At 55.1% G+C, this 114,191-nt stretch carries 107 protein-coding genes, 1 pseudogene and 1 other annotated feature; of the genes and pseudogenes, 69 read left to right on the top strand and 39 right to left on the bottom strand.

All coding sequences use genetic code 11. The annotated features are described in order from the left end of the window. The first annotated feature begins 528 nt into the window (after positions 1 to 528). Entirely contained in the window at positions 529 to 1,230 is a 702-nt protein-coding gene (locus tag K2184_RS03690) for a FadR/GntR family transcriptional regulator (RefSeq protein WP_004107328.1), read from the top strand. A 12-nt stretch (positions 1,231 to 1,242) separates the two neighbouring features. Then, entirely contained in the window at positions 1,243 to 2,640 is a 1,398-nt protein-coding gene (gene mdtD / locus K2184_RS03695; protein WP_004107327.1) for a multidrug transporter subunit MdtD, read from the top strand. Here the strand turns inward: mdtD and rbsR are convergent. From rbsR to kup, 7 genes are all read right to left on the bottom strand, one after another. Then, positions 2,637 to 3,620 carry a ribose operon transcriptional repressor RbsR gene (rbsR, locus tag K2184_RS03700; RefSeq protein WP_004107325.1) on the bottom strand — a complete coding sequence of 328 codons (984 nt, stop codon included), beginning with the start codon at positions 3,618 to 3,620 and terminating at the stop codon, positions 2,637 to 2,639. The genes mdtD and rbsR overlap by 4 nt on opposite strands. A gap of 12 nt (positions 3,621 to 3,632) precedes the next feature. After that, positions 3,633 to 4,565, bottom strand: coding sequence for a ribokinase (gene rbsK, locus K2184_RS03705; RefSeq protein ID WP_163524765.1), 933 nt, complete (start codon positions 4,563 to 4,565; stop codon positions 3,633 to 3,635). Positions 4,566 to 4,663: 98 nt separating this feature from the next. Then, positions 4,664 to 5,554: a ribose ABC transporter substrate-binding protein RbsB gene (gene rbsB / locus K2184_RS03710; RefSeq protein WP_004107321.1), complete on the bottom strand. Its 891-nt coding sequence runs from the start codon at positions 5,552 to 5,554 to the stop codon at positions 4,664 to 4,666. 27 nt (positions 5,555 to 5,581) lie between these two features. Continuing rightward, positions 5,582 to 6,547 carry a ribose ABC transporter permease gene (gene rbsC, locus K2184_RS03715; RefSeq protein ID WP_004855792.1) on the bottom strand — a complete coding sequence of 322 codons (966 nt, stop codon included), beginning with the start codon at positions 6,545 to 6,547 and terminating at the stop codon, positions 5,582 to 5,584. Between the two features lie 5 nt (positions 6,548 to 6,552). After that, entirely contained in the window at positions 6,553 to 8,058 is a 1,506-nt protein-coding gene (gene rbsA, locus K2184_RS03720) for a ribose ABC transporter ATP-binding protein RbsA (protein ID WP_004107317.1), read from the bottom strand. Positions 8,059 to 8,068: 10 nt separating this feature from the next. Next, complete coding sequence (rbsD, locus tag K2184_RS03725) at positions 8,069 to 8,488, bottom strand: D-ribose pyranase (protein ID WP_004116762.1); 420 nt, start codon at positions 8,486 to 8,488, stop codon at positions 8,069 to 8,071. Positions 8,489 to 8,670: 182 nt separating this feature from the next. Beyond that, on the bottom strand, positions 8,671 to 10,539 hold the full coding sequence (gene kup / locus K2184_RS03730) for a low affinity potassium transporter Kup (protein ID WP_004107313.1): 1,869 nt from the start codon (positions 10,537 to 10,539) through the stop codon (positions 8,671 to 8,673). Positions 10,540 to 10,756: 217 nt separating this feature from the next. Between kup and ravA the strand changes: the two genes are divergently transcribed. Then, the gene (gene ravA, locus K2184_RS03735) at positions 10,757 to 12,256 is read left to right on the top strand and encodes an ATPase RavA (RefSeq protein WP_004116756.1); all 1,500 of its coding nucleotides are present in this window, start codon (positions 10,757 to 10,759) and stop codon (positions 12,254 to 12,256) included. Then, a complete protein-coding gene (gene viaA, locus K2184_RS03740) occupies positions 12,253 to 13,701 on the top strand; it encodes an ATPase RavA stimulator ViaA (RefSeq protein ID WP_004107310.1) in 1,449 nt (482 codons plus the stop codon). Before ravA ends, viaA begins: the two co-directional genes overlap by 4 nt. A 7-nt stretch (positions 13,702 to 13,708) precedes the next feature. On the opposite strand, the gene asnA is transcribed toward viaA, so the two are convergent. Beyond that, positions 13,709 to 14,701 carry an aspartate--ammonia ligase gene (gene asnA / locus K2184_RS03745; RefSeq protein WP_004116752.1) on the bottom strand — a complete coding sequence of 331 codons (993 nt, stop codon included), beginning with the start codon at positions 14,699 to 14,701 and terminating at the stop codon, positions 13,709 to 13,711. Between the two features lie 152 nt (positions 14,702 to 14,853). On the opposite strand from asnA, the gene asnC reads away from it, so the two are divergent. The 13 genes from asnC to K2184_RS03810 all read left to right on the top strand — a co-directional run bounded on the left by asnC (position 14,854) and on the right by K2184_RS03810 (position 26,353). Beyond that, positions 14,854 to 15,312 (top strand): transcriptional regulator AsnC, encoded by a 459-nt coding sequence (gene asnC / locus K2184_RS03750; protein ID WP_004107306.1) that lies wholly within the window; start codon positions 14,854 to 14,856, stop codon positions 15,310 to 15,312. Between the two features lie 92 nt (positions 15,313 to 15,404). Further along, positions 15,405 to 15,845 carry an FMN-binding protein MioC gene (gene mioC / locus K2184_RS03755; RefSeq protein ID WP_004107304.1) on the top strand — a complete coding sequence of 147 codons (441 nt, stop codon included), beginning with the start codon at positions 15,405 to 15,407 and terminating at the stop codon, positions 15,843 to 15,845. Positions 15,846 to 16,226: 381 nt separating this feature from the next. Then, positions 16,227 to 18,116 (top strand): tRNA uridine-5-carboxymethylaminomethyl(34) synthesis enzyme MnmG, encoded by a 1,890-nt coding sequence (gene mnmG, locus K2184_RS03760; RefSeq protein ID WP_004116749.1) that lies wholly within the window; start codon positions 16,227 to 16,229, stop codon positions 18,114 to 18,116. Positions 18,117 to 18,228: 112 nt separating this feature from the next. Next, positions 18,229 to 18,852 carry a 16S rRNA (guanine(527)-N(7))-methyltransferase RsmG gene (rsmG, locus tag K2184_RS03765; RefSeq protein WP_023329090.1) on the top strand — a complete coding sequence of 208 codons (624 nt, stop codon included), beginning with the start codon at positions 18,229 to 18,231 and terminating at the stop codon, positions 18,850 to 18,852. A gap of 616 nt (positions 18,853 to 19,468) precedes the next feature. Next, on the top strand, positions 19,469 to 19,849 hold the full coding sequence (atpI, locus tag K2184_RS03770; RefSeq protein WP_004107297.1) for a F0F1 ATP synthase subunit I: 381 nt from the start codon (positions 19,469 to 19,471) through the stop codon (positions 19,847 to 19,849). A gap of 8 nt (positions 19,850 to 19,857) precedes the next feature. Continuing rightward, positions 19,858 to 20,673 (top strand): F0F1 ATP synthase subunit A, encoded by an 816-nt coding sequence (gene atpB / locus K2184_RS03775; RefSeq protein ID WP_004107295.1) that lies wholly within the window; start codon positions 19,858 to 19,860, stop codon positions 20,671 to 20,673. A gap of 48 nt (positions 20,674 to 20,721) precedes the next feature. Further along, a complete protein-coding gene (gene atpE / locus K2184_RS03780; protein ID WP_000429386.1) occupies positions 20,722 to 20,961 on the top strand; it encodes a F0F1 ATP synthase subunit C in 240 nt (79 codons plus the stop codon). 56 nt (positions 20,962 to 21,017) lie between these two features. Next, a complete protein-coding gene (atpF, locus tag K2184_RS03785) occupies positions 21,018 to 21,488 on the top strand; it encodes a F0F1 ATP synthase subunit B (RefSeq protein WP_004107293.1) in 471 nt (156 codons plus the stop codon). Between the two features lie 14 nt (positions 21,489 to 21,502). Then, positions 21,503 to 22,036, top strand: a complete 534-nt coding sequence (gene atpH / locus K2184_RS03790) for a F0F1 ATP synthase subunit delta (protein WP_064370647.1) — start codon at positions 21,503 to 21,505, stop codon at positions 22,034 to 22,036. 12 nt (positions 22,037 to 22,048) lie between these two features. Next, the gene (gene atpA / locus K2184_RS03795; RefSeq protein WP_004107281.1) at positions 22,049 to 23,590 is read left to right on the top strand and encodes a F0F1 ATP synthase subunit alpha; all 1,542 of its coding nucleotides are present in this window, start codon (positions 22,049 to 22,051) and stop codon (positions 23,588 to 23,590) included. Positions 23,591 to 23,640: 50 nt separating this feature from the next. After that, the gene (gene atpG / locus K2184_RS03800; protein WP_004107278.1) at positions 23,641 to 24,504 is read left to right on the top strand and encodes a F0F1 ATP synthase subunit gamma; all 864 of its coding nucleotides are present in this window, start codon (positions 23,641 to 23,643) and stop codon (positions 24,502 to 24,504) included. A gap of 26 nt (positions 24,505 to 24,530) precedes the next feature. Continuing rightward, complete coding sequence (gene atpD / locus K2184_RS03805) at positions 24,531 to 25,913, top strand: F0F1 ATP synthase subunit beta (protein ID WP_004107276.1); 1,383 nt, start codon at positions 24,531 to 24,533, stop codon at positions 25,911 to 25,913. A gap of 20 nt (positions 25,914 to 25,933) precedes the next feature. Next, complete coding sequence (locus K2184_RS03810; RefSeq protein WP_004107274.1) at positions 25,934 to 26,353, top strand: F0F1 ATP synthase subunit epsilon; 420 nt, start codon at positions 25,934 to 25,936, stop codon at positions 26,351 to 26,353. A gap of 414 nt (positions 26,354 to 26,767) precedes the next feature. On the opposite strand, the gene K2184_RS03815 is transcribed toward K2184_RS03810, so the two are convergent. Next, the gene (locus tag K2184_RS03815) at positions 26,768 to 28,939 is read right to left on the bottom strand and encodes a right-handed parallel beta-helix repeat-containing protein (RefSeq protein ID WP_004107271.1); all 2,172 of its coding nucleotides are present in this window, start codon (positions 28,937 to 28,939) and stop codon (positions 26,768 to 26,770) included. Between the two features lie 345 nt (positions 28,940 to 29,284). Here K2184_RS03815 and glmU point away from each other — a divergent pair, with 345 nt between their 5' ends. The 10 genes from glmU (at position 29,285) to K2184_RS03865 (ending at position 41,766) form a co-directional block, all read left to right on the top strand. Continuing rightward, positions 29,285 to 30,655, top strand: coding sequence for a bifunctional UDP-N-acetylglucosamine diphosphorylase/glucosamine-1-phosphate N-acetyltransferase GlmU (gene glmU / locus K2184_RS03820; protein ID WP_004107268.1), 1,371 nt, complete (start codon positions 29,285 to 29,287; stop codon positions 30,653 to 30,655). Between the two features lie 181 nt (positions 30,656 to 30,836). Beyond that, positions 30,837 to 32,666, top strand: coding sequence for a glutamine--fructose-6-phosphate transaminase (isomerizing) (gene glmS, locus K2184_RS03825; RefSeq protein WP_004107265.1), 1,830 nt, complete (start codon positions 30,837 to 30,839; stop codon positions 32,664 to 32,666). A gap of 316 nt (positions 32,667 to 32,982) precedes the next feature. Beyond that, on the top strand, positions 32,983 to 34,023 hold the full coding sequence (pstS, locus tag K2184_RS03830; protein ID WP_004107263.1) for a phosphate ABC transporter substrate-binding protein PstS: 1,041 nt from the start codon (positions 32,983 to 32,985) through the stop codon (positions 34,021 to 34,023). A 191-nt stretch (positions 34,024 to 34,214) separates the two neighbouring features. Further along, positions 34,215 to 35,174, top strand: a complete 960-nt coding sequence (gene pstC, locus K2184_RS03835) for a phosphate ABC transporter permease PstC (protein ID WP_163524708.1) — start codon at positions 34,215 to 34,217, stop codon at positions 35,172 to 35,174. Further along, a complete protein-coding gene (gene pstA / locus K2184_RS03840) occupies positions 35,174 to 36,064 on the top strand; it encodes a phosphate ABC transporter permease PstA (RefSeq protein ID WP_004107257.1) in 891 nt (296 codons plus the stop codon). Before pstC ends, pstA begins: the two co-directional genes overlap by 1 nt. A gap of 47 nt (positions 36,065 to 36,111) precedes the next feature. After that, a complete protein-coding gene (gene pstB / locus K2184_RS03845) occupies positions 36,112 to 36,885 on the top strand; it encodes a phosphate ABC transporter ATP-binding protein PstB (protein ID WP_004107254.1) in 774 nt (257 codons plus the stop codon). A gap of 49 nt (positions 36,886 to 36,934) precedes the next feature. Further along, a complete protein-coding gene (phoU, locus tag K2184_RS03850; protein WP_004107251.1) occupies positions 36,935 to 37,660 on the top strand; it encodes a phosphate signaling complex protein PhoU in 726 nt (241 codons plus the stop codon). Between the two features lie 475 nt (positions 37,661 to 38,135). Then, positions 38,136 to 39,782 carry a carbohydrate porin gene (locus tag K2184_RS03855; protein WP_163524709.1) on the top strand — a complete coding sequence of 549 codons (1,647 nt, stop codon included), beginning with the start codon at positions 38,136 to 38,138 and terminating at the stop codon, positions 39,780 to 39,782. A gap of 40 nt (positions 39,783 to 39,822) precedes the next feature. Continuing rightward, a complete protein-coding gene (locus tag K2184_RS03860) occupies positions 39,823 to 40,989 on the top strand; it encodes an alpha/beta hydrolase-fold protein (protein ID WP_163524711.1) in 1,167 nt (388 codons plus the stop codon). 54 nt (positions 40,990 to 41,043) lie between these two features. Beyond that, positions 41,044 to 41,766, top strand: coding sequence for a glucosamine-6-phosphate deaminase (locus K2184_RS03865; protein ID WP_004107241.1), 723 nt, complete (start codon positions 41,044 to 41,046; stop codon positions 41,764 to 41,766). 55 nt (positions 41,767 to 41,821) lie between these two features. Here the strand turns inward: K2184_RS03865 and yieH are convergent, their stop codons facing one another. Then, complete coding sequence (gene yieH / locus K2184_RS03870; RefSeq protein ID WP_004107237.1) at positions 41,822 to 42,487, bottom strand: 6-phosphogluconate phosphatase; 666 nt, start codon at positions 42,485 to 42,487, stop codon at positions 41,822 to 41,824. A 167-nt stretch (positions 42,488 to 42,654) separates the two neighbouring features. On the opposite strand from yieH, the gene adeP reads away from it, so the two are divergent. Next, positions 42,655 to 43,992: an adenine permease AdeP gene (gene adeP / locus K2184_RS03875; protein ID WP_004116723.1), complete on the top strand. Its 1,338-nt coding sequence runs from the start codon at positions 42,655 to 42,657 to the stop codon at positions 43,990 to 43,992. Positions 43,993 to 44,076: 84 nt separating this feature from the next. Here the strand turns inward: adeP and K2184_RS03880 are convergent, their stop codons facing one another. From K2184_RS03880 to K2184_RS03915, 8 genes are all read right to left on the bottom strand, one after another. Then, positions 44,077 to 44,643: an NADPH-dependent FMN reductase gene (locus K2184_RS03880; protein ID WP_163524714.1), complete on the bottom strand. Its 567-nt coding sequence runs from the start codon at positions 44,641 to 44,643 to the stop codon at positions 44,077 to 44,079. A 37-nt stretch (positions 44,644 to 44,680) separates the two neighbouring features. Next, positions 44,681 to 45,265, bottom strand: coding sequence for a 4'-phosphopantetheinyl transferase family protein (locus K2184_RS03885; protein WP_369752008.1), 585 nt, complete (start codon positions 45,263 to 45,265; stop codon positions 44,681 to 44,683). A gap of 301 nt (positions 45,266 to 45,566) precedes the next feature. Then, positions 45,567 to 46,526, bottom strand: a complete 960-nt coding sequence (gene yidZ / locus K2184_RS03890; protein WP_115240114.1) for an HTH-type transcriptional regulator YidZ — start codon at positions 46,524 to 46,526, stop codon at positions 45,567 to 45,569. After that, a complete protein-coding gene (locus tag K2184_RS03895) occupies positions 46,495 to 47,679 on the bottom strand; it encodes an MFS transporter (RefSeq protein WP_004107222.1) in 1,185 nt (394 codons plus the stop codon). The genes yidZ and K2184_RS03895 overlap by 32 nt, the downstream gene beginning before the upstream one ends. Positions 47,680 to 47,876: 197 nt before the next feature. After that, a complete protein-coding gene (nanQ, locus tag K2184_RS03900; protein ID WP_163524716.1) occupies positions 47,877 to 48,341 on the bottom strand; it encodes an N-acetylneuraminate anomerase in 465 nt (154 codons plus the stop codon). Beyond that, positions 48,338 to 49,213, bottom strand: a complete 876-nt coding sequence (gene nanK, locus K2184_RS03905) for an N-acetylmannosamine kinase (protein WP_163524718.1) — start codon at positions 49,211 to 49,213, stop codon at positions 48,338 to 48,340. Before nanK ends, nanQ begins: the two co-directional genes overlap by 4 nt. Further along, positions 49,210 to 49,899, bottom strand: coding sequence for an N-acetylmannosamine-6-phosphate 2-epimerase (locus K2184_RS03910; protein ID WP_004107219.1), 690 nt, complete (start codon positions 49,897 to 49,899; stop codon positions 49,210 to 49,212). The genes nanK and K2184_RS03910 overlap by 4 nt, the downstream gene beginning before the upstream one ends. Before the next feature lie 50 nt (positions 49,900 to 49,949). Then, on the bottom strand, positions 49,950 to 51,440 hold the full coding sequence (locus tag K2184_RS03915) for an MFS transporter (RefSeq protein WP_004107218.1): 1,491 nt from the start codon (positions 51,438 to 51,440) through the stop codon (positions 49,950 to 49,952). Positions 51,441 to 51,768: 328 nt separating this feature from the next. Here K2184_RS03915 and K2184_RS03920 point away from each other — a divergent pair, with 328 nt between their 5' ends. Both K2184_RS03920 and K2184_RS03925 read left to right on the top strand, forming a co-directional pair. Beyond that, complete coding sequence (locus K2184_RS03920) at positions 51,769 to 52,650, top strand: MurR/RpiR family transcriptional regulator (protein ID WP_004107217.1); 882 nt, start codon at positions 51,769 to 51,771, stop codon at positions 52,648 to 52,650. Positions 52,651 to 52,798: 148 nt separating this feature from the next. After that, positions 52,799 to 53,689, top strand: a complete 891-nt coding sequence (locus K2184_RS03925; RefSeq protein WP_004116699.1) for a dihydrodipicolinate synthase family protein — start codon at positions 52,799 to 52,801, stop codon at positions 53,687 to 53,689. Between the two features lie 65 nt (positions 53,690 to 53,754). Here K2184_RS03925 and K2184_RS03930 read toward each other — a convergent pair whose 3' ends face one another. The 7 genes from K2184_RS03930 to K2184_RS03960 all read right to left on the bottom strand — a co-directional run bounded on the left by K2184_RS03930 (position 53,755) and on the right by K2184_RS03960 (position 58,445). Then, complete coding sequence (locus K2184_RS03930) at positions 53,755 to 54,162, bottom strand: GNAT family N-acetyltransferase (RefSeq protein ID WP_004107215.1); 408 nt, start codon at positions 54,160 to 54,162, stop codon at positions 53,755 to 53,757. Positions 54,163 to 54,302: 140 nt separating this feature from the next. After that, a complete protein-coding gene (gene mnmE, locus K2184_RS03935) occupies positions 54,303 to 55,667 on the bottom strand; it encodes a tRNA uridine-5-carboxymethylaminomethyl(34) synthesis GTPase MnmE (protein WP_004107214.1) in 1,365 nt (454 codons plus the stop codon). 93 nt (positions 55,668 to 55,760) lie between these two features. Further along, positions 55,761 to 57,407 (bottom strand): membrane protein insertase YidC, encoded by a 1,647-nt coding sequence (yidC, locus tag K2184_RS03940; RefSeq protein WP_004107212.1) that lies wholly within the window; start codon positions 57,405 to 57,407, stop codon positions 55,761 to 55,763. 2 nt (positions 57,408 to 57,409) lie between these two features. Further along, complete coding sequence (gene yidD, locus K2184_RS03945) at positions 57,410 to 57,667, bottom strand: membrane protein insertion efficiency factor YidD (RefSeq protein WP_004871831.1); 258 nt, start codon at positions 57,665 to 57,667, stop codon at positions 57,410 to 57,412. Continuing rightward, positions 57,631 to 57,990 carry a ribonuclease P protein component gene (gene rnpA, locus K2184_RS03950; protein ID WP_004871829.1) on the bottom strand — a complete coding sequence of 120 codons (360 nt, stop codon included), beginning with the start codon at positions 57,988 to 57,990 and terminating at the stop codon, positions 57,631 to 57,633. Before rnpA ends, yidD begins: the two co-directional genes overlap by 37 nt. A gap of 15 nt (positions 57,991 to 58,005) precedes the next feature. Then, positions 58,006 to 58,146 carry a 50S ribosomal protein L34 gene (gene rpmH / locus K2184_RS03955; protein ID WP_004871828.1) on the bottom strand — a complete coding sequence of 47 codons (141 nt, stop codon included), beginning with the start codon at positions 58,144 to 58,146 and terminating at the stop codon, positions 58,006 to 58,008. A 218-nt stretch (positions 58,147 to 58,364) separates the two neighbouring features. After that, positions 58,365 to 58,445 (bottom strand): hypothetical protein, encoded by an 81-nt coding sequence (locus tag K2184_RS03960; RefSeq protein WP_418268749.1) that lies wholly within the window; start codon positions 58,443 to 58,445, stop codon positions 58,365 to 58,367. A gap of 322 nt (positions 58,446 to 58,767) precedes the next feature. Here K2184_RS03960 and dnaA point away from each other — a divergent pair, with 322 nt between their 5' ends. From dnaA to gyrB, 4 genes are all read left to right on the top strand, one after another. Continuing rightward, positions 58,768 to 60,168 (top strand): chromosomal replication initiator protein DnaA, encoded by a 1,401-nt coding sequence (gene dnaA, locus K2184_RS03965; RefSeq protein WP_004107208.1) that lies wholly within the window; start codon positions 58,768 to 58,770, stop codon positions 60,166 to 60,168. Between the two features lie 4 nt (positions 60,169 to 60,172). Next, entirely contained in the window at positions 60,173 to 61,273 is a 1,101-nt protein-coding gene (dnaN, locus tag K2184_RS03970; RefSeq protein ID WP_004107206.1) for a DNA polymerase III subunit beta, read from the top strand. Between the two features lie 148 nt (positions 61,274 to 61,421). After that, positions 61,422 to 62,495, top strand: coding sequence for a DNA replication/repair protein RecF (gene recF / locus K2184_RS03975; protein ID WP_004107198.1), 1,074 nt, complete (start codon positions 61,422 to 61,424; stop codon positions 62,493 to 62,495). 28 nt (positions 62,496 to 62,523) lie between these two features. Further along, positions 62,524 to 64,938 (top strand): DNA topoisomerase (ATP-hydrolyzing) subunit B, encoded by a 2,415-nt coding sequence (gyrB, locus tag K2184_RS03980; protein WP_004107195.1) that lies wholly within the window; start codon positions 62,524 to 62,526, stop codon positions 64,936 to 64,938. 32 nt (positions 64,939 to 64,970) lie between these two features. On the opposite strand, the gene K2184_RS03985 is transcribed toward gyrB, so the two are convergent. Continuing rightward, positions 64,971 to 65,906 (bottom strand): LysR family transcriptional regulator, encoded by a 936-nt coding sequence (locus K2184_RS03985; RefSeq protein ID WP_049102146.1) that lies wholly within the window; start codon positions 65,904 to 65,906, stop codon positions 64,971 to 64,973. A gap of 107 nt (positions 65,907 to 66,013) precedes the next feature. Here K2184_RS03985 and K2184_RS03990 point away from each other — a divergent pair, with 107 nt between their 5' ends. The 8 genes from K2184_RS03990 (at position 66,014) to K2184_RS04025 (ending at position 74,309) form a co-directional block, all read left to right on the top strand. Then, positions 66,014 to 67,039: a zinc-dependent alcohol dehydrogenase family protein gene (locus K2184_RS03990; protein ID WP_064355348.1), complete on the top strand. Its 1,026-nt coding sequence runs from the start codon at positions 66,014 to 66,016 to the stop codon at positions 67,037 to 67,039. 115 nt (positions 67,040 to 67,154) lie between these two features. Continuing rightward, the gene (yidA, locus tag K2184_RS03995) at positions 67,155 to 67,967 is read left to right on the top strand and encodes a sugar-phosphatase (protein ID WP_004107186.1); all 813 of its coding nucleotides are present in this window, start codon (positions 67,155 to 67,157) and stop codon (positions 67,965 to 67,967) included. Between the two features lie 243 nt (positions 67,968 to 68,210). Next, positions 68,211 to 68,900: a D-galactonate utilization transcriptional regulator DgoR gene (gene dgoR, locus K2184_RS04000; protein ID WP_004107184.1), complete on the top strand. Its 690-nt coding sequence runs from the start codon at positions 68,211 to 68,213 to the stop codon at positions 68,898 to 68,900. After that, entirely contained in the window at positions 68,897 to 69,772 is an 876-nt protein-coding gene (locus K2184_RS04005; protein ID WP_004107182.1) for a 2-dehydro-3-deoxygalactonokinase, read from the top strand. Before dgoR ends, K2184_RS04005 begins: the two co-directional genes overlap by 4 nt. Continuing rightward, positions 69,756 to 70,373 (top strand): 2-dehydro-3-deoxy-6-phosphogalactonate aldolase, encoded by a 618-nt coding sequence (locus tag K2184_RS04010; protein ID WP_004107180.1) that lies wholly within the window; start codon positions 69,756 to 69,758, stop codon positions 70,371 to 70,373. Before K2184_RS04005 ends, K2184_RS04010 begins: the two co-directional genes overlap by 17 nt. Further along, positions 70,370 to 71,518 (top strand): galactonate dehydratase, encoded by a 1,149-nt coding sequence (dgoD, locus tag K2184_RS04015; RefSeq protein ID WP_004107175.1) that lies wholly within the window; start codon positions 70,370 to 70,372, stop codon positions 71,516 to 71,518. Before K2184_RS04010 ends, dgoD begins: the two co-directional genes overlap by 4 nt. A gap of 175 nt (positions 71,519 to 71,693) precedes the next feature. Continuing rightward, positions 71,694 to 73,031, top strand: a complete 1,338-nt coding sequence (locus K2184_RS04020) for an MFS transporter (RefSeq protein ID WP_071845034.1) — start codon at positions 71,694 to 71,696, stop codon at positions 73,029 to 73,031. 51 nt (positions 73,032 to 73,082) lie between these two features. Next, positions 73,083 to 74,309, top strand: a complete 1,227-nt coding sequence (locus K2184_RS04025) for a DUF3748 domain-containing protein (RefSeq protein WP_163524720.1) — start codon at positions 73,083 to 73,085, stop codon at positions 74,307 to 74,309. A gap of 1 nt (position 74,310) precedes the next feature. Here the strand turns inward: K2184_RS04025 and K2184_RS04030 are convergent, their stop codons facing one another. Beyond that, entirely contained in the window at positions 74,311 to 74,643 is a 333-nt protein-coding gene (locus K2184_RS04030) for a YceK/YidQ family lipoprotein (RefSeq protein WP_024274847.1), read from the bottom strand. Between the two features lie 300 nt (positions 74,644 to 74,943). Next, positions 74,944 to 75,018: a sequence feature (ROSE (Repression Of Heat Shock gene Expression) occurs in the 5'-region of heat shock genes and acts as an RNA thermometer to modulate expression.), on the top strand. Here K2184_RS04030 and ibpA point away from each other — a divergent pair. The 3 genes from ibpA to K2184_RS04045 all read left to right on the top strand — a co-directional run bounded on the left by ibpA (position 75,012) and on the right by K2184_RS04045 (position 77,828). After that, positions 75,012 to 75,425, top strand: a complete 414-nt coding sequence (gene ibpA / locus K2184_RS04035) for a small heat shock chaperone IbpA (protein WP_004107169.1) — start codon at positions 75,012 to 75,014, stop codon at positions 75,423 to 75,425. Its footprint overlaps the feature before it by 7 nt. 116 nt (positions 75,426 to 75,541) lie before the next feature. After that, positions 75,542 to 75,970 (top strand): small heat shock chaperone IbpB, encoded by a 429-nt coding sequence (ibpB, locus tag K2184_RS04040; RefSeq protein WP_004107167.1) that lies wholly within the window; start codon positions 75,542 to 75,544, stop codon positions 75,968 to 75,970. Positions 75,971 to 76,166: 196 nt separating this feature from the next. After that, positions 76,167 to 77,828: a putative transporter gene (locus K2184_RS04045; RefSeq protein WP_004107165.1), complete on the top strand. Its 1,662-nt coding sequence runs from the start codon at positions 76,167 to 76,169 to the stop codon at positions 77,826 to 77,828. Here the strand turns inward: K2184_RS04045 and K2184_RS04050 are convergent. Next, positions 77,796 to 78,542, bottom strand: a complete 747-nt coding sequence (locus K2184_RS04050; RefSeq protein WP_115239099.1) for a GntR family transcriptional regulator — start codon at positions 78,540 to 78,542, stop codon at positions 77,796 to 77,798. The two genes, K2184_RS04045 and K2184_RS04050, sit on opposite strands and share 33 nt — an antisense overlap. 341 nt (positions 78,543 to 78,883) lie before the next feature. On the opposite strand from K2184_RS04050, the gene K2184_RS04055 reads away from it, so the two are divergent. Both K2184_RS04055 and K2184_RS04060 read left to right on the top strand, forming a co-directional pair. Then, a complete protein-coding gene (locus tag K2184_RS04055) occupies positions 78,884 to 80,506 on the top strand; it encodes an alpha-glucoside-specific PTS transporter subunit IIBC (RefSeq protein ID WP_004107161.1) in 1,623 nt (540 codons plus the stop codon). Next, positions 80,503 to 81,825 carry a 6-phospho-alpha-glucosidase gene (locus K2184_RS04060; protein WP_004107159.1) on the top strand — a complete coding sequence of 441 codons (1,323 nt, stop codon included), beginning with the start codon at positions 80,503 to 80,505 and terminating at the stop codon, positions 81,823 to 81,825. The genes K2184_RS04055 and K2184_RS04060 overlap by 4 nt, the downstream gene beginning before the upstream one ends. Here K2184_RS04060 and K2184_RS04065 read toward each other — a convergent pair. After that, a complete protein-coding gene (locus K2184_RS04065; protein ID WP_004107151.1) occupies positions 81,822 to 82,715 on the bottom strand; it encodes a helix-turn-helix transcriptional regulator in 894 nt (297 codons plus the stop codon). The genes K2184_RS04060 and K2184_RS04065 overlap by 4 nt on opposite strands. Positions 82,716 to 82,890: 175 nt before the next feature. Here K2184_RS04065 and K2184_RS04070 point away from each other — a divergent pair, with 175 nt between their 5' ends. The 5 genes from K2184_RS04070 (at position 82,891) to K2184_RS04090 (ending at position 87,558) form a co-directional block, all read left to right on the top strand. Next, positions 82,891 to 84,606, top strand: coding sequence for a solute:sodium symporter family transporter (locus tag K2184_RS04070; protein WP_004107149.1), 1,716 nt, complete (start codon positions 82,891 to 82,893; stop codon positions 84,604 to 84,606). Continuing rightward, entirely contained in the window at positions 84,603 to 86,096 is a 1,494-nt protein-coding gene (locus K2184_RS04075) for a sulfatase-like hydrolase/transferase (protein WP_024274846.1), read from the top strand. Before K2184_RS04070 ends, K2184_RS04075 begins: the two co-directional genes overlap by 4 nt. Before the next feature lie 235 nt (positions 86,097 to 86,331). After that, positions 86,332 to 86,679, top strand: coding sequence for a YidH family protein (locus K2184_RS04080; RefSeq protein ID WP_004107145.1), 348 nt, complete (start codon positions 86,332 to 86,334; stop codon positions 86,677 to 86,679). Then, positions 86,669 to 87,031, top strand: coding sequence for a DUF202 domain-containing protein (locus K2184_RS04085; protein WP_004107142.1), 363 nt, complete (start codon positions 86,669 to 86,671; stop codon positions 87,029 to 87,031). Before K2184_RS04080 ends, K2184_RS04085 begins: the two co-directional genes overlap by 11 nt. After that, a complete protein-coding gene (locus K2184_RS04090; RefSeq protein ID WP_004116638.1) occupies positions 87,028 to 87,558 on the top strand; it encodes a radical SAM protein in 531 nt (176 codons plus the stop codon). Before K2184_RS04085 ends, K2184_RS04090 begins: the two co-directional genes overlap by 4 nt. Before the next feature lie 53 nt (positions 87,559 to 87,611). On the opposite strand, the gene dsdA is transcribed toward K2184_RS04090, so the two are convergent. Together dsdA and dsdX are read right to left on the bottom strand one after the other, a co-directional pair. Next, positions 87,612 to 88,940, bottom strand: coding sequence for a D-serine ammonia-lyase (gene dsdA, locus K2184_RS04095; RefSeq protein ID WP_163524722.1), 1,329 nt, complete (start codon positions 88,938 to 88,940; stop codon positions 87,612 to 87,614). Between the two features lie 17 nt (positions 88,941 to 88,957). Continuing rightward, positions 88,958 to 90,295: a D-serine transporter DsdX gene (gene dsdX, locus K2184_RS04100; protein ID WP_004116631.1), complete on the bottom strand. Its 1,338-nt coding sequence runs from the start codon at positions 90,293 to 90,295 to the stop codon at positions 88,958 to 88,960. A gap of 223 nt (positions 90,296 to 90,518) precedes the next feature. On the opposite strand from dsdX, the gene dsdC reads away from it, so the two are divergent. Continuing rightward, positions 90,519 to 91,448, top strand: coding sequence for a DNA-binding transcriptional regulator DsdC (dsdC, locus tag K2184_RS04105; protein ID WP_004107132.1), 930 nt, complete (start codon positions 90,519 to 90,521; stop codon positions 91,446 to 91,448). Between the two features lie 245 nt (positions 91,449 to 91,693). Here the strand turns inward: dsdC and emrD are convergent, their stop codons facing one another. The 4 genes from emrD to tisB form a co-directional block, all read right to left on the bottom strand. Next, the gene (emrD, locus tag K2184_RS04110; RefSeq protein ID WP_004107131.1) at positions 91,694 to 92,878 is read right to left on the bottom strand and encodes a multidrug efflux MFS transporter EmrD; all 1,185 of its coding nucleotides are present in this window, start codon (positions 92,876 to 92,878) and stop codon (positions 91,694 to 91,696) included. Between the two features lie 177 nt (positions 92,879 to 93,055). Further along, positions 93,056 to 93,889, bottom strand: a complete 834-nt coding sequence (locus K2184_RS04115) for a DMT family transporter (RefSeq protein WP_049591448.1) — start codon at positions 93,887 to 93,889, stop codon at positions 93,056 to 93,058. Between the two features lie 70 nt (positions 93,890 to 93,959). Continuing rightward, the gene (locus K2184_RS04120; protein WP_016807673.1) at positions 93,960 to 94,406 is read right to left on the bottom strand and encodes a GNAT family N-acetyltransferase; all 447 of its coding nucleotides are present in this window, start codon (positions 94,404 to 94,406) and stop codon (positions 93,960 to 93,962) included. 70 nt (positions 94,407 to 94,476) lie between these two features. Next, complete coding sequence (gene tisB, locus K2184_RS04125) at positions 94,477 to 94,566, bottom strand: type I toxin-antitoxin system toxin TisB (protein WP_004107126.1); 90 nt, start codon at positions 94,564 to 94,566, stop codon at positions 94,477 to 94,479. Between the two features lie 583 nt (positions 94,567 to 95,149). Here tisB and ivbL point away from each other — a divergent pair. The 11 genes and pseudogenes from ivbL (at position 95,150) to K2184_RS04180 (ending at position 105,189) form a co-directional block, all read left to right on the top strand. Then, entirely contained in the window at positions 95,150 to 95,245 is a 96-nt protein-coding gene (gene ivbL, locus K2184_RS04130) for an ilvB operon leader peptide IvbL (protein WP_163524725.1), read from the top strand. Between the two features lie 102 nt (positions 95,246 to 95,347). After that, positions 95,348 to 97,036 (top strand): acetolactate synthase large subunit, encoded by a 1,689-nt coding sequence (gene ilvB / locus K2184_RS04135; protein WP_024274843.1) that lies wholly within the window; start codon positions 95,348 to 95,350, stop codon positions 97,034 to 97,036. A 3-nt stretch (positions 97,037 to 97,039) separates the two neighbouring features. Further along, positions 97,040 to 97,330, top strand: coding sequence for an acetolactate synthase small subunit (gene ilvN / locus K2184_RS04140; protein ID WP_004107116.1), 291 nt, complete (start codon positions 97,040 to 97,042; stop codon positions 97,328 to 97,330). 178 nt (positions 97,331 to 97,508) lie between these two features. After that, the gene (uhpA, locus tag K2184_RS04145; protein WP_004107112.1) at positions 97,509 to 98,102 is read left to right on the top strand and encodes a transcriptional regulator UhpA; all 594 of its coding nucleotides are present in this window, start codon (positions 97,509 to 97,511) and stop codon (positions 98,100 to 98,102) included. Between the two features lie 17 nt (positions 98,103 to 98,119). After that, the gene (uhpB, locus tag K2184_RS04150; protein WP_439237722.1) at positions 98,120 to 99,601 is read left to right on the top strand and encodes a signal transduction histidine-protein kinase/phosphatase UhpB; all 1,482 of its coding nucleotides are present in this window, start codon (positions 98,120 to 98,122) and stop codon (positions 99,599 to 99,601) included. Positions 99,602 to 99,610: 9 nt separating this feature from the next. Next, positions 99,611 to 100,930: an MFS transporter gene (locus K2184_RS04155; RefSeq protein WP_004107101.1), complete on the top strand. Its 1,320-nt coding sequence runs from the start codon at positions 99,611 to 99,613 to the stop codon at positions 100,928 to 100,930. Between the two features lie 145 nt (positions 100,931 to 101,075). Then, positions 101,076 to 102,467 (top strand): hexose-6-phosphate:phosphate antiporter, encoded by a 1,392-nt coding sequence (gene uhpT / locus K2184_RS04160; RefSeq protein WP_004107098.1) that lies wholly within the window; start codon positions 101,076 to 101,078, stop codon positions 102,465 to 102,467. Positions 102,468 to 102,644: 177 nt separating this feature from the next. Then, positions 102,645 to 103,097, top strand: a complete 453-nt coding sequence (locus tag K2184_RS04165; protein WP_004116616.1) for a DUF1198 domain-containing protein — start codon at positions 102,645 to 102,647, stop codon at positions 103,095 to 103,097. A 251-nt stretch (positions 103,098 to 103,348) separates the two neighbouring features. After that, positions 103,349 to 103,690, top strand: coding sequence for a type II toxin-antitoxin system RelE/ParE family toxin (locus tag K2184_RS04170; protein WP_049128706.1), 342 nt, complete (start codon positions 103,349 to 103,351; stop codon positions 103,688 to 103,690). 9 nt (positions 103,691 to 103,699) lie between these two features. After that, positions 103,700 to 103,999, top strand: coding sequence for a helix-turn-helix domain-containing protein (locus tag K2184_RS04175; RefSeq protein WP_017145203.1), 300 nt, complete (start codon positions 103,700 to 103,702; stop codon positions 103,997 to 103,999). Between the two features lie 118 nt (positions 104,000 to 104,117). Continuing rightward, a pseudogene (locus tag K2184_RS04180) lies at positions 104,118 to 105,189 on the top strand (MFS transporter). A gap of 31 nt (positions 105,190 to 105,220) precedes the next feature. Here the strand turns inward: K2184_RS04180 and phnX are convergent. After that, positions 105,221 to 106,030: a phosphonoacetaldehyde hydrolase gene (gene phnX / locus K2184_RS04185; protein WP_163524727.1), complete on the bottom strand. Its 810-nt coding sequence runs from the start codon at positions 106,028 to 106,030 to the stop codon at positions 105,221 to 105,223. Positions 106,031 to 106,039: 9 nt separating this feature from the next. Beyond that, the gene (gene phnW, locus K2184_RS04190; protein ID WP_017145206.1) at positions 106,040 to 107,143 is read right to left on the bottom strand and encodes a 2-aminoethylphosphonate--pyruvate transaminase; all 1,104 of its coding nucleotides are present in this window, start codon (positions 107,141 to 107,143) and stop codon (positions 106,040 to 106,042) included. Positions 107,144 to 107,283: 140 nt separating this feature from the next. On the opposite strand from phnW, the gene phnR reads away from it, so the two are divergent. The 5 genes from phnR to phnV all read left to right on the top strand — a co-directional run bounded on the left by phnR (position 107,284) and on the right by phnV (position 112,166). After that, positions 107,284 to 108,003: a phosphonate utilization transcriptional regulator PhnR gene (phnR, locus tag K2184_RS04195; protein WP_004107085.1), complete on the top strand. Its 720-nt coding sequence runs from the start codon at positions 107,284 to 107,286 to the stop codon at positions 108,001 to 108,003. 371 nt (positions 108,004 to 108,374) lie between these two features. Beyond that, complete coding sequence (locus tag K2184_RS04200; protein ID WP_163524729.1) at positions 108,375 to 109,388, top strand: 2-aminoethylphosphonate ABC transporter substrate-binding protein; 1,014 nt, start codon at positions 108,375 to 108,377, stop codon at positions 109,386 to 109,388. A 5-nt stretch (positions 109,389 to 109,393) separates the two neighbouring features. Beyond that, on the top strand, positions 109,394 to 110,506 hold the full coding sequence (gene phnT, locus K2184_RS04205; RefSeq protein WP_163524768.1) for a 2-aminoethylphosphonate ABC transport system ATP-binding subunit PhnT: 1,113 nt from the start codon (positions 109,394 to 109,396) through the stop codon (positions 110,504 to 110,506). Next, positions 110,506 to 111,366: a 2-aminoethylphosphonate ABC transporter permease subunit gene (phnU, locus tag K2184_RS04210; protein WP_160887218.1), complete on the top strand. Its 861-nt coding sequence runs from the start codon at positions 110,506 to 110,508 to the stop codon at positions 111,364 to 111,366. Before phnT ends, phnU begins: the two co-directional genes overlap by 1 nt. Before the next feature lie 2 nt (positions 111,367 to 111,368). Then, positions 111,369 to 112,166 (top strand): 2-aminoethylphosphonate ABC transport system, membrane component PhnV, encoded by a 798-nt coding sequence (gene phnV, locus K2184_RS04215; protein ID WP_004116579.1) that lies wholly within the window; start codon positions 111,369 to 111,371, stop codon positions 112,164 to 112,166. 210 nt (positions 112,167 to 112,376) lie between these two features. On the opposite strand, the gene K2184_RS04220 is transcribed toward phnV, so the two are convergent. Both K2184_RS04220 and K2184_RS04225 read right to left on the bottom strand, forming a co-directional pair. Continuing rightward, positions 112,377 to 113,756: a carbohydrate porin gene (locus K2184_RS04220; RefSeq protein ID WP_004116576.1), complete on the bottom strand. Its 1,380-nt coding sequence runs from the start codon at positions 113,754 to 113,756 to the stop codon at positions 112,377 to 112,379. Positions 113,757 to 113,858: 102 nt separating this feature from the next. Beyond that, a complete protein-coding gene (locus tag K2184_RS04225) occupies positions 113,859 to 114,161 on the bottom strand; it encodes a PTS lactose/cellobiose transporter subunit IIA (protein WP_163524731.1) in 303 nt (100 codons plus the stop codon). Positions 114,162 to 114,191 lie beyond the last annotated feature (30 nt).

A 114,191-nucleotide genomic window follows, 5' to 3' on the forward strand; every position in this document is an offset into this window, starting at 1 on the left:
GCCTGCCGCCAGCGTTCAATCTGAGCCATGATCAAACTCTTCAATTTAAGTTTGATGCTCGTAGAATTAAACTTCGTAATGAATTACGTGTTCACTCTTTGAGACTTGGTATTCATTTTTCGTCCGAAGACGTTAAGAATCCATGTCACTTTGAGTGCCCACACAGATTGTCTGATAAATTGTTAAAGAGCAGTGCAACGCGGCTTTCGCTCACCGTTGCGAGGTCCCGTATAATACGTTTTCCTCATTCAGAGTCAAGCGTTTAATTTCGCTTTTCTCTGCCGGTATTCATCGCTGAATCCCGCTGACCCGGCGGGCTGTAAGCCGTTGTTCCGTGTCAGTGGGAGCGCATTATAGGGAGTAATTACGAAGTGACAAGGGGAAATTTCAAAAAACTTTTCAACCGCCTCTTTTTTCATCATTACGCCGTGTAATTTAGCAAAAAAGCGGCGTTTTGCCGTTTTAACCAACGAAGCACGCCGCCAGATGGCATACTGATAAGGTAAAAAAGAGAAAGGAACGGCATTTATGTCTTTAAGCGCACAGCAGTTGGCGGCACAAAAGAACATCTCCTGGGTATTAGCGGAGAAACTAGCTCAAAAAATCCTGACCGGGGAATACCCGCCAGAAAGTATCCTTCCCGGAGAGATGGAACTGGGTGAGCAGTTTGGCGTGAGCCGTACGGCCGTGCGTGAAGCGGTTAAAACGCTTGCTGCGAAAGGGATGCTTTTACCTCGTCCACGGATCGGAACGCGGGTGATGCCCCGCAGCAGCTGGAACTTTCTCGATAAAGAACTACTCGCATGGTGGTTAACGGAAGATAATTTCGCTGAAGTTGTCGGCCATTTCCTCGTTATGCGCGAAAGCCTGGAGCCCCAAGCCTGTTTTCTGGCGTCAACCTCAGGCACGCCGGAGCAGAAGGCTCAACTCAACGCTTTGATGGAGGAGATGGTTGAGCTAAAGAGGAACTTTCAGCGCGAGCGCTGGATTGAGGTCGATATGGCCTGGCATGAACATATATATGAAATGAGCGGCAATCCTTTCCTGACCTCTTTCGCTTCTTTATTTCATTCGGTTTACCACACCTACTTCACTTCGATTACCCAAAATGAAGTGGTGAAGCTGGATCTCCATCAGGCAATCGTTGATGCCATTCTGGATAGCGACGGCTTGCGAGCGCTGAGCGCCTGCCAGGCGTTGTTGAGTGCCCCCAACCATTCCGACAAATAGTAAAGGTATCGAATGACCAAAAAGAAAGCCCGCAGTATGGCCGGGCTGCCATGGATCGCAGCGATGGCTTTTTTTATGCAGGCGCTTGACGCTACCATTCTGAATACGGCCCTTCCCGCTATCGCCCATAGCCTTAACCGTTCACCGCTTGCGATGCAATCGGCCATTATCAGCTACACGTTGACAGTAGCCATGCTTATCCCGGTCAGCGGTTGGCTGGCCGACCGCTTCGGCACGCGGAAAGTATTTATCATCGCCGTCAGCCTGTTTACCCTCGGTTCCCTGGCCTGCGCGCTTTCCAACTCCCTGATGGAACTGGTTATCTTCCGCGTCATTCAGGGCATCGGCGGAGCGATGATGATGCCGGTTGCGAGGCTGGCGTTACTGCGCGCCTATCCGCGCAGCGAACTGCTGCCGGTACTCAACTTCGTCACCATGCCTGGCCTGGTCGGCCCTATCCTCGGCCCCGTGCTCGGCGGCGTACTGGTGACCTGGGCAAGCTGGCACTGGATATTCCTGATTAATATTCCCATCGGCATTATCGGAATCGTCTACGCTCGCAAGTACATGCCGGATTTCACCACGCCACGACGTCGCTTCGACACGCTCGGTTTTATCCTCTTTGGCCTGAGCCTGGTGCTGTTTTCCAGTGGAATCGAGCTGTTTGGCGAGAAGATTGTTGCCACCTGGATGGCTCTGGCCGTTATCGCCCTGAGCATCGTTTTAATGTGGGCCTATATTCGCCACGCTCGCCGTCATCCCACACCGCTCATTTCGCTATCCTTATTTAAGACGCATACCTTCTCTGTTGGGATCGCGGGAAACCTGGCCACGCGCTTGGGCACCGGCTGCGTTCCGTTCCTGATGCCGCTGATGCTCCAGGTTGGCTTCGGGTATCCGGCGATTATTGCTGGCTGCATGATTGCGCCTACGGCTATCGGTTCCATTATTGCGAAATCAACCGTCACCCAGATACTTCGCTGGTTCGGCTACCGTAAAACGCTGGTTGGGGTCACGGTATTCATCGGCCTGATGATTGCTCAGTTTTCGCTGCAATCTCCGGATCTGTCGATCTGGATGCTGCTGCTGCCGCTATTCGTTCTGGGGATGGCGATGTCCACTCAGTTCACCTCAATGAACACCATCACGCTCGCCGATTTAACCGATGAAAACGCCAGCAGCGGCAACAGCATGCTGGCCGTTACTCAGCAACTCTCTATCAGTCTCGGGGTCGCCGTTAGCGCGGCGGTGCTGAGGTTTTATGAAGGATTTGATAGCGCAAATACCATTGAGCAATTTCATTACACCTTTATTACCATGGGGGCTATCACCGTGGTATCGGCGCTGGTATTTACCTTATTAAGAGCAAAAGATGGCCGCAACCTGATTAAGGAGCGGCATAAGCGTTAGGCTGAGCCACGAACCACCAGCTCAGGCGTTAACTGTACGCGCTGCTGTTTTTGTCCCGGATCGGCCATGCGGTGAATCAGCACATCGATGGCCAGTTCGCCCAGCTCATCTTTCGGTTGATGAATTGTGGTTAGCGGCGGCGTCATATAGCGCGCCAGTTCGATGTCGTCATAACCCACCAGCGCCATGTCCTGCGGAATACGCAGGCCGCTCTGGTAAAGGGCCTGATAGGCGCCCACCGCCATCGCATCGTTACCGACAAATACTGCCTGCGGTAGCTCTGACAGCGTCAGCAGCGTCTGCATGGCGCTGAATCCGCCGCCAAATTCAAAATCGCTGCTAATCACATATCCTTCCGGTACCGCAAGTCCGGCTCGAGTCATCGCAGCCTGATATCCCTCCAGGCGCAATCGGGCTGGCGTTTTATCCAGCGGACCTGCGATACAGGCAATCCGACTATAGCCCTGGTCAATCAGATACTGGGTCGCCATATCGCCGCCGAGCAGAGAGTTATCCTGAATCAGATCGCTATCGCCGTCGAACGGCGCCCAGTCCATCATCACCGTCGGTACAGAAGGATAGCGCTGCATAATTTCCGGCGAAGGCTGATGAGTTTCAGTGCACAACAGGAGTAAACCATCGACGCGCTTTTGCATCAGCGTCTCAAGATTACGGTTCATCCGCTGCTCATCGCCTTCGGTATTACACAGCACCAGGCTATAGCCTCGCTCAAAGCAGCTACGTTCCACGCCGCGCACTAGCTCCGAATAAAACGGGTTGGTACTGGCGGTAATAAGCATGCCTATGGTGCGGGTTTGGTTTAATTTAAGGCTGCGCGCCAGCGCAGACGGCGCGTAGTTCAGGCTTTTAATCGCGGCATCGACTTTAGCGGTAATTGCTTCGCTAACGAAACGATCTTTGTTGATGACATGAGAAACCGTCGAAGTGGAAACGCCCGCTATGCGGGCTACATCCTTCATGGTGGCCAAGCGTTACCCCTGTTGACGTAAAAATTCGTCTATTTCTTTTCGCCAGGGCACGGAGGGCTGGGCCCCTTTGCGGGTGACGGCGATAGCGGCGGCGGCATGGGCAAAACGAATCGCCTGCGCCAGTTCACTACCTTCAAGCAGCGCGGTGACCAGCGCACCATTAAAGGTATCGCCAGCGGCTATGGTATCTACCGCCTGCACTTTAAAGCCGGGCACCCGACGACCTTCACCTTCGCAGCTGGCCCATACGCCACGGCTGCCAAGGGTAATGATCACCGTACCGATACCTTTATCATGGAGCACTTTGGCGGCTTTTGCCGCATCATCGTCGCTTTCCACGCGCACGCCGGTGAGCTTTTCCGCTTCGGTCTCGTTAGGGGTAATGATATCTACCAGCGTGAGCAGCTCATCGGGCAATTCACGTGCCGGCGCCGGATTGAGGATGACTGAGGTTTGATTCTGGTGAGCGATTTTCGCCGCGGCCAGTACGCTTTCCAGCGGTGATTCCAGCTGCATCAGCAGCGCCTGCGCGCCAGCAATACGCTCTTTTTCCGCATCAACCTGCGCAACGGAGAGCGCGGCATTAGCACCGGCATGAATACCGATAGTATTCTCACCTTCAGCGTTAACAAAAATCAGCGCCACGCCGGTTGATTCTCCGGTGACGGCTCTGACCGGCGAAACGTCAATATTGTCGTTTTCCAGCTGGTGACGAACGCGCTCGCCAATGTCGTCATCGCCGGTACAGGCGATAAAGGAAATATTAGCCCCGCTGCGTCCGGCAGCAACGGCCTGGTTTGCGCCCTTACCGCCAAAAGCGACCTGATAGTGATGACCGGTAACGGTTTCACCAGGCGTTGGGAAGGCGTCGAGATTCAGGATGTGATCGGCGTTGATACTGCCAAGGACGACAAGTTTGCCTGCGGTTTTCATAATCAATATTCCCGGAAAGCGCGCCACCGGGATCCGGTGGCGCATGCCCTGCTTTTCTTTATTATGTTGTCCCTCGGACCGTCGCCGATCCGAATCGCACATTATTGCTTAATGACCAGTTTCAACTCAACCGGGTAGCTGGTATCCACTTTTTCGCCCTTCAGCACTTTATCGGCGGTCTCAACGCCTTTAACGCCGATCTGCTCCGGTAGCTGGGCGATGGTCGCAGCCAGTTTGCCACTATTAACCGCTTTTTCGCCATCCGGCGTGCCGTCAAATCCAACAACCATCACATCAGATTTGCCTGCCGTTTGTAGCGCACGCAGCGCGCCCAGCGCCATTTCATCGTTCTGGGCAAATACCGCCTGCACATCAGGATGCGCCGTCAGCAAGTTCTGCATGACGTTCAGACCCTTGGTACGGTCAAAATCTGCCGGCTGGCTGGCCAGTACGTTAAACTTGTGCGCAGCAACGGCCTGCTGGAAACCTTCACCACGTTCGCGCGCCGCGGAGGTCCCGGCAATGCCTTGTAGTTCAATGATCTTCGCGCTTTCGCCGACTTTCTTCGCGATATAGTCGCCGGCCATCTTACCGCCCAGCACGTTGTCAGATGCAATATGGCTTACCACGTCGCCTTTTGACGCCTGACGGTCGAGGGTGATAACCGGAATTTTCGCCTGATTAGCCAGCTTCACGGCGTTACCCACCGCATCGGAATCCGTAGGGTTGATCAGCAGCAGTTTGGTGCCACGAACGGTTAAATCCTGAACGTTAGCCAACTCTTTGGCCGGGTTATTCTGGGAGTCCAGTACCACCAGGTTATAGCCAAGTTTGTCCGCTTCTTTTTGCGCGCCATCCTTCAGCGAGACAAAGAACGGGTTGTTAAGGGTAGAGATAACCAGAGCGATAGTATCTTTTGCCATCGCGTTTGCGCTTACGGTCGCACTTAACGCTACAGCAGAGACCAGGGTCGCCAGTTTTTTCATATTCATAGTTAAGATGTCCTGTAGAGTTCTCAGTTACTGCTTCTTGTTATCTACCAGTACCGCCAGCAAAATGACCACCGCTTTCACGATCATCTGGTAATAGGATGAAACGCCTAATAAATTCAGGCCGTTGTTCAGAAAGCCAAGGATCAACGCACCAATCAGCGTGCCGACAATACGGCCTTTACCGCCCGCGAGGCTGGTACCACCGAGCACCACCGCCGCAATCGCATCCAGTTCATATCCTGTGCCCGCCGTCGGCTGCGCGGAAGAGAGACGCGCGACCTCAATAATCCCGGCCAGCGAGGCCAGCATGCCGCACAAAGAATAGACGATGATTTTAACTTTATTCACGCTGATGCCGGAAAGGCGCGTTGCCGCCTCGTTACCGCCGAGCGCATAAATATAACGGCCCAGGCGAGTATGGTGCAGCATGTACCAGGCGGCCAGGAAAACGATCGCCATAATCCACACCGGCGTTGGGATCCCCAGCGGACGACCAATCCCGAACCAGCCGAACAGATCGGCGTTGTCGGTAAAGCCGGTATTTACCGGGCTTCCATTGGTATACACCATCGTCACGCCGCGCAGCAGCAGCATCATGACCAGCGTAGCGATAAATGCCTGCACGCGCCCTTTCGCCACAATCACGCCGGTCACGGCGCCGATAGCCGCGCCTAATGCCAGCGCAGCGGCCACGGCCACCAGCGCGTTGACCTCAATCCCGACAATTGAAGCAGCAACCGCGCCGGTCAGCGCCAGCAGAGAACCGACGGACAGGTCGATACCCGACGTCAGGATAACCAGCGTCATCCCTACCGCCATAATGGCGTTAACTGAAGTCTGCTGCAGAATATTGAACAGGTTATTCACGGTAAAAAAGTTGGGGCTCATGGTCGAGACAATCGCAATCAGCACCAGCAGGGCAATCAGCGATTTTTGCTCCATCAGCCACGCTTTTGTGAAGTAGCGACGACCAGAAACAGCCGGGTTATTCATCTTTTTTACTCCTGATTCACACGATTAAGCTTGCCCACAGCGGCAGCCATCAATACTTCCTGGGTGGCCTGCTCGCGTGTGAATTCACCGCCGAGATGCCCTTCATGCATCACCATGATGCGATCGCTCATGCCCAGCACTTCCGGCATCTCCGAAGAGACCAGAATGATGCTCAGACCTTCGGCTTTGAACTGGTTAATCAGCTGGTATATCTCTTTCTTTGCCCCAACATCCACGCCGCGTGTCGGCTCATCAAGGATCAATACCTTCGGGCGGGTCATCAACCCGCGGGCTATCGCGACCTTCTGCTGATTACCGCCGGAAAGCAGCCCAATGGCCTGCTCCATCGAAGGCGTTTTCACGTTAAACAGGCGGATAAAATCACTCACCGCCTGTTGTTCATCTTTGTGCTTGAGACTACCGCCGCCGCGGCTGAAGTAACGCAGCGCGGTCAGCGACATGTTTTCTTTAACCGACATGCCGAGCACTAAACCGTCGCGCTTACGGTCTTCTGAGATGTAGACGATTCCGTTGGCCAGACCATCCTGCGGGGAGCGCGTAACAACTTCGCGTCCATCCAGCGTGACCGAACCGCTGCTGCGCGGCAGCGCACCGTACAGCACCTTCATCAGCTCGGTGCGCCCGGCGCCCATCAGCCCGGCGACGCCGAGAATCTCGCCCTGACGCAGAATAAAGGAGATATTTTCCACGCCCGAACCGCACAGGTTGTCGACCTTAAGACGAACAGCGCCCGGGGCTTTGTCCAGATGCGGGTACTGATCTTCCAGCTTACGGCCGACCATCATCTCAATCAGCAGATCTTCATCCAGACTGGCCACTTCACGCTCGGCGATAAACTGCCCATCGCGAAATACCGTGACGTCATCGCAAATCTCGAAGATCTCTTTCATACGGTGGGAGATATAGACAATACCGCGCCCCTGCGATTTCAGTTCGCGGATTACGCGGAACAGGGATTCGGTCTCGGTGTCGGTCAACGCATCGGTGGGCTCATCCATAATGATGACCTTCGACTCAAAGCTCAGCACCTTAGCGATCTCAACCATTTGCTGATCGCCTATCGATAAATCCCCCACCAGCTTCTGGCTGTTAAAACGCAGATTCAGCTTTGCCAGCAGCTTATCGGCTTCGGCGTACATCGTTTTCCAGTCTATTTTGCCAAAGCGATTCACAAATTCACGGCCGAGGAAAATGTTCTCGGCGATCGTCAATTGGGGGATCAGGTTTAGCTCCTGGTGGATGATGCCAATTCCGGCTTCCTGAGAAGATTTGGGACCGTTGAAGGTGGTCTCTTTACCCAACCACAGCAGCGAACCGGCATCGCGGGAGTAAATGCCGGTCAGCACTTTCATCATCGTGGATTTACCGGCGCCGTTTTCCCCGACCAGCGCCATCACGCGGCCCGGATATACGTTTAGCGAGGCGCCGGAGAGCGCCTTGACGCCAGGGAACGATTTATCGATCCCTTTTAATTGCAATAAGGCTTCCATAGCGGCGACCTCAGAACGTCACGCCGGCACAGAGAATAACGTTCGCATACGGGGAACATTCCCCGCTGCGAATCACCGCCTGACTATCTGCGGTTTCTTTTTTGAACTGCTCATGGCTGGTGTAACGAATTTCAATGGTGTTTCCCTGGTGTTGCTGCAGCTGCTCAAGATGATTGAGCAACGTCGCGTGGAGCTGCGGATTAAGCGTTTTAATCTCTTCCGCGAGGATAGCCGCTTCAACCTGCATTTCGCTCGTCACCACCTCCAGAACCTGCATAAAGGAGGGCACCCCGTGGGTTAACGCCATATCGATACGGGCGCTGCTGCGGGGAACAGGTAACCCGGCATCGCAAACTACCAGCGTATCGGTATGACCCAGGCGGGAGATGACCGACGAAATTTCAGCATTGAGGACGGTACCTTTTTTCATTTTCTCTTTTACTCCACTAGCGAAACGTTTCGCTGGTATAAGTATTAGCAATAAGAGAACAGAAAACCATCACCAGATGTGAGAATTGTGATCGTCATCGAAACGTTTCGCAAGTCTGAAGAGTTAAAGCCAGAAGCGTTCAAATAAACAAAAAGCCCTTCATCAAGAAGGGCTTTAGCGCATCAGATTTCAACCTGGGTGCCGAGCTCAATAACCCGGTTCGGCGGGATTTCGAACTGGTCAGGCGCTCGCAGAGCGTTGCGCTGCAGCAGAAGATAAAGCTTGCCGCGCAGGCGCAGGTACCATGGCCGCTTGCCGATGATCAGCGACTCATGAGACATAAAGAAGGAGGTCTCCATCATCCGGCAGCTCAGGCCTTCCAGCCCACAGCGGTGGAAAACTTCTTCGACATTCGGCGTTTCCCGCCAGCCGTAGCTGGCTACTACGCGCCAGAACGACGGCGAAATCTGCTCAATCTGTACGCGACGAACGTTATGCACGTACGGCGCATCTTCAGTACGCAGCGTGAGCAAAATCACCCGCTCGTGCAGCACCTTATTATGCTTAAGGTTATGCAACAGCGCGAAAGGAATGACGTTCAGCGCCCGCGACATATAGACGGCGGTACCCGGAACGCGGACCGGCGGCGATTTCTCCAGAGAAGAGATCATCGCTTCCAGAGAATTACCGTGCTCATGCATCCGACGCAGAAGGCGGAAACGCTCGCTTTTCCAGGTGGTCATGATGGTAAACATCACCAGGCCGAGGGTCAGAGGCAGCCAGCCGCCGGAGACGATTTTATCGAGGTTCGCGGAGAAGAGCGGGATATCAATGCACATAAAGGCAACCAGCAGCAGCGCCACAACGAACTTATTCCAGTGCCAGTTTTGACGCGCTACCGTCGTGAACAGAATGGTGGTCAGCACCATCGTCCCCGTCACCGCAATACCGTAGGCCGCCGCCAGATTCGAGGAGTGCTCAAAGTTAACAATGACGATGACCACCGAGATATAGAGCAGCCAGTTGATAAACGGAATATAAATCTGCCCGGACTCCATTTCCGAAGTATGAATAATCCGCATCGGCGACAGGTACCCCAGGCGCACCGCCTGCCGGGTTAGCGAGAAGACGCCAGAGATAACCGCCTGTGAAGCGATAACCGTCGCCAGGGCGGCAATAATCAGCATGGGAATGAGCGCCCACTCGGGCGCCAGCAGAAAGAACGGGTTTTTAATCGCTTCCGGGTGTTTGAGCAGCAGCGCGCCCTGACCAAAGTAGTTAAGCACCAGTGAAGGCAGTACTACCGAAAACCAGGCCAGGCGAATCGGCAGTTTACCAAAATGCCCCATATCCGCGTACAGCGCCTCCACGCCGGTAATCGACAGCACTACCGCGCCCAGCGCCACAAACGAGACGGTTTTATATTCGAGGAAAAAGTGTACCGCCCAGTAAGGATTCAGCGCCTGCAGCACTTCCGGGTTAGCAAAGATACTGCGCGCGCCCAGTACCGCCAGCAGCAGGAACCAGATCAGCATAATCGGCGCGAACAGCTTACCGACCATGCTGGTACCGTGCTTTTGAATGGCAAATAGCAGCGTCAGAACGATGATGGATATGGGGACCACCCACGTATCCAGGTCCGGGGCGATAATTTCCAGCCCCTCTATCGCCGACATCACCGAGATGGCAGGCGTAATCACCACCTCGCCATAAAAGAAGCTGCCGCCGATAAGCCCAAGGATCACCAGGATGGAGGTTGCGCGCGCGGAGGTGTTTCGCCCCGCCAGCGACATTAACGTCAGGATCCCGCCTTCGCCGGCATTGTCTGCCCGCATCACGAAGGTGATGTATTTGAGTGATACGGTGAGAATTAATAGCCAGAAAATGAGCGACAGGAAGCCAAAAACAGCATCACGCTCAACGCCAAAGCCAAACTGGCCGGACAGACATTCACGAAGTGTATACAGTGGACTGGTACCGATATCGCCGTATACCACGCCGATTGCCGCCAGCGTTATTGCCGGCAGCGATTGCTTATTATCAGTGCTCATAGACTAGTCTTTTCGTTTATAAAACAAATGTGTGCCTAGTCCCTTGGCCCACAAAAAGCGCACAGTATGCACGATTATTTGCTGAATCGTACCCCTAACTGACATCATCTTAACCTGACTCAAAGAAAATAAATCGATTCTTCAGGCTATTACCACCCCTAAGCAAACATCTATACTCGACCTAACAACGACATTCTAAAAAGCACGCAACTCTATTATGGCTCAATCACATTTACTGGCAGAAAGAATTTCCCGGCTCAGCGCCGCTCTGGAAAAAGGACTCTTCGAACGCAGCCACGCCATTCGCCTTTGCCTGCTTGCCGCACTCAGCGGCGAGAGCGTTTTTCTGCTGGGTCCACCGGGCATTGCCAAAAGTCTGATCGCCCGACGCCTAAAATTCGCCTTCCAGCAGGCTCGCGCATTTGAGTACCTGATGACGCGTTTTTCCACGCCGGAAGAAGTTTTTGGCCCGCTCTCCATTCAGGCGCTAAAAGATGAAGGACGCTACGAGCGTTTGACCGCGGGTTATCTTCCGGAAGCCGAAATTGTTTTCCTCGATGAGATCTGGAAAGCTGGCCCGGCGATCCTCAATACGCTGCTGACGGCAATAAACGAACGTCATTTCCGCAACGGGGCAACCGAAGAAAAAATCCCTATGCGCCTGCTGGTGGCGGCGTCGAACGAACTCCCCGAAGCAGACAACAGCCTGGAGGCGCTATACGATCGGATGCTTATCCGTTTATGGCTGGATAAGGTTCAGGATAAAACCAACTTCCGCTCAATGCTGATAAGCCAGCAGGACGAGAACAGTAACCCCGTCCCGGCGAATCTACAGGTCAGCGACGAGGAGTTTCAGCAATGGCAGCAGGATATCGGCAGCGTTAAGCTGCCGGACAGCGTTTTTGAACTTATTTTCCAGCTGCGCCAGCAGTTAGATACGCTGCCGAACGCGCCGTACGTCTCAGATCGTCGGTGGAAAAAAGCCATTCGTCTGCTGCAGGCCAGCGCCTTTTTCAGCGGCCGCGACACTATCGCGCCAATAGACCTGATCCTGCTGAAAGATTGCCTGTGGCACAATATTGAGACGATGAACCTGATGTCCGCGCAGCTGGAGACCTTAATGACCAGCCACGCCTGGCAGCAGCAGGCAATGCTCACTCGCCTGGGGTCGATTATCCAACGACGTATTCAGCTTCAACAGCAGCAAAGCGATAAAACCGCGCTAAAAGTAAACCGTCTTGGCGGTATGTTCAGCCGTAAACCTCATTATGAACTGCCCGCTGAAGTGCAGGAGCCCACGCTGACGCTGCTCCTCCAGCAGCCGCTTAAGCTGCACGACCTGGAAGTGATTCATATTACGTTTGTTCGTGAAGAGCTTGCTCACTGGCTGGAGAAAGGGGGTGAGATTCGTGGCAAGCTCAACGGTATCGGTTTTGCCCAGCCGCTGAATATGGATGTCGATACCAGCCAGCATCTGGTCGTGCGCGATGTCAGCTTACAGGGGTCGCGACTTTCCCTGCCCGGTAGCGAATCGCGGGAAAATATGCCGGCCGAAATCCGGCAGCAGCTGGAAGCGCTGGACGACGAATGGCATCAGCAACATAACCGCTTCAGCGAACAGCAGAAATGTCTGTTTATTCCCGGTGAGTGGCTGGGACGCATTGAGGCCAGCCTGCAGGACGTCGGAACGCAGATTAAACAGGCGCGTCAGTCATGACGCTGGACATGCTGAATGTCATGCTGGCAGTCGGCGAAGAGGGTATGATCGATGAGATGCTGCTGGCGCTGCTGGCGGCACCTCAACTGGCGGTATTCTTTGAAAAATTCCCGCGCCTAAAAAATATTATCGCCGCCGACATTCCGCGCTGGCGGGAAGCGGTCAGATCGCGACTTAAAGAGACCAATATCCCCCCCGAGCTGGATGCGGAGGTTCAGTGTTATCAGCAATCACAGCGGCTTTCTACCTCGCAGTTTATCGTCCAGCTTCCGCAAATTTTGAGCCAGCTGCATAAGCTGCACTCCCCTTTTGCCAGCCAGGCCCAGCAGCTGGTGGATAACAACAGCACCTTTACGCCAGCGCTGCACACGTTATTCCTCCAGCGCTGGCGCCTGAGCCTGGTGGTGCAGGCAACCTCCCTTAATCAGCAACTGCTGGATGAAGAGCGCGATCAGCTACTGAGCGAAGTTCAGGAACGCATGACCCTCAGCGGCCAGCTGGAGCCGGTGCTGGTGGAAAATGACAATGCGGCGGGGCACCTGTGGGACATGAGCGCTGGCGAGCTGAAGCGAGGCGACTATCAGCTGATCGTGCGCTACGGCGACTTTCTAAGCCAACAACCCGAGCTCATGCAGCTCGCTGAACAGCTGGGACGCTCACGTGAAGCGAAAGCGGTGCCGAAAAAAGATGCGCCGATGGAAACCTTTCGCAGCCTGGTGCGCGAACCGGCCACCGTACCGGAACAGGTGGACGGGCTTCAGCAGAGCGACGATATTCTGCGTTTGTTGCCGCCAGAGCTGGCTACCCTCGGTATCACCGAGCTGGAGTTCGAGTTCTATCGTAAGCTGGTTGAAAAGCAGCTGCTGACCTATCGGCTTCACGGCGATGCGTGGAAAGAAAAGATCACCGAACGGCCGGTCACTCGCCAGGATTTTGATGAACAGCCGCGCGGACCCTTTATCGTCTGCGTCGATACTTCCGGCTCAATGGGCGGTTTTAATGAACAGTGCGCCAAGGCGTTTTGTCTGGCGCTAATGCGGGTCGCTCTGGCGGATAACCGCCGCTGCTTTATTATGCTGTTTTCCAGCGAGGTAGTGCATTACGAACTTACCGGTCCGCAGGGGCTGGAACAGGCGATCCGCTTTCTGAGCCAGCGCTTCCGTGGCGGCACCGATCTGGCCAGCTGTTTCCGGGCAGTGATTGAGCGTATGCAGAATCCGCAGTGGATCGATGCCGATGCGGTAGTCATTTCAGATTTTATCGCACAGCGCTTGCCGGATGAGGTGATCAATAAGGTGGGAGAGCTACAGCATAAACATCAGCATCGCTTTCATGCGGTGGCGATGTCGGTACACGGCAAGCCCGGTATTATGCGCATTTTCGATCATATCTGGCGCTTTGATACCGGGCTGCGTAGCCGCCTGCTGCGACGCTGGCGGCGTTAATCACGCATTAAAGAAGAGCGGCAACGCTTTGACGAACCTGTGTCGGCCATACGCCGCACTGTACCTGGCCGATATGGTCAAGCTGCAGGAGCAGCATCGTCAGACGAGACTGACCAATGCCGCCGCCGATAGTCTGCGGCATCTCTCCGCGCAGCAGCGCCTGGTGCCATTCCAGCTGCAGGCGATCTTCATCACCGGTAATCGCAAGCTGGCGCTTCAGCGCTTCGGCATCCACGCGGATCCCCATTGAAGAGAGCTCGAAGGCATCTTCCAGAACCGGGTTCCATACCAGAATATCGCCGTTCAGACCGGCATAGCCTTCAGCAGCCGGCGTGCTCCAGTCATCATAATCCGGCGCGCGAACGTCGTGGCGCTGACCATCGGAAAGCTTGCCGCCGATGCCGATCAGGAATACCGCCCCCAGCTCTTTAGCAATCGCCCGTTCACGACCTTTGGCATCAAGATCCGGATAGCGGCTTAAAAGCTCCTCGCTATGAACAAACTGGATCGTCTCCGGCAGAAACGGCTTGAGGCCAAATTCTTTACTGACGGCGTCTTCGGTAGCTTTGATCCCGGCATAGATCGCTTCAACGGTCGATTTCAGCGTTCCGCAGTGGCGTTCTCCGTCACCCATTACGCGCTCCCAGTCCCACTGGTCAACGTAAACGGAATGGATGGGAGTTAATCGGTCTTCATCGGGGCGAAGGGCCTTCATGTGCGTGTACAGCCCTTCGCCCGCGCTGAAGTCGTGTTGTCCCAGGGTTTGACGCTTCCACTTCGCCAGTGAATGAACCACTTCGAACTGGGCGTCTGGCAGTGTTTTCACTTTAACCTGAACCGCTTTTTCGCAACCAGAAAGGTTATCCTGAGTTCCATCGCCCACGCGGCTTAAGATCGGCGCCTGAACTTCGATCAGGCCGAGCTTCTCTTCAAGCTGACGGGAAAAGTGTGACTTAACGAAACTAATCTGGCGTTGTTTTGCGATGTATGCGGTTTTCATTTTTTATAACTCCTGCGTCCTGTTGCCATTGATTAAGCAACAAAACAGCGCTGCAATTCAATAATCCCACAACAAAAAGCCTGCATAGATTTTGATTCATTAAAATTTGAGGCTAAAATAGAAAGATTCGTCAAACTTCATAAGAAAAACCTATGGAAAATTATCAGATCGACAATCTGGACCGCGGCATCCTTGAGGCCTTAATGGCCAACGCGCGCACCGCTTATGCTGAACTGGCAAAACAGTTTGGCGTCAGTCCGGGAACCATTCACGTTCGCGTGGAGAAGATGAAGCAGGCCGGAATTATCACTGGCGCACGCATTGACGTGAGCCCAAAGCAGTTGGGCTACGATGTGGGATGTTTTATCGGCATCATTCTGAAAAGCGCCAAAGACTATCCCTCGGCGCTGGCGAGGTTAAACAGTCTGGATGAGGTTACCGAAGCGTACTACACCACCGGGCACTACAGTATCTTTATAAAAGTCATGTGCCGATCGATCGATGCGCTCCAGCATGTACTTATCAACAAGATCCAAACAATTGATGAAATTCAGTCCACCGAAACGCTGATCGTGCTGCAAAACCCGATCATGCGTACCATCCGCCCGTGAACGGACTATTTAATCCCACATTTTTCCACAGGTAGATCCCAGCTCGCTCACAGCGTACAATACGCCACTCTGGAAAAGTGGAGCGGGCGATCATGGCAGAGATAACTCTTATCAGCGGCAGTACGCTGGGTAGCGCAGAATATGTGTCAGAACATCTGGCGGAAAAGCTGGAAGAGGCTGGTCACAGCACGACTATTCAGCACGGCCCGCTGATTGACGATCTACAGGCGGAAGGGATCTGGCTGGTTATCTCTTCTACTCATGGCGCCGGCGACATTCCCGATAACCTGCTGCCTTTTTATGAAGCGCTTCAGGAAAAGCAGATCGACCTTTCTGCGGTCCATTTTGGCGCAGTCGGTATCGGTAGTCGTGAATATGACACCTTCTGCGGAGCGATTGATAAGCTGGAGTCGGCGCTGAAGGCCTGCGGGGCAAAACAGATTGGCGAAACGCTAAAAATTAACGTCCTCGAACATGAAATTCCGGAAGATCCGGCTGAGGTCTGGCTGGGATCCTGGCAAAAATTGCTCTGAGAATTGTAAAGATCATACTTTCTTCTGTGGATAACTATGCTTAAAAGCTTGGATCAACCGGTAGTTATCCAAAGTATAACCGTAGACTGATTTTTGTGCTGTGTATAACCCTTCATTTTGATCCCAGCTTATACGGACCAGGATCACCGATCATTCACAGAAAGCGATCCTTCTTAAACGATTGATCTTAAATCGTGGATCCGACTTATCCACAAGACAAGCCGATCCTAATAAGAGATCACAATAAAACAGATCTCTAAATAAAAGATCTTCTTTTTAATACTCAGGATCCCGGCGCTTTCTCGAAAGGCGAAAGTTGAGTAGAATCCACGGCCCGGGCTTCAATCCATTTTCAAACCGCTTTATGCGAGGCATACCACCATGTTTTATCAGGATCCTTTTGACGTCATCATCATTGGCGGGGGTCATGCAGGCACTGAGGCCGCAATGGCCGCAGCGCGAATGGGTCAACAGACTCTGCTTTTGACACACAATATCGACACGCTAGGGCAAATGAGCTGCAACCCGGCGATTGGCGGCATTGGGAAAGGACACCTGGTAAAAGAAGTGGATGCGCTTGGCGGCCTGATGGCGAAGGCCATTGACCATGCCGGTATCCAGTTTAGGATACTAAACGCCAGCAAAGGCCCAGCCGTACGGGCGACTCGCGCTCAGGCCGATCGCGTGCTTTATCGGCAAGCCGTACGCACGGCCCTGGAGAATCAGCCTAATTTGATGATCTTCCAGCAGGCCGTTGAAGATCTGATTGTTGAGAACGATCGCGTGGTGGGTGCTGTTACCCAGATGGGGCTTAAATTCCGCGCCAAAGCGGTAGTGCTGACCGTAGGGACATTCCTCGACGGTAAGATCCATATCGGACTCGATAACTACAGCGGCGGTCGCGCAGGCGATCCTCCGTCGATCCCGCTGTCTCGCCGTTTACGTGAACTGCCGCTACGCGTCAGCCGCCTGAAAACCGGTACCCCACCGCGTATTGATGCGCGGACCATTGATTTCAGCGTTCTGGCTCAGCAGCACGGCGACGATCCAATGCCGGTTTTCTCGTTTATGGGGAATGCTTCCCAGCACCCGCGTCAGGTACCGTGCTATGTCACGCATACCAACGAGAAAACCCACGATGTGATCCGCAATAACCTCGATCGTAGCCCGATGTATGCCGGCGTGATTGAAGGGATCGGCCCTCGCTACTGTCCTTCGATCGAAGACAAGGTGATGCGTTTTGCCGATCGCAATCAGCATCAGATCTTCCTCGAGCCGGAAGGACTGACGTCGAACGAAATTTATCCAAATGGCATCTCCACCAGCCTGCCGTTTGATGTCCAGATGCAAATCGTCCGCTCAATGCAGGGGATGGAAAATGCAAAAATCGTTCGCCCCGGCTACGCTATCGAGTACGATTTCTTCGATCCGCGTGACCTGAAACCAACGCTGGAAAGTAAATTTATCCATGGCCTGTTTTTTGCGGGCCAGATTAACGGCACTACCGGTTATGAAGAAGCGGCCGCTCAGGGCCTGCTGGCAGGCCTGAACGCAGCCCGCTTCTCTGCCGAGAAAGAGGGATGGGCGCCGGGTCGCTCCCAGGCCTACCTTGGCGTCCTGGTGGACGATCTGTGTACGCTCGGCACCAAAGAGCCGTACCGCATGTTTACTTCACGTGCGGAATACCGCCTGATGCTGCGTGAAGACAACGCCGATCTGCGCCTGACTGAGCAAGGCCGTGAACTGGGCCTGGTAGATGATGAACGCTGGGCGCGTTTCAACGAGAAGCTTGAGAGTATTGAACGTGAACGTCAGCGCCTGAAATCCAGCTGGGTAAATCCGCTGGCGGAAAGCGCCGCTGAAGTTAACGCACAGCTGACGGCGCCTTTGTCTCGCGAAGCTAACGGTGAAGATTTGCTCCGTCGTCCGGAAATGACCTACGAACAGCTGGTGAAAATGTCGCCATTCTCGCCGGGTCTTGAAGACAAGCAGGCCGCGGAACAGGTTGAGATTCAGGTAAAATACGAAGGCTACATCGCGCGCCAGCAGGATGAGATTGAGAAACAGCAGCGCAATGAAAACACGTTGCTGCCTGCCACGCTTGATTATCGCCAGGTGAATGGGCTGTCGAACGAAGTCATTGCTAAGTTGAACGACCACAAGCCGTCTTCAATAGGGCAAGCATCGCGTATTTCCGGCATTACGCCTGCGGCAATCTCGATTTTGCTGGTGTGGTTGAAAAAGCAGGGAATGCTGCGCCGTAGCGCCTGACTTTCCCTGAACGATACATTTGGCGGATAGCGCATAAGATATCCGCCTGGTTTATATCCAGCCCGGTAAGCGCATCGCCTCCGGGCTCATTGTTTTTAAACAGGTACCGAACGTGATCAACAAACTTTCTCGTCTGCTTGATGAAGCGGGTATTTCACTTACCGATCACCAGAAAAATCAGCTGGTCGCCTATGTAGGCATGCTGGATAAGTGGAATAAGGCCTATAACCTTACCTCGGTTCGCGATCCGGATGAGATGCTGGTACGCCACATTCTCGATAGCATTGTTGTTGCGCCATACCTTAAAGGAACGCGTTTTATCGATGTGGGTACCGGACCGGGTCTGCCGGGGATCCCGCTGGCTATCGTACGCCCTGAATCTCATTTCACCCTGCTGGATAGCCTCGGTAAACGAGTACGTTTCCTGCGACAGGTCCAGCATGAGTTAAAACTGGATAACATCACGCCGGTACAAAGCCGCGTGGAAACGTTTCCGGCTGAACCGCCGTTTGATGGCGTGATCAGCCGCGCTTTTGCGTCGCTGAATGATATGGTGAGCTGGTGCCATCATTTACCGGCGCAGGACGGTCACTTCTATGCGCTCAAAGGGTTAGCGCAAAAAGATGAAATGGCCAATCTTCCGGAAGGGTTTGCCATTAGTGATGTTTTCGAACTGCATGTTCCTCAGCTGGATGGTGAGCGTCACCTTGTGGTGGTCCAGCCAAAAATGATTTAATTTTTATCAAAAAATGTGAAAAAAAACCGGGTTGTGCATGTTACAAAAATAAAAGTCACGGCAGGGTAGTATCGGACAAGATTTAACCTTGTTGTTACCATGGTTTTTCTTTCGGTTAACTTTGCGCTGTTGCTTTACCAGGAGAATAGTCAACATTGAAAATATCAGTACGCTAAAAATCTCGCTGCTTGCACTTCATACTGATGTTAAATTTTTATTATGAATGTCAATAAAAGGTTTTTATTGTATATGGGATTGTTTTAGAAAGAATACCCACTTTTTATGTTGAATATCAATTGGATAAAAAATTGAGTTTTATGTACAGAATTAATTCGATTTCACGAAAAATGTTTATTATGTGATCTGATGCACGCTTTAATAGCCGTGTTTTCGCGGTATTTGCAGTTTTGCATGACGGCTCACAGATTGGTGAAATGCATGAAAAGTTGTCAGTCGGAAAATAATTAAACATTTATTCACTATTTTGCTACTTATTGTTTGAAATCACGGGGCGTCACCGTATAATTTGTCCGCTTTTTGATGCTTGACTCTTCGTCTTAAAGGACGTTTTATACGACACGCGACATACCTCGAAGGGAGCAGGAGTAAATACGTGATGTCAGTGTCGCTCTTGAGTCGAAACGTTGCTCGTAAGCTTCTGTTTATTCAGTTACTGGCGGTAATAGCAAGTGGACTGCTGTTCAGCCTCAAAGACCCTTTCTGGGGCATCTCCGCCGTTAGCGGAGGTTTGGCGGTTCTTTTGCCAAATATGATTTTTATGATTTTTGCCTGGCGTCATCAGGCGCATACACCTGCTAAAGGCCGAGTGGCCTGGACCTTCGCTCTCGGCGAAGCTTTCAAGGTGTTGTTGACCTTCGCCCTTCTGGCGGTGGCGCTGGCGGTTTTCAAAGTGGTGTTTTTGCCGCTGATAGTGACGTGGGTTTTGGTGCTGGTGGTACAAGTTCTGGCGCCAGCTGTAATTAACAACAAAGGGTAAAAGGCATCATGGCTTCAGAAAATATGACGCCGCAGGAATACATAGGACACCATCTGAATAACCTTCAGCTGGACCTGCGTACTTTCTCGCTGGTGGATCCGCATAACCCCCCGGCCACCTTCTGGACGCTCAACATTGACTCCATGTTCTTCTCGGTGGTGCTTGGTCTGTTGTTCCTGCTTATGTTCCGTAGCGTAGCCAAAAAGGCGACCAGCGGCGTACCGGGAAAATTCCAGACCTTTATCGAGATGATCATCGGCTTCGTCCATGGCAGCGTTAAAGACATGTACCACGGCAAGAGCAAGGTTATCGCTCCGCTGGCCCTCACCGTGTTCGTTTGGGTATTCCTGATGAACCTGATGGACCTGCTGCCTATCGACCTGTTGCCATACATCGGTGAACACATTTTCGGCCTGCCAGCACTGCGCGTGGTTCCGTCTGCGGACGTCAACATCACCCTGTCGATGGCGCTTGGCGTGTTTATCCTGATTCTTTTCTACAGCATCAAAATGAAAGGCGTGGGCGGGTTCGTTAAAGAACTGACCCTGCAGCCGTTCAATCACTGGGCGTTCATTCCTGTCAACTTAATCCTTGAAGGGGTAAGCCTGCTGTCTAAACCTGTATCTCTGGGTCTGCGACTGTTCGGCAACATGTATGCCGGTGAGCTGATTTTCATTCTGATTGCTGGTCTGTTGCCGTGGTGGTCACAGTGGGTTCTGAATGTGCCGTGGGCCATTTTCCACATCCTGATTATTACGCTGCAAGCCTTCATCTTCATGGTTCTGACGATCGTCTATCTGTCGATGGCATCTGAAGAGCATTGATTTTTTACCAACATACTACGTTTTAACTGAAACAAACTGGAGACTGTCATGGAAAACCTGAATATGGATCTGCTGTACATGGCTGCCGCTGTGATGATGGGTCTGGCGGCAATCGGTGCTGCGATCGGTATCGGCATCCTCGGGGGTAAATTCCTGGAAGGCGCAGCGCGTCAACCGGATCTGATTCCTCTGCTGCGTACTCAGTTCTTTATCGTTATGGGTCTGGTGGATGCTATCCCGATGATCGCTGTAGGTCTGGGTCTGTACGTGATGTTCGCCGTCGCGTAGTAAGTTGTTCGAAAGAAACCTAAGCCACAGAGTTATTTTTTAAGAGGTATTGTGCTGTGAACATGAACGCAACAATCCTCGGCCAGGCCATCGCGTTTGTTATCTTCGTATGGTTCTGCATGAAGTATGTATGGCCGCCGTTAATGGCTGCCATCGAAAAGCGCCAGAAAGAAATTTCTGACGGTTTAGCTTCTGCAGAACGCGCTAAGAAAGATTTGGACCTTGCACAGGCCAACGCGACCGACCAGCTGAAAAAAGCGAAAGCGGAAGCCCAGGTAATCATCGAGCAGGCGAACAAGCGTCGCTCTCAGATTCTGGACGAAGCCAAAGCTGAAGCAGAACAGGAACGCACTAAAATCGTCGCACAGGCGCAGGCTGAAATCGATGCCGAACGTAAACGTGCTCGCGAGGAGCTGCGTAAGCAGGTCGCTATCCTGGCTGTTGCTGGCGCCGAGAAGATCATCGAACGTTCCGTGGATGAAGCTGCTAACAGCGACATCGTGGATAAACTTGTCGCTGAACTGTAAGGAGGGAGGGGCTGATGTCTGAATTTATAACGGTAGCTCGCCCCTACGCCAAAGCAGCTTTTGACTTTGCCGTCGAACACCAAAGCGTAGAGCGCTGGCAGGATATGCTGGCGTTTGCCGCTGAAGTGACTAAAAACGAACAAATGGCAGAGCTACTCTCTGGCGCGCTGGCGCCGGAAACGCTCTCTGATGCGTTTATCGCGGTTTGTGGTGAGCAACTGGACGAAAACGGTCAAAACCTGATTCGGGTAATGGCTGAAAATGGTCGTCTGAATGCGCTCCCTGATGTTCTTGAGCAGTTCATTCACCTGCGCGCTGCCAGTGAGGCAACCGCAGAGGTAGAAGTTATTTCTGCCGCTCAGATGAGCGAAGAACAGCTTGCGAAAATCACCAGCGCGATGGAAAAACGTCTGTCACGCAAAGTTAAGCTGAATTGCAAAATCGATAAGTCTGTAATGGCAGGCGTTATCATCCGTGCGGGTGATATGGTCATTGATGGCAGCGTACGCGGCCGTCTTGAACGCCTTGCAGACGTCTTGCAGTCTTAAGGGGACTGGAGCATGCAACTGAATTCCACCGAAATCAGCGAACTGATCAAGCAGCGCATTGCTCAGTTCAATGTTGTGAGCGAGGCTCATAACGAAGGTACTATCGTTTCTGTAAGTGACGGTGTTATCCGCATTCACGGCCTGGCCGATTGTATGCAGGGTGAGATGATCGCTCTGCCGGGTAACCGTTACGCTATCGCACTGAACCTGGAGCGCGACTCCGTTGGTGCGGTTGTGATGGGTCCGTATGCTGACCTCGCCGAAGGCATGAAGGTTAAATGTACTGGCCGTATCCTTGAAGTTCCGGTTGGCCGCGGCCTGCTGGGACGTGTGGTTAACACCCTGGGTGCACCGATTGATGGTAAAGGCCCGCTGGAGCACGACGGCTTCTCTGCCGTTGAAGCTATCGCTCCGGGCGTAATCGAACGTCAGTCCGTCGATCAGCCGGTGCAGACCGGTTATAAATCCGTTGATGCCATGATCCCAATCGGTCGTGGTCAGCGTGAACTGATCATCGGCGACCGTCAGACCGGTAAAACCGCTCTGGCAATCGACGCCATCATCAACCAGCGTGATTCCGGCATCAAGTGCGTCTACGTGGCAATCGGCCAGAAAGCGTCCACCATTTCTAACGTGGTGCGTAAACTGGAAGAACACGGCGCGCTGTCTAACACCATCGTTGTGGTAGCAACCGCATCTGAATCCGCCGCGCTGCAATACCTGGCTCCGTATGCCGGTTGCGCAATGGGGGAATACTTCCGCGACCGCGGTGAAGATGCGCTGATCATTTATGATGACCTGTCTAAACAGGCCGTTGCTTACCGTCAGATTTCCCTGCTGCTCCGCCGTCCGCCTGGACGTGAAGCATTCCCGGGCGACGTATTCTACCTCCACTCTCGTCTGCTGGAGCGTGCTGCACGTGTTAACGTCGAATACGTTGAAGCTTTCACCAAAGGTGAAGTGAAAGGTAAAACCGGTTCTCTGACCGCTCTGCCGATTATCGAAACCCAGGCGGGTGACGTTTCTGCGTTCGTTCCGACCAACGTAATTTCTATTACCGATGGTCAGATCTTCCTGGAAACCAACCTGTTCAACTCCGGTATTCGTCCTGCGGTTAACCCGGGTATCTCCGTATCCCGTGTTGGTGGTGCAGCTCAGACCAAGATCATGAAGAAACTGTCCGGTGGTATTCGTACCGCGCTGGCACAGTATCGCGAACTGGCGGCGTTCTCGCAGTTTGCTTCTGACCTTGACGATGCAACCCGTAAGCAGCTGGACCACGGTCAGAAAGTAACTGAACTGCTGAAACAGAAACAGTATGCGCCGATGTCCGTTGCGCAGCAGTCTCTGGTTCTGTTCGCGGCAGAACGTGGTTATCTGGCGGATGTAGAGCTGGCGAAAATCGGTAGCTTTGAAGCTGCTCTGCTGGCTTACGTCGACCGTGATCACGCTCCGTTGATGCAAGAGATCAACCAGTCCGGTGGCTATAACGACGAAATCGAAGGCAAGCTGAAAGGCATCCTCGATTCCTTCAAAGCAACCCAATCCTGGTAAAGTCTGGCGGCTTGCTTTAGGGCAGGCCGCAAGGCATTGAGGAGAAGCTCATGGCCGGCGCAAAAGAGATACGTAGTAAGATCGCAAGCGTCCAGAACACGCAAAAGATCACTAAAGCGATGGAAATGGTCGCCGCTTCCAAAATGCGTAAATCGCAGGAGCGCATGGCAGCCAGCCGTCCTTATGCAGATACGATGCGCAAAGTGATCGGTCACCTTGCGAACGGTAATCTGGAATATAAGCACCCTTACCTGGAAGAACGCGACGTTAAACGCGTGGGCTACCTGGTGGTGTCTACCGACCGTGGTCTGTGTGGTGGCTTGAACATTAACCTGTTCAAAAAGCTGCTGGCGGAAATGAAAGCATGGTCCGATAAAGGCGTTCAGTGCGAACTCGCAATGATCGGCTCGAAGGGCGTGTCTTTCTTTAATTCCGTTAGCGGTAATGTTGTCGCCCAGGTGACGGGTATGGGGGATAACCCATCCCTGTCCGAACTGATCGGTCCGGTAAAAGTGATGTTGCAGGCCTACGATGAAGGCCGTCTGGACAAGCTGTATATTGTCAGCAACAAATTTATTAACACCATGTCTCAGGTTCCAACCATTACTCAGCTGCTGCCGTTACCGGCTTCAGAAGATGGTGAGTTGAAGCGTAAATCCTGGGATTACCTGTATGAACCCGATCCGAAAGCGCTGCTGGATACCCTGCTGCGTCGTTATGTGGAATCTCAGGTTTATCAGGGCGTGGTAGAAAACCTGGCCAGCGAGCAGGCCGCACGTATGGTGGCGATGAAAGCCGCGACCGACAATGGCGGCAGCCTGATTAAAGAGCTGCAGTTGGTATACAACAAAGCTCGTCAGGCCAGCATTACTCAGGAACTCACCGAGATCGTCGGTGGAGCATCCGCGGTATAACCAGGTTAATTCGTAGAGGATTCAAGATGGCTACTGGAAAAATTGTCCAGGTAATCGGCGCCGTGGTCGACGTCGAATTCCCTCAGGATGCCGTACCGCGCGTGTACGAGGCTCTTGAGGTACAAAATGGTAGTGAGAATCTGGTGCTGGAAGTTCAGCAGCAGCTCGGCGGCGGTATTGTTCGTACCATCGCCATGGGTTCTTCCGACGGTCTGCGTCGCGGTCTGGAAGTCAAAGACCTCGAGCATCCGATCGAAGTCCCGGTAGGTAAAGCAACGCTTGGTCGTATCATGAACGTACTGGGCCAACCGGTAGACATGAAAGGCGACATCGGCGAAGAAGAGCGTTGGGCGATTCACCGCGCAGCGCCTTCCTACGAAGAGTTGTCAAACTCTCAGGAACTGCTGGAAACCGGCATCAAAGTTATCGACCTGATGTGTCCGTTTGCGAAGGGCGGTAAAGTTGGTCTGTTCGGTGGTGCGGGTGTAGGTAAAACCGTAAACATGATGGAGCTGATCCGTAACATCGCGATCGAGCACTCCGGTTACTCCGTGTTTGCGGGCGTAGGTGAACGTACTCGTGAGGGTAACGACTTCTACCACGAAATGACCGACTCCAACGTTATCGATAAAGTATCCCTGGTGTATGGCCAGATGAACGAGCCGCCGGGAAACCGTCTGCGCGTTGCGCTGACCGGCCTGACCATGGCTGAGAAGTTCCGTGACGAAGGTCGTGACGTTCTGCTGTTCGTCGATAACATCTATCGTTACACCCTGGCCGGTACTGAAGTATCCGCACTGCTGGGTCGTATGCCTTCAGCGGTAGGTTACCAGCCGACTCTGGCGGAAGAGATGGGCGTTCTGCAGGAACGTATCACCTCCACCAAAACGGGTTCTATCACTTCCGTACAGGCGGTATACGTACCTGCGGATGACTTGACTGACCCGTCTCCAGCCACCACCTTTGCGCACCTTGACGCAACCGTGGTACTGAGCCGTCAGATCGCTTCTCTGGGTATTTACCCGGCAGTTGACCCGCTGGACTCCACCAGCCGTCAGCTGGATCCGCTGGTTGTTGGTCAGGAGCACTACGACACCGCTCGTGGTGTTCAGTCCATCCTGCAGCGTTATCAGGAACTGAAAGACATTATCGCCATCCTGGGTATGGATGAACTGTCTGAAGAAGATAAACTGGTGGTAGCTCGCGCACGTAAGATTCAGCGCTTCCTGTCCCAGCCGTTCTTCGTGGCAGAAGTATTTACCGGTTCTCCGGGCAAATACGTCTCCCTGAAAGACACCATCCGTGGCTTTAAAGGCATCATGGAAGGCGAATACGATCACCTGCCGGAGCAGGCGTTCTACATGGTCGGTTCTATCGACGAAGCCGTGGAAAAAGCCAAAAAACTTTAACGCCTTAATCGGAGGGTGATATGGCAATGACTTACCACCTGGACGTCGTCAGCGCAGAGAAACAAATGTTCTCTGGTCTGGTCGAGAAAATCCAGGTAACGGGTAGCGAAGGTGAACTGGGTATTTACCCGGGGCACGCGCCGCTGCTCACCGCCATTAAGCCTGGTATGATTCGCATCGTTAAGCAGCACGGTCACGAAGAATTTATCTACCTGTCAGGCGGCATTCTTGAAGTGCAGCCGGGTAGCACGACCGTTCTGGCTGATACGGCAATTCGTGGCCAGGATCTCGACGAAGCGCGAGCCCTGGAAGCGAAACGTAAGGCTGAAGAGCACATTAAGAGCTCTCATGGTGACGTGGATTACGCTCAGGCGTCCGCGGAACTGGCCAAAGCGATCGCTAAACTGCGCGTTATCGAGTTGACCAAAAAAGCGATGTAACACCGGCTTGAAAGTTAAAAAGCCAGTCTGGTTTCCAGGCTGGCTTTTTTTATGGCTTCGTTTCAGAAATAACAAAACTAAAAAGATGGTTTAAAAAATTTGTGATGAACATCTCATTTTTGTTGATCGTTTGGAGAATGCAGCGTAGACTTTTTTTGTGATGTAAGTCACAAAAAATGCATCATAAAACGTAATCACTATCCAGGAAGAGATCATGAAACTGCTTAATAAAATCGTCGCTTTCTTCAGTGCTATGAACGTAACCTTCGGTACGTTCAACCACTAAGAAGTCAACTTTCCAGGCTGTTTTTGCGCTGTACCGCTAACTAAAACGACAACACATGCGGTGTGAAACAGACAGAAAGTGAAAAGGTCGCCCCAGGGCGACCTTTATGTTTTTCACGTATAGCGGGGTTAATTACGGCTGAGGAAGTTACCGGTATTGAAGCTGCCGTCAGCCTCACGTATTAGCGGGTCAGGCAGCGCCAGAGTCTGGTAATCGGCGCTGTTAATGCTTTTTCCTTGAGCGTTGATGCTTTTACCACCGTGGATAAAGTAGTTGCTATCGTCGATATTCCCGACAACGGCATCGTCATATTTCCCCGGCTGGCTACGTAAGGAAAGGTTCTCGCTGAACGTGCCCTGGGTTTCCGGCGCGCCGTATGGGCTTGGGCGGAACAGGTAGTTAAAGCGCTGGTTATCCACCGCGACGTTGTTGACCACTACCAGCTTGCCGGGATTGAAGTTGTCGGTGAAACCGTCGAGATGGTTCCCGATGGCGATGCTGTTACGTACCTCATGAGCAACCGGCTGCCCTTCCCCGCCGAGCTTAAAACCGTTGCTGGTATTATTGCGGGCAATAGAGTTCTCGATCACCACAACGCCGTTTGCACCGTCCTCAATCTTATTAAACAGATCGAAACCGTCGTCGATGTTATCGTGCGAGTAACAGCCTTCCAGCCGGTTCCCCTCTCCTACGCGCATTTTTACAGCGAAGCCATCGGCGTTTATTTTTCCTGGATCTTCGTTGCTAAAGGATTCTGAATTCACCACCCGGTTATAGCTGGCCCACAGCGGGCGTCCTACATCCGCCGGTGAGGAAATTTGAATGCCGGTATCATCGTTACGATAAGCGGTGACGTTCTCAATCAGGTTATGGCTACCCTGTATGCGCAGGCTCTTATCCGTAATATCTACTCCAACGATATGCCAGTAGCTGGCATCCAGCAGTAGCCCGTGTATTACCGCTTTACCGGCGGCTTTCAGGGTCTTGGTTTTGTCTTTCAGGCCGCTGGCGCTCAGAGGGATGACGGTTTGCGGGTAGTCTCCGGCGGCTAATATAATTTCCCCGCCAGCGGGTACGAGCTCGACGGCGGAGGCTAAATCCAACGGCGACTCTGCCGTGCCTTTGGCCTGCGCTTGCCCCTCAGGTGCAGCATAGAGCGTATTGCCTGTGATATTGGCACTCTGTTCCACCGTCAGCGTCTGGGTCAGCGTTTTTGCGCTGGTGGTCGGCGTAAAGGTAACTTCGAACGTGCTTTTATCTTTCAGAACGGCAGGCTGGGTAAACATCTCACCGGCTTTCACGGCTTTATCCTGCCCGATCACCACTTCATCCTGGCGAACGGTGATGCGCCCGTCACTATTGGTACGCGCCTGTAGGATGTACTTTTTGTCCTGGCTTTTTGTTCCCGAGGCAATTTGCATGACCGGCGGCCAGCTTTTAGCGATGTACGGCGCAGAGGGAACAGTATTTGCCGCTGACGTGGTGAGCGAGGCGTTGCTGACGGTGATTTTAGCGTTACGAGAAGCAAAAAAACCGACGTAGTAATGTTCTTTATCCTGTTGAGCAATCAGATCGGCGTGAGGAACCTGCTGGCTTACCCATTTTTCACTGCCCGTCGCTGCCCAGGAAGTAATAAACCCGTCGTTGGTGCGTTCCAGCCTGAGCTGGAACGTCGGCGTTTGCTGTATATCGATTTTTTCTTTATAACTCTGACGCTTTATTGATGCCCCCGCATTGCCCCACGGTTGGGTTATCCCTTCCCGGCTGATAGCCTGCAGCTTAATATGCGAGTGATCTTTTTTATCCTGCGTCATAATGGCGTTCATCACCATATTGGACGCCGCCGGGAACTCTTCATAACCGACCTTCAGCGGCTGTTGACGCGGAACTCCTATTACATCGCGCACCAGCAGTCCTGCCCCTTCCTGTGCTGCCGGGCGAGCGCCATTTTCCGGGCCAAACTGATTGACGGTCACCGTTGCCTGCAGGATAAAATTCTGACTGGTCGGAAGTTGGGTATAAAAGAAGGTCAGTCCGTCGTGGGAGTTGGCAATTTTACCTCCCCGGCTTTCAATAGTAATGGGTTGGCTGAGATCGGCGACGTCCTGCGGCGTCAGTTTTTTACCGGCGATAGTGACATCATTGACGCCAATCTTTTCAGGCAGAACATTCGAGGAAAAATTGCTGTCCGTGGATTGCCCGAAGGCGATAGCGCGCCACTGAGGGCCTTCGTTGGCCTGCAGCGGTAGCGCGATCATCGTACTGCAAAGGGTTAATGCCAAAGGTATTTTGTTATTCATTCTTTTCTCCTGGGTAATTATTAATCGGCATTATCAGGAAAATGAAATGGTGTTTCTATTTATCACGTCACAATTAATGAATATTAAAACTGCGTTTTATTTTATGGGTTTTCTTTATTTACCCGCCAAAAAAACAGCAAAAGCAGAGGGATAGCCTGGCCACCCCCTCATAAAAATGATTTTTTTGCGCGAAACGGGTTTGCGCTGACTAAAAATAGCCCCCTAAAATGATGTATTGCGTGAAGCCTGCGCGTTTTATCTCCGTCTCGTTTCATGATGAAAAATATGTAGATATTTCAACGTGAAAGGCTTTTACTTTTCGTTCTAACAGCAGTCAGGATGCGTATGTCAAACAGTCCGATGAGCGTGGTGATTCTTGCCGCAGGCAAGGGTACCCGCATGTATTCCGATCTTCCCAAGGTGCTGCATTCGCTGGCCGGCAAGCCAATGGTTCAGCATGTCATTGATACGGCTAAAGAATTAGGTGCTTCCGCTGTCCATCTGGTCTACGGGCACGGCGGCGATCTCCTTCGCCAGACGCTGCACGAAGATAAGCTAAATTGGATCTTACAGGCTGAACAGCTGGGTACCGGCCACGCCATGCAGCAGGCGGCGCCGTTCTTCAAAGATGATGAAGATATCCTCATGCTGTACGGCGATGTACCGTTGATTTCCGTCGAAACATTAAAGCGCCTGCGAGAAGCGAAACCGCAGGGCGGCATCGGTTTGCTGACGGTGAAGCTGGACGATCCGACCGGCTATGGTCGCATTACGCGCCATAACGGTGCGGTAACCGGCATTGTTGAGCATAAAGACGCCAGCGAAGAGCAGCGTCGGATTCAGGAAATTAATACCGGAATTCTGGTCGCCAACGGGGCGGATCTCAAACGCTGGCTGGCTAAGCTGACCAATAACAACGTGCAGGGCGAATATTACATTACCGATATTATCGCCATGGCCTATGCCGAAGGTCGCGAAATCGCGGCAGTCCATCCTCAGCGCCTAAGCGAAGTGGAAGGCGTGAATAACCGGCTGCAGCTATCCCGCCTGGAACGCGTCTGGCAGTCTGAAAAGGCGGAGGAACTTCTGCTCGCAGGCGTAATGCTTCGCGATCCGGCGCGTTTTGACCTGCGCGGCGTGCTGAAACACGGGCGCGATGTCGAAATAGATACTAACGTTATTCTCGAGGGGCATGTTGTACTGGGCAATCGGGTGAAGATCGGCTCCGGCTGCGTGATCAAGAACAGTACCATTGGCGATGACTGCGAGATCAGTCCTTATACCGTAGTGGAAGATGCTCATCTTGAGGCAGCCTGTACTATCGGGCCGTTCGCACGGCTGCGCCCTGGCGCGGAGCTCCTGGAAGGCGCGCACGTCGGCAACTTTGTCGAAATTAAAAAGGCGCGTCTGGGGAGAGGCACGAAAGCCGGGCATCTTTCCTACCTCGGAGACGCTGAGATTGGCGATAACGTCAATATCGGCGCCGGCACCATCACCTGTAACTATGATGGCGCAAATAAACATAAAACGGTGATCGGCGATGACGTGTTTGTTGGTTCGGACAGCCAGCTGGTCGCTCCCGTGACCATCGGCAAGGGAGTCACCATTGCTGCAGGAACGACGGTAACGCGCAACGTTGCCGACGATGAGTTAGTTTTAAGCCGCGTGCCGCAGGTTCATAAACAGGGCTGGCAGCGCCCCGTGAAGAAGAAGTAACGCTTTTCTCTTTCGCCCTTTTGGGGGAAAGAGCGGGGTGAGGGGATAAAATAATCCTCCCCCCACGGCAGTGCCCATAAAAATAACCCCACTCTCTACAAGGCTCGGGGCGCCCGGAAAAACGGGTAAACAGGTTGACCGACAACGTATGGCATACAGCCAAAATCGGAATGAAAAAACTATGTGTGGAATTGTTGGCGCAGTCGCGCAGCGTGATATTGCTGAAATCCTTCTCGAAGGTTTACGTCGTCTGGAATACCGCGGTTATGACTCCGCCGGTCTGGCAGTCGTCGATAACGAAGGTCATATGAACCGCGTTCGTCGCCTTGGGAAAGTCCAGATGCTGGCCCAGGCGTTGGAGGAACATCCGTTGCACGGTGGGACGGGAATTGCCCATACCCGCTGGGCGACGCACGGCGAACCCTCTGAAGGCAACGCGCATCCGCATGTTTCTGACCATATTGTGGTCGTGCATAACGGAATTATCGAGAACCATGAGCCGCTGCGCGAGCTGTTGCAGTCGCGGGGCTACGTTTTCGCCTCCGAGACTGACACCGAAGTTATTGCGCATCTGGTTCACTGGGAGCTGGAACAAGGCGGCACCCTGCGTGATGCTGTTCTGCGGACTATCCCGCAGCTTCGCGGCGCTTACGGTACCGTGATTATGGATTCCCGCGATCCGGGTACGCTGCTGGCCGCTCGTTCGGGCAGCCCGCTGGTTATTGGCCTGGGGATGGGAGAAAACTTCATTGCCTCCGATCAGCTGGCGCTCCTGCCGGTTACCCGCCGCTTTATCTTCCTCGAAGAGGGGGATATTGCGGAAGTCACCCGTCGTTCGGTCACTATCTTTGATAAATCCGGCGCCGAAGTGCTGCGCCCGGATATTGAATCCAGTCTGCAGTATGATGCAGGCGATAAAGGTATCTATCGCCACTATATGCAGAAAGAGATCTACGAGCAGCCGAACGCGATCAAAAATACCCTCTCCGGGCGCATTAGCCACGGTGAAGTTGATTTAAGCGAACTGGGCCCGCAGGCTAACGAGCTGCTGTCTCAGGTTGAGCATATTCAGATCATCGCCTGCGGTACCTCCTACAACTCAGGAATGGTTTCCCGTTACTGGTTTGAATCGCTGGCCGGTGTGCCGTGTGATGTCGAAATCGCTTCTGAGTTCCGCTATCGTAAATCGGCCGTGCGTCGCAACAGCCTGATGATCACCCTCTCGCAGTCCGGCGAAACGGCGGACACCCTCGCAGGTCTGCGCCTGTCTAAAGAGCTGGGCTATCTGGGCTCGCTGGCGATTTGTAACGTGCCAGGTTCATCACTGGTGCGGGAGTCCGATCTGGCGATGATGACCAATGCCGGGACGGAAATCGGCGTCGCTTCGACTAAAGCCTTCACTACGCAATTGACGGTTCTGCTGATGCTGGTGGCGAAACTGGCGCGTCTTAAGGGCCAGGATGCCGCGATTGAACACGATATCGTGCATGGCCTGCAGGCGTTGCCGAACCGCATTGAGCAGGTGCTCTCGCAGGACAAGCGCATTGAGGCGCTGGCTGAGAATTTCTCTGATAAACATCACGCGCTGTTCCTCGGACGTGGCGATCAGTACCCCATTGCCCTTGAAGGGGCGCTGAAGCTGAAAGAGATCTCCTATATTCACGCGGAAGCCTATGCCGCTGGCGAGCTGAAGCACGGTCCGCTGGCGCTGATTGATGCAGAAATGCCGGTGGTTGTGGTCGCGCCGAACAACGAACTGCTGGAAAAGCTGAAATCCAATATTGAAGAGGTTCGCGCCCGCGGCGGCCAGCTGTACGTCTTTGCTGACGGCGATGCGGGTTTCACCAGCAGCGATAATATGCACATCATTGAGATGCCGCACGTTGAAGAGGTGATCGCGCCAATCTTCTATACTGTACCGCTGCAGCTGCTGGCTTATCACGTCGCGCTGATCAAAGGAACTGACGTCGATCAGCCGCGTAACCTGGCGAAATCGGTGACCGTGGAATAACGGTTTTTACATCGTGAAAGGGCTGCCATCCGGCAGCCCTTTTTATTTACGGCGAACGGCGAGATCCCACCCGCTTTATGACAGACTGTCATTTTTGCGACGCTTTTTTGCCGTCATAAAAATAAAATTTTTCGGCAATATTTTCCTCATTATCTTTATTAACAATATGATTTGTATTGTTTTTATTTATCGTAAAATCCCGCCTTTTGGCTTGTCATAAAACTGTAATAATTCGTACATTTTACTGTCACCTGTTTGTCCTATTTTGCTCACCATAGCTTCGAAACAATGGTTTACGAATCCAGCAGGAGACATTATGAACGTTATGCGTACCACCGTCGCAACAGTTGTCGCCGCGACCTTATCGATGAGTGCTTTCTCTGTTTTTGCAGCAGCAAGCCTGACTGGCGCTGGCGCAACTTTCCCCGCGCCGGTGTATGCCAAATGGGCAGATACCTATAACAAGGAAACGGGTAATAAAATCAATTACCAGGGTATCGGCTCCTCTGGCGGCGTAAAACAAATTACGGCCAACACCGTAGATTTCGGTGCCTCTGATGCCCCTCTGGCTGACGACAAACTGGCTCAGGAAGGTCTGTTCCAGTTCCCGACCGTGATCGGCGGCGTGGTGCTGGCGATCAACCTGCCTGGCGTGAAATCAGGCGAGCTGGTGCTTGACGGTAAAACGCTGGGTGATATCTACCTGGGCAAAATCAAAAAATGGGATGACGAAGCGATTGCTAAGCTCAACCCGGGTATGAAACTGCCTTCTCAGAACATCGCGGTTGTTCGCCGTGCGGATGGCTCCGGCACCTCCTTCGTTTTCACCAGCTACCTGGCGAAGGTGAACGAAGAGTGGAAATCTAAAGTCGGCGCGGGTTCAACCGTTAACTGGCCGACCGGGCTGGGCGGTAAAGGCAACGACGGCATCGCCGCGTTCGTTCAGCGTCTGCCGGGCTCAATCGGCTACGTAGAATATGCCTACGCGAAACAGAACAACCTCGCTTATACCAAACTGCTGTCTGCCGATGGCAAGCCGGTGAGCCCGACGGAAGACAACTTCGCTAACGCTGCGAAAGAAATCGACTGGAGCAAATCCTTTGCACAGGATCTGACTAACCAGAAAGGCGACAATGCCTGGCCGATCACTTCTACCACCTTCATCCTGGTTCACAAGGCTTCCAACAAGCCAGAGCAAACCGCTGAAGTGCTGAAGTTCTTCGACTGGGCGTATAAGAACGGCGGTAAAGAAGCTAATGCGCTGGATTATGCCACCCTGCCGGATAGCGTGGTTGAGCAAGTTCGCGCAGCATGGAAGACCAACGTAAAGGACAGCAGCGGTAAAGCGCTGTACTAATACCCGTCTTACGTCGAGTTACAGGGACGATGGCAGCGCTTGTTCATCCCGGGAGCATAGATACGCTATGTGACCAGGGTGAACAAGCTGGCTACCTGCCTGCAGCTCGAATTATTTAGGGTATGGCATTACCTTTGCCAGAAAGATCAGTAAACTACGATTTTTTCTGGCCCGAAACTGAAGAGTAACGTATGGCTGCAACCAAGCCGGCATTTAACCCTCCGGGGAAAAAGGGTGACATAATTTTCAGCGTGCTGGTAAAACTGGCGGCGCTGATTGTGCTATTGATGCTTGGCGGCATCATCGTCTCCCTTATCATCTCGTCCTGGCCAAGCATTGAGAAATTTGGCTTTGCCTTTCTGTGGACCAAAGAGTGGGATGCGCCAAACCAGATTTTCGGCGCCCTGGTGCCCATTTACGGGACGCTGGTCACCTCATTTATCGCGCTGCTGATCGCCGTACCGGTGAGCTTCGGTATCGCGCTGTTCCTGACGGAACTTTCACCCGCCTGGCTGAAGCGCCCGCTGGGTATCGCTATTGAACTGCTGGCCGCCATCCCCAGTATCGTTTACGGCATGTGGGGTCTCTTTATTTTCGCCCCACTGTTTGCGACTTACTTTCAGGAGCCGGTTGGCAACGTTTTGTCGACCATTCCGTTCGTTGGCGCGCTCTTTGCAGGTCCGGCGTTTGGTATCGGCATTCTGGCGGCCGGCGTCATTCTGGCCATCATGATCATTCCTTACATCGCTGCCGTTATGCGTGACGTTTTTGAACAGACGCCGGTAATGATGAAAGAGTCCGCATACGGTATCGGTTGTACAACATGGGAAGTTATCTGCCGTATCGTTCTGCCCTTTACCAAAAACGGCGTGATTGGCGGGGTGATGCTCGGACTGGGGCGCGCGCTGGGGGAAACCATGGCGGTGACCTTTATTATCGGCAACACCTACCAGCTCGATAGCGCTTCGCTGTATATGCCAGGTAACAGCATCACCTCCGCGCTGGCGAATGAGTTTGCCGAAGCAGAAACCGGACTGCACGTTGCAGCCTTGATGGAACTGGGTCTGATTCTGTTCGTTATCACCTTTATTGTTCTGGCCGCATCAAAGTTTATGATCATGCGCCTGGCTAAGAACGAGGGGGCACGCTAATGGCGACGATTGAATTACAAACCACCGCAGAGCTGGCGGAATCCCGTCGCAAAATGCAGGCGAAACGCCGCATGAAAAACCGCCTCGCCCTGACGCTATCGATGGCGACCATGGCGTTTGGTCTGTTCTGGCTTATCTGGATCTTGATGTCCACCGTCACTCGCGGCATCGACGGCATGAGCCTGGCGCTGTTTACCGAAATGACGCCGCCGCCTAATACGGCGGGCGGTGGTCTGGCGAACGCCCTGGCAGGTAGCGGATTGTTGATCCTGTGGTCGACGGTTATCGGTACCCCTCTGGGCATTCTGGCGGGGATTTATCTGGCGGAATATGGCCGTAAATCCTGGCTGGCTGAAGTCATTCGTTTTATTAACGACATCCTGCTTTCCGCGCCGTCGATTGTGGTCGGTCTGTTTGTATACACCATCGTCGTTGCGCAAATGCAGCACTTTTCCGGCTGGGCGGGCGTGATTGCGCTGGCGCTGCTGCAGGTGCCTATCGTGATTCGTACTACTGAAAATATGCTGAAGCTGGTGCCGGATAGCCTGCGCGAAGCGGCCTATGCGCTCGGTACGCCAAAGTGGCGAATGATTTCTGCGATCACCCTGAAAGCATCGGTCTCCGGCATTATGACCGGTATCCTGCTGGCCATTGCCCGTATCGCCGGGGAAACGGCGCCGCTGCTGTTCACCGCGCTCTCCAATCAGTTCTGGAGCACCGACATGATGCAGCCGATCGCTAACCTGCCGGTAACGATTTTCAAATTTGCCATGAGTCCCTTTGCGGAGTGGCAGCAACTGGCATGGGCCGGGGTATTGATTATCACCCTGTGCGTATTGCTGCTGAACATTCTGGCGCGCGTTATTTTCGCGAAGAATAAACACGGTTAATTTTTGCGGCGCGGCGAAACGCGGCGCCGAACGAGGAAAAGAACGAGATGAGTATGGTGAATACGACCCCGGGTAAGCTTTCAGTTCGTAACCTGAACTTCTACTACGGAAAATTCCATGCCCTGAAAAACATCAACCTGGATATCACAAAAAACCAGGTGACGGCGTTTATCGGTCCGTCAGGCTGCGGTAAATCCACGCTGCTGCGTACGTTCAACAAAATGTTTGAGCTGTACCCGGAGCAGCGTGCAGAAGGTGAAATTCTGCTGGATGGCGATAATATTCTGACCAATACCCAGGATATCGCGCTGCTGCGTGCCAAAGTCGGCATGGTATTCCAGAAGCCGACGCCGTTCCCGATGTCTATCTATGACAATATCGCCTTTGGCGTGCGTCTGTTCGAGAAACTCTCCCGCGCGGATATGGACGAGCGAGTGCAGTGGGCTTTGACCAAAGCCGCATTATGGAATGAAACCAAAGATAAACTGCATCAGAGCGGATATTCTCTCTCCGGCGGTCAGCAGCAGCGTCTGTGTATCGCGCGCGGTATCGCTATTCGTCCGGAAGTGCTGCTGCTGGATGAGCCCTGTTCGGCGCTGGACCCGATCTCTACCGGGCGTATTGAAGAGCTGATCACCGAACTGAAACAGGATTACACCGTCGTTATCGTGACCCACAACATGCAGCAGGCCGCGCGTTGCTCCGACCATACGGCGTTTATGTATCTTGGCGAGCTGATTGAATTCAGCAACACGGACGATCTGTTTACCAAACCCGCTAAGAAGCAAACTGAAGATTATATTACTGGCCGCTACGGTTGATTGCCCTTCTGCTTTCAGGCTCTAACCTATTGGGCAATCAGGAGATACCATGGATAACCTAAATCTTAATAAACATATTTCCGGCCAGTTCAATGCCGAACTGGAGTACATCCGCACCCAGGTCATGACCATGGGTGGGCTGGTGGAGCAGCAGCTTTCTGATGCTATCACCGCGATGCATAACCAGGACAGCGAACTGGCAAAGCGCGTTATCGACGGCGATAAGCAGGTCAATATGATGGAAGTGGCGATCGATGAAGCCTGCGTACGCATCATCGCCAAGCGTCAGCCGACCGCCAGCGACCTGCGCCTGGTGATGGCGATTATCAAAACTATCGCCGAACTGGAACGTATCGGTGACGTTGCGGATAAAATCTGCCGCACAGCGCTGGAAAAATTCTCCCAGCAGCACCAGCCGCTGCTGGTGAGTCTGGAATCGCTGGGGCGCCATACCGTGCAGATGCTGCACGATGTGCTGGATGCTTTTGCCCGTATGGACCTTGATGAAGCGGTGCGGATTTATCGTGAAGATAAGAAAGTCGACCAGGAATATGAAGGCATCGTGCGCCAGCTGATGACCTATATGATGGAAGATTCGCGCACTATTCCCAGCGTCCTGACCGCGCTGTTCTGCGCCCGCTCGATTGAGCGTATTGGCGACCGCTGCCAGAATATCTGCGAATATATTTTCTACTTCGTTAAAGGTCAGGATTTCCGTCACGTTGGCGGCGACGAACTGGATAAACTGCTGGCGGGAAAAGATCCTAAAGAGTAATGAATCACAGAGACTAATTCTGATATAAGGATATATCAGAGTTAGTTATGATTAATGCAGTGGCTATTTTTTTATTCGCAAAAATTGATGCGATTTTCATCACAAATAATAATTTCGCCAATTGTGGTTTGATTTTTATAGCGTAACAATGTGGTTCATTAATCGGGTGACTTGTCGTTACAGGGCCCGAATAAATACGCTGGATTGTTACTGCGTAAGCAGGCAAAACCTGACATCACCGTTAACCGGGTGATGTCAGGTTTTTTTTTGCCAAATAATCCACCCGCAGTAAATGAATGGGATTGTTACCGCCGTGCGGGCAAAACCTGAAGAAAATCGCCTCTGTTTTATACAGGGAGTTTTCTTCAGGTTTTTTTATGCGATGCAAGGATGTCTGAGAATACACCATGCCTTCACGCAGGGTGTTATTTTTTCGCGATATTCAATTGCACTCATTTTTATATAAAGGGAACTTATGTTTAAAAAAAATCTGATTACATCTGCCATACTTATTATGGCGCCGCTTGCTTATCCGACGCATGCTCTGGCGGAATCGCTAACGGTCGAACAGCGCCTTGAGCTTCTGGAAAAGGCGCTTAAAGATACGCAGTCCGAACTTAAAAAATATAAAGATGAAGAGAAAGCCAGAAATCAAATCTGGATCGCCAATACGCAGTCCGGTACCAACACACAACGTGCTTCTACGCAGGTTGCCAGCGCTCCCGCACCGGCCGGCGGCGCAGAAAAACCAGCCGCGGTTCTGGTGAAAAACGAACAGCCCGCGGCGAATGGCGAGTCCATTTATAGCTCGATGACAATGAAGGATTTCAGCAAGTTTGTGAAGGATGAAATTGGCTTCAGCTATAACGGCTATTACCGTTCCGGCTGGGGGACCGCATCTCATGGTTCACCAAAGTCCTGGGCGATTGGCTCGCTCGGTCGCTTCGGTAATGAATACTCTGGCTGGTTTGATTTACAGCTTAAGCAGCGGGTCTATCAGGAAGACAATAAGCGGGTTGATGCCATCGTGATGCTTGACGGTAACGTCGGGCAGCAGTATTCCTCCGGCTGGTTTGGCGATAACGCTGGCGGCGAGAACTATATGCAGTTCTCTGATATGTACGTAAATACCAAAGGTTTCCTACCATTCGCACCGGAGGCGGATTTCTGGGTGGGTAAGCACGGCGCGCCGAAAATTGAAATCCAGATGCTGGACTGGAAAACGCAGAGAACCGATGCCGCAGCAGGCATTGGTCTTGAAAACTGGAAAGTGGGCGCGGGTAAATTTGATATCGCGCTGGTGCGCGAGGACGTCGATGACTACAACCGCACGTTGACCAAAAGCCAGCAAATTAACACCAATACTATTGATATTCGTTATAAAGAGATCCCTCTTTGGGATAAAGCATCACTGATGGTCAGCGGTCGTTATGTCGCGGCCAATCAGAGCTCATCTGAGAAATATAATGAAGGTAATAATGGATATTATGAATGGAAAGATACCTGGATGGCGGGAACGTCGTTAACGCAGAAGTTTGATAACGGCGGATTTAACGAATTTTCCTTCCTGCTGGCAAATAACTCCATCGCCAGCAGCTTCTCGCGCTACGCGGGATCCAGCCCGTATACCACCTTTAACGGCAGATACTATGGCGATCACACCAACGGCACCGCCGTTCGTTTGACCTCTCAGGGAGAAACCTATTTGAGTGATGACATCATTCTGGCGAACGCCATCGTTTACTCTTTTGGTAATGATGTCTACAGCTACGAGACCGGCGCGCACTCTGATTTTGAGTCTATTCGCGCCGTCGTGCGCCCGGCCTGGATTTGGGATAAATATAACCAGACCGGCGTTGAGCTGGGCTATTTCAAGCAGCAGAACAAAGATATCACCGGCAAGAAATATAACGAATCCGGCTACAAAACCACCCTGTTCCATACCTTTAAAGTGAATACCAGTATGCTGACCTCCCGCCCGGAAATTCGTTTCTATGCGACTTATATTAAAGCGCAGGATATCGACCTGGATAAGGCAGCCAACAGCAATACTCGCAGCATTTTTGAAGACGGTAAGAACGACCAGTTTGCCGTAGGCGCCCAGGCTGAAATCTGGTGGTAAGGCTGGTTCCGGTCAGGACAAATTCTCAAGAGGAATATCGATGAAACGACATGCTATTTACTTCGCTCTGGCGCTGGCAGGCGCTGCGTTTACCACTCATGCCGCGCCATTCCCGGCCACCCCGAGCGCGGCGATCCCGGTCAGCCAGTATATTACCCAGGTTAACGGCGATAAGAGCATTACCTTCCGCCTGTTTGCCCCGGATGCAAAACGGGTATCCGTGGTAACGGGGGCAACGCCGGATACCTTCGTCTCCCATGATATGACCAAAGACGAGCAGGGGATCTGGACATGGAAAAGCGAAGCGATGACCCCGAACCTTTACGAATATTATTTCGATGTCGACGGATTCCGTTCTGTCGACACCGGTAGCCGCTATCAAAAACCGCAGCGACAGGTGAATACCAGCCTGATTCTGGTTCCCGGCAGCATTCTTGACGATCGCGCGGTGGCTCACGGCGAGCTACGAACCCTGACCTATCACTCAAAGGCCCTGAATTCTGAGCGTCGCGCCTACGTGTGGACGCCGCCAGGCTATACCGGTAGCGGCGAGCCGCTGCCGGTGCTCTACTTCTATCACGGTTTTGGCGACAGCGGCCTGTCGGCTATCGATCAGGGACGTATCCCGCAAATCATGGATAACCTGCTGGCGGAAGGCAAAATCAAGCCCATGCTGGTGGTGGTGCCGGATACCGAAACCGATATTCCTGAAGCGGTTGCGGAAAACTTCCCGCCGCAGGAGCGGCGTAAAACCTTCTATCCGCTGAATGCGAAAGCGGCTGATAAAGAGCTGATGAACGATATTATTCCGCTGATTGATGAGCGCTTTAACGTGCGTAAAGACGCGGATGGCCGGGCGCTTGCCGGGCTGTCGCAGGGCGGTTATCAGGCGCTGGTCTCCGTAATGAACCATCTGGAGAGCTTCGGCTGGCTGGCAACCTTCAGCGGCGTAACGACAACGACGGTACCGGATGCCGGCGTTGAAGCACAGCTAAACCAGCCGCAGGCGATCAACAAGCAGCTGCGTAACTTTACCGTCGTCGTGGGTGAGAAAGACGTGGTCACCGGTAAAGATATCGCCGGCCTGAAAGCGGAGCTGGAGAAGCAGAAAATCAACTTTGATTACCATGAGTATCCGGGCCTCAACCATGAAATGGACGTCTGGCGCCCGGCCTACGCCGAGTTCGTTCAGAAGTTGTTCAAATAAAATTAAGGGGCCAGTTTGCTGGCTCCTTATCTTCAATACCTTGAGGGAGACAATATGAAATTAATCGTGACGGAAGATTATGCGGAGATGAGCCTGGTCGCCAGCCATCACGTTCTGGGCTATATCACCGCGCCGCGCAGGGTGAATCTGGCGGTGACGGCAGGCAGTACGCCGAAAAAAATGTATGAATATCTGACGGCCGCGATTAAAGGTAAACCGTTCTATTCTCAAGTCCATTATTACAACTTTGACGAGATCCCATTTCGTGGACAGGATCGTGAAGGCGTGACCATTTCCAATTTGCGCAATCTGTTTTTCACTCCCGCTCAGATCCCGGAAGAGAACATTCACAAGCTCAGCCATGAAAATTTTATGCATCACGACCAGAGGTTACAGGAAGAAGGGGGCCTCGATCTGATGGTGATGGGCCTCGGCGCCGACGGCCATTTTTGCGGTAACTTGCCGAATACCACGCGCTTCCACGATGCGACGGTGGAAGTCCCTATCGTCGGAGATATGGTGGGCCTTGTCGCTCACGGCGAAATGGGCGGCGACTTCTCTGCGGTGCCGGATAGCTACGTCACGATGGGGCCGAAAAGCGTTATGGCGGCGAAAAACCTGCTGCTTATCGTCAGCGGCGCCGCAAAGGCGCGGGCGCTACAAGAGGTGATTGAAGGCGAAGTCAGCGAGCGGGTTCCGGCATCAGTGCTGAAACTGCATCCATCCCTGGTGATAGTGGCTGATAAAGCGGCGGCTGCGGAATTGAGACAACCGTAATCCACTTTCAGCGTAGCGCAGGCGGGACGCGTCCTGATAGCGCTACGCTCCGGGTTTATCGCGTTATATTCCAGCCGCGCGCTTGCCATAGTTCAGGTAGCTCTTCCAGGCGGGTAAAGGTCGTCACCTTCGGATGGTCGATCGGCTTATTATGCGGATCGGCGCAGAAGTAGAACACCTCCATTCCGGCGGCAATCCCTGACTGCGCGCCTGCGCTGGAATCATCAACCAGAATGCAGTTTTCGACGTTAACGTTCATCGCTTTTGCGGCATGCAGCATCAGGGCCGGATCGGGCTTCCAGCGCTGAATATCATAGCCGCTGTAAAGACGCTCGGGAAAATGGTGCAGCATTCCGGTTTTACCCAGAGAGTGCTGCATTTTGCTCACCGGACCGTTGGAGACCACGCACATCGGCACGCTGACCGCGTCCAGTAGCGCCTGGGCGCCAGAGATGACTTCCAGTTCGCTATCAAACAGGCGGGCGACTTCATCGCGGTACACCGGCTCAAGGGTCGCCTTATCCAGATTAACGCCGTACTCCGCGTTAATGGTGTCGATAATCTCGTACAGCTTTACGCCCTTGAAGCGCTTAAAAATCTCCTCTAAATCCAGCGTAATGCCGAATTCCCTGAACATGTGAACGTAGGCGCGGGAGCAGATCACCTCGCTGTCGACCAGCGTGCCGTCACAGTCGAAAAATACTGCTTCTGGTTGGGTCATGTCGTTTCCATTTTAATAAGTTAACGTTTTCGTCTTGCTGATTTGTGAGACGCAATCGTTGCCGTATAAGCAAAATCGATGAAAAAAAGTATCTCACAACCGCCCTTATTGTCGCATTTTGGTATAGGATAGCGACGAATTTTCCCTCCTTTGTTCGGAAACCGATAATGAGTCAACAACAAACCAGCCAGTCTTCTGGCCAGGGTCTGCTGGAGCGCGTGTTCAAACTGCGTGAACACGGCACGACGGCACGCACCGAAGCGATTGCAGGTTTCACCACCTTTCTGACGATGGTGTACATCGTTTTCGTTAACCCACAGATCCTCGGCGTGGCGGGTATGGATACCAGCGCCGTTTTCGTCACAACCTGTCTGATTGCTGCATTCGGTAGCATCATGATGGGGCTGTTCGCTAACCTTCCGGTGGCCCTGGCGCCGGCGATGGGGCTAAACGCCTTCTTTGCTTTTGTCGTGGTACAGGCGATGGGCTTGCCCTGGCAGGTCGGGATGGGCGCGATTTTCTGGGGCGCCGTTGGCCTGCTCCTGCTGACGATTTTCCGCGTGCGCTACTGGATGATTGCGAATATTCCGGTTAGCCTGCGCATTGGTATCACCAGCGGTATCGGCCTGTTTATCGGTATGATGGGCCTGAAAAACGCGGGCGTTATCGTCGCCAACCCGGAAACCCTGGTGAGTATTGGCAACCTGACGTCTCATAGCGTGCTGTTGGGTATTCTTGGCTTCTTTATTATTGCTATTCTGGCTTCCCGCAACATCCACGCGGCGGTGCTGGTTTCTATCGTGGTCACCACTTTGCTGGGCTGGATGCTGGGTGACGTTCACTACAGCGGCATCGTTTCCATGCCGCCGAGCGTAACGACGGTCATTGGCCATGTTGACCTGGCAGGTTCGCTGAATCTTGGCCTGGCAGGAGTGATCTTCTCGTTTATGCTGGTGAACCTGTTCGACTCCTCCGGCACCCTGATCGGCGTAACCGACAAGGCCGGCCTGGCCGATGCTAAGGGCAAGTTCCCGCGTATGAAGCAGGCGCTGTTTGTCGATAGCGTATCCTCCGTTGCGGGGTCTTTTATCGGTACCTCTTCCGTCACTGCCTATATTGAATCTTCCTCTGGGGTTTCCGTGGGCGGCCGTACCGGCTTAACCGCCGTGGTGGTGGGCATTTTGTTCCTGCTGGTGATCTTCCTGTCGCCGCTGGCGGGCATGGTCCCTCCTTATGCCGCAGCCGGCGCGCTGATTTACGTTGGCGTCCTGATGACGTCCAGCCTGGCGCGCGTGAAGTGGGATGATTTAACCGAATCCGTTCCTGCGTTTATTACCGCCGTGATGATGCCGTTTAGCTTCTCCATTACAGAAGGTATTGCCTTAGGCTTTATCTCTTATTGCGTGATGAAGATTGGCACCGGTCGGCTGCGCGATCTCAGCCCGTGCGTTATTGTAGTTTCACTGCTGTTCGTGCTGAAGATTGTGTTTATTGACGCGAAATAAACAGTAAGCCCTTTTCTGTGAAAAGGGCTTTAGCATTTACACCCTCTCCGCGAGGGAGAGGGGCGGGGTGACATCCCTTTTTATTCAGGCCTTAACTCGCTGAATATACTCGGCAAAAGCGCTAAGCTGCCCGGTCAGATGATCGAGCGTGCCCTGATCGACAACTTTCCCCTCCTGCGGATCCACTTTATTCTGAATCACGCCGCCCATAAACTCGGGCTTATTCATCACCATCGCGTCGAGGAATACCAGAATCTGACGCAGATGATACTGGCAGCGCGCGCCGCCAATGGCCCCCATAGAGCAGGTCTGGATCAGAACCGGCTTGCCGGATAGCGGTTGTTCCGGGAGACGAGACAGCCAGTCGATGGCGTTTTTCAGGCCGCCGGGCACCGAGTAGTTATATTCCGGCGTAACGATAACCACGCCATCCGCCTCACGAATTTGCTGCGCGATATCCTGAACGCTTTGTGGGAAACCCTCTTCCTGCTGCACGTCGGCATCATAGAGAGGAATATCGCCAATGGATGGTAACGCGGAAACTTCCATACCCGCAGGCGCGATGCCGGGCAGGGTACGTGCGACCATGGCATTAAAAGAGCCTTTGCGCAGACTTCCGAGTAACGTAACAACTTTCAACGTATCAGACATGATTGCTCCTTTGCATCATGATGGCCGGGAACACCGGTCAGTTGAGGGAGAAGGCTTTTTCTACCGGTAAACTGGTGAAGCGCATCAGCCGGGCGGATGGTTCTTTAGCACGGGCCTGCGCGTCAGGCAGGCTGCGCCAACCCTCTTTCGCGTTATATTCCCAGACTTTTAGCTGGCCAATATCCGGGCTGGCGGCAATAGACCAGACCAGCACCGTTTCGGCGTCGCAGACGGCTTCGATTGACTGCGTCCCGCTTGTCCGCAACCGTCCGGAGCCCGGGAGAAGCTGCAGGTTCAAGGCGGTTTCGCCGGTCAGCTTCATCACGCTTTTGCGTAACGCATCAAGCTGCGCGCGCGCTTCGTCAGGATCGTGCTGATTGCTAATCCATATTCGCTCATTACTGTTAAATACGTAACGTTCCGTATCGTGCGATGCATGTAACGCGCGGGAAGCGTGCGGCAATTCCATATCCAGGCCGCAATCGCCTTCGGTGGTTAAGGCAACGCCGACGATATTTCCGGCATAGGAGATGGAGAAACGCGGGAGATGTTCGTCGCGAAAAGCCGGTTTTCCATTCTCTTCGTCAATAATTTCGGGGAGTTCACTGATGCCGTACAACATAAAGAGGAGTTCTGCGAGGAGTGACCGGGATGCGCGATATCGGCTTTGTCGGTACTCAGGCAGGCGTCTGGCGGATTGATGACAGGCCGCTGACAGGCGTGTGGATAGCGGCTCCCGGGTGTTGAGTATCCCTCTTGCAAAATGCGTTGCCATTCTTCGCTCCGTGATTAATGGTCAATGATAAAAACTGCAAATGATATTATCGCTCAGAATTACCAGGTTTTAATGTGGAAATCATCTCTTGAAAAGGGAAATTGCGTGAATTTTACAATTTATTGCGCAAAGGGGGGCAAACCGGGAGCTATAGCGGTTCGGCGTAGAGCTGCCTGAGCGTTTCCCGTAGCCAGACGATCTTCGGGTTATAACTGTTGCGCTTATGCCAAAGAAGGGTAAAGGGGACGCGTATTTTCTCCAGCTGCGACGGTTCCAGCGGCAGAGGTAAGCAAACCAGCGGCAGGTGGTGCTGCTGATTGTAACGCTGGCAGTAACGCGGAGCGGTGGACAGCATTGTATGATTGGGCTGAGCGGCCATAAATAACGACTGCTCAAAACCCGGAACGGTCAGCGCCACGGTGCGTTTATGTCCCAGATCCTGCAGGACATCGTCCAGCGCCCAGGTGTCGCTTTGTTCCCAGCAAATATTAATGTGCGGATAGCGCAAGAACGTGTCCAGATTCCACTCTTCGCTCAGCGCGGGATGATCGGCGCGCAGCCATACCTGCGGGAGATCGGTAAACAGGATTTCAAAATCAATATACCAGGGCAGCAGGCTAAGCTGCTCCCGGGAGCGAGGATGTGTTTCCCTGCCGCAAAATCCGATATCGACTTCACCGCGAATAATCGCATCCAGCGAATCGTAATCCCAGTTACGCAGGCGGATCAGCGCCTGAGGATAGCGCTGGTAAATCCGCTGCGAAAGCGTATTGAGGAGGATCATCAGCAGCGGCGACTCTGCCGCCAGCTCAAACTTTAGCCCGCTGGGCATAGTGTGATGAGGCTTATCAAGGATCTGATTGCCCATCTGCATCCAGTCCGCCAGATCCTGCTCCATACTGCTCATCAGCGGCGTGGGCGATAGCCCCAGAGGCGTTTTGACAAACAGCGGATCGTCAAACCAGGCGCGCAGCTTGGCCAGCGATTTGCTTACCGCTGACGGCGAGACGTTCATCCGTTTCGCCGTGCGGGTGACGCTGAGCTCCTGAGTTAAGAGCTGCAGGCAGAGCAGCAGATTAAGATCGAGACTCGACAGGGGTTTCTTCATAGCGTTGCGCGGCCCGCGCCGGAGAGGCGACCATAATCAGAACAATGCTCACTATGCTACAGGCAATAAGTATCCCGATCAGCATATTCATCGCGCTGAGTCCGATGATGGCCGCCAGCCAAATCCACAGAGAAGAGCCGCAAACCTGAGCTATCCCTAAAACTGAACTCGCTACGCCAGCGCGCAGGGTGAATGGCCCGAGGGCCTGACTCATCGCCACGCCAAAGCCTGCGGAGAACCCTGCGCAAATCAGTCCCAGCCCCAGCATCGTCACCGTCTGGCTGGTGGACAGACTCAGCAGCACGCCCGCGCTAAAGAACAGCGCCTGTGAGGTCAGCATGAGCGTGCGGGGTTTAAATAGCGTCAGAGCAAACGGCGTCGAAAACGAAACCACCATGCTCACGAGCGCCATAAGCGCCATGGTCATGGAATAGGTACCGCGATCGAAGCCCATCACCTCCATCATCAGCACCGGTGAGACGTTAACGTAGGTCAGAATAGCCGTCACGCTCAGAGTAGTCATCACGATTCGGCTGAGGAAAAAGCGATTGAGCAGCGACTCCGGGACGATATTTTGCTGCTTTGCCGCGTGCGGAACGGATGTTGGTCGCGTTTCCCGCAACACAAATATCGACAGCAATCCCACCAGAGCCCCCATGCCGCTCATGGTATAGAACAGGCTCTGCCAGGGGAATTTCAGCATAATCAGATGACCGATTACCGGGGCCAGAACCGGAATAATGCAGGTAATACCGTTAAGGAGAGAAAGCACTTTTGCCCGGCGGCGATCGTCCAGGGTATCGCGCAATACCGCAAAGGCGACCACGTAGCAGCTGCCCGCGCCAATCCCCTGAATAAAACGCCCGGCCAGGAAATGGGCGCTGCCCTGCGCCTGCGAGCAAAGAAGAGAGGCCAGCAGGAAAACGACGGCGCCGAAAATTGCCACCGGCTTCCGGCCGGATTTGTCGGCTATACGGCCAGCAAACAGCATCGCCGCGGCCATTCCTGCCAGGTAAACTGAAAAGGCGATGTGCAGCTGCGCTTCACTGGCCCCCAGATCCTGCGCAATGCGCGGCAGGCCGACCAGATACATATCGATGCCGGATGGATAAAGCAGAACCAGCGCAAAACTGCAGATAAGAAAGCGTGCCATAGAACCCCTCACATAAGATTGCCGTAAAGCATAGTGGGGTTCGTGCGGTAGTACGAGTTGCCATTTGGACAACAATGTTTTCCTGAGAGGAAACGGGAGACGCAAGAGACACTTTTCATGCCCGGATAAATCGGTATGGTGGGTTTGATTCAGGGGATACCGTCCCGCCAGCGGGTCTGGCGGGCGGCGAAGGTTTGTCAGGCCAGCAGCGCGTGATTAACTTTAATCACCGCTTTTTTTATCTCAACGCTCTCTGCGCCCTGCACGCCCGGCTTATGCGGCTCTCCCGGCAAGAAAATGGCAAACATACCGGGCTTCAGCACTACCTGCTGCTGGTCGGCAATGGTTGAACATAGCCGGTAGTCGTCCTCGTGGTGCCATGTTTCGCACTCCCGGGCGCTATCGACCACGCCATAATGGATTGTTTCTTCGCCTTCCAGCAGGATCTGAATATCAATAAATTTTTTGTGCAGCTCCGCTTTTTTACTTTCCGCCGGCTGCGTAGCGAAGCGCATGACGTTCATATAAATATCATCGCCCTGTAAATCATAACGCCCGGGTTCACACTGCTGCGGTTGGGCCTTAACGGCCAGCCTCACAGCCTCAAGCAGAACGGGTGATAGTCCTGCGCATTCCGGGTGATGGATATCGCCGATAATCATAATGCTTTGTCCTCTGCTAACAACGCCGCGCCAATCAGCCCGGCATCATGCTGATAGTGTGCGGCTACAATAGGGGTGTGATATACCGCAGGCTCCTGCGCCAGATATCTTTCAACCAGGGGAATATAGCCGGGCGCCAGCCCGATACTGCCGCCCAGGACGGCATACTGGCAGTTATAGCTGGCCTTCATGTCGGCAATCAGCCGGGCGATGGTTTGCGCCGAACGGTGAACTAAGGATGTCGCCTGGGAATGGCCGCTCTGCGAAAGAGCAAAAATGGTTTTGGCCGTCATTCCCTGCAGATCGTCGGTTGCCAGCGCGGCGATCCCCCTTCCGGATGCAATAGCCTCCACGCAGCCAATACGCCCGCAGCCGCAGCGCGGGCCGTGCGGGTCAGCCAGCGTATGGCCGATATGTCCGGCCAGCCCCTCCTTGCCGGACAAGAGCTTACCGTGGCAGACGATACCGCCGCCCACGCCGGTAGAGATGGTGATGAAGACCATCTCGCTCGCATCGACAGCCAGAGCATGATATTCGGCCCAGGCTGCCGCCTGCGCATCGTTCACCGCCAGGCACGGCAGCCCCGTTAGCTGCGCCAGCGTGTCCCTAAGAGGAAACTGCGCCAGCCCGCCAAGGTTATCCGGGTTTAACGCCGTCAGAACGCCGTGACCAATAATGCCCGTGGAGGCGACCGCTACCTGCCGGGGCCGGCCTGCGAAAGACGCAACCAGCTCGCGTAACGCTTCCGTTAGCGCCGCCGGCGTTTTGCTGGCTGGCGTTGGCAGCGTCTGTTTTTCCAGCACGCGATGCTGAGTATCGACCAGCGCGGCGGCCAGCTTGGTGCCGCCGATATCAATTGCCAGCGTGGTCATAGCGCAGCCTCAGTCAGCGCATCGCGGTACCACTGGCAGATGTGTTCCAGACGTGTAATGGCGGAGCCGACGGTCACCGCCCATGCGCCGTGCTTTATCGCCTGCGCCGCCAGCGCCGGGGAGTTAAATCGGCCTTCGGCAATGACCCGGTATCCTTTGGCGCTCAGCGCCTGCACTAGCGGGAAATCCGGTTCGGTAGGTACCGCATCCGTGGTATACCCGGACATCGTTGTCCCGATAATGTCTGCGCCAAGATTGTGGCACTCAGTCCCGTCCTCCAGGCTGGAGCAGTCTGCCATCGCCGCGCAGCCACGCTGATGAATTCGGTCAATCATTGCCTTAACGCCAACCGGACGCGGGCGATCCGTACCGTCGAAGGCGATAATATCCGCCCCCGCCTGCGCCAGCGCGTCTACATCTTCCAGAAATGGCGTAATGCGCACCGGCGAGTCCGGCAGATCGCGCTTGATGATGCCAATAATCGGTACTGAAATCAGCTCGCGGGTCGCCTTCAGGTTGTTAAGGCCTTCAATTCGTACTGCGACCGCCCCCGTATTGACCGCCGCCAGCGCCATAGCCGCGACGATTTCAGGTTTATCTAACGGGCTACCCGGTACCGGCTGGCAGGAGACAATGAGGCCACCCAATTGTTTAACGTTACTATCCAAATCATCAAATAAAGACATAGCACTATCCCTTACTTCCGTTTGCGCCCGACAGAGCCGGGCGCATGAATTTAGTGTTTATCGCAAAGCGGAGCGTTCGCTTTGTCGTGACCAACCAGTGCGCCGCTGAACGGTTTACCATCAATAGCGTCATGGGTACGTAGCGCTTCCGGGCGAATCCAGCGCTGTACTCGGGACGGCATATCCAGACCAATCAGCAGGATCACCACAAACGTCAGTCCGAAGGAGAGCGACCCCAGCGCCGTACCCAGATGCATGTGCTGTGCGACCAGCGCGCCGAGGACCGGCGCAGCCGCCCCGCCCAGGGCGCCTACGTTATAGGTGAAACCCAGACCGGCAGCGCGCTGGTCGGTGTCGAAGTAGCCGCCGATCAATTTCGGTAAGATCCCGGCAATCCCCTGACCCAGCATCTGCTGGAAGAAGAGAAGGATGCCCAGACCCCAGAGGCTGGAGCCGCCGATGGCGAAGACCGGAATAATCAGAACCTGCGATGCCAGCAGGCTGTAAACGTAGGCTTTTCGCGTGCCCAGCCAGTCGCCGAGGAAACCGCCGACGATGCAGCCGACGGCTGCGCCGAATCCGCTAAAGAAGAGCACCTTCGCGACCGTCGACGGATCGTATGCCAGCTCGGTTTTCAGATAGGTCGGCAACAGCGCCTGTATAGGCCAGGAGTAGAGAAAGGCGAACAGAACGACAACCATCAGCATCACGCCGGTCGGCCAACGTTTTCCGCTGCTCTGTACCATAAAGCTGATGAAAATGATGGTGCAGACGAGCGCCAGCGCAATCACCACGAGCGGATTGTGCAGGTTTCCGGCGAAGCAGAACCAGAGCGCGGCCGTTGCGGCCAGCGTCATCAGCATATTCATGGCGCGATATTTACCGCGATAGAGGATATCCACCATCGTCCGCACCGGCGTTTTTTTCGTCTGGCGCTCTGTCCAGTCTTCCGTTTCCGGAATATTTTTACGCAGCCACAGCGCGAAAATAATCGGCAGAATGCCGAGGAAGAACAACGCGCGCCAGCCCCACAAGGGGACCACCAGACTGTAAACCTGCGCCGCTACGACAGCGCCGACGGAAAAGCCGGAAATCAGGAAGCCGCTGGCTTTATTTCGCAAGTGTTTTGGCCAGCTTTCAATCACATAGGTGGCGCTGGAGCCGTACTCTCCGGCCATTCCCATTCCAATCACCATACGGGCGATAAACATGGAGGTGTATCCAGGCGCAAAGCCGCAGGCCAGCGTACCGACGGAGAAAAGAATAATACTGCTGACCATCGCGAGGCGGCGGCCATAGCGGTCACCCATCGCCCCCAGCAGCAAACCGCCGAACCAGCGGGAGATAAACGCCGCCGAGATAATACTCGCCGCCTGTACCGTGGTGAGCTGGAATTCGCTTTGTACTTCGGTGAGCACCAGAGCAATTAAAACGAAATCAAAACCATCCAGTAAATAGCCCAGCCAGGCTGCGGAAAACGCCCGCCACTGCGACTTATTGAGGTGCTTATACCATGGTTTGGTACTTATTATTTCACTCATATGCTCTCCTGTGATGAGCAACGTTTTTATGCTGTAGGGCCAAAAAAAAGCAGGGTGCCGCGCACCCGAATGAAGTTAAACTCCAATTAATGTATTTTTTAGAAGTTAAACACCACAAGGGCTTTGCATGAGATATGTGAACAAGATCATGGTCACAGGCGAGGGGGAATGAAAAAAGGCGATCTGACTCACGCGATGAGACGTAATATGTTTTTGCCGCGCCGGGGATAGCCGCATCACCACGGCGTTTTTTAAAAAACCATATTGCCTGGCGCTGAACTGTCCTCCATCATGAGCGCCTGATAATCGCGTAAACAGTAGGGAAGAGATGACGACTCCGACTTCGCCGGTCAAAGCCGGGAAAATACTTGATACCCTGGGGGCGATGCAAAGCAGTATGACCCGCGTCGGGAAAAGCATCGCGCAGTATGTGATCGCTTCCCCGCATAAGGTGACTCAGCTTTCGATTGCCGATCTCTCAGAGGAAGTGAACGCGGGCGAAGCATCGGTGATCCGTTTCTGTCGACAGCTGGGCTATAAAGGTTTTCAGAACTTCAAAATGGAACTGGCCATTGAGCTGGCCATGAACGATAGCGATGACAACAGCACGCTGCTGGAGGCTGAAATTCAGAAAACCGACGATGCGCACACCATCGGCCTGAAGCTCCAGGGCGCCATCTCGACCGTGCTTTCGGAAACGCTAAATCTGCTGGATATGGAGCAGGTGGAACGGGTCGTGGAGGCGCTGCATACTTGTAATTGCGCCTATATCTTTGGCGTTGGCGCTTCCGGACTGACCGCCGAGGAGATGAAGCATAAGCTGATGCGAATCGGGCTGCGCGTCGATGCCTTAACAAATAATCACTTTATGTATATGCAGGCCGCGCTGCTCAAGGTTGGCGATGTCGCCATCGGCATCAGCCACTCCGGACATTCGCCGGAAACCGCGCACGCCCTCGATCTGGCAAGGCAGGCTGGAGCCACCACCGTCGCCTTAACGCATAACCTCGGATCGCCATTGAGTAAAGTCGCTGATATTACGCTCATTAACGGCAACCGACAGGGGCGCCTGCAGGGTGACTCTATCGGCACTAAAACGGCGCAGCTCTTCGTTCTGGATCTCATTTATACGCTGCTGGTGCAGAGAGATCCGGAAGCCGCCCGCGCGAATAAACTGCGAACGATGGATGCTCTGTCCATGCTTAAGTAGAGCGAATTTAGTGCGATTCGTCACAATCTGATACTCCCGTTTTTTCCCCCTGCCGGTAACCTGTTGCAACCGGCATCGTTAGCCCCTAGGATGGAGTAATACTTCAAAATTAATTAATTTAAGAAGAAAAACACCATTCGAGGATTACATGACAAAGTTAACAGGTCTTATTGCCGCCCCCCATACGCCTTTTGATGCCAACGGCGAAGTCAACTACCCCGTTATCGATCGGATTGCCGAGCATCTGATTGCGCAGGGCGTTAAAGGTGCTTACGTCTGTGGGACGACCGGAGAAGGCATCCACTGTTCCGTAGAAGAGCGTAAAAAAATTGCCGAGCGCTGGGTCGCGGCAAGCCAGGGACAATTAAGCATTACGCTACACACCGGGGCTCTCAGCATCGCCGATGCGCTGGAGCTCAGCCGCCATGCTGAAACCCTGGATATTTTTGCCACCTCGGTCATCGGACCGTGCTTCTTCAAACCGTCAACCGTCGACGATCTGGTGGAATATTGCCGTATTATCGCCGCCGCCGCGCCGTCAAAAGGCTTCTATTACTACCACTCCGGCATGTCGGGTCTGAGCCTGGATATGGAGCAGTTCCTGATCGCGGCAGCGGATAAAATCCCGAACCTGTCCGGTATGAAGTTTAACTCCGCGGATATGTATGAGTTCCAGCGCTGCCTGCGCGTCAACAATCGCCAGTTCGATATTCCGTTCGGCGTGGATGAGTTTTTACCGGCAGGCCTGGCCTGCGGCGCCGTCGGCGCGGTTGGCAGTACTTATAACTATGCGGCGCCGCTCTATCATCGTCTGATCGACAGCTTTAACCGGGGAGACCATCAGGATGTTGCTGCCTGTATGGATAAGGTTATCGCAATTATTCGCGTCCTGGTTCAGTACGGCGGCGTTGCGGCCGGGAAGCTGGCGATGCAGCTGCACGGTATTGACGTCGGCGATCCGCGCCGCCCGCTGCGCCCGATGACCAGCGAGCAAAAGCGCGTCGCGCTGGACGCTTTTCGCGCTGCCGATTTTATTTAATCGTTAAGCGCATCGACTGGCATCCGCGGGATACCGCATCCCCGGATGCTTCTTTATCAGCGACGTTATTTCCAGATCTTTGCCATACCTTCACTTTCTGGCCTGACGCTGGAAAACCCAAATTTTGCGTACAGCTCGGGAACATCCGCCACCAGCGAGACGTATGCCCCTTTAAACGCGTTTTCATCCAGCCAGGCGACAATTTTTTGCATGATCTGGCGACCAAGCCCTTTTCCCTGATGAGCGGGATCAACGGCGACGTCGACGATTTCAAAGTTCAGCGCGCCGTCGCCGACGATGCGCCCCATCCCAACGGGCACGCCCTCATAGAGGATATGCACCCCGTAGCAGCTATGCGGCAGACCCGCGCGGGCGCCTTCCAGCGGGCGCGGGGACATACCAGAAATGATGCGCAGGCGGCAAAAGTCTTCCGCAGAAGGTACGGTATCAATCAGGGTGTAATCACTCAACATGGTGGTATCCGGTACGAGTAAAGCGAGGGTATCGATAAGGGTAATAGAGAAAGCGCTGTGCCGTGAAGACGTAAAGGGAAAATAATAAACCCGCTTTAACAGGACGTTAAGGCGGGTTAGTCAATGCTCACAAACTGAGATTACTTACCAATACAGAAACTGGAGAAAATGCGCCCCAGCAGGTCGTCGGAGGTAAACTCACCGGTGATTTCGCTCAGGTTCTGCTGGGCCAGGCGCAGCTCTTCCGCCAGCAGCTCGCCAGCCCAGGCGCCCAGCAGCTGCGCTTTACCCTGCTGCAGATGCTCTGCGGCATCGGACAGCGCCTGCAGGTGGCGACGGCGCGCCAGAAAGCCGCCTTCCATATTGGTCTCAAAACCCATGCTCTGCTTGAGATGATTGCGCAGCACGTCTACGCCCTCGCCGGTACGCGCCGAAAGGCGGACAAGTGAGTGGTCATTTACTTCGCTCAACCCCAGCGTTTCGCCGGTAATATCCGCTTTGTTGCGCACCACGGTAATCGGCAAATTTTTCGGCAGACGGGCGATAAAATCTGGCCAGATATCCGCCGGATCGGTCGCACCGGTGGTGGTGCCGTCGACCATGAACAGTACGCGGTCGGCTTGTTCAATCTCCTGCCAGGCACGCTCGATGCCGATGCGCTCGACCTCGTCGTTCGCATCGCGCAGGCCGGCGGTATCAATGATGTGCAGCGGCATACCGTCAATGTGGATATGCTCGCGCAGAACGTCGCGGGTGGTTCCGGCAATATCGGTGACGATAGCCGCTTCCCGGCCCGCCAGCGCGTTTAGCAGGCTTGATTTCCCGGCGTTCGGCCGCCCGGCAATGACCACCTTCATCCCTTCGCGCAGCAGGCTGCCCTGGCGCGCCTCGGCGCGCACGGCGTCGAGATCGGCGATAACCGCGTTAAGCTGGGCTTCGATTTTACCATCGGAGAGGAAGTCGATCTCTTCGTCCGGAAAATCAATGGCTGCTTCGACGTAGATGCGCAGGTGAGTCAGCGCTTCCACCAGATGGTTGACGCGAGTAGAGAATGCGCCCTGCAGCGAATTCAGCGCTGAACGAGCCGCCTGCTCGGAGCTGGCGTCGATCAGGTCAGCAATCGCTTCGGCCTGGGCTAAATCGAGCTTATCGTTCAAAAACGCGCGCTCGGAGAACTCGCCGGGCCTGGCGATGCGCACACCCGGAAGCGTCAGAATACGTTTCAGAAGCAGGTCGAGAATAACAGGGCCGCCATGGCCCTGAAGCTCCAGCACGTCTTCACCAGTAAAGGAGTTCGGGCCGGGGAACCACAGGGCAATACCCTGATCCAGCGCGCTGCCGTCGCTGTCTTTAAACGGCAGGTAGTCGGCATAGCGCGGTTTCGGCAGCTTGCCCAGCACCGCCTGCGCAACGTCGCGCGCCTTCAGGCCAGAGATGCGCAGGATGCCCACACCACCGCGTCCCGGTGGGGTTGCCTGGGCGACGATAGTGTCGTTATGGCTCATGGTGACTCTCTATGTAGATGTAAAAAAGGCGGTCTATTGACCGCCTTCTCTGGCATTAACGTTACCGTAAATACTCAAAATAATTCAAGAGTATCAGGATTTTTTCTTCTCGCGGCTATGCAGACCACGCTTCTCCAGACCACGGTAAATCAGCTGCTGCTGAATAATGGTGACCAGGTTGCTGACGATATAGTAAACCACCAGACCAGACGGGAACCACAGGAAGAACACCGTAAAGATGACCGGCATAAAGGTCATGATCTTCTGCTGCATCGGGTCGGTCACGGTAGTCGGAGACATCTTCTGAATGAAGAACATCGTCGCGCCCATGATGATCGGCAGGATGTAGTACGGGTCTTGCGCAGACAGGTCGTGGATCCACAGGATAAACGGCGCATGACGCAGTTCAACCGAGGCGCTCAGCATGTAGTACAGCGCAAGGAAGATTGGCATCTGGATAATCAGCGGGAAGCAGCCACCCAGTGGGTTAACCTTCTCCGCTTTATACAGGGCCATCATCTCCTGGCTCTGACGCTGCTTGTCGTCGCCCAGACGCTCGCGCATTGCCTGAATCTTCGGCTGCAGCATACGCATCTTCGCCATGGAGGTGTACTGCGCTTTGGTCAGCGGGTACATGATGCCACGAACGATAAAGGTAATGACGATGATGGAGAAGCCCCAGTTGCCCAGATAGCTGTGGATCCATTTCAGCAGCTTGAACAGCGGCTGAGAGATAAACCACAGCCAGCCGTAGTCGACGGTCAGGTCAAGATGCGGCGCAACGGCGGCCATTTTGTCCTGAATGGCCGGGCCGACCCACAGGGTGCTTTCCAGCTTGTCGGTTTGACCCGGCTGGACCAGAACCGGCTGAGATTTGTAGCCGATAGCCACAAGACCGTTGCCAAGGTTCGCGGTATAGAAGTTGTTAGTGCCGTTGTTCTGCGGAACCCATGCGGTAGTAAAGTACTGCTGCAGCATGGCAACCCAACCGTTTTTGGTGCTGACGTTCAGGTTTTCGTTATCAACGATAGTATCGAATTTATATTTTTCGTACTTCGTTTCAGACGTTGAGTACGCCGCGCCACGGAAGGTGTGCATGGTAGTCAGGCCACCGGTCTGGGTGTCGCGATGCGTCGGCAGGTTGGCGGTTTGCTTCAACTGGCCAAAGGTTGAGATTTCCAGCGGTTTTTCGCTGGCGTTCTCTACGCTATAGCCGACGTTCACCGCATATTCACCACGCTTCAGGGTGAAGGTTTTGGTGAATACGTTGCCTGCTTTATCGGTGTACGTGAGTGGAATGACGATTTCGTTCTGGCCATCAGCCAGCACAAACGCATCTTTATCGACGTTATACAACGGACGCGGTCCGTTTGCCGGATTGTCCGGGCCATCACGACCGGTTAAACCGCTCTGCGCCTGATAGGTAAACTGCGGCGAAGTTTCCAGAAGCTGGAATGGCTCAGTTGATTTCAGCTCTTTCGGATAATCCAGAAGCAGCGCCTGCTCAACATCACCACCGCGGGTGTTGATGGTCAGGTCAAGCACATCGGTTTTTACCGTAATCAGTTTCCCCTGGCCACTGGCCGGTACGCCCTGGTCGGCGGCGCTACCCGTTGCTGTGGTCGTTGTCTGCGTGGTCTGCTGCTGAGGCTGAGGATTGTTATCCTGCTCCCAGGCTTGCCAGATCATGAAAGACACGAACAACAAAGCGATGATAAGAAGATTGCGTTGCGAATCCATCGTTAGTGTTCTCTGGTATCAAATGGTCCAGGCGGGACGGGATCGTCACCACCAGGGTGTAAAGGGTGGCATTTTAATACGCGTTTCACCGTCAACCAACTGCCTTTTATCAATCCAAACCTGCGCAATGCCTCAATTCCGTATTGAGAACAGGTTGGCGTGAAACGGCAGTGCGGCCCGAGTAGCGGACTAATCAGGCGCTGATAGACCCGAATCAGGCCTATCAGGACCCGCGAGCCAGGCGACAGTGGCGGCGCCATAATTTTTCCAACGCTTCCGAGAGAGCACGGTTATCGAGGTCGGCAACCCCTTTCTTCGCCACCACCACGAAATCCATTGGCGGGAGTTCATGTTGACGTAAACGGAAGCTTTCACGCGTCAGACGTTTGATCCGATTGCGTTCATGCGCACGCTTAACGTTTTTTTTGGCGACGGTAAGACCGATGCGGGGATGCCCCAGCGAATTTTGGCGGCCGAGGATGGTGATTTGCGGCGTGCCAGCCCGTAATGGCTGCTGGAAGACGAAAGTGAAATGACTGGGAGTTAACAAACGTAACTCCCTGGGAAATGCGAGCTTAACCACTCAGGGTTAGCTTTATTACTTGGAAACGGTCAGACGAGCGCGGCTTTTAGCACGACGACGTGCCAGAACCTGACGACCATTTTTAGTAGCCATACGAGCACGGAAGCCGTGAGAACGGTTGCGCTTCAGTACAGACGGTTGAAAAGTGCGTTTCATGGCGATTTCTACCTAAACTTGAATAATTTCACTGACTTTCGCGTAAATCCGAACGAATTTCGAACGGCCTACGCCTCAGCGTGGGTGATTAAAGAGGCCGGATTGTAATAATTGTACACTCCGGAGTCAATTCTCTTTCCTTATTTCTCGCACCTTGCCGCACAAAAAACAGGCGATGGCGCGCTGCGGAAAACGGGCATTACGCGCCGGGTGGGGGATTATACGACCTGGTGGATAAAGCGCAAGGATCGTAAAGGATCTTTGTTAGATCGATTAGGCTCAAAACCCGCGTAGCTCATTAATTTTTCCAATATGCGGCTGAAATCGTGCTTCACTCCAGCCAGGATCGATTACACTTATCCAGCTTCGATCCTTCCTGTGGATAAATCGGGAAGAATCTGTTGAGAAACACAAGATCTCTTTCTCAGTTTAGGCTATGATCCCCGGTCCCGATCGGGATCCAGAGATCCGCATCGGGTAATAACCGCAGATAGCGGTTCGCACGTCACCCCTTTTGTGCAGGGGCTTTTCGGCTATGCAGGGTCTTGTCGACGTGTGCCAACAATCACGATTGTTTCAGTTTCTCTTTATATATCGATTTTTGTTCGAGTGGAGTCCGCCGTGTCACTTTCGCTTTGGCAGCAGTGTCTTGCCCGATTGCAGGATGAGTTACCAGCCACAGAATTCAGCATGTGGATACGCCCTTTGCAGGCGGAGTTGAGCGATAACACGCTGGCACTGTATGCGCCAAACCGTTTTGTGCTCGATTGGGTAAGGGATAAATACCTCAATAATATCAATGGACTCCTCAATGATTTTTGCGGTGCGGATGCCCCACAGCTGCGCTTTGAAGTCGGCGCGAAGCCTGCCGTTCAGATGCAGAGAGGCGCGGTAAGCGTTGCCGCGGTCGCCCCTGCGCAGCAGGTTCAGACGGCGCGCGTTGCCCCGACTATCGTGCGTCCAGGCTGGGATAACGTGCCGGCGCCGGCAGAACCGACCTATCGCTCCAACGTCAATGTGAAACATACGTTTGATAACTTCGTCGAGGGTAAATCTAACCAGCTGGCTCGCGCGGCGGCGCGTCAGGTAGCGGATAACCCCGGCGGCGCGTATAACCCGCTGTTTCTTTATGGCGGCACCGGCCTGGGTAAAACTCACCTTTTACACGCGGTTGGTAACGGGATTGTGGCGCGTAAACCCAACGCAAAAGTGGTTTACATGCACTCCGAGCGCTTTGTGCAGGACATGGTAAAAGCTCTGCAAAACAACGCCATTGAAGAATTTAAGCGCTACTACCGCTCCGTTGACGCCCTGCTGATCGATGATATCCAGTTTTTTGCTAATAAAGAGCGCTCGCAGGAAGAGTTTTTCCATACCTTTAACGCCCTGCTGGAAGGCAATCAGCAGATCATCCTGACCTCGGATCGCTATCCGAAGGAGATCAACGGGGTTGAAGATCGTCTGAAATCACGCTTCGGCTGGGGTCTGACGGTTGCGATCGAACCGCCAGAGCTGGAAACTCGCGTGGCGATCCTGATGAAAAAAGCGGATGAAAACGACATCCGCCTACCGGGCGAAGTGGCGTTCTTTATCGCCAAGCGTCTGCGCTCTAACGTACGTGAGCTCGAAGGGGCGCTGAACCGCGTTATCGCCAATGCCAACTTTACCGGCCGGGCCATCACTATCGACTTCGTCCGCGAAGCGCTGCGCGATCTGTTGGCTTTACAGGAAAAACTGGTCACCATCGACAATATTCAAAAGACGGTGGCGGAGTATTACAAAATTAAGGTAGCGGACCTGCTGTCTAAACGCCGCTCCCGTTCGGTGGCGCGCCCACGCCAGATGGCGATGGCGCTGGCAAAAGAGCTGACCAACCATAGTCTGCCGGAAATCGGCGATGCGTTTGGCGGTCGCGACCATACCACCGTCCTGCACGCTTGCCGCAAGATTGAGCAGTTGCGTGAAGAAAGCCACGATATCAAAGAAGATTTTTCCAATTTAATCAGAACATTATCCTCGTGACGCTATGAAATTTACCGTAGAACGTGAACATTTATTAAAACCGCTGCAACAGGTGAGTGGTCCTTTAGGTGGTCGTCCGACGCTACCGATTCTTGGCAACCTGCTCCTTCAGGTTACCGATGGCGCGCTGTCGCTGACCGGTACCGATCTGGAAATGGAAATGGTCGCGCGCGTTGCGCTGATTCAGCCGCACGAAGCGGGAGCAACAACCGTTCCGGCGCGTAAATTTTTTGATATCTGCCGCGGCCTGCCTGAAGGCGCGGAGATCGCGGTACAGCTGGAAGGCGAGCGTATGCTGGTGCGTTCCGGGCGTAGCCGTTTCTCGCTCTCGACGCTACCGGCGGCGGATTTCCCTAACCTTGACGACTGGCAGAGCGAAGTTGAGTTTACCCTGCCGCAGGCGACCATGAAGCGCCTGATTGAGGCGACGCAGTTTTCGATGGCTCACCAGGACGTTCGCTATTACTTAAACGGTATGCTGTTTGAAACCGAAGGCAGCGAACTGCGCACCGTAGCGACCGATGGCCACCGCCTGGCGGTCTGCTCTATGCCGCTGGAAGAGTCCCTGCCCAATCATTCGGTGATCGTGCCGCGTAAAGGCGTGATTGAGCTGATGCGTATGCTTGATGGCGGCGATACGCCGCTGCGCGTACAGATCGGCAGCAACAACATCCGGGCTCACGTTGGCGACTTTATCTTTACTTCGAAGCTGGTCGATGGTCGCTTCCCTGACTATCGCCGCGTACTGCCGAAGAACCCGGACAAGCATCTGGACGCCGGTTGCGATATTCTCAAGCAGGCCTTTGCCCGGGCGGCGATTCTTTCTAACGAAAAATTCCGCGGCGTGCGCCTGTATGTCAGTGAAAATCAGCTGAAAATCACCGCCAATAACCCGGAGCAGGAAGAAGCGGAAGAAATTCTGGACGTTACCTATGCCGGTACGGAAATGGAAATCGGTTTTAACGTCAGCTATGTACTGGATGTGCTGAACGCACTGAAGTGTGAGAACGTACGTATTCTCCTGACGGATTCCGTTTCGAGCGTGCAGATTGAGGATGCGGCTTCGCAATCCGCAGCCTACGTCGTCATGCCCATGCGATTGTAGAATCTGCAAAGGGGCTGGTTTACTTGCCATTTCGCCTTCCGGCAGTGCTCGAAATGCTCACGTACTTCGTGTACGCTCCGCTTTCTGCGCGCTGGCGGTAGACGAACTGGCTGCGACACCTACGCCCCTTGAATGATGACGAGCTGATATGTCGCTATCCCGACTTCTAATCAAAGACTTCCGCAATATTGAAAATGCGGATCTCGCCTTATCCCCCGGCTTTAACTTCCTGGTTGGAGCCAACGGCAGCGGCAAAACCAGCGTGCTTGAAGCTATCTATACGCTCGGCCACGGTCGGGCGTTTCGTAGCTTGCAGATTGGCCGCGTGATTCGTCACGAGCAGGAGTCATTTGTTCTGCACGGTCGCCTGCAGGGCGAAGAGCGAGAAGTCGCCATCGGCCTGACGAAAGATAAGCAGGGCGACAGCAAGGTTCGTATCGACGGCACTGACGGCCATAAAGTGGCGGAGCTGGCGCTTCTGATGCCGATGCAGCTGATTACGCCAGAGGGGTTTACTTTACTCAACGGCGGCCCCAAATACAGAAGAGCGTTCCTTGATTGGGGATGCTTCCACAACGAAGCCGGATTCTTTACCGCCTGGAGCAACCTGAAGCGCCTGGTGAAGCAGCGCAACGCCGCGCTGCGTCAGGTGAGTCGCTATGCCCAGCTGCGGCCATGGGATCTGGAGCTGATCCCGCTGGCGGAGCAAATCAGCCGCTGGCGCGCCGAATATAGCGCCGCTATTGTCGAAGATATGGCGGATACCTGTCGGCAGTTTTTACCTGAGTTCGCCCTCACCTTTTCTTTCCAGCGCGGCTGGGAGAAAGAAACGGATTATGCCGAGGTGCTGGAACGAAATTTCGAACGCGATCGCATGTTAACCTATACCGCGCACGGTCCGCACAAAGCGGATTTCCGCATTCGTGCCGACGGCGCGCCGGTAGAGGATACATTGTCGCGCGGGCAGCTTAAGCTGCTGATGTGCGCCCTGCGGCTGGCGCAAGGTGAGTTTTTGACCCGCGAGAGCGGGCGACGCTGCCTGTACCTGATAGATGATTTTGCCTCGGAACTCGACGACGCGCGGCGCGGGCTGCTGGCCAGCCGTTTAAAAGCCACGCAGTCGCAGGTTTTCGTCAGCGCCATTAGCGCTGAACACGTTATAGACATGTCGGACGAAAATTCGAAGATGTTTACCGTGGAAAAGGGTAAAATAGCGGATTAACCTAAGATTAAATGAGCGAGAAACGTTGATGTCGAATTCTTATGACTCCTCCAGTATCAAAGTCCTGAAAGGGCTGGATGCGGTGCGTAAGCGCCCGGGTATGTATATCGGCGACACGGATGACGGCACCGGTCTGCACCACATGGTATTCGAGGTTGTGGATAACGCTATCGACGAAGCGCTCGCAGGTTACTGTAAAGACATCGTTGTTACGATCCACAGCGATAACTCCGTCTCCGTACAGGATGACGGCCGCGGTATTCCAACCGGTATTCACCCGGAAGAGGGCGTGTCGGCGGCGGAAGTGATCATGACCGTTCTGCACGCAGGCGGTAAATTCGATGATAACTCCTATAAAGTTTCCGGCGGTCTGCACGGCGTAGGCGTTTCCGTTGTTAACGCCCTGTCGCAGAAGCTGGAGCTGGTTATTCAGCGCGATAACAAAATTCACCGTCAGGTTTATGCCCACGGCGTGCCGCAGGCTCCGCTGGCGGTTACCGGCGAAACCGAAAAAACCGGTACCATGGTGCGCTTCTGGCCGAGCTACGAAACCTTTACCAACGTTGTCGAATTCGAATACGAGATTCTGGCAAAACGCCTGCGCGAGCTGTCGTTCCTGAACTCCGGGGTGTCGATTCGCCTGCGCGACAAGCGCGACGGCAAAGAAGATCATTTCCACTACGAAGGCGGTATCAAAGCCTTTGTGGAATATCTGAACAAAAACAAAACGCCGATCCACCCGAATATTTTCTATTTCTCCACTGAAAAAGACGGTATCGGCGTTGAAGTTGCGCTGCAGTGGAACGACGGGTTCCAGGAAAATATCTACTGCTTTACCAACAATATCCCGCAGCGCGACGGCGGTACTCACCTGGCGGGCTTCCGTGCGGCGATGACGCGTACCCTGAACGCCTATATGGATAAAGAAGGCTACAGCAAAAAAGCGAAAGTCAGCGCTACCGGCGACGACGCCCGTGAAGGCCTGATTGCCGTGGTTTCCGTGAAGGTGCCGGATCCGAAATTCTCCTCGCAGACCAAAGACAAGCTGGTCTCCTCTGAGGTGAAATCGGCGGTCGAACAGCAGATGAACGAACTGCTGAACGAGTACCTGCTGGAAAACCCGTCTGACGCAAAAATCGTTGTGGGCAAAATCATCGATGCCGCCCGTGCGCGTGAAGCCGCGCGCCGCGCGCGTGAAATGACCCGCCGTAAAGGCGCGCTGGACCTGGCTGGCCTGCCGGGCAAACTGGCGGATTGCCAGGAACGCGACCCGGCACACTCTGAACTGTACTTAGTGGAAGGGGACTCTGCGGGCGGCTCTGCTAAGCAGGGGCGTAACCGTAAGAACCAGGCGATTCTGCCGCTGAAGGGGAAAATCCTCAACGTTGAGAAAGCGCGCTTTGACAAAATGCTCGCTTCGCAGGAAGTGGCGACGCTGATTACCGCGCTGGGCTGCGGCATTGGTCGCGACGAGTACAACCCGGACAAACTGCGCTACCACAGCATCATCATCATGACCGATGCGGACGTCGACGGCTCGCACATTCGTACGCTGCTGTTGACCTTCTTCTACCGTCAGATGCCGGAAATCGTTGAGCGCGGCCACGTCTATATTGCCCAGCCGCCGCTGTACAAAGTGAAGAAAGGCAAGCAAGAACAGTATATTAAAGACGATGAGGCGATGGATCAGTACCAAATCTCCATCGCGCTGGATGGCGCAACGCTGCACACCAACGCCAACGCGCCGGCCCTGGCCGGAGAGCCGCTGGAGAGACTGGTTGCCGAGTATAACGCCACGCAGAAAATGATTACGCGTATGGAACGTCGTTATCCTAAAGCGCTGCTCAAAGAGCTTATCTATCAGCCGACGCTCGCAGAGGCCGACCTGGCGAATGAGCAGACCGTGACGCGCTGGATCAACGCTCTGGTGAGCGAGCTGAATGAGAAAGAGCAGCACGGCAGCCAGTGGAAATTTGATGTCCGCGAGAACGCCGAGCTGCAGCAGTTTGAGCCGATCGTTCGCGTGCGTACCCACGGCGTGGATACCGATTATCCGCTGGATCATGAGTTTGTCACCGGGCCGGAATACCACCGTATCTGCGCGCTGGGCGAAACGCTGCGCGGTCTGATTGAAGAGGATGCCTTTATTGAGCGCGGCGAGCGCCGTCAGCCGGTTGCCAGCTTTGAACAGGCGCTGGACTGGCTGGTGAAAGAGTCGCGCCGCGGCCTCTCTATCCAGCGCTATAAAGGTCTTGGCGAGATGAACCCGGACCAGCTGTGGGAAACCACTATGGACCCGGATAGCCGCCGCATGCTGCGCGTGACCGTGAAGGATGCGATTGCCGCTGACCAGCTGTTCACCACCCTGATGGGTGACGCCGTTGAACCGCGTCGCGCCTTTATCGAAGAGAACGCCCTCAAAGCGGCGAACATCGATATTTAATCGTCGTCTACAGCCCTACTCAGGCCGCGCATTTAGCGCGGCTTTTTTGTGGGCGCAGGCATATCCAGCGACATCACGGACGGTAAACGGCTGGCGAGCATATCGACGGCAATTCTCACCCTCAGCGGTAGGTGCGGCGTCTGTTGCCAGACCGCATGAACGTCGAAGCGCACATCCGGCGCCTGCTTTAAAAGCGGGACGAGTTTTCCCTGATGAATTTCTTTGCTGGCCATCCAGCAGGGCAGCCATGCAATGCCGTGGCCGGCCAGCGCAGCGTCGCAGATTGCCTGCAAATCATCCATATTGAGCGATGAACGGGGAGTAAAGGTGTGCGAGACTCCTTCTTTATCCATCAGCTGCCAGGATAGCACTCTGCCTGCTTGCAGATAGTTAATGGCCGCATGGTGGGGTAAATCATCAACGCTTTGTGGCAGACCCTTCTTCAGCAGGTAATCCGGCGCGGCGCACAGCACCATGCGGTGTTCTCCCAGCTTTCTGGCGACCAGAACGCTGCTGTCCTGAAGGGGGCCGTTACGCACCGCCATATCAAACCCTTCCTCGACGAGATCCACCACGCGATCGCTGAATGACATCTCCAGCTCGAGACCTGGGTGTTCCTGCGCAAGCTCGATCAGCAGGGGGGCCACGCACTGGCGACCAAACAGCACCGGCATGGCCACGCGCAGGCGGCCACTAACCTGCTGTTTCCCTGTTTCCAGCAGCGACTCTGCTCCACGAATTTCCTCCAGCGCGCGCTGACAACGTTCATAAAAAAGGGCGCCGTTGTCGGTCAGGCTTTGGCTGCGGGTCGTACGTTGAAACAGACGTACCCCCAACCGCTCTTCAAGCCGAGCGATACTCTTTCCTACCGCCGAGCGCGACAAATGCAAACGAATTGCGGCCTGAGCAAAACTTCCCGCCTCAACGGCGGCCACAAAAACCGGAATATCCTTCAGCGTATCGGTCATGGATTGTATCTTTTCAGTCACCAATAGAGGGAAAACTTATCGCCACTGGTTACCCATGGTCAACGGTAAACTGTCACTTCAAGCTTATTTGATGGCAGGAGTGAAAAATGACGCAGACAATGCAACGCTGGTCTATGGACGCCCTCGGGCGTGAGAACCTCAATCTTATTCAGGCGCCTGTTCCGCAGCCGGGCCCGGGTGAAGTCCGCGTGCGGGTGAATGCCGTTGCGCTCAACTATCGCGATAAGATGGTCATTGAAGGCACCATGCCTATTGCGCTTTCCTTCCCGTTTACTCCGGCGTCTGATGTGGCGGGCGTGGTGGAGAGCACGGGTGAGGGCGTCACGCGTTTCAAACCCGGCGCTCGGGTGATCTCCACCTTTTTCCCGGAGTGGATCGACGGTAGACCAGCGTCAGATGCCCGCACTTTGCCTTATAAAACCACCGGCGGGTACTTCCAGGGCATGCTGGCTGAGTACGTGGTTGTGAATGAAAACTGGCTGGTGGCTGCACCGGAAACCCTTGATGATGCAGAGGCCAGCACGCTCCCTTGTGCAGGGCTTACCGCATGGTTCGCGCTGGTGGAACGCGGTCATTTACATGCCGGGCAATCGGTGCTGGTACAGGGGACGGGCGGTGTGGCGATATTCGCTTTGCAAATTGCAAAAGCACAGGGGGCAAAGGTTTTTGTCACATCAGGAAGTGATGAAAAACTGGCGCGGGCTAAACAACTTGGCGCCGATCATGGGATAAACCGGCTCAAAAGTGATTGGACGGAAGGAATTTACGAACTGACCGCCGATCGCGGCATCGATCATATTATTGAAACCGTTGGCGGAGAGAATCTGCGACATTCCATGCGCGCCGTTGCGGTTCATGGTCGCATATCGGTCATTGGCGTGCTGGCCGGGAGTGAAATCTCGCTACCGGCTGGCGAACTGTTGCTGAAATCCCCGGTGATTCAGGGTATTGGTGTGGGGCACCGTCGTGCGCTGGAAGATTTCGTCCGCGCCGTTGACGTGACCGGGTTAAAACCGGTGATTGAACACCGTTACCGTTTTAACCAGCTTGAACAGGCGCTTGAACATCTCGATCGTGGGGCGTTTGGTAAAATCGTTCTGACCCGCGAGTAAGATCCCGGTCCCCGGGTTCTGCCTAAAAGAGGGTGTTCCGCTGCGTAATGTAGCTCTGTTTTTGTAGGCTTAATCGCGTTAGCATGAGTAAGGACTCATCTTACCCGGGGATTTCATGGCTATTAAACTAATCGCAATCGATATGGACGGCACGCTGCTGCTGCCTGACCATACCATCTCTCCTGCGGTGAAAACCGCGATTGCCGCAGCCCGCGAACGCGGCGTCAACGTGGTGTTAACCACCGGACGACCTTACGCAGGTGTGCACAGCTACCTGAAAGAACTGCATATGGAGCAGCCGGGAGATTACTGCATCACCTACAACGGCGCTTTAGTACAGAAGGCAAGCGACGGCAGTACCGTTGCGCAAACCGCGCTGGGCTACGACGACTATCGCTATCTGGAACAGCTGGCCCGTGATGTCGGCTCCCACTTCCACGCGCTGGATCGTAATACCCTGTATACCGCTAACCGCGATGTAAGCTATTACACTGTGCATGAATCCTACGTGGCGACAATCCCGCTGGTCTTCTGCGAAGCCGAAAATATGGATCCCAACATCCAGCTGTTGAAAGTGATGATGATCGATGAACCGGCCATTCTGGACCAGGCTATCGCCCGCATCCCGGCTGAAGTGAAAGAGAAATACACCGTGCTGAAAAGCGCGCCCTACTTCCTGGAAATCCTTGATAAACGCGTCACTAAAGGCACCGGCGTGAAATCGCTGGCCGATACGCTGGGTATCAAGCCGGAAGAGGTGATGGCGATTGGCGATCAGGAAAATGACATTGCAATGATCGAATATGCAGGCGTCGGCGTGGCGATGGACAACGCGATCCCTGCCGTCAAAGAAGCGGCAAACTTTATCACCAAATCCAATCTGGAAGACGGTGTGGCATATGCTATTGAAAAATATGTCTTAAACTAAAAATCGTTTTCTGAAAAACCCGCGTTTATCGCGGGTTTTTTTATACCCTGAGTTTACCCCGCCAGAAAATCTTCATGCCTGATTGTCGTTTTTGTGATCTAAATTGTAGTACAACATGTTTGTATTGTACTACATTGTGCCCATGGCGATGACGAGTGGTATCACGTTAGTACTACAAAGTTGCGGTCAAATCCGCCTGTCGCGGTAAAGTAGAGAGGTACATCCAGAGCACAAGGACTCTCCATGACTCTCAATAAAACCGATCGCATCGTCATCACGCTGGGCAAGCAGATTGTCAGCGGTAAATACGTTCCCGGCTCTGCGCTGCCCGCGGAAGCCGAGCTGTGTGAGGAGTTTGCTACCTCGCGCAATATCATTCGCGAAGTGTTCCGGTCATTGATGGCCAGGCGACTGATTGAAATGAAGCGCTATCGCGGCGCATTCGTTGCCTCGCGCAACCAGTGGAATTATCTCGACACCGACGTTTTACAGTGGGTGCTGGAGAGCGATTACGACCCGCGGCTGATTAGCGCGATGAGCGAGGTACGTAACCTGGTTGAACCGGCGATAGCCCGCTGGGCGGCAGAGCGCGCAACATCGAGCGACCTGGCGCAAATAGAAGAAGCGCTCAACGACATGATCGCCAACAACCAGGACAGGGAAGCGTTTAACGAAGCGGATATTCGCTACCACGAGGCGGTGCTGCAGTCGGTACATAACCCGGTTCTGCAACAGCTCAACGTGGCGATCAGCTCGCTACAGCGGGCGGTATTTGAAAGGACCTGGATGGGCGATGAGGCCAACATGCCGAAAACGCTCCAGGAACATAAGGCGCTGTTTGACGCCATCCGGCATCAGGACAGCGAAGCGGCGGAGCAGGCGGCGCTCACCATGATCGCCAGCTCGACACGAAGGTTAAAGGAAATCACATGACATCTCGCTACATCGCAATTGACTGGGGATCGACAAACCTGCGCGCCTGGCTTTATCAGGGCGAGCAGTGTCTGGAGAGCAGGCAATCGGAAGCAGGCGTCACGCGCCTGAACGGACACTCCCCCGCAGCGGTGTTTAGCGAAATAACCGCGGGCTGGCGCGACAGCGCTACCCCGGTAGTGATGGCGGGAATGGTCGGCAGTAATGTCGGCTGGAAGGCGGCGCCCTACCTGCCGGTTCCCGTCCATTTTTCCGCCATTGGCGAACAATTAACCGCCGTTAGCGACCAGGTCTGGATTATTCCCGGACTCAGCGTCTCTCGCGACGATAACCATAATGTGATGCGCGGCGAAGAGACTCAGCTCCTCGGCGCGCGGGCAATAGCTCCTTCCTCCGTCTACGTTATGCCCGGCACCCACTGCAAATGGGTGCAGGCTGACCGCCAACAAATTAGCGACTTTCGCACGGTGATGACCGGCGAACTCCACCACCTGCTGCTGCGCCACTCGCTGGTCGGCGCCGGGTTACCGGAGCAGGTCTCAGCTCCTGACGCGTTTAACGCCGGGCTTGAGCGCGGCCTGCATTCGCCAGACATCCTGCCGCAGCTTTTTGAGGTACGCGCTGCGCACGTGCTGGGCTCACTGCCGCGCGAACAGGTGAGCGAATTTCTCTCCGGCCTGCTGATTGGCGCGGAAGTCGCCACCATGAGCGCACATTTCCACGATCGCCAGGTCACCCTCGTTGCCGGAGAGGCGCTGGCAGACCGCTATCAGCAGGCGCTTGGCGCTATCGGCCGTCAGACGACCGTGGTGTCAGGCGACACCGCATTTCAGACCGGAATAAGGAGCATCGCCCATGCAGTGGCAAACTAAACTACCGCTTATCGCTATTCTGCGCGGCATTACGCCGGAAGAGGCGCTGGAACATGTCGGCGCCGTCATTGATGCTGGCTTCGACGCCGTTGAAATCCCGCTCAATTCTCCGCAGTGGGAAAAAAGCATTTCCGCCGTTGTTGAGGCTTATGGCGACAGAGCGCTGATAGGCGCGGGCACCGTACTTAAGCCTGAACGTGTGGACAGGCTTGCCGAAATGGGCTGCAGGCTTATCGTTACGCCCAATATTCAGCCAGAGGTGATTCGCCGCGCGGTGAGCTTCGGCATGACCGTTTGTCCCGGATGCGCGACGGCGACGGAAGCTTTTACCGCGCTGGATGCTGGCGCACAGGCTTTAAAAGTATTCCCTTCCTCGGCTTTTGGCCCTGACTACATCAAAGCGCTAAAAGCCGTTTTGCCGCCGGAGGTGCCCGTTTTCGCCGTGGGCGGCGTGACGCCGGAGAACCTGGCGCAGTGGCTAAAAGCCGGTTGTACCGGTGCCGGGCTGGGCAGCGATCTCTATCGCGCCGGGCAATCCGTAGAGCGTACCGCACGGCAGGCGGCAGCATTTGTTAAAGCGTATCGAGAGGCAGTGCAATGAAAATAACCAAACTCACCACGTATCGTTTACCCCCGCGCTGGATGTTTTTAAAAATTGAAACCGACGAAGGCGTGATTGGCTGGGGCGAGCCCGTGATTGAAGGGCGCGCGCGCACCGTGGAGGCTGCGGTGCATGAGCTCGGCGATTATCTGATAGGCCAGGATCCGGCGCAGATTAACGACCTGTGGCAGGTGATGTACCGCGCGGGCTTTTATCGCGGCGGCCCGATTTTAATGAGCGCCATCGCCGGTATCGACCAGGCCCTGTGGGATATTAAAGGCAAAGTGCTGAATGCCCCGGTCTGGCAGCTGATGGGGGGCCTTGTACGTGACAAAATCAAAGCCTACAGCTGGGTTGGCGGCGATCGGCCGGCAGAAGTGATTGACGGTATCAAAAAGTTGCGCGGAATTGGTTTTGATACCTTTAAATTAAATGGCTGCGAGGAGCTGGGGCTGATCGATAATTCTCGTGCGGTGGACGCTGCGGTGAATACCGTGGCGCAAATTCGCGAAGCGTTCGGCAATGAAATTGAATTTGGCCTCGATTTCCACGGTCGCGTGAGCGCGCCGATGGCGAAGGTACTTATCAAAGAGCTGGAGCAATATCGCCCGCTATTTATTGAAGAGCCGGTTCTTGCCGAGCAGGCAGAATACTATCCGCGGCTGGCGGCGCAAACCTCGATTCCTATTGCGGCGGGCGAACGCATGTTCTCGCGCTTCGAGTTTAAACGCGTGCTGGAAGCCGGTGGGCTGGCTATTCTGCAACCCGACCTGTCGCACGCCGGCGGTATTACCGAGTGCTATAAAATCGCTGGAATGGCTGAGGCCTATGACGTGGCGTTGGCGCCGCACTGCCCGCTGGGACCCATTGCGCTTGCCGCCTGTTTGCATGTCGATTTTGTCTCCTATAACGCCGTCTTCCAGGAACAAAGTATGGGCATTCACTATAACAAGGGCGCGGAATTACTCGACTTTGTAAAAAATAAAGAAGACTTCAATATGGAAGGCGGCTTCTTTAAACCATTAATGAAGCCAGGGCTTGGCGTAGAGATCGATGAAGCGCGGGTAATTGAATTAAGTCAAAATGCGCCGGACTGGCGTAATCCGTTGTGGCGGCATGAGGATGGTAGCGTCGCGGAATGGTAAATGCTCTTCATATTTCACGCCACAGGTGCGTTGGCTGCGATTGCGCACCCCGGTCACTTACTAATGTAAGCTCCCGGGGATTTGCAATCTTGCCGCCTTCCTGCAACGTGAACTATTTAGAGCATTCGTAAGCAAAAATATAAATTTTAAACACACCCTCTGTAAATTACCGGGCATGGTGAGCGGCTTCGCTATGCCCAAAATCTGGAGACAGATTGCGATGGATATTTCAGTTACAGCTGCAAAACCCGGGCGTCGTCGTTATTTGACGCTGATTATGATCTTTATTACCGTGGTGATTTGTTATGTTGATCGCGCCAACCTTGCCGTGGCATCGGCGCATATTCAGGAAGAGTTTGGTATTACCAAAGCGGAAATGGGATATGTATTTTCCGCCTTCGCGTGGCTGTATACGCTTTGCCAGATCCCCGGCGGTTGGTTCCTTGACCGCGTGGGATCGCGACTAACCTACTTTATCGCTATTTTTGGCTGGTCAGTGGCGACACTACTGCAGGGATTTGCCACGGGACTGATGTCGTTGATTGGTCTGCGCGCGATTACCGGGATCTTTGAAGCCCCGGCTTTTCCCACTAATAATCGCATGGTGACCAGCTGGTTTCCGGAGCACGAGCGCGCATCAGCCGTCGGTTTTTACACTTCAGGACAGTTTGTCGGGCTGGCATTCCTGACCCCGCTATTAATCTGGATTCAGGAAATGCTGAGCTGGCACTGGGTATTTATCGTTACCGGCGCTATCGGGATAATATGGTCTTTAATTTGGTTTAAGGTTTATCAGCCGCCGCGTCTGACAAAAAGTATCAGCAAAGCCGAACTGGATTATATTCGCGACGGCGGTGGCCTGGTGGACGGCGATGCGCCCGTTAAAAAAGAGGCGCGGCAGCCGCTGACCAAAGCCGACTGGAAGCTGGTATTCCATCGCAAACTAATCGGCGTTTACCTCGGGCAGTTTGCCGTAACCTCCACGCTGTGGTTCTTCCTGACCTGGTTCCCTAACTATCTGACCCAGGAAAAGGGGATTACGGCGCTGAAAGCGGGCTTTATGACAACGGTGCCGTTCCTTGCCGCCTTTGTTGGCGTGCTGCTCTCCGGCTGGCTGGCGGACAGGCTGGTCCGAAAAGGCTTCTCGTTAGGCGCCGCGCGTAAAACGCCAATTATCTGCGGGCTGCTGATCTCGACCTGCATCATGGGGGCGAACTACACCAACGATCCGGTGTGGATTATGATCCTGATGGCGCTGGCCTTCTTCGGCAACGGCTTCGCTTCCATTACCTGGTCGTTGGTATCGTCGCTTGCGCCGATGCGGCTTATCGGGCTGACCGGCGGTATGTTTAATTTCGTCGGCGGGCTGGGCGGTATTACCGTTCCGCTGGTGGTGGGTTATCTGGCCCAGGACTATGGTTTTGCGCCTGCGCTGGTTTATATTTCCGTTATTGCGCTGATTGGCGCGCTCTCTTACATCCTGCTGGTGGGGGATGTCAAACGCGTAGGCTAATTCTTTCCGATACGATACCCTGATGCGAAAGTCTCGCATCAGGGTATGTTTATGAAACAAGTCACCTTTGCTCCCCGTCATCATCAGTTGACCAACACTCGCACCTGGACGGCAGACAGCCGCTGGCTGGTCTTTGACGTTCGCCCTTCTGGCGCTTCCTTTACCGGCGAAACCATCGAGCGGGTGAACGTCGATACGGGAGACGTTGAGATCCTCTACCGTGCCGGACAAGGCGCATACGTTGGCGTGGTGACCGTTCATCCATCGGTAGATAAATATGTCTTCATCCACGGCCCGGAAAACCCTGACGAGGGCTGGCATTACGATTTCCACCATCGTCGCGGCGTGGTGACGTACCTGGGAGAAACCCACAACCTGGATGCGATGGATATTACCGCTCCCTATACTCCCGGCGCACTGCGCGGCGGCAGTCATGTGCATGTTTTCAGTCCGAACGGTGAATTTGTCAGCTTTACCTATAACGACCACGTGCTGCATGAACGCGATCCGGCGCTGGATTTGCGCAACGTTGGCGTGGCGGTTCCCTATGGCCCGGTAGTACCGCGTGGCGATCATCCACGTGAATACGGCGGCAGCCACTGGAGCGTGCTGGTCAGCCGTACAACGCCAACCCCGGCGCCGGGCAGCGACGAGATTAATCGCGCCTATGAAGAGGGATGGGTGGGCAACGGGGCGCTGGCGTTTATTGGCGATACGCTGGCGATAAATGGCGACAAAGTGCCGGAGCTGTTTATTGTCGAACTGCCGGAGAGCGAACGGGGCTGGAAGCAAGCGGGTGATGCGCCGCTGGCAGGAACGCAAACCACGATGCCGGCGCCTCCTGCCAGCGTTGTTCAGCGTCGCTTAACGTTTACCCACCAACGCCGTTATCCAGGGCTGGTGACTACGCCCCGCCATTGGGTACGCGCCAATCCGTCGGCAACGGACATCGCTTTTCTGATGCGCGATGAGGCTGGCGTGGTGCAAATGTGGCTCATTTCGGCGTGGGGGGACGGGCTGCGGCAGTTGACCCACAACCGCTCCGATATCCAGTCGGCGTTTAACTGGCATCCCTCAGGAAAATGGCTGGGCTTTGTGCTGGAAAACCGCATCGCGATCTGTGACGCGCAGAACGGGGAAATCGACTTTTTGACCGATGAGCATGCCCATCCGCCATCGGCCGATGCGATCGTCTTTTCGCCAGACGGCAAACAGCTTGCCTGGATGGAGGAGGTGGACGGTTACCGCCAGCTCTGGGTAACCGAAACGGCGCGCTAAATCAGGGGGTTGGCATCCGCGCTGGCGGGATCACGGAATTGGTCGCCAGCGTCTCTTCCTCGCTCTTTTCCACGCGCGATTTCACCGAACTGTCGGTACGGAACATATCCCACGGCAGCAGCAGCGTGTCCATGACCGCCGTGAGCGGCATATCCAACGCCACCAGCGATTTCGTGCCCCAGTTTGCGTCGCTATCCCCGAGCATCTGCGCGCTGGCGCGCGTTCCAGGATAGGTTCCTTCCTTGCCGCCAGTATGTGACATCACGCTGGAGCAACCGCCCAAACTTATTATCCCGCCGAACAGGACCAGCTTTAAAAGACCGTTTTTCATCATTCTTCCGTCATCGTTACGGGCGTTGATAGAACCTTCGAAGTACAACCTCATTCAGAATGCGGCCAGCAGGGAAGCAGTCTGAAGAACGGCGTACCTATCGGTTATATCGGGCCATTCCATGGATGCATAGTGCCATTGCGCCGCACTGTGGCAGGCGTCGCACTTTGCCTTTTGTGCTGTCACTCCAGTCTAAGCAATAGACTGCAAACTGCAAAAAATTTTGCCTTTTTCCCCTTGAAAAGACCATGGATATACCCATTTTAGGAATGTGTCTCCCTGAGAATACGCCGAATGGGTATTCCGGGTAATAACGGCCTGTCCATGATGGAAGGTCAGATAATTCTCGCTGATTTCAGGAGCTATGTATTATGCGTAATTTCGATCTCTCCCCGCTGTATCGTTCTGCTATTGGTTTCGACCGCCTTTTCAATCTGTTAGAAAATAATCAAAGCCAGAGCAATGGCGGCTACCCTCCGTACAACGTTGAGTTAGTAGACGAGAACAACTACCGCATCGCGATTGCCGTTGCCGGTTTTGCCGAGAGCGAACTGGAAATTACCGCCCAGGATAATCTGCTTATTGTAAAAGGCGCCCATGCCGGCGAGCAGAAAGAGCGTACCTACCTGTATCAGGGCATCGCTGAGCGCAACTTTGAGCGTAAATTCCAGCTCGCAGAAAATATTCATATTCGCGGCGCTAACCTGGTAAACGGTCTGCTGTATATCGATCTTGAGCGCGTTATTCCTGAAGCGAATAAACCGCGCCGTATCGAAATCAACTAATTTGATGGGCCGCGAAGGCGGCCCGGTATTGCTGAAAACAGTGCCCGCCGTCAGGGGGCAAAGGCGAATCCGCAGGATTTGCAAACATCCACTCGCTTCTTAGAAGGAGAAAGACTATGCGTAACTACGATTTATCCCCGCTTCTGCGTCAATGGATCGGTTTTGACAAACTGGCCAACGCGCTGCAAACCGCCGGTGAAAGCCAGAGCTTCCCGCCTTATAACATTGAAAAAAGTGACGATAACCACTATCGCATTACCCTTGCGCTGGCCGGTTTCCGTCAGGAAGATTTGGATATCCAGCTTGAAGGCACGCGCCTGACGGTAAAAGGCGCGCCGCAGCAGCCGGAAAAAGAGACCAAATGGCTGCACCAGGGGCTGGTTAACCAGGCATTTAGCCTGAGCTTCACGCTCGCCGAAAATATGGAAGTCTCCGGGGCAACCTTTACCAACGGCCTGCTGCATATCGATTTGACCCGCAACGAGCCGGAACAGATCGCCCCGCAGCGCATCGCCATCAGCGAGCGCCCTGCGTTACAGAGCTAATTAAGCGAATCACTTATCAGGCCCCGATTTTCGGGGCTTTTTTGTGCGTGATACACATTACTTTGTCTTTTCTTGTTGCGTTCAACAAAGTGGTCGTTGGCTGATCCCGTGATTATTGTGCGCCAGGCGGCATACAGCCTGGTGACTACCGGTCATAATCCTCATTGTGCGTAATGTTATACACAGGGAAGAGACGATGAGTGATATAGCATTGACCGTTAGCGTATTGGCGCTGGTGGCGGTAGTCGGATTGTGGATCGGCAATGTAAAAGTGCGCGGTGTCGGCTTCGGTATCGGAGGCGTGCTGTTTGGCGGTATTATCGTCGGCCACTTTGTAGACCAGGCGGGCATTACGCTCAGTAGCCCTATGCTGCACTTTATTCAGGAATTCGGCCTGATCCTCTTCGTGTACACCATCGGGATCCAGGTGGGGCCGGGCTTCTTCGCTTCGTTGCGCGTCTCTGGCCTGCGGCTTAACCTGTTCGCCATTCTGATTGTGATTCTCGGCGGTCTGGTTACCGCGGTCCTGCATAAACTGTTTGATATTCCTCTCCCCGTGGTGCTCGGGATCTTTTCCGGTGCGGTAACCAACACGCCTGCGCTGGGGGCCGGGCAGCAGATCCTGCGCGACCTTGGCGTGCCGCTTGATACCGTCGACCAGATGGGTATGAGCTACGCCATGGCCTATCCATTCGGTATTTGCGGCATTTTGCTGACCATGTGGCTGGTCCGGCTGTTCTTCCGCATCAACGTTGAGAAAGAGGCTCAGCAATTTGATGAAAACAGCGGCAATGGCCATGCGCATCTCCAGACCATCAACGTGCGGGTTGAAAACCCCAACCTGAACAATATGGCGATTCAGGATGTGCCGATGCTTAACAGCGACAAGCTGATCTGCTCGCGTCTCAAGCGCGAGGAGATGCTGATGGTGCCCGCGCCGAATACCCTGATTCAGCTTGGGGACCTGCTGCACCTGGTCGGGCGACCGGAGGATTTGCACAACGCTCAGCTGGTGATTGGCAAGGAAGTTTCCACTTCGCTCTCCACTCGCGGTACCGATCTGAAAGTCGAGCGCGTGGTGGTGACCAACGAAAAAGTATTGGGTAAACGTATTCGCGATCTGCACTTTAAGCAGCGCTATGATGTGGTGATCTCGCGGCTCAATCGCGCCGGGGTTGAACTGGTCGCCAGCAGCCATGCCAGCCTGCAGTTCGGCGATATTCTTAACCTCGTCGGCCGCCCGGAGGCGATTGATGCGGTAGCCGCCGAGCTGGGCAACGCCCAGCAAAAACTGCAGCAGGTGCAGATGCTGCCGGTATTTATCGGCATCGGCCTGGGCGTGCTGCTGGGCTCCATTCCGCTGTTTATTCCGGGATTCCCGGCGGCGCTGAAGCTGGGTCTGGCAGGCGGGCCGCTGATTATGGCCCTGATCCTCGGACGTATCGGCAGCATCGGTAAGCTGTACTGGTTTATGCCGCCCAGCGCCAACCTTGCGCTGCGCGAACTGGGCATCGTGCTGTTCCTCGCGGTGGTTGGCCTGAAATCCGGCGGCGATTTTGTCGCAACGCTGATTGAAGGCGACGGGATGAGCTGGATTGTCTACGGCATCTTTATCACCGCGATACCGCTGCTGACGGTGGGTATTCTGGCGCGCATCCTGGCGAAGATGAACTACCTGACCCTGTGCGGGATGCTGGCCGGCTCAATGACCGACCCTCCGGCGCTGGCCTTTGCCAACAACCTGCATGCCACCAGCGGCGCGGCGGCGCTCTCCTACGCGACCGTTTATCCGCTGGTTATGTTCTTACGTATTATTACCCCGCAGCTACTGGCGGTGCTGTTCTGGGGGATAGGCTAACGGGTGCTCCGTCTGGACGCGCCGCAGATGGTAGTCCACCTGATATTCGCTGGCGTTACGGAACATCACCGAGTAGTTAAGAAATTCGCCGCTGTCGCTGTAGGAAAGGGAGGTTATACGCAGCAGCGGCGTCTGTTCCGGCACGTTCATCGACTGCGCCAGCTGCCTGTCCGCCAGCACCGGCGACAGCGTTTCATAGTTACCGCTAATGGTTATTCCGCACTCCTTCTCAATGTAATCGAACTTCGATCCCTCCAGGTGCACCAGCGACAGATTGCGAAACAACTTTACCGGCATATAGCTATCCTCCAGCATTAGCGGCTTGCCATCGACATAGCGTACCCGGCGCGAGAAGTAGATCCGTTCATCAATTTGTATCCGCAGCAGGCTGGCGATAGCCGGGGGCGCGGGCATCACCTCAAAAACCAATACCCGGCTGACCACCTCTTTGCCGTGCTTGCGCAGCACTTCGGCCAGTCCGGTCAGATTGCTGGTTTCATGATGCAGGTCTTTGCGGGCGACATAGGTGCCGGAGCCGTGCCGACGCACCACCAGTCCCCAGCTGACCAGCAGATCGATGGCTTTGCGGATGGTCATGCGCGCGACCCCGAACTCTTCCGCCAGCTTTTTTTCGCTCGGCAGCGGGCTGCCAATATCGAAATCGGAAGAATTAAGCCGTAAACGTAATCTGTCGGCGATAGATTTGTAGATCACCAGTAGACCTCTATTAACGTTGTCACCATTCATGTCAGATAAAAAATTATCTATAAAAAACAAATTAATACTTAGAAAAAGAAAATATTAATCAGGCTGATGTAAACGCCATAATTCATCATGTCTAATTTTTTATGAGAAAGTAGACAACATTGATGTAATTAAAACCATGAAAGCGATCACGAATCGCAACGGCGCCGCATGTTGCCGCTCGGGCAAATTTCTATTCTCGTTTCAGGCCAGTACAAATAATTACCCTGAATCATTCACCGCGGTACGTGAAGCATGCCGGGTATGGATAAGGCCACTCACCCTATGAGTTGTTATATGAGGATTTTCAAATGCTCAGTCAAATACAACGCTTTGGCGGCGCCATGTTTACCCCGGTTTTACTCTTTCCTTTCGCCGGGATCGTGGTGGGTATCGCCATTATGTTGCGTAACCCGATGTTCGTCGGCGAAGCGCTCACAGCACCCGATAGTTTGTTTGCTCAGATCGTTTACATCATTGAAGAGGGCGGCTGGACCGTCTTTCGTAATATGCCGCTGATTTTTGCCGTCGGTTTGCCGATCGGCCTGGCGAAACAAGCTCAGGGCCGGGCTTGTCTGGCGGTACTGGTCAGCTTCATGACCTGGAACTATTTCATCAACGCCATGGGGATGACCTGGGGCCACTTCTTCGGCGTCGACTTCTCCGTTGAACCAACGGCAGGCAGCGGCCTGACGATGATGGCCGGGATAAAAACGCTCGATACCAGCATTATTGGCGCGATCGTTATCTCCGGGCTGGTGACCGCCCTGCATAACCGCTACTTCGATAAACCGCTGCCGGTGTTTCTGGGGATTTTCCAGGGCTCCTCGTTTGTGGTGATTGTCGCCTTCCTGGCGATGATTCCCTGCGCCTGGCTGACGCTGTTGGGATGGCCAAAAGTGCAGATGGGTATCGAATCCCTGCAGGCCTTTTTACGCTCGGCCGGGGCGCTGGGCGTCTGGGTCTATATCTTCCTTGAACGTATCCTGATCCCGACCGGTTTACACCACTTCGTCTACGGACCGTTTATTTTCGGTCCGGCGGTAGTGGAAAGCGGTATTCAGGTTTACTGGGCGCAGCATTTACATGAATTCAGCCAGAGTACCGAGGCGCTGAAAACCCTGTTTCCGGAAGGCGGATTCGCGCTGCACGGTAACTCGAAGGTCTTTGGTTCCGTGGGGATCGCGCTGGCGCTCTACTACACCGCAGCACCGGAAAACCGCGTGAAAGTCGCCGGTCTGCTGATTCCTGCCACCTTGACCGCCGTACTGGTGGGAATAACCGAGCCGTTAGAGTTCACCTTCCTGTTTATCTCGCCGCTGCTGTTTGCCGTCCATGCGGTGCTGGCGGCCACTATGGCGACGGTGATGTATATCTGCGGCGTGGTAGGCAACTTTGGCGGCGGCCTGCTCGACCAGTTCCTGCCGCAAAACTGGATCCCGATGTTCCACAACCACGCGTCGATGATGTTTATCCAGATAGGCGTTGGCGCATGCTTCACCGCGATCTACTTCGTTATCTTCCGCACTCTGATTCTGCGCCTGAACCTGAAAACGCCGGGCCGTGAAGAGAGTGAAATTAAGCTCTACAGCAAAGCGGATTACCAGGCCGCGCGCGGCAAAACCAGCGTTGCGGGGGCTACAGATACCAAACTGGGCCAGGCCGCCGGCTTCCTGCAGGCGCTGGGCGGAGCGGGCAACATCGAGAGCATCAATAACTGCGCCACCCGGCTGCGCATTGCGCTGGTCGATATGGCGAAGACCCAAAGCGACGACGTCTTTAAAGCGCTGGGCGCCCACGGCGTAGTCCGCCGCGGCAACGCAATTCAGGTCATCGTCGGCCTGCACGTTCCTCAGGTCCGCGACCAGCTGGAAACCCTGATAAAAGATTCTCTACAGACCGAACAAACCACCATGACGGAGGCAGTATCATGAAAAAATTCTCAGTTGTTATCGCAGGCGGCGGCAGTACCTTCACCCCGGGCATCGTGCTGATGCTGTTAGCGAACCAGGATCGCTTCCCGCTGCGGTCGCTGAAATTTTACGACAACGACGGCGCGCGTCAGGAGACCATTGCCGAGGCGTGCAAAGTCATTCTCAAAGAGCAGGCGCCGGATATCGCGTTCAGCTACACCACTGACCCGCAGGCGGCCTTTACCGACGTTGATTTCGTGATGGCGCATATCCGCGTGGGCAAATATCCGATGCGTGAAAAAGATGAAAAAATTCCGCTGCGTCACGGTGTGCTGGGGCAGGAAACCTGCGGTCCTGGCGGTATCGCCTACGGTATGCGCTCCATCGGCGGCGTTCTGGAACTGGTGGACTATATGGAAAAATATTCGCCAAACGCCTGGATGCTGAACTACTCCAACCCGGCGGCCATTGTGGCGGAAGCGACCCGTCGCCTGCGTCCGAACGCTAAAATTCTCAACATCTGCGATATGCCGATCGGTATCGAAGGGCGCATGGCGCAAATCGTGGGTCTTAAGGACCGCAAACAGATGCGCGTGCGCTACTACGGTCTGAATCACTTCGGCTGGTGGACCTCGATCGAAGATCTGCAGGGCAACGATCTGATGCCGAAACTGCGCGAACATGTGGCGAAATTCGGCTATGTGCCGCCGTCAAACGACCCGCATACCGAGGCCAGCTGGAACGATACCTTCGCCAAGGCGAAGGACGTGCAGGCGCTGGATCCGGATACGATGCCCAATACTTACCTCAAGTATTATTTGTTCCCGGACTACGTCGTGGCGCACTCTAACCCGGAACGTACCCGCGCCAACGAGGTGATGGATCATCGCGAGAAAAACGTCTTTAGCGCCTGCCGGGCAATTATTGAGGCCGGTAACTCATCCGCGGGGGATCTGGAAATTGACGAACATGCTTCCTATATCGTCGATCTGGCGGCGGCAATTGCTTTTAATACCCAGGAACGCATGCTGCTGATTGTGCCGAACAACGGCGCGATTCATAACTTCGATGCCGATGCGATGGTGGAAATTCCGTGCCTGGTTGGCCACAACGGACCGGAGCCGCTGACGGTTGGCGATATTCCGCACTTCCAGAAAGGGATGATGAGCCAGCAGGTCGCAGTGGAAAAACTGGTGGTGGATGCCTGGGAACAGCGCTCTTACCATAAGCTATGGCAGGCGATTGCGCTGTCGAAAACCGTGCCGAGCGCATCGGTCGCCAAAGCGATTCTTGATGACCTGATCGCGGCCAATAAAGAGTACTGGCCGGAACTGCATTAATCCTGTTGACCGGCATCCATAGGGTGCCGGTCATTCATTTTTAGTACCGCTGAGGGCGCATAGCCGAAGCGGCGTTTAAACGCCTTGCTAAAATGAAAGGAGTCGAAGAAGTTCAGCATCTCCGCCACCTTACCCACCGTATTCCCCTCCTGCTTTAATAGCGACTGCGCCAGCTCAAGCTGGGCGTTAAGGTAATACTCCTTTGGCGTTTTGCCGGTATGACGCAAAAAGAGGCGCCGCAGCCAGGGTTCGCTGCACTGCATAGCATCAGCCATATCGGCTACGCTCCAGCGCTTTTGCGGATTAGCGTGTAGAGCGGCAATCAGTTTTTCCAGCTTTTGCAGTTGACGATCTTTTTTGCCATTTTCGGCGATCAGGCAAATCCATTGATAAATGATTTTCGTGAGGTAGGCGACGGCCAGATTATTCTTTAGCGGATCGCGGTCAGCAATCAATAAGGCCACTTCATTGAGTTCCTTATTAAAAATATCGGCGTGATAAATAGTGCCGATTTGTAATACCGGAATAGGCATCAGCGTAGTAGGAATAAATTCCATCCAGTATTGTTCCCAGACTAATCCGGCGCAGTGATAGGATTTGATCTCGATGGGTTTTAAGAATATGACGCAGTTACCGTTTAAGGTTATTTCAGTGTGGTCTCTGAGATATATTTTACCACATCCCTGGAGCGTATATATCGCCACCCACGAGTTGGCGATAAGCGGTTTCTTTTTATCGCGCGGCCAGCTGACCCGGTAGCTTTCATCGGCCAGGGTATGCCATAGCGAGAGCAGTGAAATCCCGCTTGAGATCACATTTTCTTCCAGAACTAACGGAATGTTATACGTAGTTTCGTTTTTTACATGCGAAATCTGTATTTTTCCATTCATTTTAATTTCCCATCGGCCAATGATGCCTGCAACCTGATGAGGTGAATTTAGCAAGAAATAGCCTTGCAGGGATACATTGCATCTCGTTTTATATAAATCATCGCCTTACCTGGATAAAACGCTATTCCTCTGTACCGGATAGCGCCGGGATATAATGACAAATAAGGGCTTTAAGATGAATGCCATACAAATTTTGAGCTTTGTCGGATTTACATTGCTGGTGGCTATCATTACCTGGTTTAAGGTAAGAAAAGCGGATACCGGCTCGCAGCAGGGCTATTTCCTTGCCGGCCGTTCGCTGAAAGCGCCGGTCATCGCCGCCTCGCTGATGTTAACCAACTTATCGACCGAACAGCTGGTGGGATTATCGGGCCAGGCTTACAAAAGCGGCATGTCGGTTATGGGCTGGGAGGTGACATCGGCGGTGACGCTGATTTTCCTGGCGCTGATTTTTCTTCCCCGCTATCTGCAGCGCGGTATCGCCACCATCCCGGACTTTCTGGAAGAGCGGTACGATAAAACGACCCGCATTATTATCGACTTCTGCTTTCTTATCGCCACCGGTATCTGCTTTTTACCCATCGTGCTTTACTCCGGCGCGCTGGCATTGAATAGCCTTTTTCATATTGGTGAATCGCTGGGCCTGACCCAGGGCGCCGCCATCTGGTTACTGGTGATTTTGCTCGGTCTGGCCGGGATTTTATACGCGGTAATCGGCGGCATGCGCGCGATGGCAATCGCTGATTCCATTAACGGAATCGGCCTGGTGATTGGCGGCCTGATGGTACCGATTTTTGGCCTGATGGCGATGGGGAAGGGGAGTTTTTTACAGGGTATCGAGCAGCTGACGACGGTACACGCGGAGAAGCTGAACTCTATTGGCGGCAGCAGCGACCCCCTACCGATTGGCGCGGCGTTTACCGGCCTGATTCTGGTGAACACCTTCTACTGGTGTACTAATCAGGGGATAGTGCAGCGTACCCTGGCGTCAAAAAGCCTGGCGGAGGGGCAGAAAGGGGCGCTGCTGACGGCGGTTCTCAAGATGCTCGATCCGTTGATTCTGGTGCTTCCCGGTTTAATTGCCTTTCATCTCTACCAGGATCTGCCGAGCGCGGATATGGCCTATCCGACGTTGGTCAACAAGGTCATGCCGCTTCCGCTGGTCGGTTTTTTTGGCGCCGTTCTGTTTGGCGCCGTTATCAGTACCTTTAACGGCTTTTTAAACAGCGCCAGTACCCTGTTCAGCATGGGAATTTACCGGCGCATCATCAATGAAAACGCCCAGCCGGAGCAGCTGGTGCGCATTGGGCGGAAATTTGGCCTTTTTATTGCGGTGATCTCGGTGATTGTCGCGCCGTGGATCGCTAATGCGCCGCAGGGACTGTATAGCTGGATGAAGCAGCTCAACGGTATTTATAACGTGCCGCTGGTAACCATCATCATTATGGGCTTCTTCTTTCCGCGTATCCCGGCGATCGCCGCCAAAGTAGCGATGGGGCTGGGGATTGTTAGCTACATCACGATTAATTACCTGGTGAAATTCGATTTCCATTTCCTCTACGTGCTCGCCTGCACGTTCTGCATCAACGTGGTGGTGATGCTGGTTATCGGCTTCATTAAGCCGCGGGCGACGCCGTTTACATTCCATGATGCGTTTGCCGTTGATATGCAGCCGTACCGGCACGTGAAAATTGCCTCAGTGGGCATTCTGTTCGCGATGATCGGCGTTTACGCGGGCCTCGCCGAGTTTGGCGGCTACGGCACTCGCTGGCTGGCGGCGGTGAGCTACGCCATTACCGCAGCGGTCATTATCTATCTGATTTACAGCAGCTGGCGGGAACGCCGCTCCGCTCCAGCTTCCTATGCTATCGATGTGAAGGAAAAATCATGAGTCGCCCCAATTTCCTGTTTATTATGACCGATACCCAGGCTACCAATATGGTGGGTTGTTACAGCGGTAAGCCGCTGAATACCCAAAATATTGATTGTCTGGCCGCCGAAGGTATCCGCTTCAATTCCGCCTATACCTGCTCGCCGGTATGCACCCCGGCACGTGCCGGACTGTTTACCGGAATCTATGCCAACCAGTCCGGCCCGTGGACCAATAACGTCGCGCCGGGAAAAAATATCTCCACCATGGGGCGCTACTTTAAGGATGCGGGTTACCGCACCTGCTATATCGGCAAGTGGCATCTGGATGGTCACGACTACTTTGGTACCGGCGAGTGCCCGCCCGAGTGGGACGCTGACTACTGGTTTGACGGCGCGAATTACCTCGCAGAGCTGACTGAGGAAGAGATCGGCCTGTGGCGTAACGGCCTGAACAGCGTAGAAGATTTACTGCAGCATGGGATAGATGAAACCTTCACCTGGGCGCACCGCATCAGCAACCGGGCGGTCGACTTCCTGCGCCAGCCCGCCCGCGCTGACGAGCCGTTCCTGATGGTGGTTTCCTACGATGAGCCGCACCATCCGTTTACCTGCCCGGTAGAGTATCTGCGCAAGTACCAGGACTTTTATTATGATCTTGGGCCAAAGGCTCATGACTCGCTCGCCGATAAACCGGAACACCATCGTCTGTGGTCGCAGGCGATGCCCTCCCCGGTAGGTGAAGATGGGCGCTATCATCATCCGCTCTACTTTGCCTGCAACGACTTTGTCGACGATCAGATTGGTCGGGTGATTAACGCCTTAACGCCACAGCAGCGGGACAATACCTGGGTTATTTATACATCCGATCACGGCGAGATGATGGGTGCCCATAGGCTCATTAGCAAAGGCGCGGCGATGTATGACGATATCACTCGTATTCCGCTGATCATGCGCCCGCCGCAGGGCGTACCCATGCAGATCGACGCGCCGGTCAGCCATATCGACCTGCTACCGACGATGATGGCGCTGGCGGGTATCCCTAAGCCCGATATTCTGCCGGGGGATAATATTCTTGGCGCCGAAACGTCGCGTGGGGTGATGGTGGAATTCAATCGCTATGAGATTGAACATGACAGCTTTGGCGGGTTTATCCCGGTGCGCTGCTGGGTGACGGATGAGTACAAACTGGTGCTTAACCTGTTTACCAGCGATGAACTGTACGACAGGAAAAACGACCCGGATGAGCTGTATAATCTTATTAATCGCCCCGATTTCGCCGACGTTCGCTGTCAAATGCACGATGCGCTGCTTAACTATATGGATAAAATCCGCGACCCGTTCCGTACTTATCAATGGAGCTTGCGTCCGTGGCGGCCGGATGCCCTGCCGCGCTGGATGGGCGCTTTCCGCCCGCGCCCGCAGGACGGCTACTCGCCGGTCGTGCGCGACTATGACACTGGACTGCCGACGCGGGGCGTGAAGGTAGAGGAGAAAAAACAGAAGTTTTGACGAGTTCAACGCGCGGGAAAAGAGCGCTCGTCAGGTATTGCCCGGTAGAAACGCGGACCCGCTGGGCCATAACTTGCACGATATGGCCGTCCATCATCGGCCTGATAGCCCGACTTTAAGCGGCTGTCAGGCCTGAACTTTCTCTGAAATGGGGCGATTATTAATGCCTTCGGCTTTGGCTCTCAGGTAGAATCGCCGGTATTTTACGCAATCGGGAACCCATCAAGGAGTTATGATGAAAATATCCCGCCTTGGCGAAGCACCGGATTACCGCTTCTCGCTGGCCAATGAACGTACCTTTCTGGCGTGGATCCGCACTTCTCTCGGCTTTCTGGCCGGTGGCGTTGGCCTCGACCAGCTGGCGCCGGATTTCGCCACGCCGCTGATTCGCGAAATCCTCGCTCTGCTGCTGTGCCTGTTTGCCGGCGGTCTGGCGATATACGGCTATTTACGCTGGCTGAGCAACGAAAAAGCGATGCGCCTTAAGCAGGATTTGCCCTATACCCGCACGTTGCTGCTGATCAGCATTCTGTTGACCATCGTTATCGTGGTGGTGATGGCGCTGGTGCTCTATGCCGGATAATCGTCGGGCGCGTCGTGAGAGCGATCCGGGGCTGCAGCCGGAGCGCACGTCGCTGGCCTGGTTTCGAACCCTGCTGGGCTATGGCGCGCTGCTGGCGCTGGCGATTAAGCACCACTGGCATCAGGCGGGGCTTCCATTCTGGATCTCGCTGGGCATATTGCCGTTCGTTGCCATTATCCTCTGGCGCTATACCCGCAGCCGTAATCTGATGAACGTCGAGCAAAGCGATTTTGCTCAGCCGCAGGCGGTTCGTGACAAATTTTTGATCGCATTCGCAGTACTTTCCCTGTCATTGTTGTTTGCTGTAACCCATATACGACAGGTGATTTTGTTTATTAAGGATGTGACATGACAGGATGTCAGGCTGACTACGGTGACGATCGGCACTGCGGCAACTGCCAGTCTCTGGCGAGCGATATTCCCGTGCATGAAGTGATCATTCATCGTCAGGAGTGTGAACGTCCCGAGCTCGTCTACCATCAGTTGAGCGCCCAGGGGGCAGTGGCTATCAAGTTTATTCCCCATCTGCAGCCCGTCGACGCCCGTCTGTGGGGGGATTTTCTTTGCGCGGTATTCGCGATTTGGGTCAAAGAAGATGCTAATCGTATCGTCGTGCCGCTGTTTGAGGCCACGCTGCGCGCCTGGCGCGGCGAGTCGGTGCAGTATGCTAATAATCCGCCGGGGCCGGCCTGCGCTGGCTGCGCCTGGCTAAGATTATGCGGTGGGGGCTGCCCGCAGCTGCGTCTGGAGGATGGCTCCAATGCCCTTTGTGAGGGATACCGGCAGTTTTATAGCTGGAGCGCTCCCTATATGCGCGTTCTGCGCGATCTACTCAATCAGCACCGTTCGCCGGTTGAGCTTATGCATCTGCTGCGCTAAAAAAATGGCGACGAAAGAGGCTTCGTCGCCATCGTATTGCCCTGGCTGCAGGTTTACCGTCCTTTTGCCAGATACTGCGCCATCTCCTCTTCCGGCACCATGCCGCCGCCGGTTGCCCACACCAGATGGGTCGCATTGCGCATCTGCTCAGCGGTGAAACCGTGCATCTGCTGAAACGCCTGGCTGGCGCAGACCCGCTGCGGCCCGGCCATGCCGGCCAGAGCGGATGGCTCCAGGCGAATACCTTCTTCTTCGGCTAGCCAACCCAGCATATCGTACATGGTCTGGTCATCGAGAGAGTAGAACCCATCCAGCAGGCGCTCCATTGCCCGACCCACGAAACCGGAGGCGCGGCCTACCGCCAGGCCGTCTGCGGCGGTCAGATTATCAATCCCCAGATCCTGAACTGAAATCTGATCATGCAGACCGGTATAGACACCCAGCAACATGCACGGGGAGTGGGTCGGTTCGGCGAAGAAGCAGTGTACGCTATCGCCAAACGCCAGCTTCAGGCCAAACGCCACGCCGCCGGGGCCGCCGCCAACGCCGCACGGCAGGTAAACAAACAGAGGATGACTGGCGTCCACTACGCGCCCTTCGCGGGCAAACTGCGCTTTTAGCCGCTCGCCGGCCACGGAGTAGCCGAGGAACAGGGTGCGCGAGTTCTCGTCATCGATAAAGAAGCAGTTCGGGTCGGACTCGGCGGCTTGCCGTCCCTGCTCAACCGCCACGCCGTAATCCTCTTCGTACTCCACCACCGTTACGCCGTGGCTGCGCAGTTTGGCCTTTTTCCACGCTCTGGCGTCGGCGGACATATGTACCGTCACCTTGAAGCCGATGCGTGCGCTCATAATGCCAATCGACATTCCCAGGTTACCGGTGGAGCCAACGGCGATGCTGTACTGGCTGAAGAAGGCCCTGAACTCGGGGGTTAGCAGTTTACGATAATCATCGGTTGTGTTTAATAATCCCGCGTCGATCGCCAGTTTTTCCGCATGCGTCAGCACTTCATAAATGCCGCCGCGGGCCTTAATCGAGCCGGAAATCGGCAGGTGACTGTCTTTTTTCAGCAGCAGATCGCCGCCAATCGGTTGATGAAAGGTTTTTTCCAGCCGGGCCTTCATTGCCGGGATGGCTACCAGTTCTGATTCGATAATACCGCCAGTGGCTGCGGTTTCCGGAAAGGCCTCCGCCAGGTATGGCGCAAAACGATCGAGCCGGGCGTGGGCGTCCTGAACGTCTTCTGTCGTCAGGCCAACGTAGGGTAACCCTTCCGCCAGCGACGTCGTTGACGGGTTAAACCAGGTGGTTTCTTTCAGGGCTATCAGTTCCTCCAGCAGAGGAAACTGCGCGAGTAAATTGGTCATGTCAGCGTTTTTCATATTACGTCTCTTTGCGCTCAGATGATGAAAGAAAGCAGGAATGTACCGGCCAGTGCAAGCAGCGAAGCGATAAAGGTCGCTGTGGTATAGTATTTGAACGTTTCGTTAAGGCTTGCCCCGCAGTACTGCTTAACCAGCCAGAACAGGGAGTCCGTCACGATAGTGCAGCCAATCGCGCCGGAGCCGATGGCGATAGCGATGATTTCCGGGCTCACGCCAGGATAGAGCGGCAGCATCGGTGCGACGATAGCGGTTGCGCCCATCATTGCCACGGTGGCGGAACCGACTGCGGCATGCAGAATCAGCGCCACCAGCCAGGCCAGCAGAATCGGGTGCATATCGAGGTTCGACAGAATTACCGCCAGCGTATCGGCCAGACCGCTGGTCTTCAGGATGGCGTTGAAGGCCCCGCCTGCGCCGATAATCAGCAGGATATTGGCGATAGAGCCGAAGCAGTTTTCCGTATGCGTCAGCAGGGTGCTCATGCCCATATTCTGACGGATGCCCAGCACGTAATAGGCCACAAAGACCGCGATGAACATGGCGGTGATGGGGTTACCGATAAACTCCAGCAGCATATACAGCGTGCCGCCTTTGGTCATATTCAGTTCGGCGATGGTTTTTACCAGCATCAGGCCGATCGGCAGCAGGACGGTAAACAGGGTGGCGCCAAGCGAAGGCAGGGTCTCTTCTTTGCGCACTTCGAGATTGGCAAATTCAGCCGGAACCGCTTTAAACGGCAGGCGGTTGCCGAGCAGCCGCAGGAACAGCGGGCCACCGACCAGCGAAGCCAGCAGGCCCACCAGCAGACCGTATACGATCACCGTCCCGATATCCGCGCCCAGCTTATTCGCGACAAACAGCGCCGCCGGATGCGGCGGCACCACGCAGTGTACCGCCATCAGCGCCGTACACAGCGGGATGGCCAGCTTGAGCAGCGACGTGTTGGTCTTTTTGGCAATGGAAAACGCCAGCGGGATCAGCAGCACCACGCCTACTTCAACGAACAGCGTGATCCCGCAAATCAGGCCCACCAGCACCATAATGACGTCAGCGGACAGCCAGCGGCAGCGCTGAAGCGTCAGGCCGATACGCTCAGCCGCGCCGGAGACCTCCATCATTTTGCCGAGAATCGTCCCCAGCCCAATTACCGCCGCCAGGAAGCCCAGCGTGCCGCCAATCCCACTCTCGATGGCGTTAACCATATCCAGCGGGCTCATGCCCATCATGGCGCCGACGAAAAAGCTGGCCAGCAGCAGCGCCAGAAACGGGTGAAACTTCAGTTTGACGATAGTTAACACAATCAACACGATGCTGATCAGCAGCGTGCTCACAACCCAGATCTGAGATTCCATACCTCACCTCGCCTGTGAATAATCTATCGCTATTGAACAGAAAAACGGCGCCTGCTGACAAACGATATAAACGGCCCTTAAGATGAACCAGATTGAATCAAAAAGGTGATTTTGCTCTAAAATTGTCTGTTATGTGTGCTATGAATCACTTTTATTCATCTTTAACGCGCAGCTGGCGCGAAAAATTTCTTACACTCGGCGGGGAATAGTGAAGGAGTAAGAGATGGAGACGCTAAAAGAGTTAGGCACTCGCCTGCTTAACGGCTGGCAGCTATCGAAGCTGTATACCTTTGAAGTCGCCGCCCGGCATGAGTCGTTTGCGCTGGCGGCGGAGGAACTGTCGCTGACGCCGAGCGCGGTGAGCCACCGTATCAACCAGCTGGAAGAAGAGCTGGGGATCCAGCTGTTTGTGCGCTCGCATCGCAAGGTAGAGCTGACGCATGAAGGTAAGCGGGTGTACTGGGCGCTGAAGTCCTCGCTGGATAGCTTAAACCAGGAGATTCTGGATATTAAAAATCAGGAGCTGTCGGGAACCTTAACGGTGTATTCGCGCCCGTCCATCGCCCAGTGCTGGCTGGTGCCTGCGCTCGGCGATTTTACCCGCCGCTATCCGTCGATATCGCTCACCGTGCTGACCGGCAACGATAACGTTAATATGCAGCGTGCGGGCATCGATCTGGCGATCTACTTCGATGATGCGCCTTCATCGCAGTTGAGCCACCATTTTCTGATGGATGAGGCCATCGTGCCGGTCTGCACGGCGAACTACGCGCGCCAGCATCAGCTACCGCAGAATCCCGGCAATCTTCGCCACTGTACGCTGTTGCACGATCGTCAGGCCTGGAGTAACGATTCCGGCACCGATGAGTGGTTCAGTTGGGCGCAGACATTCGGCATCGAGTTGCCGCAATCGTCGGGTATTGGCTTCGATCGTTCGGATTTAGCGGTGATTGCCGCGATGAATCACGTCGGCGTGGCGATGGGGCGTAAGCGGCTGGTGCAAAAGCGCCTGGAGAGCGGAGAACTGATCGCGCCGTTCGGCGAGATGACCCTGAAATGCCATCAGCACTACTACGTGACGACCCTGCCGGGCCGTCAGTGGCCGAAAATCGATGCTTTTATCCACTGGCTGCAGAGCCAGGCACAATTATGATGACCGGCTTAGTTTCATCCCGGTGGCGCTGTGTATGACCGGGCTACGGGTTTACCGCCGTCTGGGGGCCGGTAGCCCGGACAGATGCGCAGCATCGCCTCCGGGAAATATGCCGGGGCTGATAATTCGCCACCGCTTCCTGGCTTGCGCTGCGCTTCGCCGGGCTACGGGTTTACCGGCGTCCGTCATTTTGTCGCCCGGGTAAGACGCGCCGCGCCGCGACCCGGGGAACCCGCAAAGAAGCCTTAAACCGGCTGCTGATGTTGATGAAACCGCGATGCCAGCGGCAGCCAGCACAGCAGAATCAGCAATCCCATCAGCATCATCAGCAGGCCGAGGCTGCCCTGGCCGGTTTGCGGCATCATCGCCGACAGCCACGCCAGCACGCCGGAACCGATGTTTTGTAATCCGCCCACTAACGCCCCGGCGGTGCCGGCAAGGAACGGGAAAGGTTCCATCGCGCCGCTGGTCGCCAGCGGAAACAGCATTCCTGCGCCAAAGAAGAACAGCGCAGCAGGAACCAGCAGGGTCCAGACGGTCATCACGCCCAGCAGGCCCGGTATCCACATCAGCACGCCCGCCAGCAGGCAGCAAATCACCGACTGCCACATCAGCGTCGGGAAGCGTTTGTTTGGCCGCCCGGCAAACCAGGCGCCAAAGAACGCCGCCGGAATCGGCAGAATAAACAGAATGCTGACCGACATACTGCTCAGTCCCAGCACCGCCCCCATCAGCACCCCGGAACAGGCTTCGAATACGGCAATGCCCGCGAGGCCGCCGATCAGCATCAGCAGATAGCAGTTGAACGCGCCGGTACCGAACAGCGTTTTATAGTTGGTGATGAGACGGGTGCGCGGTGCGCCGGTGGGCCGGGTTTCCGGCATCCAGCGCGCCATGCTGAAGGTGACGCCAGCGCAAAGAATCAGCAAGAATACGAAGCAGGCCCGCCAGTTCCACAAGGTATCAAGAATACCGCCAATCAACGGGGCCAGCAGTGGGCTTACCAGAATTCCCATATTCAGCAGGCTATTGGCGTGCCTGAGCTGCGCGCCTTCATACAGGTCACGCGGCAGGGTACGCGCCATCACGCCGCCGACGCCGGTACCCATTCCCTGCAGTGCGCTGGCGGCGATCAACACTGGCAGACTATGGGTGGTAATGGCAATCAGCGTCGCCAGCATAAAAATAGACATCCCAACGAGGATCACCGGACGCCGGCCAACGCGATCGGAGAGCGGGCCGTAGAAAAGCTGCGAGACGCCGTAGGTCAGCAGATAAGCGGCCATCACGCTCTGTACCGCGCCTTCACGCACGTTTAGCGATACCGCCATATCGGCAATCGCCGGGATATAAATGGTCTGCGCCATCTGGCCGACGGCCACCAGCAGTACCAGCATCAACAACAAATTGAAGTTCTTATGCCGTTTCATGTCGATGAATACTTTGTAGAAAGTTGAAGGTAAAGAATATGTGACTGGCACATCCGCAAAACGATGGAGGAATCTACCATATTAAAATGACAGAACAACCCTGTAAGGGGGGATTATCGGGGATGTTCAGGCAGGTTTTGTAAACAACAATCGGCAACTAATGTTGCCATGTGTGGTTTACGACAGCCGCAGCAGAATCGCCCCGGCGGCAATGCCGCAGGCAGCCACGATGCGTAATGGAACCATCTTTTCTTTCAACAGGATAAACGCGATAACCGCGCCAAAAAGAATTGAGGTTTCGCGCAGGGCGGCGACCACCGCCAGCGGCGCCTGGGTCATTGCCCACAGCGCCAGGCCATAAGAACCCATAGTGCCAACGCCGCCGACCAGGCCTTTCTTCCAGTGCTGGCGCAGATAGCGGCTGGCCTGCGGGCGTCGGGCAATCATCGCCCAGCCCAGCAGACAGAAGCCATTCATAAAAAAGGTCCATAGCGTATAGCCCAGTGCGGTTTCTGAAAGCCGCACCCCGGTTCCGTCTACCAGCGTATAACCGGCAATAAAGCAGGCGTTGATCAGCGCTAATAGGATACCGGTGCTTGAACGGGATCGGCCGTTAAACGCCATTGCCAGTATCGCCAGGCAGATGACGCCGATGCCCAGCCACGCCAGCGGAGAGAGGTGGTCGCCAAGGAAGATAACGCTGATTATCGCCACCAGCAGCGGCGCGGTTCCGCGCATCAGCGGATAGGTCTGGCTCATATCCGAGACCTGATAGGTTTTCGCCACCAGCACCGTATACACCACCTGTAGCGCGCAGGAGACAGCAAGAAACGGCACGCTGGCCAGCGTCGGCTGGGGGGCAAAAGGGAGCAAAACCAGGGCGAGGAGCGAGGCAGAGCCGCTAACGCCAATCGCCGCGTACATTTTATCGCCACTGGCTTTAACGATAGCGTTCCAGCTTGCGTGAAGCAGGGCGGCGAACAGCAATATACAGAATACGGTAATGGTCATTGCAGCCTGGCGCTGGGGGATAAATCGTCACTGGACTGTAACATGGGCGCGCTTTGGCAACCAGAGACAGCTAGAGCGAACAAAACAGGCGATGGGTGACCCGCGGTTCATCATAGACCGGGCGAAATCCCAGATTTTCATAAAACGACCAGGCCGTTGACGGCGCATGGGTGTTGAGAAAATCAAAGCTGGCGCCGGAGTGGGTAATAACCGAGACCAGCAGCTGATGCCCGATCCCCTGCCGACGGTGGCGCTCGCCGATATATAAATGGCGGATGCGGCCGGCTCGCGGCTGCTGGCTAAAAGGGTCGACATTGAGCCCGCAAACCCCAACCAGCTGCCCAAATGCAAAAGCGCCCAGCAGCTTTTCTCCCGGCGCGTTAAAGCGGTTTATCCCGCTCTGCCAGTTCTCCGCCAGGCGGCCCAGCATATTCAGGTTTTGCGTCAGGCTTTCGGCGCGTAGTGCCGAAAAACCGGGTTCGTCCGGGGTGATGGCGGCAATCAACAAGGGGGCCATAATTTTCTCCGTCAGGTTAGCCTGTAGAGGGGCGGTTTCCCGCCCCTCTCAGGTGCGACTTGAACCTGAATCAGCGGAACTGTTTCAGGACTGCATCAAGTAGTTGCAACACGGCAACCATGAGTTTCAGGATCAGAACAACGATATCCACTCCGCCCATACGCGTCTCCTCTGGTTCAGGAGCACAACCGGCTGGCGTACCTTTCCGCCGCCTGTTGCCAGCCAGGGTATACCCGTCATCATTCAGGCGCGACCAGTGGGTTGCGGGCTAAATGATTCGGGGTATTTGTTGACGTAACACAGTGTGCTCTTCTGGGGTTAAGGCGCTGACGGCACCACCCGTTTCAGCCAGGACTTTTTTTTGCGCCGGTAAAAGTGCGGCCCCAGATTCACCCTGCGTACCCCCTCAGTATAGAATGAATACTGTATATATGAACAGTATTTTTTGGACAAATTTGCATACGCGATCCATACTCTAAATCAGCAAAAACCGTCGTGAAAATTGCGCCTTCTTCCCCGATCGCGTATACTTTTTTCGTTGACGTAATACAGTGTGCTTGCGGCCACCAACCGTAAAACACCGAGCAGAAAACCTCGCCGCGGCGGGGTTTTTTGTTTTTATCCCGCCGCAAATTAATGTGATCTTCCGCGCAGTTTTTCCTGGTTGAAAATAAATCCATTGTGAAATGACAAAAGCTGTGTTTGTATAAATTCATTCCCTTTTTTGAGACAACAGGTCCCTAATGAACGCTACCACGCTGTCTTCGACCCTACTACTAACCGCGCCTGCCGCGGTGGTCGTCGTGTCTGTGGTGGTCGTCGTCGGCAACGCGCCGTAGGGTCCGGAACAACACGAATTCCAAACCCCGCCGGCGCAAACCGAGCGGGGTTTTTCGTTTCATGCCCCCCGGTAAGTCGGCCCAGAATAAAAGGACTGGAGCATGGCAAGTTCGGGCACAACATCACAAAAAATGCGCTTCACTGGCGCACAGTTAGTCGTTCATTTACTGGAGCGTCAGGGGATCACTACGGTCAGCGGCATTCCGGGCGGCTCCATCCTTCCGATTTACGATGCGTTAAGTCAAAGCACTCAGATCCGCCATATTCTGGCGCGTCACGAGCAGGGCGCGGGATTTATCGCCCAGGGCATGGCGCGCACCGAGGGCAAACCGGCGGTGTGTATGGCCTGTAGCGGTCCGGGAGCCACTAACCTGATCACCGCTATCGCCGATGCCCGTCTGGATTCGATTCCGCTGGTGTGCATTACCGGCCAGGTTCCGGCCTCAATGATCGGCACCGACGCTTTCCAGGAAGTTGACACCTACGGTATCTCTATCCCCATCACGAAACATAACTATCTGGTACGCAACATTGCTGAGCTGCCGCAGGTGATGAGCGACGCGTTTCGCATCGCGCAGTCCGGGCGACCAGGGCCGGTGTGGATAGATATTCCTAAGGATGTTCAGGCCGCGACCATTGAGCTCGATGCCCTGCCGGAACCCGGCGCCCGTACGGCGGCTCCGATGTTCGATAGCGCCAGCGTGCGTGAAGCGGCGGCGATGATTAACGCCGCGCAGCGTCCGGTGCTCTATCTGGGCGGTGGGGTGATCAACGCGCCTGAGCACATTCGCCAACTGGCGGAAAAAGCCAACCTGCCGACCACCCAGACCCTGATGGCGCTGGGGATGCTGCCGAAAGCGCATCCGCTGTCGCTGGGCATGCTGGGGATGCACGGCGCGCGCAGCACCAATTTTATTTTGCAAGAGGCTGATTTATTGGTTGTTTTAGGGGCGCGTTTTGATGACCGGGCGATTGGGAAAACCGAGCAATTCTGCCCGAATGCGAAAATTATCCACGTTGATATCGACCGCTCTGAGCTGGGTAAAATCAAACAGCCGCACGTGGCGATTCAGGGCGATGTTGGCGAAGTGCTGGCGCAGCTGATCCCGCAGGTCGAGGCGCAGCCGCGCAGCGAATGGCTGCAGCTGGTGGCCGATCTGCAGCGGGAGTTCCCCTGCACCATTCCGCAGGAGCAAGACCCGCTTACCCACTATGGCCTGATTAACGCCGTTGCCGCCTGCGTTGACGATGAGGCAATCGTGACCACCGACGTCGGCCAGCACCAGATGTGGGTCGCGCAGGCGTATCCGCTGAACCGTCCGCGCCAGTGGCTGACCTCCGGCGGCCTCGGCACCATGGGCTTTGGTCTGCCTGCCGCGGTAGGCGCGGCGCTGGCTAACCCGCAGCGCAAGGTCATCTGCTTCTCCGGAGACGGCAGCCTGATGATGAACATTCAGGAAATGGCTACCGCGGCGGAAAATCAGCTGGACGTGAAAATTATCCTGATGAATAACGAAGCGCTGGGGCTGGTTTATCAGCAGCAGAGCCTGTTCTATAAGCAGGGCGTATTCGCCGCAACCTATCCTGGCATGGTCAACTTTATGCAGATTGCCGCCGGTTTTGGTCTGCAAACCTGTGATTTAAATAATGAAGCCGACCCGCAGGCGGCGCTGCAGGCGATTATCGATCGCCCGGGTCCGGCGCTGATCCACGTGCGTATCGATGCTGAAGAAAAAGTGTATCCGATGGTACCGCCGGGTGCGGCCAATACTGAAATGGTGGGGGAATAAGCCATGCAACAAGCGACTCATGAAAACGTTATTCTACAGCTCACCGTGCGCAACCATCCCGGCGTGATGACCCACGTTTGCGGCCTGTTTGCCCGCCGCGCATTTAACGTGGAAGGCATTCTTTGTCTGCCAATTCAGGACAGCAACCAGAGCCGCATCTGGCTACTGGTCAACGACGATCAGCGCCTCGGGCAGATGATTAGTCAGATTGAAAAGCTGGAAGACGTTGAGAAAGTGGTACGCAATCAGTCCGATCCCTCCATGTTCAGCAAAATTGCGGTGTTCTTCGAATAATCGCTCGCGGCTTGAACCGCGGCGCGCGATAGACAAAATCACTCAAGCCGCATCAGGGCGGCAAGTATGAGCATCCCCGGGCGCTTACTCAGGTAAGCGACTGGGGGACAGAGGCAGCTTGAAGGATGACGTTTATACCGTTAAGGTAAGCGCGTTTTTTATCCTCCCAGGAATCGCCATGACCACAATCGCCCTTATTGACGATCATCTTATCGTCCGCTCCGGCTTTGCCCAACTGCTGGGGCTGGAAGCCGATTTTCAGGTCGTCGCAGAATTCGGTTCCGGGCGCGAAGCGCTGGCGGGGCTGCCCGGCCGCGGCGTGCAGGTCTGCATCTGCGATATCTCGATGCCGGATATCTCCGGGCTTGAGCTGTTAAGCCAGCTACCGAAAGGAATGGCGATCGTAATGCTGTCGGTGCACGACAGTCCGGCGCTGGTGGAGCAGGCGCTGAACGCCGGCGCGCGCGGTTTTCTCTCCAAGCGCTGCAGCCCGGATGAGCTGATCGCTGCCGTCCGCACCGTGGCGGCCGGCGGCTGCTATCTGACGCCGGATATCGCCATGAAGCTGGCGGCCGGACGACGGGACCCGCTGACCAAACGCGAACGCGAAGTGGCGGAAAAGCTGGCGCAGGGGATGGCGGTAAAGGAGATTGCCGCCGAGCTGGGCCTGTCGCCAAAAACCGTGCACGTTCATCGTGCCAATCTGCTGGAAAAGCTGGGCGTCAGCAACGACGTTGAGCTGGCGCGCCGCATGTTCGATAGCTGGCAATGAACGCCTTTCTCTCCCGGCTGCTCTCGGTTATCGGCTGTTGCTTTATCTTTTCCGCCGCGTTGTTTTGCCTGTGGAGCATCAGCCTGCACCTGGTAGAGCGTGCCGATCTTGCGGTGCTGCTGTTTCCCTTCGGGCTGCGTCTTGGCCTGATGCTGCAGTGCCCGCGCGGCTACTGGCCGGTTCTGCTGGGCGCGGAGTGGCTGCTGATCCTCTGGTTGGCGCAGGAAGTTGCGCTGGCGCACCCGATAATATTGATGACCGGAAGCCTGTTAACCCTGCTGCCGGTGGCGCTGATCTCGCGCTATCGTCAGCAGCGCGACTGGCTCACCCTGCTGCGCCAGGGGGGCGCGCTGATCGCCGCTGCGCTGCTTCAGTCGCTGCCGTGGCTGCTGGAGGGTAAAGAGGGGCTGAACGCGCTGCTGCTGACCCTGACCGGCGGCCTGACGCTGGCCCCCACTTGCCTGGTGATTTGGCACTATCTCACCAGCACCGTCTGGCGGCCGCTGGGGCCATCGCTGGTCTCGCAGCCGGTGAACTGGCGCGGGCGGCATCTTATCTGGTACCTGCTGCTGTTCAGCGTCAGCCTCTGGCTTCAGCTGGGGCTACCCGCCGAGCTCTCACGATTTACGCCCTTCTGCCTGGCGCTGCCGATTATCGCTCTGGCCTGGCATTACGGCTGGCAGGGCGCGCTGATCGCGACCCTGATGAACGCTATCGCGCTGATCGCCAGCCAGACCTGGCACGAACACCCGGTGGATTTATTGCTTTCGCTGCTGGCGCAAAGCCTGACGGGCCTGTTGCTGGGCGCCGGCATTCAGCGGCTGCGCGAGCTGAACCAGTCGCTGCAAAACGAGCTGGTGCGTAACCAGCGGCTGGCGGAACGCCTGCTGGAAACCGAAGAGAGCGTACGTCGCGAGGTCGCCCGCGAGCTGCACGATGATATCGGCCAGACCATTACCGCCATCCGCACCCAGGCGGGGATCGTCCAGCGTCTGGCGCCGAACAGCGCCAGCGTCAGGCAGAGCGGGCAGCTGATTGAACAGCTTTCGCTCGGCGTCTATGATTCGGTGCGCCGCCTGCTGGGCCGCCTGCGCCCGCGCCAGCTGGACGATCTGACGCTTGAGCAGGCGGTTCGCTCGCTGATGCGCGAAATGGATCTGGAGGATCGCGGTATGGTCAGCCATCTGGAGTGGCGTATTGATGAGTCGCTGCTGAGTGAAAACCAGCGAGTCACCCTGTTCCGCGTTTGTCAGGAGGGGCTGAATAATATTGTCAAACACGCCAGCGCCAGCGCCGTCACGCTGCAGGGCTGGCAGCAGGAGCAGCGGCTAATGCTGGTGCTGGAGGACGACGGCTGCGGCCTGCCGCCGGGCTCCGGTCAGCAGGGCTTTGGCCTCACCGGCATGCGCGAACGCGTCAGCGCGCTGGGCGGCACCTTAACCATCTCCTGCACCCACGGCACCCGCGTTTGCGTCAGCCTGCCGCTGCGCTACGCCTGAGGAACGACGATGTTTGCCTTTTTGAAATCTCCGCCCGATGCTCCGCCGATTACCGATAAACAGGCGCTGGACGAGCGCTACCGCTACTGGCGTCGACATATTCTGCTGACCATCTGGCTGGGCTATGCGCTGTTTTATTTTACGCGTAAAAGCTTTAATGCCGCCGTGCCTGAAATCCTCGCCAGCAACGTACTGACGCGTAGCGATATCGGTCTGCTGGCAACGCTGTTCTACATCACCTACGGGCTATCGAAGTTTTTCTCCGGTATCGTCAGCGACCGCTCTGATGCTCGCTATTTTATGGGGATTGGTCTGGTCGCCACCGGCGTAGTGAATATCCTGTTTGGCTTTTCCACTTCGCTGTGGGCCTTCGCGCTGCTGTGGGCCCTGAACGCCTTCTTCCAGGGCTGGGGGTCGCCGGTGTGCGCGCGTCTGCTGACGGCCTGGTATTCGCGTACCGAACGCGGCGGCTGGTGGGCGTTGTGGAACACGGCGCATAACGTCGGCGGGGCGCTGATCCCGATGGTGGTTGGCGCGGCGGCGCTGCACTACGGCTGGCGAACGGGAATGATGATTGCCGGCATGCTGGCGATCCTCGCCGGGCTGTTTCTCTGCTGGCGGCTGCGCGACCGGCCGCAGGCGGTAGGGCTGCCCGCAGTAGGCGACTGGCGTCACGATGAACTGGAGATTGCCCAGCAGCAGGAAGGGGTAGGGCTGACCCGCAAAGAGATCCTCACCAAATACGTGCTGTTGAATCCCTATATCTGGCTGCTCTCGCTGTGCTACGTGCTGGTGTATGTGGTGCGCGCAGCGATTAACGACTGGGGCAATCTCTATATGTCGGAAACGCTCGGCGTTGATCTGGTCACGGCGAATTCTGCGGTCACCATGTTCGAGGTAGGCGGTTTTATCGGCGCGCTGGTGGCGGGCTGGGGCTCGGATAAGCTGTTTAACGGCAATCGCGGGCCGATGAACCTGATTTTCGCCGCCGGGATTTTGCTGTCGGTCGGCGGCCTGTGGCTGATGCCGTTCGCCAGCTACGTGATGCAGGCGGCCTGTTTCTTTACCGCCGGCTTTTTCGTTTTTGGCCCGCAGATGCTGATTGGCATGGCGGCGGCGGAGTGCTCGCACAAAGAGGCGGCGGGGGCGGCAACCGGCTTTGTCGGGCTGTTTGCCTATCTTGGCGCGTCGCTCTCCGGCTGGCCGCTGGCGCAGGTCATGGAGATCTGGCACTGGAGCGGTTTTTTCGTGGTCATCGCCATTGCTGCCGGCATCTCTGCTCTGCTGCTGCTGCCGTTTCTAAATGCCCAGGCGCCGCGAGAAGCGTGATCTGCCTCACCTTTCTCCGCCGAATGGCGTAAAACTAAGAAATTTTCCCGGTTTCGCCTGGACGCTGTCTCAGGCGGGTCTTCCGGCTGATTTTTACAATGCCTGCTATTCGCAGGTAGTAAATCAGCTCAGGAGTCACCCAATCATGCTGGCCTTCTTAAACCAGGTGCGCAAGCCTACCCTGGACCTGCCGCTCGAAGCGCGGCGCAAAATGTGGTTCAAACCGTTCATGCAGTCGTATCTGGTGGTTTTCATCGGCTATCTGACCATGTACCTGATCCGCAAAAACTTTAATATCGCGCAGAACGACATGATCTCCACCTACGGGTTGAGCATGACGCAGCTGGGGATGATCGGCCTCGGGTTCTCTATCACCTACGGCGTGGGTAAAACGCTGGTTTCTTACTACGCAGACGGTAAGAACACCAAGCAGTTCCTGCCGTTTATGCTGATCCTCTCGGCCATTTGTATGCTCGGCTTCAGCGCCAGCATGGGCGCGGGGTCGACCAGCCTGTTCCTGATGATCGCCTTCTACGCCCTGAGCGGCTTTTTCCAGAGCACCGGCGGGTCGTGCAGCTATTCGACCATTACCAAGTGGACGCCCCGCCGTAAACGCGGCACCTTCCTCGGCTTCTGGAATATCTCTCACAACCTCGGCGGCGCCGGCGCCGCGGGCGTGGCGCTGTTTGGCGCGAACTACCTGTTCGACGGCCACGTCATCGGGATGTTTATCTTCCCGTCGATTATTGCGCTAATCGTCGGTTTTATCGGCCTGCGCTTCGGCAGCGACTCCCCGGAATCTTACGGTCTCGGTAACGCCGAAGAGCTGTTTGGCGAAGAGATCAGCGAAGAGGATAAAGAGACGGAAGAGAACGCCATGACCAAATGGCAGATCTTTGTCGAGTACGTGCTGAAGAACAAAGTCATCTGGCTGCTGTGTTTCTCCAACATCTTTCTGTACGTGGTGCGCATCGGCATTGACCAGTGGTCCACCGTTTACGCTTTCCAGGAGCTGAAGCTCTCCAAAGAAGTGGCGATTCAGGGCTTTACCCTTTTTGAAGTAGGCGCGCTGGTCGGCACGCTGCTATGGGGCTGGCTGTCGGATCTGGCAAACGGTCGTCGGGCGCTGGTAGCCTGCATTGCGCTGGCGCTGATTATCGCCACCCTTGGGGTTTATCAGCACGCCAGTAACCAGTACGTTTATCTCGCATCGCTGTTTGCGCTGGGTTTCCTGGTTTTTGGCCCGCAGCTGCTGATCGGCGTTGCCGCAGTAGGCTTTGTGCCGAAAAAAGCGATTGGCGCAGCCGACGGGATCAAGGGCACCTTTGCCTATCTGATCGGCGATAGCTTCGCCAAGCTCGGCCTCGGGATGATCGCCGACGGAACGCCGATTTTTGGCCTCACCGGCTGGGCGGGGACCTTTGCGGCGCTGGATGCGGCGGCAATTGGCTGCATCTGCCTGATGGCCATCGTTGCGGTGTTTGAAGAACGTAAAATCCGCCGTCAGAAAAAGACACAAACTTTGCAGACTGCCTGAGTCATTGGGTGTGAGTCACTTTGCCCGGCCTTTGCGCCGGGCTTTTTTATACCTCTTGCCGGGCGGTTTGATGATAGCGAGACGAGGTCGCGATAAGTCACATTCTGGTACCACCGACAGTCGACAGCGGGCAATTTCCCATTATGATAGTGGTGCTGCGATTGAATGAGAGGATGCATGATCTGGTTAGGACTGGCCACGCTGATAGTGGTATTTGTTGTGGGATTTCGGGTGCTTACCTCTGATTCACGCCGTGCGATTCGCCGTCTGAGCGAACGGTTAGGCATTACGCCGGTACCGCTGGAATCGATGATCGATCAGCTGGGAAAAACGGCCGGTAACGAGTATCTGCGCTACCTGGAACGGCCGAATGAAGCGCATTTGCAAAATGCCGCTCAGGTACTGCTGATTTGGCAGACTGCTATCGTCGACGGCAGCGAGCAGAACCTGCATTACTGGTATCGGTTGATGAAAAAGGCCCGCCTCGCGGCGCCAATTACCGAAGCGCAAATTCGCCTCGCGCAAGGTTTCCTTCGCGAGCTGGAGCCGGAAGTGAGCGAGCTGCACGCTTTACAGGAGCGCTATAACACGCTGTTTTTACCCGAAGATGGGGTCCACTGGCTACACTGATAGCGCTTCCCTGTGCACTGTTGGCTTCGTTAAAACTCCTCCTGACGAGACCAACTATGCAAAAGTCATCACCTCAAAGTGGCATCATCTGTCCTTACTTCCAATGAAATCATCGTTAACGGGTGGCCTGACGACGGCGATACCTGAAAGCAGATTAACCACTGCATAAATCATTTTACAAAGAGGTGGATTGTTTTTATAGCTAATAGGCTATAATTTGCTTATAGCTTATTGGCTATGAGGGATCGCTGATGTGGAATGTTGAAACAACGGAGGTTTTCGACAAGTGGTTTGAGGCGCAGACCGAAGCACTCAAAGAGGATATGCTCGCCGCTATGGTGATCTTATCCGAGTATGGCCCCCAACTGGGAAGGCCGTTTGCGGATACAGTAAACGATTCTGCTTTTTCGAATATGAAAGAGTTACGCGTTCAGCATCAAGGTAGCCCGATCCGCGCTTTCTTTGTATTTGATCCTTCTCGTCGTGGCATCCTGTTATGTGCCGGAGATAAAACAGGGTTAAATGAAAAGAGATTCTATAAAGATATGATCAAGCTTGCAGATGCTGAGTACCGTAAGCACCTTAATCAGTAAGGAAAAAATATGGCGACCCTTAAAGAATTAATGGCCAAACAGAGCCCGGAAAGCCAGGCGCGTATTGCTGAAAAAGTCGAAGCGATGCGTCAGGTTATCGCTTTAAGTATGTTAAGGGAGGAGCTGAATTTGTCTCAGGCCGAGCTGGCTAAGGCTATGGGTGTTAAACAGCCCACCATTGCTAAAATGGAGCAGGCCGATAACGACCCCCGCCTGTCAACGCTGAAGCGGTACGTTGCGGCGCTCGGGGGTGAGTTAAGTATTGATGTTAAGCTGCCAGGCGGCAAGCGAATCGCATTCCATCTTTAATCCAGCGAACCTTGTTGTCGCGGGCGATACTGGTGAGAAAGTTGTCAAAACGTTAAATTCGTCACATTTTAAATGTTACACTGCGCGGCTCCTCCGTATTCAACCATGCAGGTAACTTATGACTCCTTCGAATGCCTCTGCGCCGCAGGCTAATCAGGCGGCGCGACCCAACTGGTCGGCGGTTTTTGCGGTGGCCTTCTGCGTTGCCTGCCTGATTACCGTTGAGTTCCTGCCGGTAAGCCTGCTTACGCCGATGGCGCAGGATTTGGGCATCTCAGAAGGCGTTGCCGGGCAGTCGGTCACCACCACCGCGTTTGTGGCGATGTTTGCCAGCCTGTTTATCACCTCGATCATCCGCAGTACCGATCGTCGCTACGTGGTGATTCTGTTTTCCGTCCTGCTGACCGTCTCTTGTCTGCTGGTCTCCTTTGCCAACAGTTTCTCCTTGCTTCTGGTGGGGCGCGCCTGCCTTGGGCTGGCGCTGGGCGGTTTTTGGGCGATGTCGGCGTCGCTCACCATGCGACTGGTGCCGATGCGCGTGGTGCCCAAAGCGCTGTCGGTCATTTTCGGCGCGGTATCGATAGCGCTGGTGATCGCCGCGCCGCTCGGCAGCTTCCTCGGCGCAGCAAAATATGTTTGGCCTGTTAAAGCGCCCCGGCGTAATGGCCGGGATGTGCGCCATCTTTATGGCCTTCGCCGGCCAGTTCGCCTTCTTTACCTATATTCGCCCGGTGTATATGACGCTGGCGGGCTTTGACGTTGACGGCCTGACGCTGGTGCTGTTGAGCTTCGGCATCGCCAGCTTCGTCGGCACCTCGCTCTCTTCGATGCTGCTCAAACGATCGGTGAAAGCGGCGCTGGCGGTTGCCCCGGTGGTGCTGGCCATCAGCGCGGCGGTGCTGGTGCTGTGGGGGGAGAGTAAAATCGTGGCGTCGGCGGTGGCCGTTATCTGGGGTTTTGCCTTCGCGCTGGTGCCGGTTGGCTGGTCAACGTGGATCACCCGCTCCCTGTCCGATCAGGCGGAGAAAGCCGGGTCGATTCAGGTGGCGGTGATCCAACTGGCCAATACCTGCGGCGCAGCGGTGGGCGGCGTGGCGCTGGACCACCTTGGTCTGCTCTCGCCGCTGGTCCTCTCCGGTACATTAATGCTGCTCACCGGTGTACTGGTGGCGACGAAAGTACGGGTGTAATCGGCCGCAGTCAGGCGAACCGTCAATAAATCTACGGGCGTTCGCCCTGCGCCAGGCGACGGTTGATGTCGGCAATGACGCCCGGTAAATCCGCCAGCGTATCCACGACGTAATGCGCCCCGGCGGCGGACAGCTTCCCGGCGGCGTGCTCGCGGCGGGCGGCGATCTCTTCGGCGCTCATCTGCTGATATTCCTCCCAGCTGGCGCCGAATTCGTTACCGGAAACCGCCAGACCCACGCTCCACATCCCGGCGGTTAATCCTTCGGTAATGCCGGGAGCGGAATCATCAACCTTGACGCAGTGGGCTACCGAGTCGATGCCGAGGACAATGACGTTCTGCAACGCCATCCATGGTCCCGGCCGTCCCCCGACGGCGAGGTCGTCCGTCGCTACCCAGTGGTCAGGCGCATAGCCCTGCGCGGCGGCGACCGGCGCCAGCTTTTCCATCACCGGACGCGGATAGCCGGAACAGGAGCCAATTTTTATACCTTCGGCGCGCAGCGCGGCAATGGTGTCGACAATCCCGGCGATTGGCGCAGAAAAATCGACGACTTTGGCAATCTGCAGCGGCATAAACGCGGCATAGATCGCATCGATATCGGCAGCGTTCATCGCGCGGCCAAACTTCGCCTGCCAGCGGGCGTCCACGGCGGGCAGTTTCCCCAGCGCTGCAATATGCTGCCATTTGCCGAGACCCATCGGCACCCTGGCTTCTTCGAGTGTAATCTCCACGGCAAAAGCCTGACGGAAGGCCTCAACGAAAATCTGCGTCGGCGCGAAGGAGCCAAAGTCGACGGTGGTGCCTGCCCAATCAAGAATAACGGCGTTAATACGGTTCATGATGGTTCCTTAGCGTTGCCAGTACATGGCGTTTTTAATGGCCGCCAGCAGGGCGGTGATGTCGGCGTCGTACACTTCGCCAATGTTGCCGATACGGAAGCAGTCGCTTTGCGACACCTTGCCCGGGTAGATCACGAAACCCTGCTCTTTAAGCCGCTGATAGAAATCCTTAAAGCGATACTGCGGCGCATCCGGAGAGTAAAACGCGGTGATGATCGGCGAGTGCAGGCTATCGTTGAGCAGCGGCTGAAAGCCTAATGCGCGCATTCCGGCCACCAGACGCTGCTGGTTAGCGCAGTATCGCTGGTGACGCGCGCTCACGCCGCCTTCCTCCGCCAGTTCTTTTAACGCCTGGGCAAAGGCCAGCACGGTATGGGTCGGTGAAGTAAAGCGCCACTTGCCGTGGTTATCCTCCATGCAGCGCCACTGGGCGTAGAGATCCAGCGACAGCGAGCGCGAGCGGCCCTGGCAGTTTGCCAGTTCCGCTTCCCGGGCAATGACGAAGGCGAAGCCCGGCACCCCCTGTATGCATTTGTTGGCGGAGCTGATCAGATAGTCAATGTTCAGCGCGGCGACGTCCATGGGAATGCCGCCGAAGCTGCTCATGGCATCGACGATGTAGCGTTTGTCGTACCGTTTTGCCAGCGCCGCCACCGCTTCGATCGGGTTGAGCATACCGGTTGTCGTTTCGCAATGGACCATAGCGATATGGGTGATCGCCGGGTCGGTTTGCAGGATCCGTTCGATCGCTGCAGCGTCCGGTCGCGCGACTTCACCGCAGTCGTAAGGGTGGTGCGCAATGTTCAACAGTTTCGCCATCTCGATTATGCGCGCGCCGTAGGCGCCATTGCTGATAATCAAAATCTTGTCCTGCACGCCGATCGCGCTGCCGAGCACTGCCTCAACCGCGTAGCTACCGCTGCCTTGCAGCAGTACTGAAGTGTAGCCGTCGGCGGGCGTCGCCAGTTCCACCAGCCGTTGGCGGATGGCCTGAACCACGCCGAGATTGTAGTCATCGTCCCAGGTACAGCTGTCGAACAGCATCGCCTCTTTTACCGTACGGGAAGTGGTCAGTGGGCCGGGGGTCAGCAGCAGATAATTGCGTGAATTCATCTATTTCACCATTTGGTCTATACCAGATACTTTTTATAATGGCGATCGTCTGCGGAAAAGGTCAAAGGGAAAGTGGCGCTGCAACAAAAAATTCATCTTGTTATGTATAATGAGCGCATCAAATTTGGCAGCGAGCGAACATGAAATCACCCTCTGGCGAGACGCCACAGTATCTGCTGATCAAGGCGCAGCTACAGGCGCGTATTCAAAACGGCGCGTTGAAGAGCGGCGATAAACTGCCTTCCGAGCGCGAGCTGTGCGCGCTGTTCAATACCACGCGTATTACGGTGCGCGAGAGCCTGGCGCAGCTTGAGGCCAGCGGCGTGATTTATCGCGCCGACCGCCGCGGCTGGTTTGTCACGCCGGAGCGGCTTTGGCTGGATCCGACGCAAAATACTAACTTCCATAAGCTGTGCCTGGAGCAGGGGCGGGAGCCGAAAACGGTGCTGCTGGACGGGCGTTTAACCGCCGTTCCGCTGGACGTTATGGCGCCACTGGCGCTGCAGCCATTCGATCAGGTTTACCTGCTCACCCGTCTGCGTTATGCCGACGGGCGGGCGATTTGCTACTGTGAAAACCACTGTCTGCCCGCCAGGGTTCCCGAGCTGCTGCGCCACGATTTAAACGGCAGCCTGACCGAGATTTATCAGACCCGCTATGACCTGATATATACCAGTATGCATCTGTCGTTCTGGCCCACCTCGATGCCGCCCCAGGCCGCCGAGGCTCTGGGGGTGATGGAAGGGCGTCCGGCGCTGCTGCTGCGCCGGCTCAACTACGATCAACACGGGCGAATTCTCGATTACGATATCGAGTACTGGCGTCACGACAGCCTGCGCATCGAAGTCGATACCCATTGATTTTATGGGTCCTGTCCGAGCATTTTCCCCGGGTTGCGGCTGGCGCCTTACCCGGGCTACGGGTTCACCGCCGTCTGCGGACGGGTGGCCCGGACAGGCGCGTCAAGCGCCGCCTCCGGGATAGGACTCGGTATTGAATGTTTCAGAGCCGAGCGTCCCGGTGGCGCTGCGCTGACCGGGCTACGGGTTCACCGCCGTCTGCGGACGGGTAGCCCGGACAGGCGCGTCAAGCGCCGCCTCCGGGAGCGGTATATCTCCCTCCGTTTAATCCTTTTGCCACACTTCATTCATCGTTTTGTCATAAAGCCCCGGTAGCGTGAACGTCAATCTGGTATAGACCATAAAGATCACCATCCGAAGAGGCTGATACGATGAAACTCTCCCGACTTGCTCTGTTAACCGTTACCGTACTCGCCAGCGCCCCGGTGTGGTCCGCTGACGTTGTCACCGTTTATTCCGCCGACGGCCTGCACGACGGCGACAACAGCTGGTATCAGAACCAGTTTGCCGCTTTTACGAAGGCAACGGGCATCAAAGTGCAGTACGTTGAAGGCGGCTCCGGAGCGATTGTCGAACGGCTGGCAAAAGAGCGCACCAATCCGCAGGCGGACGTGCTGGTGACGGTGCCGCCGTTTATCCAGCGCGCCGCCAAAGAACAATTACTGGCCGAATTTAAGCCGCAGGGCAGCGACCAGATCCCCGGCGTCCACGACCGCTACTCGCCGCTGGTGAACAACTATCTGACCTTTATCTATAACAGCAGGCTGCTGAAAACCGCGCCGGCCAGCTGGCAGGATTTGCTCGATAGCCGCTTCAGGAACAAACTGCAGTACTCGACGCCGGGGCAGGCGGGTGACGGTACGGCGGTCATGCTACAGGCGTTTCACAGCATGGGGAGCAAAGAGGCGGGGTTCGATTATCTCGGTAAGCTCCAGGCCAATAACGTTGGTCCGTCTGCTTCCACCGGTAAGTTGACCGCGCTGGTCAATAAAGGCGAGCTGTACATCGCTAACGGCGATCTGCAAATGAACCTGTCGCAGATGGCGCGTAATCCGCATGTGCAAATCTTCTGGCCAGCGGACGCGCAGGGCGAACGCAGCGCGCTGGCGCTGCCCTATACCATCGGCCTGGTGCAGAACGGTCCGAACGGCGAAAACGGTAAAAAGCTGATTAACTTCCTGCTAGATAAGCCCGCTCAGTCCAGCGTCAGCGCGCTCTCCTGGGGGCTGCCGGCGCGCAGCGACGTGACGCCGGAAGACGCTAACTTTAAAGCGGCGAAAGCGGCGCTTAACGGCGTGAAAAGCTGGGAACCCAACTGGGACGAGGTTGCGGATTCACTATCGGCGGATATTGCCCGCTGGCATCAAGTCACCGACAGCGAGTAAGCGTGATGTTAATGAAAACGACCGCTGCCCCCACCCCGTCGCTGGCGGGGACGTCCGGAATTACTCTCGACGCGCTGCGCGTTTCTTATCACGGCAACGTGGTGCTGAAGCCGCTGACATTAACCATTGAACCCGGTGAGGTGCTGGCGCTGATCGGCCCTTCGGGCTCCGGGAAAACCACGGTGCTGCGGGCGATAGCCGGTTTTGTGCAGCCTGCCGGTGGTCGAATTTTGCTTGGCGACACGGATATTACCCACCTGCCGCCGTATCAACGCGGCCTTGGCATGGTGGTGCAAAACTACGCCCTGTTTCCGCATATGAAGGTAGAAGATAACGTCGCCTTCGGCCTGCGGGCGCAGAAGCAGCCGAAAACGGAGATAGCTGCACGCGTCAAAGACGCCCTGAAAATCGTCGGCATGGCGGATTACGCCAGCCGCTATCCGCACCAGCTATCCGGCGGCCAGCAGCAGCGCGTCGCGATTGCCCGCGCCATCGCCGTACGTCCGCGGGTCTTGCTGCTTGATGAGCCGCTCTCGGCGCTGGATGCGCAAATCCGTCACAACATGGTGGAGGAAATTGCCCGCCTGCATCGCGAACTGCCGGAACTCACAATTCTCTACGTTACCCACGATCAGACCGAAGCCCTGACCCTGGCGGACAAGATTGGCATCATGAAAGACGGCTCGCTCATTGCCCATGGCGAAACCCATCAGCTTTACCACTATCCGCCTAATCGTTTCACCGCCGAGTTTCTCGGACGCGCCAATATCCTGCAGGCGACGGCGCTGAAAGATACCGCAGGGCCTGGCCTGGTCAGCGTCAGCTGCGGCGGTGGATTGATTACCGCTTTCAGCCGCGGCGGTCAGCACGGCAATAATAAGCTGCTGTGTATTCGTCCGCAGCATATGAGCCTCGCGCCGCGAACGGCCACCAGCAACCGGCTTAACGCTACCCTGCAGTCGGTGCACTGGCAGGGCGATTTGACCCACCTGCTATGCGACGTGGCCGGGGAGGCGGTGCGCATTGTTATGACCCACGTGGATCCGCTGCCGCGGGCCGGCGACAGGCTGGCGCTCTATTTTGAACCCAACGATGCGGTCATGATTGAGGTGTCATAATGTCGCAGATCCTAACGCTCCCGCGTCGCTCTGTTCAGCTGCGGCCCTTACTGTGGCTTCTGCCGCCGCTGCTGGTGCTGGCGACCCTGTTTTTCTACCCGCTGCTGCTGATCGGCGAACAGGCGCTACGTGATGCCAGCGGTCACCTGAGCCTTGAAACCTTCTGGCAGGTCGTGGGATCCCGGCGCTTTATCAACGCGTTGCTCAATACGATGCAAATCGCGGTCTTCGCCACCCTGGGCTGCCTGCTGCTCGGCAGCGTCCTGGCGCTGATTCTGGTGTTTATTCCCTTTCCCGGCAGCCAGTTGATCAGCCGGGTGATTGATACCTTTATTGCCCTGCCGACCTTTCTCATTACCCTGGCGTTTACTTTTATCTACGGCTCTGCGGGTTTGCTGAACGGCGCGCTAATGTCGCTATTGTCTTTCGAACTGCCGCCGATCGATTTTCTTTATTCCATTCAGGGCGTGATTCTGGCGGAAATCACCGTTTTCACGCCTCTGGTGATGCGTCCGCTGATGGCCGGGTTGCGGCAGATTGATAAAAGCCAGCTAGAGGCGGCGAGTATTCTCGGCGCGCATCCGCTGCGGGTTATCGGCCAGGTGATTTTCCCGGCGGCGCTGCCGGCGCTGATGGCGGGCGGTAGCCTGTGCCTGCTGCTGACGACTAACGAGTTCGGCATCGTACTGTTTATCGGCGCCAAAGGCGTGAATACGCTGCCGATGATGGTGTACAGCAAGGCTATTCTCGAATCGGATTACAGCCAGGCCTGCATGATTGCCCTGATAAATATTCTGCTGTCGCTGGGACTGTTTATAATCTATCGCCTGGCCGCCGCGCGTACCGGCGTGAGGAGCTAACGATGTTGATTTGGTCGCGTAAAGGCCGCGCGGCGGCGGGCGCGCTGGCGGCAACGCTGTTTGCCGGATTCTTCTTCCTGCCGCTGGCGGTGATTTTGATGTCCAGCCTGAGCCAGCAGTGGAACGGCCTGCTGCCGTCCGGTTTTACCCTTGGGCACTTTGTGAACGCCCTTCGCGGGGCTGCGTGGGATGCGCTCTTTTCCAGCCTGATGGTTGGATTTTGCGCCAGCCTGTTCGCTCTGCTGTGCGGCACGTGGGCTGCGCTGGCTCTGCGCCAGCACGGCGCGAAGCTGCAAAAATATCTTGGGCTGGCGTTCTATTTACCGAGCGCCATTCCTTCGGTATCGGTGGGTTTAGGCATTCTGGTGGCTTTCAGCCAGGGGCCGCTACAAATGAACGGTACTTTCTGGATCGTGCTGGCGGCGCACTTCGTGCTGATTTCTGCGTTTACCTTCAGCAACGTCTCCACCGGTCTGACGCGGATTTCCGCCGATATTGAAAGCGTCGCCTCCAGCCTCGGGGCATCGCCGTGGTATTGCTTGCGCCTTGTCACGCTGCCGCTCATGGCTCCGTGGATGATCTCCGCGCTGGCGCTGAGCCTGTCGCTGTCGATGGGAGAGCTGGGCGCGACGGTGATGATCTATCCGCCGGGCTGGACGACGCTGCCGGTGACGATTTTCAGCCTCACCGATCGCGGCAATATTGCCGATGGTTCGGCGCTGACCATCGTGCTGGTGGGCATCACGCTGCTGCTGATGATTAAGCTTGAGCGCATTGCCCGCCGGATGAGCCAGAGGTAATCATCACATCGGGCGACGGATTCACCGTTGCTCGGTAGGGAAGCCCGGGTAAGGCGTTACGCCGCCACCCGGGGAATACGCCGGGATAAATATATCGATACGGCTTCTTCCCGGCTCGCGCTGCGCTTAGCCGGGCTACAGGTTCACCGTTGTCTGCGGTTCGGTAGCCCGGATAAGGCGACAGCCGCCATCCGGGACGGCTTCACAAGCTTAGAACCACGCTTCAAACATGCCGCCAACGTTCAGCGAATCCAGCTGTTCGTCTTTGGTGCCGTTGACCTTTGCGGTGCGCTTGTTATCTACCTGACCGCCGGTCACGTAGAAGCGCAGCATCGGGCGGAACTCCGGCCCCATACCGATGGCGATATTCTGCGACAGCGTCAGCTTCCAGCCGTGGTTATCGCCGCCCTGGTCGTAATCGACGCGCTGATAGCCCGCTTCCAGCCAGGTGGAGTGGACATCGTTCCAGAAGTACATTGGACGGACAATGGCACCGTAGTTTTTACGATTGTCGGTATTGTCTTTACCGTTGTCATAGTCGTGGAAGGCCAGCAGATATTCGATCTGCGCCTGCTGGGTGAATTTATGCAGCCCTTCAAAGCTGGCATAGATAGCGGTGAGATCGTCGGTCTTGTTATAGACGCTGTTATCTGAGTTGTCGGAGTAGCGCAGAATCACTTTATTGACGCCGCTGTCGTTGGTGTGGCTCAGCACCAGCCCGCCCTGCCAGGCTTCGAGACGCTCGTCGTTGTCTACCGCTTTCGAATCGAAACCGTAGTTGGCGTAAACCTCAACGTCGATCGGCCCGGCTTTAAGATTATGGGTTTTAGTGGTCAGCGCATAGTGGCCATCATCGCCGGTTCCGGAGCCGCCGGTACAGGTGATGCGCGACGGGTTCGCTTCGTCGGCCATCACTTCCGGGCTACAGGATTCCACCTGCGACACCGCCGCCACGTCAAACTGTACGCCGCCGATGTCAAAGTTTTTCACCCCGGCGCCCTGGCCGTCGTGGTTCATCCAGAAGTAGTCGTTAATCCCCTGTTGCGGGCGCTGATGGAAGTCGCGGCCGGCCCAGATATAGGCGTTGGGGTTAGACTCCAGCACGTTGGTAACGCCGACGTAGGCTTTTTTCAGGTTAACTTCGTCGCTCCAGTGGTCAAACATGACGTTGATATCCCAGATCGCGCCTTTACTGCTCTTAAAGGCTTTGGTTATCTGAAATTCGCCGCCGTTGCCTTCGTTGCCTAAACGACCGATCGCGGAGGCGCCGTTATAGGAACCATCCACGCCGACAAACTTCTGATCGCCGGTCTGGAACTGCGCGCCGTAGCGGGCGTAGCCGCTGAACTTCAGGCCGAAGGGGATCGCCATATCCGGCGTGGCTGCGGTGGTCTGCGGGTTGGTAATGACATCCACTTTTTTATCGGCGGCGGCATCGATTTTCGCCTGGCGTTCGGCCAGGGCTTTATCGACGGCTTTGGCGACAATGGCGTCGATCTGTTCCTGAGTAAACTCTTGTGCAAATACGGAAACTGGGCACAGCGCGGCGACGACCGCCATGGTTAATGGCAGTATTTTTACAGTTTTCATCATTATCTCGCTTTTAGTAATTTATATATTTAGATAATAGCTATCCCGCCAGGATAAGCTGGTTTATTTATTCCGGGTACAGTTGCTAAATATTGATATAAATTAACGCTGGTATAAATGAATAAGCTCTTCTGAAAATTCACGCGCGAGCAGGGAATTCATCAGATGGTCCTGAGCATGCACCATAATGAGGGTCATCGGCTGGCGCGCTTGGCCCGCATCCTGCTCGATAAGCTGGGTTTGCATCTGGTGCGCCCGACGGGCGTAGCCATCGGCTTCATTCAGCAGCAAGCGCGCTTCATCTATATTACCGCTACGGGCACAAAGCAGCGCTTCAAAACATAATGAGCGTGACTGTCCCGCATTAACGATAATTTCCATTACCGCATCTTCTAGTTCAATCATAATAGTTCCTGAGGTCATTAACCTTATTAT

The organism is Klebsiella sp. K5-306, assembly GCF_051835185.1.
Lineage (GTDB): Bacteria > Pseudomonadota > Gammaproteobacteria > Enterobacterales > Enterobacteriaceae > Klebsiella > Klebsiella oxytoca.

Excerpts from the sequence above, each read along its gene's own strand:
- K2184_RS04030 (WP_024274847.1), bottom strand. The coding sequence starts at position 74,643 with ATGATGAAAAACGGTCTTTTAAAGCTGGTCCTGTTCGGCGGGATAATA.
- atpI (WP_004107297.1), top strand. The coding sequence starts at position 19,469 with ATGTCAGTGTCGCTCTTGAGTCGAAACGTTGCTCGTAAGCTTCTGTTT.
- mnmE (WP_004107214.1), bottom strand. The coding sequence starts at position 55,667 with ATGAGCCATAACGACACTATCGTCGCCCAGGCAACCCCACCGGGACGC.
- K2184_RS04070 (WP_004107149.1), top strand. The coding sequence starts at position 82,891 with ATGAATGCCATACAAATTTTGAGCTTTGTCGGATTTACATTGCTGGTG.
- atpH (WP_064370647.1), top strand. The coding sequence starts at position 21,503 with ATGTCTGAATTTATAACGGTAGCTCGCCCCTACGCCAAAGCAGCTTTT.
- phnU (WP_160887218.1), top strand. The coding sequence starts at position 110,506 with ATGTCGCAGATCCTAACGCTCCCGCGTCGCTCTGTTCAGCTGCGGCCC.
- recF (WP_004107198.1), top strand. The coding sequence starts at position 61,422 with ATGTCGCTATCCCGACTTCTAATCAAAGACTTCCGCAATATTGAAAAT.
- phnW (WP_017145206.1), bottom strand. The coding sequence starts at position 107,143 with ATGAATTCACGCAATTATCTGCTGCTGACCCCCGGCCCACTGACCACT.
- mioC (WP_004107304.1), top strand. The coding sequence starts at position 15,405 with ATGGCAGAGATAACTCTTATCAGCGGCAGTACGCTGGGTAGCGCAGAA.
- K2184_RS04080 (WP_004107145.1), top strand. The coding sequence starts at position 86,332 with ATGAAAATATCCCGCCTTGGCGAAGCACCGGATTACCGCTTCTCGCTG.
- K2184_RS04005 (WP_004107182.1), top strand. The coding sequence starts at position 68,897 with ATGACATCTCGCTACATCGCAATTGACTGGGGATCGACAAACCTGCGC.
- K2184_RS04045 (WP_004107165.1), top strand. The coding sequence starts at position 76,167 with ATGAGTGATATAGCATTGACCGTTAGCGTATTGGCGCTGGTGGCGGTA.
- glmS (WP_004107265.1), top strand. The coding sequence starts at position 30,837 with ATGTGTGGAATTGTTGGCGCAGTCGCGCAGCGTGATATTGCTGAAATC.
- K2184_RS04165 (WP_004116616.1), top strand. The coding sequence starts at position 102,645 with ATGATCTGGTTAGGACTGGCCACGCTGATAGTGGTATTTGTTGTGGGA.
- K2184_RS03880 (WP_163524714.1), bottom strand. The coding sequence starts at position 44,643 with ATGTCTGATACGTTGAAAGTTGTTACGTTACTCGGAAGTCTGCGCAAA.
- K2184_RS04225 (WP_163524731.1), bottom strand. The coding sequence starts at position 114,161 with ATGATTGAACTAGAAGATGCGGTAATGGAAATTATCGTTAATGCGGGA.
- gyrB (WP_004107195.1), top strand. The coding sequence starts at position 62,524 with ATGTCGAATTCTTATGACTCCTCCAGTATCAAAGTCCTGAAAGGGCTG.
- K2184_RS03920 (WP_004107217.1), top strand. The coding sequence starts at position 51,769 with ATGACGACTCCGACTTCGCCGGTCAAAGCCGGGAAAATACTTGATACC.
- K2184_RS04085 (WP_004107142.1), top strand. The coding sequence starts at position 86,669 with ATGCCGGATAATCGTCGGGCGCGTCGTGAGAGCGATCCGGGGCTGCAG.
- phnX (WP_163524727.1), bottom strand. The coding sequence starts at position 106,030 with ATGAACCGTATTAACGCCGTTATTCTTGATTGGGCAGGCACCACCGTC.
- yidZ (WP_115240114.1), bottom strand. The coding sequence starts at position 46,526 with ATGAAGAAACCCCTGTCGAGTCTCGATCTTAATCTGCTGCTCTGCCTG.
- tisB (WP_004107126.1), bottom strand. The coding sequence starts at position 94,566 with ATGGGCGGAGTGGATATCGTTGTTCTGATCCTGAAACTCATGGTTGCC.
- ivbL (WP_163524725.1), top strand. The coding sequence starts at position 95,150 with ATGAACGCTACCACGCTGTCTTCGACCCTACTACTAACCGCGCCTGCC.
- rpmH (WP_004871828.1), bottom strand. The coding sequence starts at position 58,146 with ATGAAACGCACTTTTCAACCGTCTGTACTGAAGCGCAACCGTTCTCAC.
- viaA (WP_004107310.1), top strand. The coding sequence starts at position 12,253 with ATGACGCTGGACATGCTGAATGTCATGCTGGCAGTCGGCGAAGAGGGT.
- ibpA (WP_004107169.1), top strand. The coding sequence starts at position 75,012 with ATGCGTAATTTCGATCTCTCCCCGCTGTATCGTTCTGCTATTGGTTTC.
- dgoD (WP_004107175.1), top strand. The coding sequence starts at position 70,370 with ATGAAAATAACCAAACTCACCACGTATCGTTTACCCCCGCGCTGGATG.
- K2184_RS04025 (WP_163524720.1), top strand. The coding sequence starts at position 73,083 with ATGAAACAAGTCACCTTTGCTCCCCGTCATCATCAGTTGACCAACACT.
- K2184_RS04200 (WP_163524729.1), top strand. The coding sequence starts at position 108,375 with ATGAAACTCTCCCGACTTGCTCTGTTAACCGTTACCGTACTCGCCAGC.
- K2184_RS03985 (WP_049102146.1), bottom strand. The coding sequence starts at position 65,906 with ATGACCGATACGCTGAAGGATATTCCGGTTTTTGTGGCCGCCGTTGAG.
- K2184_RS04060 (WP_004107159.1), top strand. The coding sequence starts at position 80,503 with ATGAAAAAATTCTCAGTTGTTATCGCAGGCGGCGGCAGTACCTTCACC.
- asnA (WP_004116752.1), bottom strand. The coding sequence starts at position 14,701 with ATGAAAACCGCATACATCGCAAAACAACGCCAGATTAGTTTCGTTAAG.
- yieH (WP_004107237.1), bottom strand. The coding sequence starts at position 42,487 with ATGACCCAACCAGAAGCAGTATTTTTCGACTGTGACGGCACGCTGGTC.
- K2184_RS03690 (WP_004107328.1), top strand. The coding sequence starts at position 529 with ATGTCTTTAAGCGCACAGCAGTTGGCGGCACAAAAGAACATCTCCTGG.
- yidD (WP_004871831.1), bottom strand. The coding sequence starts at position 57,667 with ATGGCGCCGCCACTGTCGCCTGGCTCGCGGGTCCTGATAGGCCTGATT.
- K2184_RS04010 (WP_004107180.1), top strand. The coding sequence starts at position 69,756 with ATGCAGTGGCAAACTAAACTACCGCTTATCGCTATTCTGCGCGGCATT.
- K2184_RS03930 (WP_004107215.1), bottom strand. The coding sequence starts at position 54,162 with ATGTTGAGTGATTACACCCTGATTGATACCGTACCTTCTGCGGAAGAC.
- phnR (WP_004107085.1), top strand. The coding sequence starts at position 107,284 with ATGAAATCACCCTCTGGCGAGACGCCACAGTATCTGCTGATCAAGGCG.
- uhpT (WP_004107098.1), top strand. The coding sequence starts at position 101,076 with ATGCTGGCCTTCTTAAACCAGGTGCGCAAGCCTACCCTGGACCTGCCG.
- ravA (WP_004116756.1), top strand. The coding sequence starts at position 10,757 with ATGGCTCAATCACATTTACTGGCAGAAAGAATTTCCCGGCTCAGCGCC.
- ibpB (WP_004107167.1), top strand. The coding sequence starts at position 75,542 with ATGCGTAACTACGATTTATCCCCGCTTCTGCGTCAATGGATCGGTTTT.
- dgoR (WP_004107184.1), top strand. The coding sequence starts at position 68,211 with ATGACTCTCAATAAAACCGATCGCATCGTCATCACGCTGGGCAAGCAG.
- uhpA (WP_004107112.1), top strand. The coding sequence starts at position 97,509 with ATGACCACAATCGCCCTTATTGACGATCATCTTATCGTCCGCTCCGGC.
- K2184_RS03815 (WP_004107271.1), bottom strand. The coding sequence starts at position 28,939 with ATGAATAACAAAATACCTTTGGCATTAACCCTTTGCAGTACGATGATC.
- K2184_RS03855 (WP_163524709.1), top strand. The coding sequence starts at position 38,136 with ATGTTTAAAAAAAATCTGATTACATCTGCCATACTTATTATGGCGCCG.
- K2184_RS04155 (WP_004107101.1), top strand. The coding sequence starts at position 99,611 with ATGTTTGCCTTTTTGAAATCTCCGCCCGATGCTCCGCCGATTACCGAT.
- dsdX (WP_004116631.1), bottom strand. The coding sequence starts at position 90,295 with ATGGAATCTCAGATCTGGGTTGTGAGCACGCTGCTGATCAGCATCGTG.
- kup (WP_004107313.1), bottom strand. The coding sequence starts at position 10,539 with ATGAGCACTGATAATAAGCAATCGCTGCCGGCAATAACGCTGGCGGCA.
- K2184_RS04120 (WP_016807673.1), bottom strand. The coding sequence starts at position 94,406 with ATGGCCCCCTTGTTGATTGCCGCCATCACCCCGGACGAACCCGGTTTT.
- K2184_RS04220 (WP_004116576.1), bottom strand. The coding sequence starts at position 113,756 with ATGAAAACTGTAAAAATACTGCCATTAACCATGGCGGTCGTCGCCGCG.
- pstB (WP_004107254.1), top strand. The coding sequence starts at position 36,112 with ATGAGTATGGTGAATACGACCCCGGGTAAGCTTTCAGTTCGTAACCTG.
- adeP (WP_004116723.1), top strand. The coding sequence starts at position 42,655 with ATGAGTCAACAACAAACCAGCCAGTCTTCTGGCCAGGGTCTGCTGGAG.
- rbsA (WP_004107317.1), bottom strand. The coding sequence starts at position 8,058 with ATGGAAGCCTTATTGCAATTAAAAGGGATCGATAAATCGTTCCCTGGC.
- pstS (WP_004107263.1), top strand. The coding sequence starts at position 32,983 with ATGAACGTTATGCGTACCACCGTCGCAACAGTTGTCGCCGCGACCTTA.
- atpD (WP_004107276.1), top strand. The coding sequence starts at position 24,531 with ATGGCTACTGGAAAAATTGTCCAGGTAATCGGCGCCGTGGTCGACGTC.
- atpG (WP_004107278.1), top strand. The coding sequence starts at position 23,641 with ATGGCCGGCGCAAAAGAGATACGTAGTAAGATCGCAAGCGTCCAGAAC.
- K2184_RS03925 (WP_004116699.1), top strand. The coding sequence starts at position 52,799 with ATGACAAAGTTAACAGGTCTTATTGCCGCCCCCCATACGCCTTTTGAT.
- K2184_RS04115 (WP_049591448.1), bottom strand. The coding sequence starts at position 93,889 with ATGACCATTACCGTATTCTGTATATTGCTGTTCGCCGCCCTGCTTCAC.
- nanK (WP_163524718.1), bottom strand. The coding sequence starts at position 49,213 with ATGACCACGCTGGCAATTGATATCGGCGGCACCAAGCTGGCCGCCGCG.
- K2184_RS03915 (WP_004107218.1), bottom strand. The coding sequence starts at position 51,440 with ATGAGTGAAATAATAAGTACCAAACCATGGTATAAGCACCTCAATAAG.
- K2184_RS03990 (WP_064355348.1), top strand. The coding sequence starts at position 66,014 with ATGACGCAGACAATGCAACGCTGGTCTATGGACGCCCTCGGGCGTGAG.
- dnaN (WP_004107206.1), top strand. The coding sequence starts at position 60,173 with ATGAAATTTACCGTAGAACGTGAACATTTATTAAAACCGCTGCAACAG.
- K2184_RS04055 (WP_004107161.1), top strand. The coding sequence starts at position 78,884 with ATGCTCAGTCAAATACAACGCTTTGGCGGCGCCATGTTTACCCCGGTT.
- ilvN (WP_004107116.1), top strand. The coding sequence starts at position 97,040 with ATGCAACAAGCGACTCATGAAAACGTTATTCTACAGCTCACCGTGCGC.
- K2184_RS04075 (WP_024274846.1), top strand. The coding sequence starts at position 84,603 with ATGAGTCGCCCCAATTTCCTGTTTATTATGACCGATACCCAGGCTACC.
- pstA (WP_004107257.1), top strand. The coding sequence starts at position 35,174 with ATGGCGACGATTGAATTACAAACCACCGCAGAGCTGGCGGAATCCCGT.
- K2184_RS04170 (WP_049128706.1), top strand. The coding sequence starts at position 103,349 with ATGTGGAATGTTGAAACAACGGAGGTTTTCGACAAGTGGTTTGAGGCG.
- asnC (WP_004107306.1), top strand. The coding sequence starts at position 14,854 with ATGGAAAATTATCAGATCGACAATCTGGACCGCGGCATCCTTGAGGCC.
- K2184_RS04020 (WP_071845034.1), top strand. The coding sequence starts at position 71,694 with ATGGTGAGCGGCTTCGCTATGCCCAAAATCTGGAGACAGATTGCGATG.
- atpE (WP_000429386.1), top strand. The coding sequence starts at position 20,722 with ATGGAAAACCTGAATATGGATCTGCTGTACATGGCTGCCGCTGTGATG.
- phoU (WP_004107251.1), top strand. The coding sequence starts at position 36,935 with ATGGATAACCTAAATCTTAATAAACATATTTCCGGCCAGTTCAATGCC.
- K2184_RS03960 (WP_418268749.1), bottom strand. The coding sequence starts at position 58,445 with ATGAGCTACGCGGGTTTTGAGCCTAATCGATCTAACAAAGATCCTTTA.
- mdtD (WP_004107327.1), top strand. The coding sequence starts at position 1,243 with ATGACCAAAAAGAAAGCCCGCAGTATGGCCGGGCTGCCATGGATCGCA.
- glmU (WP_004107268.1), top strand. The coding sequence starts at position 29,285 with ATGTCAAACAGTCCGATGAGCGTGGTGATTCTTGCCGCAGGCAAGGGT.
- K2184_RS04090 (WP_004116638.1), top strand. The coding sequence starts at position 87,028 with ATGACAGGATGTCAGGCTGACTACGGTGACGATCGGCACTGCGGCAAC.
- pstC (WP_163524708.1), top strand. The coding sequence starts at position 34,215 with ATGGCTGCAACCAAGCCGGCATTTAACCCTCCGGGGAAAAAGGGTGAC.
- K2184_RS04175 (WP_017145203.1), top strand. The coding sequence starts at position 103,700 with ATGGCGACCCTTAAAGAATTAATGGCCAAACAGAGCCCGGAAAGCCAG.
- yidA (WP_004107186.1), top strand. The coding sequence starts at position 67,155 with ATGGCTATTAAACTAATCGCAATCGATATGGACGGCACGCTGCTGCTG.
- dsdC (WP_004107132.1), top strand. The coding sequence starts at position 90,519 with ATGGAGACGCTAAAAGAGTTAGGCACTCGCCTGCTTAACGGCTGGCAG.
- K2184_RS03865 (WP_004107241.1), top strand. The coding sequence starts at position 41,044 with ATGAAATTAATCGTGACGGAAGATTATGCGGAGATGAGCCTGGTCGCC.
- dsdA (WP_163524722.1), bottom strand. The coding sequence starts at position 88,940 with ATGAAAAACGCTGACATGACCAATTTACTCGCGCAGTTTCCTCTGCTG.
- K2184_RS04065 (WP_004107151.1), bottom strand. The coding sequence starts at position 82,715 with ATGAATGGAAAAATACAGATTTCGCATGTAAAAAACGAAACTACGTAT.
- K2184_RS03860 (WP_163524711.1), top strand. The coding sequence starts at position 39,823 with ATGAAACGACATGCTATTTACTTCGCTCTGGCGCTGGCAGGCGCTGCG.
- rbsR (WP_004107325.1), bottom strand. The coding sequence starts at position 3,620 with ATGAAGGATGTAGCCCGCATAGCGGGCGTTTCCACTTCGACGGTTTCT.
- phnV (WP_004116579.1), top strand. The coding sequence starts at position 111,369 with ATGTTGATTTGGTCGCGTAAAGGCCGCGCGGCGGCGGGCGCGCTGGCG.
- K2184_RS03810 (WP_004107274.1), top strand. The coding sequence starts at position 25,934 with ATGGCAATGACTTACCACCTGGACGTCGTCAGCGCAGAGAAACAAATG.
- emrD (WP_004107131.1), bottom strand. The coding sequence starts at position 92,878 with ATGAAACGGCATAAGAACTTCAATTTGTTGTTGATGCTGGTACTGCTG.
- atpB (WP_004107295.1), top strand. The coding sequence starts at position 19,858 with ATGGCTTCAGAAAATATGACGCCGCAGGAATACATAGGACACCATCTG.
- K2184_RS03885 (WP_369752008.1), bottom strand. The coding sequence starts at position 45,265 with ATGTTGTACGGCATCAGTGAACTCCCCGAAATTATTGACGAAGAGAAT.
- atpA (WP_004107281.1), top strand. The coding sequence starts at position 22,049 with ATGCAACTGAATTCCACCGAAATCAGCGAACTGATCAAGCAGCGCATT.
- rbsC (WP_004855792.1), bottom strand. The coding sequence starts at position 6,547 with ATGAATAACCCGGCTGTTTCTGGTCGTCGCTACTTCACAAAAGCGTGG.
- K2184_RS03895 (WP_004107222.1), bottom strand. The coding sequence starts at position 47,679 with ATGGCACGCTTTCTTATCTGCAGTTTTGCGCTGGTTCTGCTTTATCCA.
- rbsD (WP_004116762.1), bottom strand. The coding sequence starts at position 8,488 with ATGAAAAAAGGTACCGTCCTCAATGCTGAAATTTCGTCGGTCATCTCC.
- nanQ (WP_163524716.1), bottom strand. The coding sequence starts at position 48,341 with ATGATTATCGGCGATATCCATCACCCGGAATGCGCAGGACTATCACCC.
- yidC (WP_004107212.1), bottom strand. The coding sequence starts at position 57,407 with ATGGATTCGCAACGCAATCTTCTTATCATCGCTTTGTTGTTCGTGTCT.
- ilvB (WP_024274843.1), top strand. The coding sequence starts at position 95,348 with ATGGCAAGTTCGGGCACAACATCACAAAAAATGCGCTTCACTGGCGCA.
- K2184_RS03910 (WP_004107219.1), bottom strand. The coding sequence starts at position 49,899 with ATGTCTTTATTTGATGATTTGGATAGTAACGTTAAACAATTGGGTGGC.
- mnmG (WP_004116749.1), top strand. The coding sequence starts at position 16,227 with ATGTTTTATCAGGATCCTTTTGACGTCATCATCATTGGCGGGGGTCAT.
- rbsB (WP_004107321.1), bottom strand. The coding sequence starts at position 5,554 with ATGAATATGAAAAAACTGGCGACCCTGGTCTCTGCTGTAGCGTTAAGT.
- phnT (WP_163524768.1), top strand. The coding sequence starts at position 109,394 with ATGTTAATGAAAACGACCGCTGCCCCCACCCCGTCGCTGGCGGGGACG.